This window comes from Carboxylicivirga agarovorans (assembly GCF_050589845.1).
Classification (GTDB): Bacteria; Bacteroidota; Bacteroidia; order Bacteroidales; family Marinilabiliaceae; genus Carboxylicivirga; species Carboxylicivirga agarovorans.
In genome coordinates, this window is the sequence record NZ_JBNGPA010000002.1 from 1 (window position 1) to 115,343 (window position 115,343).

Annotated in this window: 89 protein-coding genes and 2 tRNA genes (1 of these 91 running past the window's edge); 56 read left to right on the forward strand and 35 right to left on the reverse strand. The window is 38.1% G+C overall.

From position 1 onward, the window contains the following. Nucleotides 1–417 precede the first annotated feature (417 nt). Nucleotides 418–490 (reverse strand) — tRNA-Phe (locus ACRD69_RS02170). 108 nt (nt 491–598) lie between these two features. Then, a tRNA-Phe gene (locus ACRD69_RS02175) sits at nt 599–674 on the reverse strand. Nucleotides 675–854: 180 nt separating this feature from the next. Between ACRD69_RS02175 and ACRD69_RS02180 the strand changes: the two genes are divergently transcribed. The 34 genes from ACRD69_RS02180 to ACRD69_RS02345 all read left to right on the forward strand — a co-directional run bounded on the left by ACRD69_RS02180 (nt 855) and on the right by ACRD69_RS02345 (nt 37,773). Continuing rightward, nucleotides 855–2,075 (forward strand): M16 family metallopeptidase, encoded by a 1,221-nt coding sequence (locus tag ACRD69_RS02180; protein ID WP_430813423.1) that lies wholly within the window; start codon nt 855–857, stop codon nt 2,073–2,075. Nucleotides 2,076–2,077: 2 nt separating this feature from the next. After that, complete coding sequence (locus ACRD69_RS02185) at nt 2,078–2,722, forward strand: O-methyltransferase (RefSeq protein ID WP_430813424.1); 645 nt, start codon at nt 2,078–2,080, stop codon at nt 2,720–2,722. A 50-nt stretch (nt 2,723–2,772) separates the two neighbouring features. Then, complete coding sequence (locus tag ACRD69_RS02190) at nt 2,773–3,270, forward strand: flavodoxin (protein ID WP_430813425.1); 498 nt, start codon at nt 2,773–2,775, stop codon at nt 3,268–3,270. 123 nt (nt 3,271–3,393) lie between these two features. After that, a complete protein-coding gene (locus ACRD69_RS02195) occupies nt 3,394–4,854 on the forward strand; it encodes a sensor histidine kinase (protein ID WP_430813426.1) in 1,461 nt (486 codons plus the stop codon). Nucleotides 4,855–4,919: 65 nt separating this feature from the next. Continuing rightward, the gene (locus tag ACRD69_RS02200) at nt 4,920–6,281 is read left to right on the forward strand and encodes a sigma-54-dependent transcriptional regulator (RefSeq protein WP_430813427.1); all 1,362 of its coding nucleotides are present in this window, start codon (nt 4,920–4,922) and stop codon (nt 6,279–6,281) included. 206 nt (nt 6,282–6,487) lie between these two features. Continuing rightward, nucleotides 6,488–7,723 (forward strand): hypothetical protein, encoded by a 1,236-nt coding sequence (locus ACRD69_RS02205; protein WP_430813428.1) that lies wholly within the window; start codon nt 6,488–6,490, stop codon nt 7,721–7,723. Between the two features lie 551 nt (nt 7,724–8,274). After that, entirely contained in the window at nt 8,275–9,774 is a 1,500-nt protein-coding gene (locus ACRD69_RS02210) for a lipopolysaccharide biosynthesis protein (RefSeq protein ID WP_430813429.1), read from the forward strand. Nucleotides 9,775–9,801: 27 nt separating this feature from the next. Then, nucleotides 9,802–11,079, forward strand: coding sequence for a hypothetical protein (locus ACRD69_RS02215; RefSeq protein ID WP_430813430.1), 1,278 nt, complete (start codon nt 9,802–9,804; stop codon nt 11,077–11,079). Beyond that, nucleotides 11,076–12,041 carry a polysaccharide pyruvyl transferase family protein gene (locus ACRD69_RS02220; RefSeq protein ID WP_430813431.1) on the forward strand — a complete coding sequence of 322 codons (966 nt, stop codon included), beginning with the start codon at nt 11,076–11,078 and terminating at the stop codon, nt 12,039–12,041. The genes ACRD69_RS02215 and ACRD69_RS02220 overlap by 4 nt, the downstream gene beginning before the upstream one ends. A gap of 67 nt (nt 12,042–12,108) precedes the next feature. Further along, a complete protein-coding gene (locus tag ACRD69_RS02225) occupies nt 12,109–13,203 on the forward strand; it encodes a glycosyltransferase family 4 protein (protein ID WP_430813432.1) in 1,095 nt (364 codons plus the stop codon). A 6-nt stretch (nt 13,204–13,209) separates the two neighbouring features. Beyond that, entirely contained in the window at nt 13,210–14,409 is a 1,200-nt protein-coding gene (locus ACRD69_RS02230; RefSeq protein ID WP_430813433.1) for a glycosyltransferase, read from the forward strand. Nucleotides 14,410–14,488: 79 nt separating this feature from the next. Beyond that, on the forward strand, nt 14,489–15,529 hold the full coding sequence (locus ACRD69_RS02235; RefSeq protein ID WP_430813434.1) for an acyltransferase family protein: 1,041 nt from the start codon (nt 14,489–14,491) through the stop codon (nt 15,527–15,529). Between the two features lie 205 nt (nt 15,530–15,734). Further along, nucleotides 15,735–16,829, forward strand: coding sequence for an EpsG family protein (locus tag ACRD69_RS02240; protein WP_430813435.1), 1,095 nt, complete (start codon nt 15,735–15,737; stop codon nt 16,827–16,829). 48 nt (nt 16,830–16,877) lie between these two features. Then, nucleotides 16,878–17,774, forward strand: a complete 897-nt coding sequence (locus tag ACRD69_RS02245; RefSeq protein ID WP_430813436.1) for a glycosyltransferase family 2 protein — start codon at nt 16,878–16,880, stop codon at nt 17,772–17,774. Continuing rightward, nucleotides 17,765–19,006 (forward strand): glycosyltransferase family 4 protein, encoded by a 1,242-nt coding sequence (locus ACRD69_RS02250; RefSeq protein ID WP_430813437.1) that lies wholly within the window; start codon nt 17,765–17,767, stop codon nt 19,004–19,006. Before ACRD69_RS02245 ends, ACRD69_RS02250 begins: the two co-directional genes overlap by 10 nt. A 32-nt stretch (nt 19,007–19,038) precedes the next feature. Beyond that, entirely contained in the window at nt 19,039–19,665 is a 627-nt protein-coding gene (locus ACRD69_RS02255) for a sugar transferase (protein WP_430813438.1), read from the forward strand. Beyond that, nucleotides 19,631–20,185 (forward strand): GNAT family N-acetyltransferase, encoded by a 555-nt coding sequence (locus tag ACRD69_RS02260; RefSeq protein WP_430813439.1) that lies wholly within the window; start codon nt 19,631–19,633, stop codon nt 20,183–20,185. Before ACRD69_RS02255 ends, ACRD69_RS02260 begins: the two co-directional genes overlap by 35 nt. Beyond that, nucleotides 20,185–21,066, forward strand: a complete 882-nt coding sequence (locus ACRD69_RS02265; RefSeq protein ID WP_430813440.1) for a 1-aminocyclopropane-1-carboxylate deaminase/D-cysteine desulfhydrase — start codon at nt 20,185–20,187, stop codon at nt 21,064–21,066. The genes ACRD69_RS02260 and ACRD69_RS02265 overlap by 1 nt, the downstream gene beginning before the upstream one ends. A gap of 147 nt (nt 21,067–21,213) precedes the next feature. After that, nucleotides 21,214–22,230, forward strand: coding sequence for an ATP-grasp domain-containing protein (locus tag ACRD69_RS02270; protein ID WP_430813441.1), 1,017 nt, complete (start codon nt 21,214–21,216; stop codon nt 22,228–22,230). Between the two features lie 46 nt (nt 22,231–22,276). Beyond that, nucleotides 22,277–23,800 (forward strand): amino acid adenylation domain-containing protein, encoded by a 1,524-nt coding sequence (locus tag ACRD69_RS02275; protein WP_430813442.1) that lies wholly within the window; start codon nt 22,277–22,279, stop codon nt 23,798–23,800. A 55-nt stretch (nt 23,801–23,855) separates the two neighbouring features. Further along, the gene (locus tag ACRD69_RS02280) at nt 23,856–24,080 is read left to right on the forward strand and encodes an acyl carrier protein (RefSeq protein ID WP_430813443.1); all 225 of its coding nucleotides are present in this window, start codon (nt 23,856–23,858) and stop codon (nt 24,078–24,080) included. A 7-nt stretch (nt 24,081–24,087) separates the two neighbouring features. After that, a complete protein-coding gene (locus ACRD69_RS02285; RefSeq protein WP_430813444.1) occupies nt 24,088–25,152 on the forward strand; it encodes a 3-oxoacyl-ACP synthase III family protein in 1,065 nt (354 codons plus the stop codon). 85 nt (nt 25,153–25,237) lie between these two features. After that, nucleotides 25,238–25,471 (forward strand): phosphopantetheine-binding protein, encoded by a 234-nt coding sequence (locus tag ACRD69_RS02290; RefSeq protein ID WP_430813445.1) that lies wholly within the window; start codon nt 25,238–25,240, stop codon nt 25,469–25,471. Nucleotides 25,472–25,521: 50 nt separating this feature from the next. Next, nucleotides 25,522–26,151: an acetyltransferase gene (locus ACRD69_RS02295; RefSeq protein WP_430813446.1), complete on the forward strand. Its 630-nt coding sequence runs from the start codon at nt 25,522–25,524 to the stop codon at nt 26,149–26,151. Between the two features lie 31 nt (nt 26,152–26,182). After that, a complete protein-coding gene (locus ACRD69_RS02300) occupies nt 26,183–27,262 on the forward strand; it encodes an acyltransferase family protein (RefSeq protein WP_430813447.1) in 1,080 nt (359 codons plus the stop codon). Nucleotides 27,263–27,337: 75 nt separating this feature from the next. Next, a complete protein-coding gene (asnB, locus tag ACRD69_RS02305; RefSeq protein WP_430813448.1) occupies nt 27,338–29,311 on the forward strand; it encodes an asparagine synthase (glutamine-hydrolyzing) in 1,974 nt (657 codons plus the stop codon). Nucleotides 29,312–29,332: 21 nt separating this feature from the next. After that, nucleotides 29,333–29,599, forward strand: a complete 267-nt coding sequence (locus ACRD69_RS02310; protein ID WP_430813449.1) for an acyl carrier protein — start codon at nt 29,333–29,335, stop codon at nt 29,597–29,599. Nucleotides 29,600–29,673: 74 nt separating this feature from the next. After that, a complete protein-coding gene (locus ACRD69_RS02315; RefSeq protein WP_430813450.1) occupies nt 29,674–30,939 on the forward strand; it encodes a condensation domain-containing protein in 1,266 nt (421 codons plus the stop codon). Nucleotides 30,940–30,991: 52 nt separating this feature from the next. Beyond that, nucleotides 30,992–31,846: a hypothetical protein gene (locus ACRD69_RS02320; protein ID WP_430813451.1), complete on the forward strand. Its 855-nt coding sequence runs from the start codon at nt 30,992–30,994 to the stop codon at nt 31,844–31,846. Between the two features lie 21 nt (nt 31,847–31,867). Continuing rightward, on the forward strand, nt 31,868–33,004 hold the full coding sequence (locus ACRD69_RS02325; RefSeq protein WP_430813452.1) for a DegT/DnrJ/EryC1/StrS family aminotransferase: 1,137 nt from the start codon (nt 31,868–31,870) through the stop codon (nt 33,002–33,004). A 169-nt stretch (nt 33,005–33,173) separates the two neighbouring features. Then, nucleotides 33,174–34,247: a lipid II:glycine glycyltransferase FemX gene (locus tag ACRD69_RS02330; protein ID WP_430813453.1), complete on the forward strand. Its 1,074-nt coding sequence runs from the start codon at nt 33,174–33,176 to the stop codon at nt 34,245–34,247. Between the two features lie 74 nt (nt 34,248–34,321). Next, nucleotides 34,322–35,386, forward strand: a complete 1,065-nt coding sequence (locus ACRD69_RS02335) for a GNAT family N-acetyltransferase (RefSeq protein ID WP_430813454.1) — start codon at nt 34,322–34,324, stop codon at nt 35,384–35,386. A 15-nt stretch (nt 35,387–35,401) separates the two neighbouring features. Then, nucleotides 35,402–36,832, forward strand: coding sequence for an MBOAT family O-acyltransferase (locus tag ACRD69_RS02340; RefSeq protein WP_430813455.1), 1,431 nt, complete (start codon nt 35,402–35,404; stop codon nt 36,830–36,832). Between the two features lie 5 nt (nt 36,833–36,837). Beyond that, entirely contained in the window at nt 36,838–37,773 is a 936-nt protein-coding gene (locus ACRD69_RS02345; RefSeq protein WP_430813456.1) for a hypothetical protein, read from the forward strand. Between the two features lie 187 nt (nt 37,774–37,960). Here ACRD69_RS02345 and ACRD69_RS02350 read toward each other — a convergent pair whose 3' ends face one another. Then, on the reverse strand, nt 37,961–39,679 hold the full coding sequence (locus ACRD69_RS02350) for a glycoside hydrolase family protein (RefSeq protein WP_430813457.1): 1,719 nt from the start codon (nt 39,677–39,679) through the stop codon (nt 37,961–37,963). 834 nt (nt 39,680–40,513) lie between these two features. Between ACRD69_RS02350 and ACRD69_RS02355 the strand changes: the two genes are divergently transcribed. The 3 genes from ACRD69_RS02355 to ACRD69_RS02365 all read left to right on the forward strand — a co-directional run bounded on the left by ACRD69_RS02355 (nt 40,514) and on the right by ACRD69_RS02365 (nt 46,096). Continuing rightward, nucleotides 40,514–41,302, forward strand: coding sequence for a polysaccharide biosynthesis/export family protein (locus ACRD69_RS02355; protein WP_430813458.1), 789 nt, complete (start codon nt 40,514–40,516; stop codon nt 41,300–41,302). Between the two features lie 27 nt (nt 41,303–41,329). Next, entirely contained in the window at nt 41,330–43,642 is a 2,313-nt protein-coding gene (locus ACRD69_RS02360) for a GumC family protein (RefSeq protein WP_430813459.1), read from the forward strand. A gap of 534 nt (nt 43,643–44,176) precedes the next feature. After that, nucleotides 44,177–46,096 carry a polysaccharide biosynthesis protein gene (locus ACRD69_RS02365; protein ID WP_430813460.1) on the forward strand — a complete coding sequence of 640 codons (1,920 nt, stop codon included), beginning with the start codon at nt 44,177–44,179 and terminating at the stop codon, nt 46,094–46,096. A gap of 74 nt (nt 46,097–46,170) precedes the next feature. On the opposite strand, the gene ACRD69_RS02370 is transcribed toward ACRD69_RS02365, so the two are convergent. Beyond that, nucleotides 46,171–46,425, reverse strand: a complete 255-nt coding sequence (locus ACRD69_RS02370; protein ID WP_430813461.1) for a hypothetical protein — start codon at nt 46,423–46,425, stop codon at nt 46,171–46,173. 186 nt (nt 46,426–46,611) lie between these two features. Between ACRD69_RS02370 and ACRD69_RS02375 the strand changes: the two genes are divergently transcribed. The 3 genes from ACRD69_RS02375 (at nt 46,612) to ACRD69_RS02385 (ending at nt 51,403) form a co-directional block, all read left to right on the forward strand. Further along, complete coding sequence (locus tag ACRD69_RS02375; RefSeq protein WP_430813462.1) at nt 46,612–47,322, forward strand: YebC/PmpR family DNA-binding transcriptional regulator; 711 nt, start codon at nt 46,612–46,614, stop codon at nt 47,320–47,322. 216 nt (nt 47,323–47,538) lie between these two features. Further along, nucleotides 47,539–48,909, forward strand: a complete 1,371-nt coding sequence (locus ACRD69_RS02380) for a dipeptidase (RefSeq protein ID WP_430813463.1) — start codon at nt 47,539–47,541, stop codon at nt 48,907–48,909. 304 nt (nt 48,910–49,213) lie between these two features. Further along, nucleotides 49,214–51,403, forward strand: coding sequence for a glutamine synthetase III family protein (locus ACRD69_RS02385; RefSeq protein ID WP_430813464.1), 2,190 nt, complete (start codon nt 49,214–49,216; stop codon nt 51,401–51,403). 152 nt (nt 51,404–51,555) lie between these two features. Here the strand turns inward: ACRD69_RS02385 and elbB are convergent, their stop codons facing one another. Continuing rightward, nucleotides 51,556–52,212 carry an isoprenoid biosynthesis glyoxalase ElbB gene (elbB, locus tag ACRD69_RS02390; protein ID WP_430813465.1) on the reverse strand — a complete coding sequence of 219 codons (657 nt, stop codon included), beginning with the start codon at nt 52,210–52,212 and terminating at the stop codon, nt 51,556–51,558. A gap of 329 nt (nt 52,213–52,541) precedes the next feature. On the opposite strand from elbB, the gene ACRD69_RS02395 reads away from it, so the two are divergent. Both ACRD69_RS02395 and ACRD69_RS02400 read left to right on the forward strand, forming a co-directional pair. Then, on the forward strand, nt 52,542–53,651 hold the full coding sequence (locus ACRD69_RS02395) for a BamA/TamA family outer membrane protein (protein ID WP_430813466.1): 1,110 nt from the start codon (nt 52,542–52,544) through the stop codon (nt 53,649–53,651). A gap of 43 nt (nt 53,652–53,694) precedes the next feature. After that, nucleotides 53,695–54,237 (forward strand): dihydrofolate reductase family protein, encoded by a 543-nt coding sequence (locus tag ACRD69_RS02400; RefSeq protein WP_430813467.1) that lies wholly within the window; start codon nt 53,695–53,697, stop codon nt 54,235–54,237. A 31-nt stretch (nt 54,238–54,268) separates the two neighbouring features. Here ACRD69_RS02400 and ACRD69_RS02405 read toward each other — a convergent pair whose 3' ends face one another. The 9 genes from ACRD69_RS02405 to ACRD69_RS02445 form a co-directional block, all read right to left on the reverse strand. Then, a complete protein-coding gene (locus tag ACRD69_RS02405; RefSeq protein WP_430813468.1) occupies nt 54,269–54,739 on the reverse strand; it encodes a hypothetical protein in 471 nt (156 codons plus the stop codon). A gap of 63 nt (nt 54,740–54,802) precedes the next feature. Further along, complete coding sequence (locus tag ACRD69_RS02410) at nt 54,803–56,308, reverse strand: ABC transporter permease (protein ID WP_430813469.1); 1,506 nt, start codon at nt 56,306–56,308, stop codon at nt 54,803–54,805. Nucleotides 56,309–56,310: 2 nt separating this feature from the next. After that, a complete protein-coding gene (locus ACRD69_RS02415) occupies nt 56,311–56,940 on the reverse strand; it encodes an ABC transporter ATP-binding protein (protein ID WP_430813470.1) in 630 nt (209 codons plus the stop codon). Nucleotides 56,941–56,953: 13 nt separating this feature from the next. Further along, on the reverse strand, nt 56,954–57,958 hold the full coding sequence (locus ACRD69_RS02420; RefSeq protein ID WP_430813471.1) for a CobW family GTP-binding protein: 1,005 nt from the start codon (nt 57,956–57,958) through the stop codon (nt 56,954–56,956). A 584-nt stretch (nt 57,959–58,542) separates the two neighbouring features. After that, a complete protein-coding gene (locus ACRD69_RS02425) occupies nt 58,543–61,356 on the reverse strand; it encodes a M16 family metallopeptidase (RefSeq protein WP_430813472.1) in 2,814 nt (937 codons plus the stop codon). Nucleotides 61,357–61,857: 501 nt separating this feature from the next. Then, nucleotides 61,858–64,167 (reverse strand): multiheme c-type cytochrome, encoded by a 2,310-nt coding sequence (locus ACRD69_RS02430; RefSeq protein ID WP_430813473.1) that lies wholly within the window; start codon nt 64,165–64,167, stop codon nt 61,858–61,860. Then, the gene (locus ACRD69_RS02435) at nt 64,168–64,641 is read right to left on the reverse strand and encodes a QcrA and Rieske domain-containing protein (RefSeq protein WP_430813474.1); all 474 of its coding nucleotides are present in this window, start codon (nt 64,639–64,641) and stop codon (nt 64,168–64,170) included. It lies immediately after the preceding gene. Between the two features lie 10 nt (nt 64,642–64,651). Then, nucleotides 64,652–65,926, reverse strand: coding sequence for a cytochrome b N-terminal domain-containing protein (locus tag ACRD69_RS02440; RefSeq protein WP_430813475.1), 1,275 nt, complete (start codon nt 65,924–65,926; stop codon nt 64,652–64,654). A gap of 60 nt (nt 65,927–65,986) precedes the next feature. Then, nucleotides 65,987–66,751: a DUF2490 domain-containing protein gene (locus ACRD69_RS02445; RefSeq protein WP_430813476.1), complete on the reverse strand. Its 765-nt coding sequence runs from the start codon at nt 66,749–66,751 to the stop codon at nt 65,987–65,989. A 105-nt stretch (nt 66,752–66,856) separates the two neighbouring features. On the opposite strand from ACRD69_RS02445, the gene ACRD69_RS02450 reads away from it, so the two are divergent. Continuing rightward, nucleotides 66,857–68,074 (forward strand): NAD(P)/FAD-dependent oxidoreductase, encoded by a 1,218-nt coding sequence (locus ACRD69_RS02450; protein WP_430813477.1) that lies wholly within the window; start codon nt 66,857–66,859, stop codon nt 68,072–68,074. A gap of 153 nt (nt 68,075–68,227) precedes the next feature. Further along, nucleotides 68,228–69,490 carry an arginine deiminase gene (locus ACRD69_RS02455; protein WP_430813478.1) on the forward strand — a complete coding sequence of 421 codons (1,263 nt, stop codon included), beginning with the start codon at nt 68,228–68,230 and terminating at the stop codon, nt 69,488–69,490. Nucleotides 69,491–69,565: 75 nt separating this feature from the next. Here the strand turns inward: ACRD69_RS02455 and sucC are convergent, their stop codons facing one another. Beyond that, nucleotides 69,566–70,756 carry an ADP-forming succinate--CoA ligase subunit beta gene (gene sucC, locus ACRD69_RS02460; RefSeq protein ID WP_430813479.1) on the reverse strand — a complete coding sequence of 397 codons (1,191 nt, stop codon included), beginning with the start codon at nt 70,754–70,756 and terminating at the stop codon, nt 69,566–69,568. Nucleotides 70,757–70,854: 98 nt separating this feature from the next. Between sucC and ACRD69_RS02465 the strand changes: the two genes are divergently transcribed. After that, nucleotides 70,855–71,382 (forward strand): RNA methyltransferase, encoded by a 528-nt coding sequence (locus tag ACRD69_RS02465; RefSeq protein ID WP_430813480.1) that lies wholly within the window; start codon nt 70,855–70,857, stop codon nt 71,380–71,382. Nucleotides 71,383–71,481: 99 nt separating this feature from the next. Here the strand turns inward: ACRD69_RS02465 and ACRD69_RS02470 are convergent, their stop codons facing one another. The 10 genes from ACRD69_RS02470 to ACRD69_RS02515 all read right to left on the reverse strand — a co-directional run bounded on the left by ACRD69_RS02470 (nt 71,482) and on the right by ACRD69_RS02515 (nt 83,478). After that, the gene (locus ACRD69_RS02470) at nt 71,482–73,206 is read right to left on the reverse strand and encodes a hypothetical protein (protein WP_430813481.1); all 1,725 of its coding nucleotides are present in this window, start codon (nt 73,204–73,206) and stop codon (nt 71,482–71,484) included. A 432-nt stretch (nt 73,207–73,638) separates the two neighbouring features. Further along, entirely contained in the window at nt 73,639–74,118 is a 480-nt protein-coding gene (locus ACRD69_RS02475) for a hypothetical protein (protein WP_430813482.1), read from the reverse strand. Between the two features lie 107 nt (nt 74,119–74,225). Further along, nucleotides 74,226–76,373, reverse strand: a complete 2,148-nt coding sequence (gene pnp / locus ACRD69_RS02480) for a polyribonucleotide nucleotidyltransferase (RefSeq protein WP_430813483.1) — start codon at nt 76,371–76,373, stop codon at nt 74,226–74,228. Nucleotides 76,374–76,584: 211 nt separating this feature from the next. Next, nucleotides 76,585–76,854: a 30S ribosomal protein S15 gene (gene rpsO / locus ACRD69_RS02485; RefSeq protein WP_430813484.1), complete on the reverse strand. Its 270-nt coding sequence runs from the start codon at nt 76,852–76,854 to the stop codon at nt 76,585–76,587. 175 nt (nt 76,855–77,029) lie between these two features. Next, complete coding sequence (locus tag ACRD69_RS02490) at nt 77,030–77,617, reverse strand: hypothetical protein (protein WP_430813485.1); 588 nt, start codon at nt 77,615–77,617, stop codon at nt 77,030–77,032. A 180-nt stretch (nt 77,618–77,797) separates the two neighbouring features. Then, nucleotides 77,798–78,868 carry a potassium channel family protein gene (locus ACRD69_RS02495; RefSeq protein WP_430813486.1) on the reverse strand — a complete coding sequence of 357 codons (1,071 nt, stop codon included), beginning with the start codon at nt 78,866–78,868 and terminating at the stop codon, nt 77,798–77,800. Beyond that, on the reverse strand, nt 78,856–80,124 hold the full coding sequence (locus tag ACRD69_RS02500) for a DUF2851 family protein (protein WP_430813487.1): 1,269 nt from the start codon (nt 80,122–80,124) through the stop codon (nt 78,856–78,858). The genes ACRD69_RS02495 and ACRD69_RS02500 overlap by 13 nt, the downstream gene beginning before the upstream one ends. A gap of 127 nt (nt 80,125–80,251) precedes the next feature. Then, a complete protein-coding gene (pyrF, locus tag ACRD69_RS02505) occupies nt 80,252–81,079 on the reverse strand; it encodes an orotidine-5'-phosphate decarboxylase (protein WP_430813488.1) in 828 nt (275 codons plus the stop codon). 70 nt (nt 81,080–81,149) lie between these two features. After that, a complete protein-coding gene (prfA, locus tag ACRD69_RS02510; protein ID WP_430813489.1) occupies nt 81,150–82,235 on the reverse strand; it encodes a peptide chain release factor 1 in 1,086 nt (361 codons plus the stop codon). Between the two features lie 73 nt (nt 82,236–82,308). Continuing rightward, nucleotides 82,309–83,478, reverse strand: a complete 1,170-nt coding sequence (locus ACRD69_RS02515) for an AIR synthase related protein (protein ID WP_430813490.1) — start codon at nt 83,476–83,478, stop codon at nt 82,309–82,311. A gap of 272 nt (nt 83,479–83,750) precedes the next feature. Between ACRD69_RS02515 and ACRD69_RS02520 the strand changes: the two genes are divergently transcribed. The 3 genes from ACRD69_RS02520 (at nt 83,751) to ACRD69_RS02530 (ending at nt 87,646) form a co-directional block, all read left to right on the forward strand. Next, complete coding sequence (locus tag ACRD69_RS02520; RefSeq protein WP_430813491.1) at nt 83,751–84,713, forward strand: bile acid:sodium symporter family protein; 963 nt, start codon at nt 83,751–83,753, stop codon at nt 84,711–84,713. A gap of 134 nt (nt 84,714–84,847) precedes the next feature. Further along, the gene (locus tag ACRD69_RS02525; protein WP_430813492.1) at nt 84,848–87,052 is read left to right on the forward strand and encodes a glycoside hydrolase family 20 protein; all 2,205 of its coding nucleotides are present in this window, start codon (nt 84,848–84,850) and stop codon (nt 87,050–87,052) included. Between the two features lie 153 nt (nt 87,053–87,205). Then, a complete protein-coding gene (locus tag ACRD69_RS02530; protein WP_430813493.1) occupies nt 87,206–87,646 on the forward strand; it encodes a VTT domain-containing protein in 441 nt (146 codons plus the stop codon). 712 nt (nt 87,647–88,358) lie between these two features. Here ACRD69_RS02530 and porE read toward each other — a convergent pair. Continuing rightward, entirely contained in the window at nt 88,359–90,329 is a 1,971-nt protein-coding gene (gene porE, locus ACRD69_RS02535; protein WP_430813494.1) for a PorE family type IX secretion system protein, read from the reverse strand. A 200-nt stretch (nt 90,330–90,529) separates the two neighbouring features. Here porE and ACRD69_RS02540 point away from each other — a divergent pair, with 200 nt between their 5' ends. Continuing rightward, entirely contained in the window at nt 90,530–91,990 is a 1,461-nt protein-coding gene (locus ACRD69_RS02540) for an MltF family protein (RefSeq protein WP_430813495.1), read from the forward strand. 150 nt (nt 91,991–92,140) lie between these two features. Further along, on the forward strand, nt 92,141–94,540 hold the full coding sequence (locus ACRD69_RS02545; protein WP_430813803.1) for a TonB-dependent receptor domain-containing protein: 2,400 nt from the start codon (nt 92,141–92,143) through the stop codon (nt 94,538–94,540). Between the two features lie 171 nt (nt 94,541–94,711). Here the strand turns inward: ACRD69_RS02545 and ACRD69_RS02550 are convergent, their stop codons facing one another. The 3 genes from ACRD69_RS02550 to ACRD69_RS02560 form a co-directional block, all read right to left on the reverse strand. Beyond that, nucleotides 94,712–95,623 (reverse strand): glycyl-radical enzyme activating protein, encoded by a 912-nt coding sequence (locus ACRD69_RS02550; RefSeq protein WP_430813496.1) that lies wholly within the window; start codon nt 95,621–95,623, stop codon nt 94,712–94,714. Between the two features lie 238 nt (nt 95,624–95,861). Continuing rightward, nucleotides 95,862–98,387 carry a trans-4-hydroxy-L-proline dehydratase gene (gene hypD, locus ACRD69_RS02555; protein ID WP_430813497.1) on the reverse strand — a complete coding sequence of 842 codons (2,526 nt, stop codon included), beginning with the start codon at nt 98,385–98,387 and terminating at the stop codon, nt 95,862–95,864. A gap of 459 nt (nt 98,388–98,846) precedes the next feature. Next, on the reverse strand, nt 98,847–99,584 hold the full coding sequence (locus ACRD69_RS02560) for a GLPGLI family protein (RefSeq protein WP_430813498.1): 738 nt from the start codon (nt 99,582–99,584) through the stop codon (nt 98,847–98,849). Between the two features lie 551 nt (nt 99,585–100,135). On the opposite strand from ACRD69_RS02560, the gene ACRD69_RS02565 reads away from it, so the two are divergent. After that, nucleotides 100,136–102,106 carry a tetratricopeptide repeat protein gene (locus ACRD69_RS02565; protein ID WP_430813499.1) on the forward strand — a complete coding sequence of 657 codons (1,971 nt, stop codon included), beginning with the start codon at nt 100,136–100,138 and terminating at the stop codon, nt 102,104–102,106. 135 nt (nt 102,107–102,241) lie between these two features. Further along, entirely contained in the window at nt 102,242–102,739 is a 498-nt protein-coding gene (locus tag ACRD69_RS02570; RefSeq protein WP_430813500.1) for a hypothetical protein, read from the forward strand. A 2-nt stretch (nt 102,740–102,741) separates the two neighbouring features. Here the strand turns inward: ACRD69_RS02570 and ACRD69_RS02575 are convergent, their stop codons facing one another. Continuing rightward, nucleotides 102,742–104,802 carry a helix-turn-helix domain-containing protein gene (locus tag ACRD69_RS02575; protein WP_430813501.1) on the reverse strand — a complete coding sequence of 687 codons (2,061 nt, stop codon included), beginning with the start codon at nt 104,800–104,802 and terminating at the stop codon, nt 102,742–102,744. Nucleotides 104,803–105,126: 324 nt separating this feature from the next. Here ACRD69_RS02575 and ACRD69_RS02580 point away from each other — a divergent pair, with 324 nt between their 5' ends. Then, nucleotides 105,127–105,678, forward strand: coding sequence for an ankyrin repeat domain-containing protein (locus ACRD69_RS02580; RefSeq protein ID WP_430813502.1), 552 nt, complete (start codon nt 105,127–105,129; stop codon nt 105,676–105,678). Between the two features lie 76 nt (nt 105,679–105,754). Further along, the gene (locus tag ACRD69_RS02585) at nt 105,755–106,849 is read left to right on the forward strand and encodes an acyltransferase family protein (protein ID WP_430813503.1); all 1,095 of its coding nucleotides are present in this window, start codon (nt 105,755–105,757) and stop codon (nt 106,847–106,849) included. A 133-nt stretch (nt 106,850–106,982) separates the two neighbouring features. Here the strand turns inward: ACRD69_RS02585 and ACRD69_RS02590 are convergent, their stop codons facing one another. Further along, the gene (locus tag ACRD69_RS02590) at nt 106,983–108,254 is read right to left on the reverse strand and encodes a cyclic nucleotide-gated ion channel (RefSeq protein WP_430813504.1); all 1,272 of its coding nucleotides are present in this window, start codon (nt 108,252–108,254) and stop codon (nt 106,983–106,985) included. 440 nt (nt 108,255–108,694) lie between these two features. On the opposite strand from ACRD69_RS02590, the gene ACRD69_RS02595 reads away from it, so the two are divergent. After that, nucleotides 108,695–110,845, forward strand: a complete 2,151-nt coding sequence (locus ACRD69_RS02595) for a tetratricopeptide repeat protein (RefSeq protein WP_430813505.1) — start codon at nt 108,695–108,697, stop codon at nt 110,843–110,845. Nucleotides 110,846–110,873: 28 nt separating this feature from the next. Here ACRD69_RS02595 and ACRD69_RS02600 read toward each other — a convergent pair whose 3' ends face one another. From ACRD69_RS02600 to ACRD69_RS02615, 4 genes are all read right to left on the reverse strand, one after another. After that, nucleotides 110,874–111,791 (reverse strand): helix-turn-helix domain-containing protein, encoded by a 918-nt coding sequence (locus ACRD69_RS02600; RefSeq protein WP_430813506.1) that lies wholly within the window; start codon nt 111,789–111,791, stop codon nt 110,874–110,876. Between the two features lie 315 nt (nt 111,792–112,106). After that, nucleotides 112,107–112,763: an NAD-dependent epimerase/dehydratase family protein gene (locus tag ACRD69_RS02605; RefSeq protein ID WP_430813507.1), complete on the reverse strand. Its 657-nt coding sequence runs from the start codon at nt 112,761–112,763 to the stop codon at nt 112,107–112,109. Nucleotides 112,764–112,846: 83 nt separating this feature from the next. Beyond that, on the reverse strand, nt 112,847–113,677 hold the full coding sequence (locus tag ACRD69_RS02610) for an oxidoreductase (protein ID WP_430813508.1): 831 nt from the start codon (nt 113,675–113,677) through the stop codon (nt 112,847–112,849). A 187-nt stretch (nt 113,678–113,864) separates the two neighbouring features. Further along, the gene (locus ACRD69_RS02615; RefSeq protein ID WP_430813509.1) at nt 113,865–114,758 is read right to left on the reverse strand and encodes a leucine-rich repeat domain-containing protein; all 894 of its coding nucleotides are present in this window, start codon (nt 114,756–114,758) and stop codon (nt 113,865–113,867) included. Between the two features lie 256 nt (nt 114,759–115,014). Here ACRD69_RS02615 and ACRD69_RS02620 point away from each other — a divergent pair, with 256 nt between their 5' ends. Beyond that, nucleotides 115,015–115,343 carry the 5' portion of a sensor histidine kinase gene (locus ACRD69_RS02620; protein WP_430813510.1) on the forward strand. Its footprint extends 1,420 nt past the window's final position, so the window shows 329 of its 1,749 coding nt (coding positions 1–329); it begins with the start codon at nt 115,015–115,017; its stop codon lies beyond the right edge, outside the window.

Sequence of the window (115,343 nt, forward strand, 5' to 3'; positions counted from 1 at the left end):
ACTTAAAACCACCTCCCCTCTCCTTCGTCGAGGTACTCCTCCTTGCCAGGAGGAGAGCTGATTTACAGCTTGCAAAACACTATATATGTGAATGTTTGAATCTTTTCGAACACTCGTGGGCGTTGCCCCAAGTTCTGATGTATCAGGCTTTGACTTCGTCGATTTTCAATTCAGCCTGACATACAGCTCTAACATTATTAAATGTTTCATCAACGGAGAAACTAAAATTTCAGTTAATCACCCGAAACCTAAAATAATAAAAACAGAAGGCAGTATAGAGGCGTGACAGATGTGAAGTTCTTTCTCTATCGTTTGTGTAAAATTTATGCCTGGACCCAGAAATTGGTTGTGATCCAAAATACTTCATTAATATAAGGCTATAAAAAAAGGGAAAGATTTTCACCTTTCCCCTTTTTGTGGTGCCACCTGGAATCGAACCAGGGACACACGGATTTTCAGTCCGTTGCTCTACCAACTGAGCTATGGCACCGAGTTATTTTTACCAAGTAAAAATAACATAAACAATAACCCTTTACCCTTTTGGATTACTAACCTGTCCCCACAGGTTAATAATTAACCCTAAAATCAGCCTTACGACTGGTGGTGCCACCTGGAATCGAACCAGGGACACACGGATTTTCAGTCCGTTGCTCTACCAACTGAGCTATGGCACCAATCTTAGCAAAATCCCCACGTATCGGGGCTTGTAGTAACATCTCTTCCGAAATGCGAGTGCAAATATAGATAAAGATTTCATACTGCAAAAACATTTTTGCAATTTTAATGTTGCTTTTTTTTATCAGGTGTGTGAATTTGCCTGATGTTTAGTATTTTTGCAGCCTCAAAAAAAATTAATGGATTATCAAATATTTACATTGCGAAATGGAATTCGCATTATTCATAAGCAAGATAAGTCCCCTGTAGCCTACTGCGGATTGATCATTAATACCGGTTCGCGCGATGAAAAAGAGGAAGAGCATGGAATGGCTCATTTTATAGAGCATGTTATTTTTAAAGGCACAAAAAAGCGAAAAGCCTACCATGTGTTAAGTCGCCTTGATGATGTGGGTGGTGAGTTGAATGCCTATACAACCAAAGAGGAAACATGTATTTATGCTTCTTTTCTTAAACAGGATTATGAGCGAGCCATTGAGTTGATTCATGATATTACCTTTAATTCGACTTTTCCAGGTAAAGAGCTGGCTAAAGAAAAAGAGGTTATTGTTGATGAAATAAACTCTTATAAAGATAGTCCTGCCGAGCTTATTTTTGATGAGTTTGAAGAAATGCTCTATAAGAATGATCCTATGGGGCGGAATATTCTCGGGACAGAAGAACGACTTAAGACCTTTGATGAGGACATGATACGTCGTTTTATGCAATCTAATTACAGTACGGATCAGATGGTTTTCTGCTCCGTTGGTAATGTGTCCTTCAAAAAAGTTATTAAATGGGCCGAAAAATACCTTGGGGAAGAACCTGAAAACCTGAGGGAGTTAGACAGGGCTTCAGTTAATTTGTATGTGCCCGAATCACAGACCATTGAAAAAGATACACACCAGTGCCATGTAATAATTGGGAATGTGGCTTATGACTTTCAGCACAACAAACGCCTGCACTTACATTTACTGAATAACCTGCTTGGAGGCCCTGGGATGAATTCGCGCCTAAATATGGCATTACGTGAGAAAAACGGAATTGCCTATAATGTTGAATCCAGCTATGCCCCTTATTATGGCACAGGCGTTTTCAATATTTATTTTGGAACCGATGAAGAGAACCTTATTCGTTCATTCAACATTATTGATCGTGAATTGAAACTGTTACGTGATAAACCACTTGGTAGCTTACAACTTCATAAGGCCATTAGGCAATTGAAAGGCCAGATGACCATATCTTTTGATAATCGTGAGAACCTGATGTTATCGATGGGTAAGAGCTATCTTTTATATGATCAGGTCGATTCACTGGATAAGATATATAATAAAATAGATGCTATCAAAGCCAGTGATTTGATGGATGTTGCCAATGAAATATTGAACCCTAACAAGCTTTCTTATTTAATCTACAAGTAGTAATGACTGATTATTCAATCGATCTCGAACAATACATTTTAAACCACATTGATGATGAAGAGCCGGTTCTTCAGGAGTTAAATCGTCAAACACACATACGGATGTTGCAGCCACGTATGCTCAGTGGTCATTTACAGGGGAAAATCCTTAAGATGCTTGTTCAAATGATGAACCCAATGAATATTCTGGAGATAGGCACTTTTACCGGGTATTCGGCCATTAGCATGGCAATGGGACTTGGGAAAGAAGGAGCTGTGATTGATACCATTGAAATAAACGATGAGAATGAGGAATTTATACAGTCGTTTATTGATAAGGCCAATATGGATGAGGTTATTAAATTGCACATTGGTAGCGCCATTGATATTATTCCTCAATTGGATAAGAAGTACGATATGGTTTTTATGGATGGCGATAAGCGGCAATATCGTAACTATTACGACCTGGTATTCGATAAGTTGAATTCAGGAGGCTGTATTTTAGCTGATAATACTTTATGGGATGGTAAGGTGGTGCAAAAGCTTCATCCCAATGATGCTTATACCAAAGAAATTTTGGACTTCAATAAAATGGTTAAGGAAGATAAGCGCGTGGAAAAAGTAATTTTGCCTTTCAGGGATGGTATATCATTAATACGTAAAAAGTAAACTTTTCTTTAGCACTGCTGTTTATTTACCAATAATATTAAACATAGACTATGCAAACAGCAATATTTTACGGCTCATCATTAGGTAATACCCAGTTTGTGGCAGAGAAATTACATGCTGCTATTCCTGGTTCTGATTGTTTGGCAGTTAATGACCTGACGGTATCTGAAATTGTGAAGTATGACAATATTGTTTTAGGTACTTCAACCTGGGGAGTTGGTAATCTGCAGGATGATTTTGAATTATTTGTCGATTTACTTCTATCACTTGATATGTCAGGTAAAACATTTGCTTTGTTTGGTTTGGGCGATCAGCATACATATCCGGATACATTCTGCAATGGTATGGGTAAACTATACGCCTTACTGATCGACAAGGGCTGGAATGTTGTTGGAAGAATATCGGCAGAGGGGTATGATTTTTCTGAATCGGAAGCCCAGGAGGGAAATGATTTAGTAGGACTGGCTTTAGATGAAGATAATGAGCCGGACCTTACTGATATTCGCATTAAAAATTGGGTTCAAATACTGCCATTTGTAGAAAACTAAATGTTGTTTATCTAAAAATTTCCCACGATAATCTTATCAAATCGACCGTAAATCAATTTTAGCTGAAAAAGTAATTTATTCGCCATACTTTTATTTGTTCATTGTTCAGATGAAGGTGTGTATATGTATCTTAATCAGCAAATTATTAATCATAAAACCATAGGCAAAGAGGCTTTTTACTTTTTGTTGGATAAAACCGGTCATGTTATCAGGTCGCATGGCGATTTAATTGACAGGGGCGTTATTTCCGTAGGTGCTAATATTCGTGATTTTTTACCACATCAACTTCGTGATCGATTTAACTCCTTTGTCAATAACGAGGGAGTCAGAGAGTTAGTAGCCGAAGTTGTAATGTGTGATGGTGATGACCTTGAACAGGTTAAATGTACCTATAAGGGCTTTGATGGTAACATAGAATTGATCGGTACATTTCAGGTTCAAACGAATCAAAGCGATATAGCCATTGACAAGTTACCATATCCCATTGCAGTGGTTAAAAAAGATGGGGAGATATTTAGCCTGAATCGCTCTTTTATCGATTTCTTCCTGGAAAGCAGAATTGTTGTAAGACCAATTTATATTCAGGATATTATCAAGACAAATGTTTTGTCTCCCGAGAAGTTTGACTATCTGAAAATGATTGAATCAGACGCTAATTCACGTGCTGTTCTATGTCACTTTAAAGGCACAGAAGCTAACCAGACATTTTTGCTCAATTTAATTCCATATGTCAATAAAGATGAAGAGCTTTACCTGGCTGCAGTTAAGGATTTAACACAGTTTATTGAGGTGCAACAGAACCTGGAGGATCAGAATGAAGAGTTAAAAAGGCAGATTCAGGATGAATTCAGGATTAATAAAGCTCATGAATTGAAATTGTTGAAAAAGAGCAGGCTGGAGTCATTGGGTGAAATTGCATCAGCTATATTTCATGAGTTGAATCAACCATTAACGCATCTGAGCCTCAAGCTTGACAATATGTTTGACAAGTGGCAAATGGGTGATATAAGTGAATCTTATTTATTGGAGAAGACAGAGCAGATACAGCATCAGATAATGCGTATGCGGGGCATTATTGACGAGATGAAACAGTTTTCGTCTTTGCCCGATCGTAAAGATGAGTCCATAAGCATTCAGGAAGTGCTTAATTGTGCACTGGAAGATATAAGTTACATGCAGGTTCAGGGATTAATACTTGTGGTTAAGCATGTTGATGAGGTTTTTGTGGAAGGAACAGCCAACGAACTGGAGCAGGTATTTGTAAATATATTGATGAACAGTGTACAATCCCTGCAAATGAAATCAAGCATCAAAAAGGGATTTAAACCAAAGCTTACGGTATCAATTGAGCAGACGGAGGAATTGGTAAGGGTCATTTTTATTGATAATGGATTAGGTGCACAAGAAAAGGATATAGCTAATTTATTTAAGCCCTTTTATACGACAAAGAAGAGTTCCGGTGGGACCGGACTTGGGCTTTTTATCATCAAAAACCTGATGCGAAAAATGAAAGGTTCCATTGATGTCCAAACACGTGAAGGAAGGTATTTTAAAACCACGCTTACGTTTCCGGCTATAAAATAACTTTTGCGGATCATGAATAAGGATAAAAAAGATAATACTAACTAACACACAGTGATTTAGTAATAATGATGAGGTATACGATATTACTTTTTGAAGATGAGTCAGAGCTTAGGCAGGAAATTAAAGATAGTATTGTCTTTGATAATGTTGACGTATATGCTTTTGAGTCGTGGTATCAATATAAAGAAGCCAAAATTGAGAGTGTACCTCGCCTGGCTATTTTGGATATCAACCTCATAGATAAAGATGGTTTGTCTGTGTTTCGCGATTTAAAAGAAAGGTATCCTGAGATAGAAGGCATTGTTATAACTGGTCAGGCTAATGTTAATAACGCAGTTACCTCACTGAAACTTGGCGTTTGTGATTTCATAGAAAAACCTTTTAGGGCAAGGGAATTGCGGGCAGCTATAGAGAGATGTGAGAGCTATAAGCAGTTTAGTGTAAAAAGTTATGTGGTTGATCGGCAACTTGAGGAATCAAGAAAGAAATTTGAGGCACACTGGGGAATTGAGTTTGTGGGTGTTAGTAATTCGATTAAGGAAATAAACTCATTAATGAAACGAGTTGCCCGCACAGAGAATACCTCTGTAATGATAACTGGTGAAAGTGGAAGTGGTAAAGAGTTGATCGCAAGGGGTATACATAGTATGAGTGACAGGAGCGGAGCGCCTTTTTATCCTGTTAAGTGCACGGCAACGCCTGATGGAGTATTTGAAAATGAATTTTCGGGTTACCAGAAAGGTGCATTTTCAGGAGCATTGGCTAATCATGAAGGGTGGTTTGAGCGCGCCAATGGAGGGACGCTTTTTTTGGATGAAATAGGGGATATGAGCCTCTCTTTGCAAGGCAAACTGTTAAGGGTTTTAGATGAAAGAAAAGTGAGTCGTATCGGTTCCCATGAAGCTATTCCTGTAAATGCCAGGGTTGTTTGCGCCACCAATAAAGACTTGAAGAAAATGATAGAAGATGGGAAGTTTCGCCTTGATCTATACCATCGTCTGAACTCATTCCATATTCATATTCCATCACTTCGTGAACGAAGCGAAGATATTCCTGTTTTGGTGAATCATTTTGTCAGGTTATTTGCCGAAACGCATAACAAAGGTATTATCAGTATGCATTCAAAGGCTATGAACTTACTGGTGGGTCATTATTATCAGGGGAATATTCGTGAACTGAAAAATGTGATTGAGTATGCAGTTCTAATGTGTGATTCCAATGTTATTAAACCAAAGCATTTGAAGTTTGCCAATGAGCGTAAAAACGGAGCGCCAATGGAAGTGGAGTATGGGCTTGATGTGCTTGAAAAAAAGACTATTATTAAGGCTATGGAGGCATGTAGTCACAATAAAACACATACCGCGGAAAAGCTTAATATTACCAGACAGGCCCTTAATCGGAAGCTTAAAAAACATGGCATAGAATGAGAGGTGGTCGTTTTCGGTCGCTTATTTCAGATGATTGTTAAAATATTTATTGTCAAGGGGAAATTTCGGGCTTAAGTGTATTTTTTATCAATGATTATGATGTGTTCATCATAATGCCCTTGACATATTGTGGATTAATGAAGAGTTTAGCACTCAATTTATTTTTTTTAGAAGATACTTATAACCGAATCTAAAGAGTTTATATTATGGGCAAATATTTAGGGAAACGAGTAACGGGATTAAGAGGTTTAAGCTTTGGTACGTTATTCTTATTATTAGGATTATTGGCTTTTGTTTCATGCGAAAAAGAAGAGCAGAAGGAAGCAGGAAATATACCAGGAATGGGTAATGCCGGGGGCGAGCTACAGGCTGAAGAATATGTATTTCATCAAGATCTTCTTCTTGGAGCAATTACCGGTTATGAGGGGACATCGTCAGCAGCACGCCTGAAGGCTGACTACCTGAAGATAGAAGGTATGGCACAAGGGTCGGGTGAACAAGTTAAGGTTACAGTGGAAATAACCAATACCCATCCGGAAGAATGCAGATCTCTCTGGTTAAGAGCCGGAACTGTATTTGATGTTAATCATGCGGGGTATCAAAATGCTATTTTACTGGCCCCTGTTAATGTTTGTGTTCCTCCAAACTCAACTAAGACGGTAACTTTATATCTTTATTGCCTGAACCTGGGTATGAATGGATCAGATGGTACAGCTGCTTATGAGTTGTTAGGGGTAACTACTTCAGAAGCTGTTTTGGAATTAATCAATTTGCTTCAGTTTAAAAAGGTGAACTACGAGCATTATGTGTATTTCCCTGAGCCAGATATTGATTATAATGAAGTAAAAGATAAGCTGCAGGACATACTATGGAAAATAACCAATGGCGATGGAATGGATGCATCTGACCAGGCGTTTATTGAAAGCTTACCTATGTTGCCCGAAGGAACTTTTCCTGAAAATATTTATAACCTGGAAGCGATATTACCAGACTGCTGGTGTGTTGATGAATGTGAAGTAGTGGAAAATTCAGGAGCCTTAAGTTATGTAGCATTCCAAACAAACTGTGAAGGTGAGTTAAGTGCAGAGTTGGATGGTGGTTTATACAAGACAAATGGTTTTAGTTTTAATGTTGAAACCAACTACCCTAGTCTTGAAGGGTATATTAAGTTTGAATCGGTTTCAGAACCTGCATTGGGTGAAGATGGAGCGATTGAAACAGCCGTATTTGTATTCTGGGCTCCATGTCATGATGAACAAATAGTTGTAACAACCAAAAATAAGGATGAGATAACTGAAGTAATTGATATCTCGGAAGAAGGTCAGGCAGTGCTTATGAGCAACGGTTTTATGGTTGAATTTATAAGTGTTGCAGAGGGTGATAACGGATATTACTATACGTTTAATGTAGTGAGTGATAGTTGCCCCGGTAGTAATAAATAATGTATACCATACTATAGCAGCAATAAAAAAGGGTCTCTTTTAGAGACCCTTTTTTATTGCTCTATAAACAGGATTCGACTAAGATATTAGTGCGCTGAAGAAAAAAACACAATTACCAATACACTTTCTTATCCTTATCTAGTCTTTTAAAAATCATCTGTCCACGTTAAGGATTATTCACCACGATCAATGTTTCGATTTCAATTTTATTTATTAATGAGTTTTGGAGTGTATACTCCTGAGCATTTTTGTGGATAATGACCTATTTGTTGCTGCATATAGTTTTCACACCAATTCATCTTTTATTCGTGTACCCAAATTGAAGTTTCAGCAAATAATGATTGACGTTAGTCATAAAAACAAAGTGCGATTGTAAAAGAATACTAATTTAGAAATTGCTTATTCAGAGCATATTGTTTTAACCAGCCTGGCTTGATCTAATTGGGATTGAGGGGGCGAAGCTATGTTATAACATCAATAAAATATTGATATGTTTCAATAGCGAATAGGCTTTGGAAAATGACTGTTAATAACCAAGAATTCAATCCTAAATGAATCAACTTCGGACAGGGGCTGCGCTTTCCTATCTAACTATTATAATCACCAATCTTGTCGGGTTACTATTAACACCTTATATAATTCGTATGCTTCAGGCAGATGAATATGGATTATATACTTTAATAGGCTCTTTCGTTGGTTATCTGACACTATTAGATTTCGGTCTTAATAATACTATTGTGCGCTTTGTTGCCAAATACAGAGCTGAAGGGGATGCCAAAGGGGAAGCCGAATTTCTTGGGATGAGTTTGATATTCTATGTTGTAATATCAACGATATTGGTTTGCATTGGAATTGTATTTTACTATAACCTGGAATGGATATTCAGTAAATCAATGGATCCGGAACAAATTGATAAAGCCAAAATAATGGTGTTAATTCTGGTTTTTAATTTGGCTGTAACGTTACCAGGAAACTCTTTTCAGGCAATATCTTCAGGTTATGAGAAATTCATATTTCCCAGAGCCGCCAGTATAATAAAATATTTGATCCGTTCAGTTACCGTTGTTGTCATTTTATACTACGGAGCTAAAGCAGTTGAAATAGTTATTTTAGATACAGTAATGAACTTGTTGTTGATCATTTCAAATGGGTTCTACGTCTTTAAAATACTCAAAGTAAAAGTTTCCTTTAAGCAGATTCAAAAACCCATGTTGTATACTGTATTTAGTTATTCAATATGGATTTTTGTTTTTGCTCTGGTGCGTCAGTTTCAGTGGAAAGGAGGGCAGATGGTGTTAGGTATTATGACGGATACTACTACAGTGGCAATTCTCGCAGTAGGCATCATGTTAGGATCATATTACGGAGCCTTTTCCAGTGCCATTACGAGTGTTTTTTTACCAAGAGCTACGAAAATGGCAGTAGATAATGCCAGCGGTGAGGAATTAACAAGCATGATGATCAGAATCGGGCGTCTTTCTTTTTTTGTGTTATTATACATTTTTGGAGCGTTCTTATTGTACGGAAAGCAGTTTGTGTTATTGTGGGTTGGCGATGAATTTACTGAAGCGTGGCAAATTGCCCTATTAATTATGATTGCCTATACGGTTCCGCTTGTTCAGGGTTTCGGGAATTCCATACTTGAGGCAAAGGCTAAATTAAGATTTAAAGCGATAATTTATGTGTCCTTTGTGGTAATCGGAGTTTTACTGGGTGCATTGCTTGTTCCTAAGTATGGTGCAACAGGTATGGTAGCAGGTAATGTTATTGGCTGGATGATTTCACAGAATATAATGAACTTTTATTACCATAAGGCAATAAGAATCAATATTATAAGGTTTTTCAAAGAACTTGTAGATAAGAATTTATTAAGCATGGCATTTATAATGCTGGTCGGCGTTGGAATTACAATGTTACCAGGTGACGGATGGATGATATTCATCTTGAAAAGTGCACTTTACTCACTTACTTATTTTGCTGTCATGTATCGTTTTGGAATGCATGTGTATGAAGTTGATTTAATAAAAAGTGTCATCAAAAGAAAAAGGTAAATCAATTGTTAATTTGACAGTAGAAGAATGATCGTTCTTGATGAAATATTGATTGAAAACAGTGGAAAAACTGTTGTTTACAATTACTCGGTTGATGATAAGTATGCAATTTACTTTAATAGTGAGGATCCCTATTTTGTAGAATACGAAAAAGATGTGTCCTCTGTGCCTAAGAGTATATTATGCGTTCCTTTTCTGGTTAATTTCCTGCCAATTGCATGGTTTCTTGATATTGATATTCAATGTGCAGAAGTAGATAAAGCGTTCATTGAATCAGTGATTCCTATTAAAAAGGAATTTCAAAGAATGTATCCGGAATTTCAGTTAAAAGGAAATTTATGGGTTGAAAAGCCGATAGTTCAGGAGAATGCAAAGTCGACTTACGCTGCAATGTTGTTTAGCGGGGGTGTGGATGCAGTATCGACCCTTGTCAGGCACGCCGACAAGAAGATGGCGCTGTTTTCTGTATGGGGAGCTGATATTTCATTAAGTGAGGCAGACAAATGGAATGATCTGGTTAATTATAACAAGGATCAGAACTACCTTACAGATAATCCCAAGTATTACATCAAGTCGAATCTTCGTTCGTTTTACAGCTATAAACTCGAGCAGAAGTTGAATATAGAGTGGTGGGGCAAAGTTCAGCATGGCATGGCATTATTGGGTGTTTGTGCTCCATTGTGTCACCTTTTAAATATTACTACACTATATATTGGATCAACCCATACTAAATTAACGCAAATAAGCTGGGGCTCAAACCCTGTGACAGATGAATTGCTAAAGTGGAGCAACACATCTATTGTTCATGAATGCTATGATTTAACCCGCTTAAAAAAAATAGAGTCTATCATTGATTATGCCAGGCTTATTGAAGATGAGGTGCAGTTGAGAGTTTGTTATTCGGAACGCAGGGATCAATTAAACTGTAGCTTTTGCGAAAAGTGTTTAAGAACCATTATGGCAATAGTTCTAAGCGGTGATAACCCAAATTTGTATGGTTTTAATGTCAACGAATCATTTTATGACTTGGTTAAAAAGCATGTCAACGGAGGTATTAAAACCAAAGGTGTATTAAACCATTGGCTTGGTTTACAAAAAAAGTCTCTTGAAAGTGAAAATGTATATGTTTTTAAAGATAAGGCAAGTGAAGAGGAAGTTCTTAAGTGGTTTGCCAATGTTACGCTAAAACTTCCTGATGAAAGTAAGTTAAAGATGATTCTTAGAAAGCATAAATCTAACATCATTAACAGGTTCCCAGGGATATTTAATTTTTATATGAAATTTCGATTAAAGCTAGTAAAATGAAGAATGCATTACTAACCTATCAGGAAGGAAAATTCACCTATAATTTAGGAGATTACGTGCAAAGCCTGGCTGCCCGGCAGTTTCATGCTGATTCACCATTTCTGATTAACAGGGAGAAGCTGAATCAATACGATGGAGATAAGGTGAAGCTTATCATGAATGGTTGGTTTACCCATAATTTGAGAAACTGGATTCCATCACAAGATATTGATCCTCTTTTTGTGTCTTTTCATTTAAACTCAAGTGCAGCCCCATTCTTGTTAGATGACAATAGTGTATCTTATTTAAAAGAGCATGCGCCGATTGGTTGCCGGGATAAATTTACCGTCGAGTTGTTAAAAGAAAAAGGAGTCGATGCTTATTTTACAGGGTGTCTGACGCTAACACTGGATAACTATGCCGTTCCCGACACTGAAAGAGGGGATGATATATATATTGTTGAACCTTTTTTTAATTACCCAACATTTAAGACTGTAACAACTGAACCTAAACAGTTTTTAAGAAGTGTGTTAAATGGAGATGTATTTAAGATCTTTAAAAAAAGAAGGTTTATAAAAAAGATAATAGATAAAGACTTGTTGAAAACGGCTAAGTTCAGAAGACATGTACTGCCTAATATAGGAGAATCAGATATTGAAAAATTTGAACTTGCAGAAACTTATCTGAAAGAATATGCCAAAGCTAAGCTTGTGATAACCTCAAGAATTCATTGTGCACTACCTTGTTTAGCAATGGGTACGCCTGTTATTTTTATTCATTCATTTAATTCAGAGGTTGATACCTGTCGTTTCGAAGGTATTATTGATTTATTCAACCGGATTGATGTAGATGAAAAGGGAAATACTAAAAATAACTTCAATCTGAACGGTTTGATAAATAAGGATACGAGTGTTAAAAACAAAAATTTGCACTTAAATATGGCAGCAGAACTAAAGAAAAAATGTGAACTGTTCATGAATTAGTAGGACTGATTAATTCATGGTATTTATTAATGTTGTTTAGGATCTTTAGCTAGTTATACAGATTGATATGTCAAAAAAACTGTTGTATATAACCAATCAGGTTTGCGGAGCCGGAGGCTTAGAAAGAGTTCTTTCTATAAAAGCTACCTACTTTGCTGAAAGTATGGATTACAAGGTTCATATTTTAACGCTTAACCAAAAAGGTATAGACAACTTCTACAATTTTAGTTCTAAAATTGAATTTCATGATGTTAGGGTTAGGGGTAATGCTTTCAGTTACTTCCTGAAGTATAGAAACGGCATACTTTCTACCATCAACAAAGTGAATCCGGATGTTATTTGTGTTTGTGATGATGGTTTAAAAGGATTGTTTGTACCTCTGTTATACAATAGAAAGATCCCTGTTGTTTATGAACGACATACTGTAAAAAGAGCTTTTCACAGTAAAAAGCTTAGCAGTAAGTTATGGAATAAAATTCTGGATAAAGTGGCTGACTACGGAAGTCGTTTATATGATCAATTTGTAGTTTTGACAATCCAAAATTCACAAGAGTGGCCCAAAGCTAAAGTTAAAGTCATACCAAATCCCAACCCTTTTAACCCAAAGACAAAATCTTCACTAAAAAATAAAAAGGTTATTAGTGTTGGAACAATGAGTCATGTTAAGGGATTTGATTTGCTATTGGAAGCATGGAAACTTGTTGTTGATCAGCATCCGGACTGGCATTTGGAAATTTATGGCAAACCGGTATTGAAAGAGGAATTAGAACAATATGCTGAATCCTTACGAATTGAAAACAATGTTAATTTTTACGGACCTGTAAAGAATATTGAGGAAAAATATACCGATGCATCGATTTACACTTTATCGTCGAGGTATGAGGGATTTGGGATGGTGTTAATTGAGGCAATGGCGTGCGGAGTGCCTTGTGTATCATTTAACTGTCCACATGGTCCAGGAGATATTATTAGAAATAATGAAGATGGTTTCTTAATTACCAATGGACATGTAGAAGAGTTTGCTTCAGCAATAATTAACCTGATTAAAGATGAAGATTTGAGGTTAGAGATGGGGAGAAATGCAGTTATAAATGCTCAGAGGTATTCAATTGATGAAATTGGAAGGGAATGGGTGTCTCTCTTTAATCAAATTAAAAATTAGATCATTATGAAGAAGAGGATATTTATTTCGACATGTTACATGCAGATTGGAGGGGTTGAGCGAAGTTTACTTGGATTGTTGAATAGTATTGACTACAGTAAGTATGAGGTAGATCTGTTTATTCAAAATCACTCTGGTGAGTTTATGGATATGATACCTGATAGTGTTAATGTTTTGCCTGAAATAAAGCGATATAAATCCTTGTCAACTCCTATTGTAGGATTATTTAAACAAGGAAGCGTATTAATAGGGATTACAAGACTGCTGGCAAGGTTTCATACTCAATTATTTAAGAAGCTAAATAAATTGACTGAAAATTATTCATCAACTACTTATGTTGCAAAATATGCCATGCCATTTCTTCCAAGTCTGTTCACATATGGAGAATATGACTTAGCAATAAGTTTTCTGATACCTCATAATATTGTTCTTAAAAAAGTAAAGGCGAAACATAAAATTGCCTGGATTCACTCTGACTATTCTTTCATTGGATTAGATAAAAAAGTGGAATTACCAATCTGGCAGGAATATGATTCCATTGCATCTATATCAGAAGAAGTTTCAAGGGCTTTTTTAGTTCGTTTTCCTTCTTTAAAGGAGAAATTGGTTTTAATTGAAAACATCCTTTCATCCAGTTTTGTGAGACAGCAAGCGGAGGAGTTTTCTGCTTCATCCGAAATGCCCAGAAAGAATGGTGAACTTATTTTATGCTCTGTTGGTAGATTTACCGAGCAGAAGAATTTTGTTAACGCAGTACATATTTGCAAATGCCTGCTGAATAAAGGGGTGGATATCAAATGGTATTTAGTTGGGTATGGTCCTGACGAAAAGAAAATCGTTGATGAGATTAATAAGTTACAAATGAATGACTTCTTTTTTATTCTAGGAAAGAAGGTTAACCCATATCCCTATATTCATAACTGCGATATTTATATTCAACCATCTCTTTATGAAGGAAAGGCTGTAACAGTGCGGGAGGCACAGATGTTGTTTAAGCCTGTTGTCATCACCGATTTTCCCACATCAAAAAGTCAACTTAAAAATGGATATGATGGTGAAATTGTTCCATTGGATAATGAGGGTGCCGCCAAAGGCATTTATAACTTTTTAATGGATAAGAATAAACAAGATATGATCATTGAAAACTTGAAGCAGAATGATTTTGGCAATGAAAGTGAAGTGGGTAAGATATACGATTTGTGTTAAGGTATAAGTGATTAAAAGAAGAATAGTTAGGTATTAAAGAGATTTATCTGTAAAATTAAAAAGCTACTAATTTAGTTATATGAATAAGCTAAATCAACTACAAGCTCTGCGTGGAATTGCAGCCATGTTAGTATGTTGTTTTCATGCAAAAGATTATATCAATTTTCAGTTCCCAATTGGAGATATTTTGTTTGGGAATGGTACGATTGGTGTGCAGATATTCTTTATTCTTAGTGGATTTATTATGGTTTATACTACTAAAACGTATGATTATAATAACAAATTCAAGAATTTTAGAACATTCATGTTGAAGAGAATAATTAGGGTTGTTCCTTTATATTTTGCATTAACAATTGTTTGGCTCGTATTGGTGAATAGATCCATTCTTTTTATAAATAATGAAAATCTTTATCCAATTTTAAAAGCCTTGCTTTTTATTCCTTCAGAACAAGAGCCTCCGTTGTATGTAGGGTGGACATTAAATTATGAGATGTTTTTCTATTTGATTTTTGGTGTATCATTAATGTTTGGTAAAATAAGATATGCCATGATATATGGAATAATATTATCATTGGTGTTTATTATTCCACAGTTTTCTACAGTTGATTTTACTTTATCAGCATCCCCTGAATATTTTTCAAATCCATATTTTAATATGGCAACTAATGATCTACTGCTTTATTTTTTGAGTGGTGTATTTATTGGAAATATTTATGATAAAATAAAAATCAGTAATGCTATTGTATGGTTAATGTTTATAATAAGTATAATAGCCTTTTTACTTCATTATTTTAATCTACTTGAATTCCTGCAAACAAAGTTATTGATATGCAGTATGCTTATATTTTCTGTGATATTGATGGATGTAAAATTGAACTTAAAGTCAAGTTCTTTTCTGTCATATCTAGGTGATATCTCATACTCGATTTATTTAATTCATCCAATCGTTATTCTAATAATACGGGGAGTAGTTAAAAAAACGGGATTTGAAGAGTATTTGTATACTCCATTGGTTTTTGTTTTGATAATAATTGTGACGTTGATTGCCTCTTCAGTAACATATAAATATATTGAAATAAAGTTTACAAGACTAATTAAAAATAGCATAGGAATTCATTAAGATCCTTCATCGCATAGCGTGTAAAGCTATGTGAGATAAATGTTTTTGAGGGTGAAAGATCTTCCTAAGCATATAGATTAAATTCTCGCTAAAAAACTAATTAATTGCTGTTTATTTTGTAAACAATTATCCAAGTCCATGATTGTTTCTGGACATCGATAATATTGTTGATTTAATAATTTTTTAAATCCTTTTCATACCTAAAGTGAGTCTGATACCATTAGAATATTATACAGAGGTATTTATCAATGCCGTTTTAATCATCTCAATTATTGTTTTAGTTCATACAAGTGGTAATACCGGATATGAGGTTAGGTCGCGGAGGTTTAATTTAGCCGCTGTTTTTTTTGTATTTATCCTGTTGTTACTTTATATGGGGCTTCGCCCTATTAGCGGTTATTATTTTGGTGACATGTTAACTTATGCGCGGAACTTTGAAACCTTAACAAGTGGAGGCTTTGTTCGTGAAAAAGATCTGGGCTTTTCGTTATTATTTAAATTCTCCTCAATGATAATGAGTGTTGAATGGTTCTTCTTACTGTGTGCATTCCTATATATTTTACCTTTATACATAGCGGTCAGGCGTTGGCATCATGACTATGCCTTTTTAGCTTTTTTAGCATTGATAGGAAGTTTCTCATTCTGGGGGTATGGAACAAATGGAATAAGAGCAGGTTTAGCATCTTCTTTCTTTATTTGCGCATTATCGTATCGAAAGAATATACCAGTAATGATTGGGTGGCTAATTCTGTCTTTATCATTTCATAAATCAATGATACTGCCCATATTAGCATTTGCATTGACTTTTATATATAATAAACCCAAAACGTATTTACTTGGATGGTTCGTCGCAATTGTACTATCTGCAAGCATGGGAAGCTTTTGGGAAAACTTATTTATGGGCTTGGGTTTAAGTGATGATCGCTTCTCTAATTATTTGAGCAATACAGAAAACCTCCATCAATTCTCAAGAACAGGATTTCGCTGGGATTTTCTCTTATACAGCTCTGTAGCCGTTGTAGTCGGATATTTATATATCGCAAAATTCAAGTTTAAAGATAAGTTTTACCACCAATTGTATAATACCTATGTGATATGCAACGCTTTTTGGATCATGGTGATAAGGGTAGCATTTTCAAATCGTTTTGCTTATCTGTCATGGTTTATGATGGCCTTAGTCATCGTCTATCCTTTGTTAAAGCATAAGATGTTTCGATTACAATACTCCAAAATAGGTTATGTATTGTTCATATATATCGGCTTCACATATGTAATGTATTACTTACTAGTGGCCAGGTGATCAATTATTTAATTGGGTAAATATTTATAAAATATAAAACTTTATAAGATGACTAAACAACTGACCGTTTTCACACCAAGCTTTAATCGAGCCTATTTACTACCAAATCTGTACAATAGTTTAGTACGACAAACCAGTAAAGATTTTGCATGGTTAATTGTAGATGACGGCAGTAGTGATGGTACAGAGGAATTGGTTCAAAAGTGGATTGATGAGAATAAAGTTGAGATATTATATAAATATCAGGATAATCTTGGTATGCATGGTGCTCATAATACAGCTTATGAATTGATAGAAACAGAATTGAATGTTTGTATTGACTCAGATGATTATATGCCAGATAATGCAGTGGAACTGATTTTAGATACCTGGAGCAAAAATAAAGATGATAAGTATGCTGGTATATTAGGGCTTGACTGCTATAAAAATGGTCAAGTTGTTTCATCAAGAAAGTTCCCGGAAGAATTGAAAAGTGGTAAGTATTTCGAATTAAAAAGCAGGTTTGGTCTAAAAGGAGATATAAAGTTTGTTTACCGGACAGATGTCATTAAGAAATATCCTGCATATCCAATATTCAAAGAAGAAAAGTTTGTGCCGCTGAACTACAAATATTTATTGATTGATCAGGACTATGATATGCTTTTTTTAAACGAATTCCTATGTGTTGTTGAATATATGGAAGATGGTTCAAGCAGAAATATCATTAAACAATACCTTAAAAACCCAAAGGGATTTGAACATGAGCGAAAAGTACGTATGAAGTATGCGTATTCATTAAAGGAAAGGTTTAGGAATGCGATTCATTATGTGTCATGTTCAATTCAATTAAAAAATGGACGTTTTCTTTCTGACAGCACAAATGTTTTGCTAACGATACTGGCAATACCATTGGGAATAGCATTGAATGTATATATAAGAACTACTAACCGAAAAGGATGGATGTAAAAGCAGAGCCGGTATTAATTGAGGATCAGAATCACAAGAAATCAAATAATGCTTTAAGCGAGATGAGTAAGCAAAAGATAATTCGTATAACAACGGTTGGGCAATCAATGGCTGGTATTTTAAAGGGGCAGCTTCGTTTTATGAATAATCATTATGAAGTTATTGGAATATCATCAGGGGGAGATTCATTATGTGCGGTTGAAGAAAATGAAGGTATTAAAACTTATGCTGTTAACATGACACGTCGAATCAGTCCTTTAAGAGATTTAAAGGCTCTGGTTAAGCTGTACAGGATTATAAGAAACGAGAAGCCAACCATTGTTCATACACATACACCTAAAGCAGGAATTCTGGGTATGGTAGCTTCGTATCTGGCACGCGTTCCTGTACGAATTCATACGGTAGCAGGTTTACCTTTAATGGAGGCAACTGGTGCCAAACGTATTCTCCTGGAAAATGTAGAAAAGTTAACATACCGTTGTGCATCAAAAGTTTATCCTAACTCAGCAGGGTTATCTGATTTTATAAATAGTAAAAGCTTTTGTATACCAGATAAAGTAAAAGTAATAGGACATGGTAGTTCTAATGGTATTGATACGAGCTTTTTCTCACAGGATGAGGTGACTGAAGAGACGCTTGCTGCTATTAGAGAAAAGTACAGTATTCCTGAATCAGCAATTGTTTTTTGTTTTGTTGGAAGAATTGTAGGTGATAAGGGAATCAATGAGTTGCTTGCGGCTTTTGTTAAAATACATGAGAAACATCCGAACTCACGTCTGTTATTAGTTGGTCCATTTGAAAGAGAGCTTGATAAATTGTCTGATGAAAGCGAACAATTGATCCGTGAGCATGAAGGTGTTATCTGGACAGATTATCAAACTGATGTTCGACCATTCTTTAGTTTATCTGATGTATTTACTTTCCCATCTTACCGCGAAGGTTTTCCTAATGTTGTTATGCAAGCAGGCGCAATGAAATTACCTTGTATAGTATCAGATATCAATGGATGCAACGAAATAGTCAAAGATGGAGTTAATGGTTTGATTGTACCACCAAAAGAGGTTGAATCATTGTACCGGGCTATGGAGACGCTTTTCTTAAATGAAGAGCTTCGGAAGAACTTATCAGCAAAAGCACGCCAAATGATTATTGACAAATACGAGAGAAAGGTGATGTGGAAAAAGTTGCTACATGAATATGATGAGGTAATTGCAGGTTTAAAGTTGAATTAGATAGAGTCTATTGTATATCAAATCAGGTAGTTATGTATAAATTCTTTTTTAAAAGACTTTTTGATATTATATTTTCTATTGTAGCTTTTATATTGTTGAGTCCGGTTTTTATAATTGTGACCATTTTTCTGACTATAGCAAACAATGGAAAGCCTTTCTTTTTTCAGAAAAGACCAGGAAAGAATGAAAGGATATTTAAAATTATAAAGTTCAAAACGATGAATGACAGACGAGGAGATGATGGGGCCTTATTGCCTGATTCTGAACGTCTGACTAAAGTAGGCCATTTCGTACGGAAGACCTCTCTGGATGAAATTCCCCAGCTATTAAATGTTATCATAGGCGATATGAGTCTTATAGGTCCAAGACCATTATTACCAGAGTATTTACCATATTATACCGAAGAAGAGAAGTTAAGACATTCTGTTCGTCCTGGTGTTACCGGCTGGGCGCAGGTTAATGGACGTAATAATTTAAGTTGGGATGATAAACTAAATCTGGACGTTTATTATGTGCATAATTTGTCTTTCGCATTGGATTTTAAGATTATACCTAAGACGATCTTTAATGTATTGTCACGAAAGGATATAAATGTTGTACCTTCACTAAAAGATGGAAGATTTGATGACTACAGAAAAAATAAAGGCGCAGGATTTTAGTTCCCAGGATATTGAAGCAAGAGTTGAATGGATCAACAATCCAAGCATTAACTCAACGATGTTTTTCGACTTGCCGGCCACAGTTGAAGATACGACCAAATGGTATAAGCGTATTATTACTAACGAAAACCGGGCTGATTTTTCATTTTTTCTGGATAAGGAAAATACTCTGATAGGTATGGGTGGATTAACAGGTATTGACTCTAAAAGTAAAAATGCAGAGTTTTATGTGATGATTAATCCAGACTATCATTCAAGAGGATATGGAAAACGTATATCACAGTGGCTATTTAATTATGCTTTTCTGAAATTTGATTTGCACAAACTGTATCTCCATACCAATAATGATAATGTATACGCTTACAAAATTTATGAAGATTCAGGTTTTGTATTGGAAGGAATTTTGAGACAACATAAGATTAAAAACGGATTCTATTTAGATAGAAGGTTTTATGGTCTTCTGCAAAAAGAGTGGGAGGATATGCCATGGAAGGAAAACCAAATACAGACAGTTTTTTGATGATACAGGAAATAAGCAATAGCATTAGAGTTTTTAGGGATGATATATTTCCATTTCTGGGAGGAGGAAATAAAGGAAGAAAAATCCTTAGTATAGGATCTGATGTTAAAGACAAAGGATGCAATGCCATTGTTACAACCGGTGGGATTCAATCAAACCATTGCAGAGCAGCAGCAATACTAGCCGCACAAAATAAATGGAAATGTACACTTGTCTTACATGGTTCCAGAGACAGGTTTTATAATGAAGGAGGGAATGCATTATTGATGCGTTCAGCAGGTGTTGAAACTAAGTTTGTGGAGCCGGCAGAAATCAGTGATGCGATGGACGCGGCGATGAACAGATATACATTACAGGGTCATAAGCCCTATTATATCTGGGGTGGAGGCCATACTCCGGAGGGAGGATTAGCATATATTGAAGCAGCAAAGGAATTAAAATTATATTGCGATAGTCATAACTGGTATCCTGATCATATTTTCCTGGCGTCAGGAACAGGTTCAACCCAATCGGGATTAATGGCCGGTTTAAGTCTGGTTGGATTAAAGTCAAATGTAATTGGAATTTCAGTTGCGAGAAAAAGTGACGCAGCAACTAAAATCGTTTACGACTTTTATAAAGAATTATGCGCTCGCTACAATATAAAAGATAACGTGGAAAGAGCATTTGTATCCGATGATTATTTGTGTGGAGGATATGAGAAGTATGGCAGTGAGATTAAAGAGCTTTGTAGTAATTCCATAAAAGACTATGGGTTTGCACTCGATAGTACATATTCTGGTAAGGCCTTTTGGGGAATGAAGGATATTATTCAAAAAGAGAAATTGACAGGAAATATCTTGTTTTGGCATACAGGAGGATTTTTAAACTATTTAAGTTAGAACGATAAATGCAGGAGTCTAAACGAGTCTTTATCTGTATTTATTCAGTGGTAATAATTAATTTATAAATTGATTTAATGATTTGTTAGTGCTTTAAGAAAGTATAACCCGACAAATGATTGAGATCGTTATCATATTGTTAGAATCATGAATATATTATTTACAAGTTCTGGTAGAAGAAATTACCTATTGAGCTATTTTAAAAAAGAGATAGGAAGTGAAGGAAAGATTGTTGCTGCGGATATGGATCGAAGTGCAGTATCTCTTGCCATTGCAGATGTTGCTTATTTAGTTCCTTGTGTTTATGATGATGGATATATTGATAGGATACTGGAAATATGTAAATCTGAAGACGTCAAAATAGTTATTTCTCTCAACGATTTAGAATTACCTATTCTGTCGGCCAATAAAGGTGCTTTTGAAAAGAATGGCATTTCATTAATAGTTTCAGACAAAGAAGTGATTGATCTTTGTTTTGATAAAGTGGCGACTAATGTGTTTGCATCCAGGTTTGGTTGTAATACCCCTAAGACATACACGACTATTAAAGATGTAAAAGAGGCACTAAACGATGGTACTCTCTCATTTCCTTTAATTATTAAACCAAGATGGGGTAGTGGTTCTATCTCTATGGAGATAGTTGAAAATACTAATGAGTTAGATTTAGCTTATCGATTGTTAGATAGTAAGTTAAATAGGACGTCGTTGTCTGAGATTAGTGTGACTGATAGAAAAGAAGCCTTGTTAATTCAAGAAGTTTTAATGGGAGATGAGTATGGGCTAGATATTATAAATGATCTTAATGGCAGTTATCAAACAACTATTGTTAAGAAAAAATTAAAGATGAGAGCCGGAGAAACAGATAAAGCTCAAGTTGTTGATCGTCCAGACTTAATGGAGTTAGGTGAGGTAATAGCACATGAATTGAAACATATAGGTAATCTTGACTGTGATGTATTTGATGTGGATGGAAAATTGTTTCTACTTGAAATGAATCCACGTTTCGGTGGAGGGTATCCTTTTAGCCATGAAGCGGGTGCTAATTTGCCCAAAGCCATACTGGAATGGGTTAAAGGAAATGAAATTGATGTAAATAAATTACTTATGTCGCTAGAAGAGAGGCGTTTTGGAAAATGTGATCAAATGGTGGAATTGCTCAAATGATAATTAACTACCTAAGTGTATAAACTAATTTTAAGCTGATAATAGCATGAACATACATCTTTTACAGTATTTAGAGAAGACGTACTCAGATTTCAAAGATAAAGTTGCTTTAATTGACAGAGACAGGGAATTAAGCTTTGCTGAATTACGAAATCTCTCAATAGGTATTTCAATTGAGCTTAAAAAACAGAACAGTGAGCTGAGTAGGAAACCCATTGCTGTTTTCTTACCTAAATCACTTGAAAGTATTGTTAGCTTCACTGCCGTTTTATATACAGGAGGTTTTTATGTGCCATTGGATTCAAAATCACCAATTGAAAGAGTCGCATCTATTCTCGATACTCTGTCTCCTGAAATCATTATCACCAATAGATCTCTAAAAACAAAATTACTCCAGATTAATTATCCGGCAGATAAAATTGTTGAATATGAGTCCTTGGTTCAGCCAAATCAAGCTGATATTGAGAGTTACAAATTGCCGGAAAATCATATTGATACGAATCCAGCCTATTGTAAGTTTACTTCAGGATCAACTGGTATCCCGAAAGGAGTACTCATACCGCATAAGGCCGTAATAGATTTTATAGATTGGGCAAGAGAACGATTTGAAATTGATGAACGATATATCATTGGTAATCAGTCGCCATTTTTCTTTGATCAATCAGTGTTTGACATTTATTTAATGATGTCGACAGGCTCAACAGTGGTCATTATACCAGAGGAGCTTTTTATCTTTCCAGCCAAACTACTCGAGTATATTAATGAAGTAAAGATTAATTTATTTTTCTGGGTACCATCTGTTCTGGTCAATGTGGCTAACTTTAAACTGCTGGATGCTATTGAATTGCCACACCTGGAAAAAATATTCTTTGGGGGAGAAGTGATGTCAACACGCCACCTGAACTATTGGAGAAAGCATTTGCCGGAACCGATGTATATTAACATGTACGGACCTACTGAAACAACAGTTGACAGTGTTTATTATGTGGTCGAAAGAGAGATCCCGGATGAGGAATCTGTTCCAATAGGTACACCATGTCGTAATACAGATGTTCTTATCTTAAATGAAAGAAATGAATTGTCGAAAGTGAATGAAACAGGGGAGCTTTGTATCAGGGGAAGTTCTCTGGCATTAGGTTACTATAACAATCCGGGTAAAACTTCTGAAGTCTTTGTTCAAAACCCTATAAATAAAGTTTATCCTGAATTGATTTATAGAACCGGAGATATTGTTTATCTTAATGACTTAGGGGAGATTATTTACATGTGCAGAAAGGATAATCAGATTCAACACATGGGTTATCGGATTGAACTTGGTGAGATTGAGGTGGCAGTAATGGGAATAGACATGTTAGATAATGCATGTGTGTTATACAATAACGAAAAAAAGGAAATAGTCATGTATTACTCGGCAGAGGTGAAAATTGAGCCGGGTTCCTTAAGAAAACAACTGGTTAAAAAATTACCGAAATATATGGTTCCTTCTTCATTTATTCAATTAACAAAAATGCCATTAAACGCTAATGGTAAGATAGACAGGAACACCTTAAAAGCGCAAATGGAAAATTAGTTTAATATAGTACAACTAAACGATCGTTGTTAGAGGCTTGAATATTAGAAAGGATATGAAGGAAATAGTTAAAATACTGAGTGAGATAAGACCTGATGAAGACTATGAGGTATCAGACAACTTTATCGCTGATGGATTATTAGATTCATTTGATTTAGTGGTATTGGTTTCAGAATTGGATAGTCACTTTTCGATATCAATAAAAGGTACTGACATATTGCCGGATAATTTTGAAAACATTGATTCAATAAGTGCATTAGTAAGAAAATATACTGAATGATATAGCTATGAACTTAAAATACACGAATAAAAAGATAACAGGACTATTGACTGTGATTCCTGAAAACGAGGTACAGTTTGTTGATACGATTGAGAACTATAATTTCTCGAAACGACAATCCATGCAACTGGGAAAGATCATGGGCTACGAAAAACAAAGAATTGTGCAGCCTGGAGTGACAGTTTCTGATATGTGTATTTTTGGTTTGAATTACTTATTTGACAAAGGTTTATTAAGTAAGGATGAAATTGATGCCTTAATATTGGTGACTGAATCACCTGATTATATTTTACCACCAACAAGTAACGTCATTCAGGGTGCACTTAATTTAGGACATGATGTATTTTGCATGGATATAAACCAGGGGTGTGCAGGGCATGTGGTTGGTTTGATGCAGGCATTTTCATTATTGGACCAGGACGCGATCAATAAGGTGGTGTTGCTAAATGCTGATGTCTTAAGTCCGAAAGCTTCTGTTAATGACCGAAATAGCAGACCGCTGGCGGGCGATGGTGCTTCAATAACAATTGTAGAAAAAAGTGAAGAGCCCAATGAAATATATGCCAACATGAAGATGGATGGTACGCGTCATGAAGCTTTAATTATTCCTGCAGGCGGATTTAAAACGCCTTCATCGCCAGAAACGGCAAAACTAATTGAAGATGATAATGGTAATTTAAGAGCATTAGATCATTTATGCATGAAAGGAGATGCCGTATTTAATTTCGTGCAAAAGGAAGTGCCCATCATGGTTGAAAGTTTATTGGACTATGCTAATGTTCATAAAGATGATATAGACTATTTCATGTTTCATCAGCCAAATAAATTTATGTTGAAAAAATTGGCTGATCGTATGGAGGTATCTTATGATCGTTTACCCAATAATATTGTGGAGCGTTTTGGAAATGCAAATAGCATAACGGTTCCAACTGTTATAACGTACAATCTAGGAGAAAAAGCCGAAAAGCAAGAGTATTTGTTATGTCTGGCCGGATTTGGTGTTGGTTTAACATGGTGTTCAATGTTATTGAAATTTGGCAAACTGGATTTCTGCAAAATGATAGAATATTAATTTAAAGTATACTATAAAAATAGGGGATTTATAGCCTTTAAACGGAGATTAAATAATTAGGAATTAAATTCGAAAGGAGTTCACTATGAAAAAGGAAGAATTTATAGAAATTATTAAAGAGGAATTAGAAATAGATGAGCAAATTACCATGGATACCAGGTTTGATAGCCTGGAGATTTGGGATTCTGTTGCCAGGTTGGTTCTGATTTCTTTAATCGATGAGAAGTTTCAAATGCAAATTAGTGCAGAGGAAATAAAGCTTTTAGGTACCCCTGCTGATTTAATAAACAAAGTTGGCCTTAGTCGATTTGAAAATTAATGTTTAATTCGTTTGTGCGAGATACTAAAGATCAGATAAAGAGCTATTTAATGAAGAAAAGATTATTTATTATTGGAGCAGGGGGCCTTGGTAGGGGTTTGGAATCCTGCCTGGACCGAATTCCAGAAGATCAGCGCGACTGGCAAATAATTGGCTTTATTGATGAGTCGCCAATAGCACTGGATGGATTTCAATCAGATTATAAAATAGTTGGAGATATTGACAATTATAACTTTACAGAAAATGACTGGGCCATTATAGCCATTGGACATTCCGATACGCGTAAAGATATCTATCGACGATTAAAAGGAAGGGTCAAATTCTATACTTATATTGATCCAAGTGTCATGATAAGTAAATATTCTAAGATTGGAGAAGGCTGTATAATTTTAGCGGGATCATTCGTTAATAATAATGCAACTGTTGGAAAATTCTCCACCATACTGGAGAACTCTACCATAGGACACGACTCAGTTTTAGGAGATTTTTGCTCTTTAATGGCAAATGTGAATATTGGTGGAGGATGTAATATTGGAGAAGATACTTTTATAGGTACCAATGCAACTGTAATACCAAGACGATCAATAGCCGAAAGGGTGACGATTGGATCCGGAAGTGTTGTTGTTCGTAATGTAAAAGAGAGTTGTACTGTTTTTGGTAATCCGGCTAAGAGAATTTAATAGCAGATATCCCTCAATAAACGCATCAGGATTGTTATCAAAAGAACGTAGATTTCAAAACCTTGATATATTAAGAGGTTTGATGGCATTGTTTGTTGTCATCTACCATATTCCGCAACTTTCCAGAGCTGTTGGCTTACCACATTTTGCTGATTGGCCTGTTTTTAACCGGGGCACTGAAGCTGTGAAAGTTTTCTTTACCTTGAGTGGTTATTTGATCATCGGATTGCTTTATGATGAAAAGAGCAAGTCAGGATCGATTAGTATCCGAAACTTTTATATCAGGAGGATTTTACGCTTATATCCGGTCTATTACGCAGTGCTGATATTTGGGTTCACGTATTATCATTTTATTCTACCAAAGCTTGGTGTTAATTATGAGGTGAATTATAATTTGCTGGAAGCTATTGTGTTAAATGTGGCATTTTTACCAAATGTCTTTGTTGTCCAATATGAGCCCGGTTCTATATTATTAATTTTATGGTCCATAGGTGTAGAAGAACAGTTCTACTTGTTAATAGCTCCATTGCTGGCGTTTATAGCAACTAAAAGATATGCTAAGGGACTACTGGTCTTTACTCTTGTTTATTTGTTGCTCTTTCATTTTCCGGGAACGTCAGTCTTAAAATCAAATTGGCTTTATTATTATTATATGTCAGCAGGTGGATTTGTAGCTATTATCACAAGAATGGGGTATCGATTGTCGTTCAGTTTTTTTCCTGCTCGTTTGAGTGTCTATTTGCTTTTTGTACTTTATTTTATCACAGATTGGTTTAAGTTTAGTAATGAATTTGCAAGTGAGATTTTGCAGTTGCTTCTTTTTACGATCTTGATCACTAATTTGGTTATTGACGAATATAAAGGGGATAAAAACTCTTTTATGCGTTATTTGGGTACCATCTCTTATGGGATATATATGTACCATATGATTGTACTCAATCTGGTCTTATTTATTACCTTAAAGCTACAGGATATATTTAATTTATCTTCGATTGCCATCATACTGTTTGTTAACCTGACCTGCATATTTGGTACTATTCTGCTTGCTCATGTTTCGTACAGATATTTTGAATCTTATTTCTTAAGATTGAAACAAAAGTTTCGAAAATGAAATTTCCCGTAGATCTAAAATTGAAGATGTAGGTAATAAACTCTATTGTAATAGTATATCATAAATATTAAAGTTATGTGTGGAATTGCCGGAGTATATGGAGTAGAACGATGCAAAGAGTCTCGACTTTTCGAGATCAAGAATATGATTGCATCTGAACAGCATCGCGGACCTGATGGCTGGGGATACTATCTTTCACCTGAAATTGCCCTGGGACATGCCCGTTTGTCCATTGTCGATCTGGCCACGGGTGATCAGCCATTGGTGTCAGAGAATTTGGTGATTTCTTATAATGGAGAGGTTTATAACTATATAGAGATTAGAAAAGATCTGGAAAGTAAAGGCATTCGCTTTAATACAACGAGCGATACAGAAGTAATTCTTAAGGCTTTTGCGTACTATGGAGAGCAATGTTTTAAGCTCTTCAACGGTCAGTTTGCAATACTTATCTGGGATAAACAAAAGAAGGAATTAACCATTGCAAGAGATCGTTTTGGTATACGCCCACTATACATACTTGAACATAAGCAAAAGATCTATTTCTCCTCCGAACTGAAAGCATTTGATTATCTGGATAATTATTCGCGTGAGTTTGATGTAGAGCGTTTATTTGAGCATTGTCTTCTTTGGAATACTTATGGTGATCATACCATATATAGAGGAATAAAATCGTTACCTGGTGGTAGCTATGCAAAATATAAAGGAGGAATTAAGCTTACAGAGCAAAAGTATTACGAGCTTGGTGATAATTACCATAATGATCAACGGTCATTTAAAGATATCGAAGAAGAATTTCAATACTTATTGCAGGACGCAGTCAGCCTGAGGTTAAGGAGTGATGTGCCTGTTGGAGCATACCTGAGTGGAGGAATTGATAGTTCGGTGATTACTCATTTGGTTAATAAAACAACTCGTAAGCAATTTAAAACATTTTCCATAGCCTTTGATGATAAAGAATTTGATGAATCCACCTATCAGGATGATATGGTAAGACAAATTAATTCTGATCATTATTCTTTACGAATTAATCACAGGAACATTGATGAGCATTTTCCCGAGGCCATTTATCATACAGACAGGCCTGTGTTCAGAACAGCTGCTGTTCCATTGTATTTATTATCTGAAAAGGTAAGGGAAAGTGACATTAGGGTTGTATTGACAGGAGAAGGTGCTGATGAAGTATTGTGGGGCTATGACTCTTTTAAGGAAGTAAAGCTACTGGATTTTTGGTCTAAGTACCCGGAGTCTGATTTGCGACCGCAATTAATTAAAAAGCTGTATCCGCATTTGAATCATTTCAGTGATGAACGACAGTATGGAATGATGAAAATGTTCTATGAGGGATTTTTGGGGAAGGTTAATAATAAACTGGCCTCTACTAATATTAGGATTAATAATAATAAAATCATTAAAAACTATTTTAACAGGGATTACAAATTGAAGTATGAGGAGAAGGATATGATTGATAATATTTCTTCCATTTTACCTTCAAATTACGATTCCTGGTCACTCTTGCAGCAAAACCAGTTTTTAGAGATCAAAACACTGTTAGCCGGATATTTGTTATCATCACAGGGTGATCGAATGTCATTGGCACATGGTATTGAAGGAAGATATCCCTTTCTGGACCATCGATTGGTTGATCATTTATTTTGCATTAATGAGAAGTATAAGATGAATGGGTTTTCACAGAAATATTTATTGACAAAATCGTTTAAAGATAATCTTCCATCTTCTATCTTAAACCGACCTAAACGACCGTACATGTCCCCGGATTTAAGATCGTTTATTGTAAATGGAAAATTGACTGAAAATAGTGCATTCTTTCTTAGTAAAGAGATGATTGATGATTATGGTTTATTTGAATATCGCTTCTTGAAACGTTTCCTCGATAAGTTTCAAGATGGTATTCCGGCTAATATTGGTTATCGTGATAATATGATAATCACTTTTATATTATCTACTCAAATCGCCAATTACTGGGCTAAAAATCCAAAAGTTAAAACGCTGGCAGAAGAAGACTTAAAAGTTTGTTTAGTTGATTATTGATCTAATTAAAAAGTATACGTTATGGATGAAAAATTGCTTAATAAAACAGAAATTCAAAGTCAGTTAATAGACTTTCTTTGCAATCAATTTATGGTTGAGGTTGAAGATATTGAATTGGATGAATCTCTTGTTGATACAGGTATTATTGATTCAATGGGATTAATTGAAATAGCATCGTATATTGAAAAGGAGTATGATTTTAAGGTAACGAATGAGATGATGAATCGTTCGAATTTTGGATCAGTCTATAAGATTGTAGATTTTATTGTAGCCGAAAGCCAGAAGTAATATCATCTACCCATAGTGGTTACTTATGCTCACAACTCAATAATCATGAACTAATCTTAAAATGATCTGATTTAATGATAAACCCATTGTCCTATGTGCAACAACAGTTCTTCCTGAATAGTGTTGTTTATCCGAAAGATTCATCTTATAATATACCTCTCGTTTATAAGGTTAAGGGAGATTTAAACCCAGATTTACTTGAAAAAGCTCTTAATCTTTTAATAGACAAATACGATGTTTTAAGGTCCTCTTTCATTCGAAAAGGAAGAGAGTTTAGTCGCATTGTACATTCAAATGAAGAATGTGTTTATAAAATAGATACACCAGAATTGCCCTATGACTTCGAAGGTGTTGAAGTAAAGGATGTTGACGATGAGGTTCATGAGTTGTTTGATTTAGGTAGGTGGCCGCTCTTTCGAGTTAAGTTGTTTAAATTCAAGGACAATGTGTCAATTTTATCCATCGTTTTTCATCATATAATTATTGATCTTCATTCATATACAATTTTTGCTAAGGAATTATCAACTTTTTACAATTTGTTGAAAAATGGCGATAAGCCTATTGTAGAAGAAGTAAAGCATCATTATAACGATTTTGTCGAATGGGAGGCTAAGTGGTTAAAGAGTAATGAGGCAGATACGAGGCTTGATTTTTGGTGTCGGGAATTAGGGAATAAGCATCATTTACTTAATGTTCCCGCTGGAATAAGCAGACCGGCCATGCAGAGTAAACAGGGGAAACGTTTACATTTTGAAGTAAATAGTCAACTATCTTATGGTATCAAAAAATTAGCCGAACAGCTGGCCGTGACTCCTTTTACTTTATTACTCACAGCATATTCTATTCTTTTAAGTAGATTAAGTGGTCAAAAGCAGGTTATAATTGGAGTACCTTTATCCAATCGTCGAAAAGATTTTAACAAACAAGTCTTTGGTCCGCTAATTAATATTTTGCCGATCATCATCAATGACGCTGATGCTGATCAAAAAATAGATTTAATTCGTGAAGTCCGTTTAGCCATGCTAAAGGCTCATCGCAATCAGGAATTACCGTTTTTGCATATTGTAAATTCCTTAAATTTAAAGAAGAGCTTTGCATACAGTCCGATTTTTCAGGTGGGCTTTGCATATGAACCTAAAATAGACATGTCATTTGATAAAGTAGATGTACATCCATTGATTATTGAACGTAGAGGTGCACAACTTGATTTATTTCTGACATATTGGGAACAAGGAGATACAATACAAGCATGTCTTGAATTTTCTTCAGATTTATATACTGAAAGCAGCATACGCGAATGGATCGAAATGTATAAGGGTATTCTTAAAGAGTTACTCTGAAGTGATCAATTCAACCTTTTCTTCTTAATTAACTTGTTAAAACCCTAAAAATATGGATCAATTTGTATGGTGGACGATTGAAAACAAAACTCATTTAGAGATAATTGATATTTTAGATGCTCATAAAGAATCGAGACCGTGGGTGAACTATTTTATCAATGAGTCACCTATGAGTCCTGGTAACCTTAATTCAGTATGTCGTATAGGTCATGTTCCTTTTAGTCAATGTCCACAGAATCGATTTTACTATCTCGATCAATCTCGTATTATTGAGACGGTTGCAGCGGGAGGAATCTGCACAGAAATTGATTGGGACGGCACTAATGAAGATTTACCAGAAGGATGGCAGGATAGTGTTCAACGCGCTTATAATGAGTCAAAAAGTAATAAAGAAAGGTCAAATACGGTTGTAGCTTTATTAGCTTTTACATTATCCCGTTATCGAAAAAGAGGATTGTCAGGTAAGGTAATTAGTAAGATGTGTCTTTACGGTAAAGAAAATGGCTATGAATATTGTATTATTCCAACCCTTCCACCAGCTCAATTTCAAAAAGAGTATATTGATACACCAGTAAGCGATTTAGCAAAAATAAGAAGGGAAGACGGCTCCTATATGGACTATTGGTTAAGGTTACATACACAGAAGGGAGCTGAAGTTTTAACCACCAGCGAACGGTCGCATCGTTTTGTTTACAGTTTAAAAGATTTCTCGGAACACGTAAGTTCTTTTCCCCTTAATGAATCTGGAGAACATCTTGTTGCCTTGGATAAGGATAAATCCTTGGGGGGGAATGGTAAGAACATGTGGCAAAAGGTATATGTGGATCTTGACAAGGATATGGTTCAATTTGATTGGGGATGTATCTGGGTTAAATATGATCTGCAAAAATTGGAATTTAGTCTGTAACCAACCTAACATATAAATATGATGAATGATAAAATATGGCTATCCTCTCCACATATGGGAGGGGGCGAAATGAAATACGTACAAGAAGCTTATGATACCAATTGGGTGGCTCCTCTTGGTAAAAATGTTAATATGTTTGAAGATAAACTGGCCGATTTTTCAGGAGCATCTTATGCCTCGGCACTGAGTTCAGGAACCTCTGCCATTCACCTGGCATTGGTTTTACTAGGTGTCGGACAGGGAGATGAAGTCATCGTTCAAAGTTTTACATTTTCAGCGAGTGCCAATCCGGTTACATATGTTGGGGCAACTCCGGTATTTGTTGACTCAGAAGAAGATACCTGGAACATGTGTCCGGATACATTAAAGAAAGCCATTGAAGACCGGATGGCGAAAGGTAAGGTCCCCAAGGCTATCATACCAGTGCATTTGTATGGTATGCCGGCAAAAATGGATAAGATAATACAGGTCGCGGATGAATATAATATTCCCATAATAGAAGATGCTGCGGAAGCCCTTGGATCTTCGTACAAAAATAAAAAAATGGGTACCTGGGGTCACTTAGGGGTATTGTCATTTAATGGAAACAAAATAATCACGACCTCTGGAGGAGGTGCCTTGTTATCGGATGATAAAGAGTTGATAGAAAAATCAAGGTTTTTGGCGACGCAGGCAAGAGATGCGGCTCCCCATTATGAACATTCTCATATTGGATTTAATTATCGCATGAGTAATATTTTGGCCGGTATTGGATGCGGGCAGATGGAGGTGTTGAATTCTCATATAGAAAAGAGACGTAATAATAATGTATGGTATAGAGAGCTGCTGAAAAATAGTAAGGGGGTGAAATTTCAGGAAGAACCTAATGGCGATTATTATTCCAACTATTGGTTAAGCAGTATTTGTATAGATCCTCAAAAATGCGGTATAACAAGAGAGGAGTTGCGCCTGAAATTTGAAGAAGCAAATATTGAGTCGCGACCGCTTTGGAAACCAATGCATTTGCAACCTGTTTTTAAAGATTTTCCATTTTATTCAACAGGCGTATCAGAACAACTTTTTAAGGATGGCTTATGTTTACCTTCAGGTAGTAATTTGTCAAGTGCGGAGCGGGATAGAATTGCGAGTGTTTTGAAAGAAACATTGGTTATCAATTGAAAATTACACCCAGTATTCTAAAGGGATTTAATAGATTGGTACAACAACTCAAAATAACTGTATAACCTTATACGATCAGTGTTTCTTTATTGATTATAGAAAAATACATCGTTGATTTTGTGTTCTTTTTTAGGGTAAAGTTATGTGTGAATTACTTGTTAATTAGTTTATGTTTAGAGTTCTTAAAGCAAAAGATCCGGAAGATTACCAGTATTGGTTGAAGATTTGGAATGAATGGGAGGATAGAGAAATCTTTGCTCATCCAAACTATCTGCAACTTTATGATCATGTGTCAGATGCTGCTTGTGCTCTTTATAAAAGTGATGAATCGCTTATTATATTCCCTTTTTGCCTAAGAAAAATAGAACAGAATATTATAACACATGATATTTTTGATATAATCACTCCATATGGGTATGGAGATATATATCAGATTGGTGATGATCTTGATGAATCAATCAAGCTCAGGTTTCAACATGAATATTCTGACTGGGTAAAAAAGAATAATGTAGTTAGTGAGTTTATTCGATTTAACCTAATGAGTAATAGTTTAAGATCATACATTGGTGATTTAATTGAATGTAACTCAAATATTATATGTGATCTTACGATTGGAGTTGAAGGCTTATGGAATCAGTTTAAACCCAAAGTAAGACGAAATATAAGAAAAGCGACAAGGGTAAATTTAAAACTAGAGATAGATCATGATGGGAAACGATTAAAAGATTTTTTCCATTTGTATAATCTCACAATGGATCGTTTGCAGGCAAAATCAAAGTATTACTTTCCATTAACCTATTTTGAAAAGTTACAGAATAGCTTAAATGGGCAATGTGCTTATTTTTACATCATGCATAATGATAAAGCGATTGCATCAGTTCTCGTTTTGTTTGCATCTAAAAAAATGTATTATTTTCTAGGAGGGTCGGATAGTGAGTATTTTGACCTTCGTCCGAATGAATTGTTGCATTTTGAGGTAATGCAATGGGGTATAAAAAAGGGAATTGAACGCTATGTGTTAGGGGGTGGTTATTCAAATAATGACAGTATATTCTCATTTAAAAAGAGTTTTTTTCCGAATGGCGTATATACTTTCTATTGTGGACAGCATATTCATGATACAAAAGTATATGACGAGTTAGTAATAAAACATGAGAATGACATAAAATCAAATGCCTTGCCGGTAGAACATTCAGCTTTTTTCCCTCGTTACAGGTCCGGGGAAAGAGGTATTGTGATTTAATATCAAGAACAACATTAATATATCAAGTGCAAGATCAAATTACTTTTACCTGGACTAAGTCAGAAGATGATTTAATGGAATGGGATAGTTATTTAAAAAATAATTCCAGAGGCCATTGTCAACAGGTTAGTCACTACCTGAAATCGTTTTCCAAATATCCTTTTTGTGATTATGATCTTTTAATTGTTAGAAACAGTAAAGGATATATAATTGGAGGTATAGGTTTTATAATTATTGGAATTCCATATTTTAAAATTTTATTTGCTCCTAATGGTCCAATAATCTCAAAGGGAAGTGAATTTATTTTTAGTGATGTAGTAGAAAACTCTATTAAAAGGGGCAAGCGAATAAAAGCCTTCTATTGTCAGATTAAAGCACCAATTTTAAAAGATATCAATTCGGATTATGAGAAATTTGCCCTTGTTGATATAAGTGAGGATGGTGCTTACTATAAAGGAGAGAAGGGTAGTCAAATTGATTTCCTAACGGCTACGAATGGGTTTAAGGCAATCAGATTAGGCAATGATCAGCACTCATACGATAGATTAAGTGAAAGCTTCAATACCAACACTAAACGAAATATTAGAAAAGCTTATTCTAATGAGCTTGAGTTGAGGTTTGTGACATCAATTCAAGAGGTTAAAGAAGCTTATCAAATTGTTGAGCAGGTTGCAGGCATTCAAAAATACAAGGTGCGGTCATGGACTAAGATGAGGTCGTTTTTAATGAATATGATTGCAAATGACTTATGTATTGTTCCGTGTTGTTACGTTAATGGTGAAATGCAAGGAGTCTTAATAGTATTTGATATTGGTCAACGGTTTAACTATGTATATGGTGGTATTTTACGGAGTTCACCAGATTTAAGAATTGGACATTTTTTGCACAATGAGATGATAAAACACAGCATTCAGAAAGGCTATGCATGTTATGACTTTGGGTTGGCAGGCAATGTTGGTATTAACAGATTTAAGGATGGTTTTGGTGCCATGAATATTGAATTTGAGGATTCTCGTTATTGGATAATAAATGGCTTTAAAATGCAACTTTTTCTTTTTCTTAATAAAGCCAGGTATTTATTAACTAATAGCCTTTCAAATTTGAAGTTAGTGACAGGTAACATTATTAAAACGAAATAACATTAGCACTTATATATGATTTTTAATTCTCTTGATTTTGCAATCTTCTTGCCGATAGTGTTTTGCTTGTATTGGTTTGTTTTAAAAAACAAATTAAAATTACAGAACTTGCTAATTGTAATGGCAAGTTATGTATTTTATGGTTGGTGGGATTGGCGATTTCTTTCGTTGATAATTTTCAGTACGCTTGTAGATTACACCATAGGTTTAAAGCTTAAGTCAGAAAATCGAATAGTAAGAAGAAAGCTACTGTTGTGGACAAGTATCCTAGTGAATCTTGGTTTTCTGGGATTCTTTAAATATTATAACTTCTTCCTGGATAATTTTATTTCTGCTTTTTCATTTTTTGGAAGGAGTATTAATGCCAATTCGCTCAATATAATTTTGCCGGTAGGGATTAGCTTCTATACTTTTCAAACATTAAGTTATACAATCGATATATATAAACGTAAACTTGAACCAACTCAAGATTTTGTCTCTTTTGCTGCATTTGTTAGTTTCTTTCCTCAATTGGTTGCAGGTCCAATAGAAAGAGCGACTCATCTGCTTCCACAATTTGCTAAGCAAAGAGTATTTGATGAATCTAAAGCTTCGGATGGCATGCGGCAGATTTTATGGGGATTGTTTAAGAAAATTGTGGTCGCTGATAACTGTGCAGTTATAGTAAATCAGATTTTTAATGATTATGGCACTCAATCTTCAAGTACCTTATTTATGGGTGCAATATTTTTTGCCTTTCAGATTTATGGGGATTTTTCTGGTTATTCAGATATTGCAATAGGCACATCAAGGCTATTTGGCTTTAATTTAATGCAAAACTTTGCATTCCCATATTTTTCAAGGGATATTTCGGAGTTTTGGCGTCGTTGGCATATTTCTTTATCCACCTGGTTTAGAGACTATGTATACATACCTTTAGGAGGAAGTCGAGGAGGTATTAGTGCCAAAATCAGGAATACTCTGATCATTTTTATTGTAAGTGGTTTTTGGCATGGTGCTAATTGGACTTTTATCATATGGGGAGCAATCAATGCCTTATATTTTTTACCCCTGCTACTTTTGAATAGGAACAGAAATTATATCGAAGTTGTCGCAAAAGGTAAATTACTGCCAAGTTTCAAAGAGTTAATAATGATGTGCTCCACTTTCATTCTAGTTACCTTTTCATGGGTGTTTTTTCGAGCTGAAAATGTAGGTGTTGCTTACGACTATATTCTGAGGATGATAGATATGTCATTTTTCTCTCTGCCAGCAATTGACTATAAACCAGTTTTGTATATTTTGATATTGCTTAGTGTAGAATGGATAAACAGGGGTAAAAAACATGGTTTGGAGTTCTCCAATATCCGATTTGGAGTACTGCGCTGGAGTGCATATGTAACGATTTTCTGTTTGATTTTATTTCTGGGTGCAAAGTCGCAATCATTTATCTATTTTCAATTTTAAGAGTCATGAAAAGATTTTTGCTAAAATGCATAGCCTTCTTGTTTTGTGTTATAACTATTTTAACACTTACCTTAAATCAATGGGGAGGATATATAGATTATTTCTATAACAAGTTCACAACTCCCAAAGCGTCATCCTTAATTTTAGGAGACTCTCGGAGCTTTCAGGGCTTGCAACCAAAAGTTATAAACGAGCAACTTAAAGATTGTAACTTCAAATTACCTATTTTCAACTACAGTTTCACTATCGCTCAGATTACATACGATAGCTTATATCTGTCAAGTATAAAAAGAAAGCTGGATACGACTAAAACAAATGGTCTTTTTGTCCTTTCTGTTCACCCATATGTCCTTTCAGAGAGAAATGGAGGAACAGATTTTTCTGATGCCCCTCCCCATAATATGTATTTTGTCGATAAGAATCCAAATTTCGAATATTTAATTCGAAATCTCGATTACTTTCATTTCAGAGGTGTTTTTAGAAAGTCATCAAAAACACATAAGGATGGCTGGCTTGAGGAAACGAACCTTCCTGATAATACAAGGATATTAGCAGAGTGGAAAGAAAATCAAGAAAATTTATATTCAAAGTTCTCTAAAGAATGGATGAAATCAAAGGATAAGTTGAATAGCCTCGAAGAGATAATGTGTTACTTAAGTCAATTTGGAAACGTATTTCTTGTAAGAATGCCAGTAGATATTGAGATTTTGAATATTGAAAATGCATATTGGCCTGATTTTAATGCTTGTATAGAGGAAATCAGTGCAAACAACCAAATACCTTATCTGGATTTTAGCAATGTAAATAATCGATATTCAACATATGATGGGGTCCATATTGACAAGTTTTCGGGTGTTGATTTTGCAATTGACTTGTGTGACTCAATTAGTCAATATGTCGATAATGAGGAAATAGTGAATTTAATAGGGTGTGCAAGGTAGGCTTTTCGTTTGCTCTTCAATTTCAGAGTATAGCTGTCAATTATCTTCTGCAGTAATCACAATAGCATAATGCCTATCGGTTGTTGTATGCTAGAATCAAGCTGCAATTTTAAGGACTAGATAATATGATATAAAGAAAGAGGGTTTCTAATTTAGAAACCCTCTTTCTTTATATTTCTATGATTCTTTAATTCACTATAATTCCATTAGAATTAGAAATTGATACTTCACCACCATTTAATTCATTATTTGATAATGTTATTTGGTTCGCTTCTGTTCCTTGTTCAATATTAACATTTACAAAGGCGATAGGCTTGAAAGTAGTATTAATATCGTTTTCATATATCTGAACTTTGTCTGCACTAGCAATATGAGTAAAAATCCCGTAACTATTTGTTACATCACTTGAAATTTTGTTACCGTATATATTGCTGCCAATGATATCGTTTATCATTATTCCTGTTTTGCAGTTTTTGATGATATTATCATACACATCAATATCCTGGTTATATATTGAAATACCTAAATTACCACTATTCACTGTGTTTCCTGATATTTCGTTATTAAATATTGTTTCTGAGTTTTGAGGTTTTCCTCCTTTAAGTGCAACATCATCAGCTTGAGCATTGATTACGTTATTTATAATCCTAACTCCATTAGCTAAAGAAAATCCAATGGTATTCTCAGTTGTGTTATTTTCAATAGTAATATCCTGACCAATAGCGATAGTAAAAGCACTTGCCATACTACCTTTTTCAATATTATTCCTGATAGTAATATCCTTTGCTATTTGATACTCAATAAGGTTGCCATTGTCATCTCTTGTTCGGTATGCCTCAACATCAATTCCGCATTTGGGTGATGTTCCTTCAGAGTATTGGGTGTCGACACCTGCATTTAGAAAAGAATTATTCTCAACAATGATATTGTAACCATCAGTAATTGACATGTTATTGCGTCGATTACTATCAAACGTACAACCGGTTACCAGTACATTATTACTTCCTATGTACTCTGGATCAAACGCATATTTCATGCTGTGAATATTTAAGCCATCTCCGGCTGCGTTTTGCATAATTACGTCAGAAATAGTAATATCTACACCAGATGAAATGTTGATCAAATGTCCCCATTCATGTGTTGTTCGCAAACGACCATTTGTATCGTAGATAGGAGTATAGTCATGTTTATCTCTATCGCCGTGTAATTTACCACCTGTAATAGTTACATTTGATTGCCCCCTGATTTCAAGAAGATTATATCGAACGTATTTATTTGGCTGAACTCTTAAATTTGCATTATCTGCCATTTTAAGGTTGAAGTTAGAAGGCAAATGGATTGATGTTTCAAAAGGTAAAACCAGGTTTCTGTCACTGGTTACCAAAAAGTATGCATCTAATTGATCAATATTAAAATTGATTGCACCAAGCCTTTTGACATCGTTAATTGCTCTTTGAAATAAGTTTTTGTTATCAAGTGCAATTTCATCGCTAACTATACCTTCAACAATACCCCATTTATTCTTATCAAAAGTATAGGTTGAACTATTTAATTTGACTGAGCCGGTAACACCAAGTTGATGGTTTAATAATCGTCCATCAATAATACCAGCTTGTTTAAAATTTAATTCACCATTAATAATTTCACCACCTTTGTAATCAATGATTACATTCTCAGGTAACATGATTTTTTGACCATTCAGGTCATGTGAGCATTCAATTATTAAGGTGTCATTGGCGCTTGTTGAATTAAAATCATAATCACAAGGAGTGGATGTTTCTTTATCCACCGGAGCTTCTGGTTCTGTAGGGTCTACAGGAACCTCTGTATCTGGATTTATGCTTTCGCCGGTGCAAGCAGAGAATATTAAAATTAGGGCTAAAAATAAATTGATCACATACTTCATAACTTCTAAATCATTTAATGTACAACTTCAAAAATTCAAACACTATCCCATCCCACAAATCTACATTGAGTATGTATGGTATATTAAACTATCCCTATTAAGGAATTATTCTAAGTCTAAAGATCTTAATCAAAACTATTTGGACTAAACATTTTCTTTGACGCAAAAAAATGAAAAAGGTTTGGATTAGTAAAGAAAAAAATTACATAAAAGTGTTAAAAGTGTTGACGAACGGATTTGTGACATTGACCAGAAGCTCCTGCACGCAAGATTTGGTACGTGATTCAAAAGATTAGTTTGTAATTCGCAGATAATGAAAAAAATATTAGAAATTTTAATAAAGAATCCTGTATCAACGATTTTAATAATCAACATTTTTGTATTCAGGTATAAGTTGAAACTATATCAAGTTTTTCAAAAACATTAAGACTTAACGATACTTTGCTAAAAATCGAAAGAAATCTTGTACATTTTCCTTAATGTTCAAATCTGAAGTTTTTCAAAGTTTAGCCTCTTAAGCTCATTAATAACAGGTTTTGATTAAGTGAGTTGAATGGTGCTAGTATTGACTGTTTGTAGTTTTTTAAAAAAATATTGATCATTAGTGTAAATACAAACCGCTTAAAATCTTATAAGCATTCAGAAATATATGAATTTTGCATGTTCATATTTTTGTCTTTTCATCCTCAAAAGGCGTGTTGTATAAAAATAAGTAAAGCAATATGTAGAGCTTAATTTTTGATAAACACATCATTTCGCATGATTAAAATCACTCAACATCAACTACATTTGTAGCAAAACAATACGAATTTAATAACCTAGTCACTTTTAATCATGCTTGATTCCCTACAAAAAGCTTTCTGGTTTATTGCCTTTACAGTAATAATTAGTTCTTGTGTACCTTTAAAAAAGTCTATTTACTTGCAGGGTGAGATTGCGCAAGACCTTGAGGAAGTGGAGCTACAATATCATCCTGAAAAAACATCCTATCTGGTTAAACCCAATGATAACCTTTATATACAAATTAATAGTTTGGATGAACGTACCTCTTCTTTCCTGAATAATGAAAGGGGTGCGACCACAAGAATTGACAATCCGATGGCGGCCAGCCTTGTTGGTTATCGAGTAGAGCAGGATGGCTCCATCCACTTCCCTTTTGTCGGTAAGGTTCAGGTGGCTAATTTAACTCTAGATCAGGTACGTGATAAGATTCAGGAAGTAGTTTCCAAATACATTGATGAAAGTAGTGTAACCGTTAAATTACTAAATGATAATATTACCATTTTAGGTGAAGTTCGTGCGCCAGGGCGTTACCTGCTATATGATGAGGAAATCAATATACTTGAGGCGCTGAGTTTAGCAGGAGATGTAACTGATTTTGCGAACAAAAAGAAAGTGCAATTGATGCGAATGGATGGCAATGTACAGCAGGTTATTGTTATTAATACCCTCGATGATCAATTGCTACTGTCACCATATTACAATTTGAAACCAGGTGATGTTTTGTATGTTCAACCCAGACGTTTAAAGTCTGTTCAGTTAAGCGCCATCCCATGGCAATTGACTTTAACGCTTATCAATACGACCTTACTGCTTTATACATTTTATAATACACAATTTTAATAGCTAATAACCTTAAGCTTTTATACGATGTTTAGTGATGATAATCATATTAAAGAAATGCCATTAAACCTGACTAAATTATTTTATCGGGTATTACAATATTGGTATTACATACCTATTTTCTTAACATTATCCACTGCTGTAGCATTATATATCTATAAATCGACAGCTACTCAATATAAGATAAGCACGCGGCTTTTGATTTCAGATACCAATGAACAGGCACCATCCATAAGTGCTACTGAGTCAGCATTACCTGGTATTAACCTGGGGACAATCAATAATGTAGAAAACCAACTGATTATCCTAACATCTTCTCAGCAAATAGAAAAGACGCTTAATCAACTCAACTTTGGTATCAGTTATCATGAACATGAAACCTTTAAAGAAATAGAAATCTACAAAGACAGTCCATTCACTGTTAAATTAGATACGAGTGGTGTGTCATTGCCTGAAAGAAAATTTCTAATAGAATTTATTTCTAAAGATGAATTTATAATAGCTCAGGATGACCAACCTTATTCTCAACGACATAAGTTCTTTGAGCAGATTGAGATAGAAGGACTTACCTTTGCACTTCTACCTAATGATAATACGCTTAATGAACAGCTGCAAAATCGTATCTTTAGTTTTCAAATTAACCCATTATATAAACTTATTGCTTATTATCAGAAGGCAATAAATATTGCTTCAGTCAAGTCAGGCTCTTCTATTTTTGAGATATCCATTCACCAAAACAACATCCAGAAGGGAAGAGATTTTCTTAATAAGTTGGCAGAAAACTCGGTGGCATACACGTTGGATAAAAAGAATCAAATTGCCAATAATACCATTCAGTTTATCGAAAATCAGCTGATTGATGTGAGTGATTCCTTAAATATGACAAAGCATATGCTGGAGAATTTCAGGTCACGAAATGAGATGATGGATATTTCCATGCAAGGGCAGATGATAATAGATAAAACTGAAAATCTGGAGCTGGAAAAAGCGATTATCAGTAGGCAGTTGGATTATTACCATTACCTGGTTAACTTTTTGGAAAGCAACCAGAATATTCTGAATCTGCTTCCTCCTTCTGCGCAGGGTGTTGAGAACCTTATTGTCGATCAAATGGTGAGTGAGTTGGCAACTATGAATGCAGAGAAACAAAGTTTGCAATTCAACTCCAAAGAGGATAATCCAGCCATTGCACGTATTAATCGACAGATTAGTGGAAAAAAGGAAATCATTCTTCAACAAGCAAAAAGTAATATTACTTCAACTCAAAAAGATTTGGATGATGTCAATCAACGACTGATTCAGTTGAGTTATGAAATAAGGAGACTGCCGCAGAAAGAACAGGTTTCGCTGGATATTGAACAGAAGTTTCAGTCAACCGATCGCATGCATAGTTATCTAATGGAGCGTCGTTCTGAAGCTCAATTGGCCAAAGCTTCCAATACACCCGACAATGAAATTATTGAACCTGCTAAAGTTATGGCTAAGACAAAGCCTGACTTAAAGCTTATGGTTGCCCTCATTGTAATTGTTGGTTTTTTTATCCCATTTGGTATTATTTTCCTTTTCGTTTTTACAAATAACAGAGTGTTGGATAAGGAAGATCTGGAGCAGATTAGTTCCTTGCCAATCATTGGTGTTATTCCCAAAGTCAGTCAGAAGAAGTTATTCCTTAATAGTAACACACATTCCGTATTGGCTGAATCGATACGTAACATACGGACATCTCTTGAATTCTACCCTAATAATGGTTCATCAAAGTGTATTCTGTTTACTTCAGGACTTCCAAATGAAGGAAAGACTACCAATGCCATTAATCTTGCTATTTCGTACGCCCAACTGGGGAAAAAGACGATCATTGTTGATTTTGATATGCGTCGCCCAAGCGTTGTTAAGTTGCTAAATATTAAGAAAAATGGTTATGGTCTGAGTGCTTTTCTGTCTCAAAATAACCCTGAGAATAAAAGCAAATTGATTCATACCTGCGAAGAGCATAGACTGGATGTAATGGTTTCGGGCGAAATACCACCTAATCCGGCCGAACTTATTGCTGGTGAACAAACAGCTGTTTTAATAAATGAATTGAAACGCCTCTATGAGATCATTATTATTGATTCACCTCCTATTGGACTTGTAACAGACGCTCTTCTATTGAGTCGACTCTCTGATATAAATATCCTGGTTACCAGGCATAAGCATACGCCAAAGCCGATGTTAACTAATTTATTGAAAGATAAAAAGATAACTGAAATCAAAAACTTTAACTTGGTATTGAATGACTTGCCGGTGACAAAACGAGCCTATAACAATTTTAGCTATAGTGGTAAGTACTATAAATCATAAAGTATGGTAATAAATCAGGATAGTTTAATACTATCTGTAGAATAATCTAAATAGTAATAATACAAAGTTTGAACTCCATCTAAAGCAGCTAATTGTTTTAAATGGAGTTCAAAATTTATAGGCTTGTCTATCTTCTAAAATGCTGAGATTTCAGAAAGATTTGACAAGAACCATTATTTCAGTAATTATCGGGCTAAAATATACTGCATAATTAATAAGTGTAGCTTAAAATCTTTCACATCGCATTTCGATTAGTTTAGCTGTATAAATCGTTTGTTCGTCATAATCTTAAGGAATAAGTCAGTTGTAATCTGCTATTTACATTAATATGTCATAATTTTATCAGTCCCAAACTCAATGTTTTAGTTTTTAACCAGGTAAGCCAGGCTTACTACTAATCCTGAATAACTATGATCTTGTCATATCATTGTGAAATCGAAGTGCTTGCGAATTCGTGTATTTCATCCTTGGAAGTGAATCAGTGGGCAACAGAGGGCGGTTCTGGATTAGTGTTATACTATTAGTGATTGTGATATGAGAGCTATACTATTAAATATATTTAATGGACGAATTGTATCTCCATGGTTGGTTTTGTTAATTGATACAGTTATTGTAACAAATGTATTTGTCTTATCCTACATTGTACGATTAAATATAAACCTGCCTGAATATTCGGCCTATGATATGTCATTGAGCGGCTTTGTTATTGTTTTCTTCTACAGCCTGGCATTTTACTTATCGGGTTCGTATCGGGGAATTATACGTCACAGTAGCTATGATGAGTTCAAAATTGTCATTAGCTCATGCTTGGGAGCCTTCGTTGTATTGGTTGTCGGGAATGAGTTAATGAATTATTATAATGTTAGGCTAGTGCGTTTGTCGCGACTGGTGTTGATATTCCATTTTCTACTCAGCGTTATTTTATGTATCGGTTTTCGAATGTTCGTTAAAGAACTATACGTTTTTCTGACCCGCAAACAAACCACTACCAGGGCACTGATTTTTGGAGCCGGAGAAATGGGAAAAATTACTCTGGAAGCCATACGTAATGACAAGGAAAACGAATATAATATTGTTGGTTTTGTCGATGATGACTTATCAAGAAGCCATGTTGTTATGCATGGTTGCCCCATTTTAAGCTGGGAAAAAGTACTGCAAAAATATGAAAAGAAAAGTATTGATGTGGTCATTATGGCTATCAATAATATAAGTGTGCAGCGAAAGCATGAAATAACCGATCTCTGTATGGATAAAGGTTGGAAGCTGAAGGTTATGCCCTCAGTTAAAAACTGGGTCAATGGAATATCCAATCAAAAGCAGATACGTGATATAAGAATTGAAGATATCCTAGGACGTGAGGAAATAAACCTGAATCAGCTGAAAATTATGGAAGGCCTGGGTGGTAAGGTTATATTGGTAACAGGTGCTGCAGGTTCAATTGGTTCAGAGATTGTTCGTCAGCTGCTACGATTCCCCATTCAGAAAATCATAATGGTCGACGTTGCTGAATCTCCCTTGTATAATTTGCAACAGGAGCTATTGCTAAGTCATAGCGATGCGCCCTTTGAACTGGTATTGGCCGATGTGACCAATAAGAGTCGCATGGAAGAGGTCTTTGGCGAGTATAAACCACAAATCGTTTTTAATGCCGCCGCTTATAAACATGTGCCATTAATGGAATCATACCCTTACGAAGCGATTCGGGTTAATATCGGAGGTGTCAAAGTTCTTGCTGATTTGGCTGTTAAAACAAAAGTCGAAAAATTCGTAATGATCTCAACAGATAAAGCTGTTAACCCAACGAACGTAATGGGATCATCCAAACGTATTTGTGAGATTTATATACAAGCCTTATCGCAGTTATATGGTATGCAAACCGAGTTTGTAACAACCCGCTTTGGTAATGTGTTGGGATCAAATGGTTCTGTAGTGCCTTTGTTTAAAAGGCAGATCGAGCGGGGAGGTCCACTAACGGTAACTCACAAAGAAATTACCCGTTATTTTATGACCATCCCAGAGGCTTGTCAATTGGTGTTAGAGGCAGGATTTATGGGTAATGGAGGCGAAATTTTCGTGTTTGATATGGGTGAGCCTGTCAAAATTGTTGATCTGGCTAAGGAGATGATTCGCTTGTCGGGCTTAAAGGTAGACGAGGATATAAAAATAGTCTACACAGGATTACGTCCTGGTGAGAAGCTTTACGAGGAATTGTTAGCCACAAAGGAAAATACAAAACCTACACACCATGAGAAGATAATGATAGCTCATGTTCGTAAGCATAACTACACAGAAGTTAACAGAAATTTGAAAGAATTGCTTGTAGCTTTAGGTAAGGAGAAGAATGAGTTGTTGGTTAGCAGAATGAAAGCAATGGTGCCTGAATATAAATCACAGAATAGTGATTTTTGTCTACTGGATGAAAAGAAAGAACCAGTCCTGGAGCATCAGAGATAGAATTTTCTCTTCCATTGATTTAATTGCTTAAAGGATTTGCTTTCGTCAGAGGGTTTAACGTCAGGCTAATAATGCTAATCCGATATTAATCGATCTAAATCTTGCTTGCCAAATAAAGTGGGGTAATCCTCTAAAAATTGCTCCATTACTACTTTCATAACGGTTTCACGCATAAATTTAGACTTGTTGCTGATCTTGTATTTTTTACAATAAACATTTACAGCGTCTTTTTCTTTGTCATTCAATAAAAAGGTAGCTCTGTGTTTGCGACGAAGTGCTTGCTCGCGAGAGATAACTTTTTGTTGATTTTTTTTTGCTTTTCTTGCCATTCAGAGGTGATGATTACGCCTGCAAAAATAATAAAAATAGTCAATTGATTCGGTTGATATCAAGCTTAAAGCAACTGAAGTACGATTAATTAGTGATGCATTTAGTGATAAAAGTGGAGCGTTTATTAGAATTATCAAAAATCCCTTATAAATTTGCGGAATAATTAATGATGAATTTATTACAAAATGGGACGCGCATTTGAATATAGAAAGGCCTCAAAACTCAAGCGTTGGGGAACAATGGCCAAAACTTTTACAAAGATTGGAAAACAAATAACCATGTGTGTGAAAGAAAGCGGACCGGATCCGTCGAGTAACTCACGCTTACGTGTGTTGATTCAGAATGCTAAGGCTGCAAATATGCCAAAGGATAATGTTGAGCGCGCGATCAAAAAAGCAAGCAGTAAAGATACTGCTGATTATAAAGAGGTGGTTTACGAAGGTTATGGTCCTTTCGGAACAGCTTTTATGGTTGAGACAGCAACTGACAACACAACGCGAACGGTAGCTAATGTTCGTTCATATTTTAACAAGTATGGCGGTTCCCTGGGAACAAGTGGTTGTGTAGACTATATGTTTGAGCATAAATGCAACTTTAAGGTTGTCATGAAAGAAGGTGTTGATCTTGAAGAGTTAGAGCTTGAGCTGATCGATTTTGGCGTTCAGGAGATCTTTGAGGATGAAGGTTTCATTATGATCTATGGTGATTTCGAGGGTTTTGGCCCTATTCAAAAGTACCTTGAAGATAATGGCTTTGAAATTGAGAATGCTGAATTTGAACGAATTCCTCAGGACACTAAAGAACTGAATGATGAGCAAATGGCAGAGATAGATAAATTGCTTGCCAAGTTTGAAGAGGATGACGACGTAACAAATGTTTTTAATAACATTAAGTAATGCTCGTTTATAGAGATTTTAAAATTGATAATCGTTTATCCTGATATAAACGCAAAAAATATAAAGCGGCAACCTGAACAAATCGGGTTGCCGCTTTTTATTTTAATGAGATTCATCAATTTTGATACTTATGACAATAAAGCATGAGATTTATCCTTGCTAATTGTTGATGAGATATGTACTTTTCAATCAGATAATAAAATTAATAACAATAATATGCAAGATTTAAAACAATACATTGAAGACAACAAGGAACGTTTCCTTGATGAATTATTTGGTTTGATCCGTATTCCATCTATAAGCTCTAAGCCTGAGCATAAAGATGATATGTACAAATGTGCTGAGCACTGGAAGAGCTTATTGCTCGCCGGTGGTGCTGATAAAGCAGAACTAATGGAAACAGAAGGTAATCCGGTTGTATATGGCGAGAAAATGATGGACCCATCATATCCTACCGTTTTGGTTTACGCACACTATGATGTACAGCCTGCTGAGCCATTGGAATTATGGAAGTCGCCTCCTTTTGAACCGGAAATACGTGACGGTAAGATCTATGCACGTGGGGCTGATGATGATAAAGGACAGGGTTTTATGCACACAAAGGCCTTTGAATACCTGGTTAAAACCAATCAGTTGAAGTGTAATGTTAAATTCTTGATTGAAGGAGAAGAAGAAGTTGGTTCGCCAAGCTTACCTAAGTTCTGTGAGGATAATAAAGAGCTTTTAAAGTCTGATGTCATCCTTGTTTCAGATACGGGAATGATTGCTCCTGATGTTCCAACCATTACTACAGGTCTTCGTGGTCTGTGCTATTGGGAAGTTGAAGTGACTGGTCCTAACCGTGACTTACATTCTGGCCTGTTTGGAGGTGCTGTAGCTAATCCAATCAATGTATTGGCGAAGATGATCACTCAAATGGTAGATGAAAATGGACACATCACTGTACCAGGATTCTACGATGACGTTGTTGAGATTTCAGATGATGAGCGTGCTATGATGGCAAAGGCTCCTTATAGTGAAGAAGAATATAAAAAGGCCTTAGATGTAGAGGAATTAGCCGGAGAAAAAGGTTTTACAACGAATGAGCGTACAGGTATTCGCCCGTCATTTGATGTTTGCGGTATCTGGGGTGGTTACACCGGTGAGGGTGCTAAAACAGTATTACCATCAAAAGCATATGCAAAAATATCTTCGCGTTTGGTTCCAGATCAGGATCATCAAAAACTGGCAGAATTATTCTGCAAGCATTTTGAATCAATTGCGCCTAAGAGTGTAAAAGTTAAAGTGAAGCATTTGCATGGCGGACAGGCTTATGGTTGTCCTATTGATCTGCCAGCTTACCAGGCTGCAGAAAAAGCATGTGAAACTGTTTATGGCCAGCGTCCTGTGCCGGTTCGTAGTGGAGGTTCAATTCCAATTATCTCTGATTTCGAGCGTATTTTAGGAGTTAAGGCTGTTTTAATGGGATTTGGTTTAGAAGCTGATGCTATTCACTCACCAAACGAAAACTATCCTTTGGAGCAGTTTTTCAATGGTATTAATACGATCCCATACTTCTACAAGTATTTTGCAGAAATGGGAAAATAATATGTTTTTGAGATAGGGGTGTATATTATATATACTCTTTCAAAATATGGCATTTTTATTTTAGAAGCCACCCTCATAGTGAGGGTGGCTTTTTTTATTAATGTTTTTAGTTTTTTGTTGCCTGGGTGTTAAAAAACAGGGTTAATTCAGGTGTAAAATGTAAAAATATTCACTCATACCTCTAAAAAATAGCCTTTAATCAATAAAAAATGAAAAAATATTCATTTTAGGCTGCAAAAATGATGGTTGATATTCAAAAATGTATATTTTTGCTCCTGCTAACTCGATAAAAAATAAAAAGACTATGGCACAATTAAGATTTCAGGCTTTAGCCGAATTGATGAACAGGGAGGCAAAAGAAGTAAGCTTTCCTTCAGCTAAAACAACTGACTACTATGGGGAATTGGTTTTCAACAAAGAAGCAATGTCAAAGTATTTGTCACAAGATGCTTACAAGGCAGTAAAAGTGGCAATTGACAAAGGCGATGCAATTGATCGTAAAGTTGCTGATAATGTAGCTTCTGGAATGAAGGCATGGGCAATGGAGCGTGGTGCTACGCATTACACTCACTGGTTCCAACCCTTGACTGATGGTACTGCTGAAAAGCATGATGGCTTTTTGGATTATGGCGACAATGGTAATATGATTGAGTCGTTTTCAGGTAAGCTACTTGCTCAACAGGAACCTGATGCATCATCTTTCCCTTCAGGAGGTATTCGTCAAACATTTGAAGCCCGTGGATATACAGCCTGGGACGTGTCATCACCTGCATTTATTATCGGTACTACACTTTGTATTCCTACAGTATTTATTTCATATACAGGAGAGGCATTAGATTATAAAACTCCTTTCCTTAAAGCATTGCACGCAGTTGATAAAGCAGCTGTAGGTGTTGCTCAGTATTTTGACAAAGACGTTAAAAAGGTACATACTAACCTTGGATGGGAGCAGGAGTATTTCTTAATTGATACCGCACTTTTCCAGGCTCGTCCTGACCTTATGACGACTGGTCGTACTTTGATGGGACACTCTTCAGCAAAAGATCAGCAGCTGGATGACCACTACTTTGGTTCTATTCCTGAGCGTGTGGGTAAATTCATGATCGAATTGGAGATCGAATGTCACAAACTGGGTATACCTGTAAAAACTCGTCACAATGAGGTGGCTCCAAACCAGTTTGAGGTAGCCCCTATTTATGAAGAAGCTAACCTTGCTAACGATCATAACCAGTTATTGATGGATGTGATGAAGCGTGTTGCTCGTCACCACAAGTTTGAAGTTATTCTTCACGAGAAGCCATTTGCTGGTATCAATGGTTCTGGTAAACACAACAACTGGTCATTGGCAACCGATACAGGTGTGGTATTAATGGCTCCAGGTAAGAACCCTAAAGGTAACCTTCAGTTCTTGACTTTCGTTGTGAATGCTATTGCTGCTGTATATAAGAGTCAGGATTTATTACGTGCATCTATTCTAACAGCATCAAATAGTCACCGTTTAGGTGCAAATGAAGCACCTCCGGCTATTATCTCTGTATTTACCGGATCACAGATTGCCGATATGCTTGATAATCTGGCTGAGCGTATTACTGATCAGAAAATGACTCCGGATGAGAAAACAGCTCTTAAGTTAGGTATTGGACGTATTCCTGAAATTTTATTAGATAACACTGATCGTAACCGTACATCACCATTTGCATTTACTGGTAACCGTTTTGAGTTCCGTGCTGTTGGTTCTATGACTAACTGTGCAGCTCCTTTAACGTCTTTAAGTGCTGCAATGGCTGTTCAGTTAGAAGAGTTCAAGAAAGATGTTGATGCTTTAATCGAGAGCGGGGTTAAAAAGGATGAGGCAATCTTCCAGACTATTAAGAAGGTTATTTTAGAGTCGAACCCAATTCGTTTTAACGGTGATGGTTACTCAGATGAGTGGAAGGATGAAGCCGCTAAAAGAGGATTAACAAATATTACTTCAGTACCTGAGTCATTGTCTAAATATCTAGATCAGACTTCAAAAGACATTTTAGTTGGTACAGGCGTAATGTCTGATCGCGAACTGGAAGCACGTGTTGAAGTTGAAATGGAGAAATTCACGAAGAAGATACAGATCGAAGCTCGTGTATTGGGTGACCTTGCTATCAACCATATCGTACCAACAGCTATTCAGTATCAGACTGAGTTGATCCATAACGTACAAGGTATGCGTGATATCTTTGACGAAAAGGAATTTGCTGAATTGGCAGGTGCTCGTAAAGAATTAATTAAAACTATCTCTGGACATATTTCTTCAATTAAAGCTAAAGTTGCTGAAATGATTGAGGCTCGTAAAAAATGTAATATTCTTGAGTCTGAAACTGAGAAGGCATTTGCTTATGACAAAGACGTGCGTCCTTACCTGGATGATATTCGTTACCACATTGATAAGTTAGAATTAACTGTTGATAATGAAATGTGGCCATTACCAAAATACCGTGAATTGTTATTCCACAGATAAAAAAGGAAAAAAATCTACACTAAAAAAGGTTGCAGCAAACGCTGCAACCTTTTTTTATGCCTTAATTCCTTATTGAGTCTTAACTACACCTGTTGCGTTTACTTGACACAAGTGCTATATACAGAGATTACTATATTGTACGATCAGCTTATTCAGACCATCGCCAATACAGCCTTTACCACATTATCTGCTCCCTCAGCAATTTGCAGGATATTGGCATCGAGCATATAGCAAGGAGTAGTGGCGATTTTGTTAGCTTCATCAACCACTACCTCACCGTGATTTGTGGTTTCATGGTTGCCACCCATCGCTTCTATTGCCTGGGCTGTACCTTCGTCCTGACCAATGGTAACGGTTACTTCGCCTAATATTTTCGCTATTACAGCCGGGGCAATGCATAGGGCTCCAATGGGCTTTCCGGCCGCATGTGTTTCTTTTACTGCTCTTTCTGTTTCTGCTTCAACAGTACACGCAGGTCCATCAAAAGCAACAGAGCTAAGGTTTTTAGCCGCACCAAAACCACCAGGTAGGATTAAAGCATCAAAGTCGGCAGCCTTGTATTCGCTTAATGGTTGAATGGCACCACGGGCAATACGAGCAGCTTCAACCAATACGTTGCGCTTTTCATCAGCAGGCTCTCCTTTTAGGTGGTTAATAACATGATGCTGATCAACATCAGGGGCAAAAATTGTGTAGTCGGCACCTTGCCTGGCAATGGCAAGCAAGCTTAATACCGATTCGTGTATCTCAGCGCCATCGTATACACCGCATCCCGATAAAATGACGGCTGTTTGTTTTTTAGTTGTCATGGTTTGTTATTTAATGTGAGCTATAAAATTAAGCTATTTTACCATGTCATGCTAAAAGACGATTGCTCTTTTATTTAAGATCAATAAAACAATGTTCTTATTGCCTGCTATCGCATTAAGTTATAAAAAAGGATGGAGACCTTATAAAAATGATGTCCCATTTATAAGCTGAAGCTGTGTCAGTTATTTTGTGTGCTGTTAAAACATAAAACGTTCAATGCTAAACGATTTGCCGGTTAGTTTGTTTATTGATTAGCAATTTCTGATTTTGTATCATCGAATTCAATCAGGTACTTAATACGGATCTAACCACAAATCTATTGATAATTATGAGACTGCTTTTACCGCTTATACTGGGCTGCCTTAGTTGCACAGCTGCCTTATCACAAAATAAATCGTCTGCCTTCAGGGACACACTTGACAATGCCATTGATGTGAGCCGTTATTTGACTGAAATGAAAGGCCTATTACCAGTTCCTATTATTATGACGGAACCTGCCATTGGTTATGGTGGTGGTATTGCTTTGTCTTATTTTCATGGTTCTATTATGGAAAAAGGCAATATTCCCGATATAACAAGTGGTTTTGGAGGATTAACAGAGAATGGAACCTGGTTTGGCGGATTGTTTCATCTGGGTTTTTGGAAGCAGGATAGAATAAGGTATATGGGTCTCATTGGTAAAGGTAATATCAACTTCGATTATTACGGTCCAAATAATATTCTGCCGGAGCCGGTAGAGATGAACCTGGACACCTGGATGTTTGTACAGCAACTAAAGTTTCGGATCAAAGAAACTGACTTTTTTATCGGGGCTCGTTATTTTAATTACAACGGTACAAATACGCTTCAATTACCCATTGATATTCCAGAATATTCGGGAAAGAGCTTTGATTCTGAACTTAGTGAATTGTCAGTAATGCTTGATTTTGATACGCGTGATAACGTATTTACCCCTTCCAAAGGTATATATGCACAGTTAAAAGGTACCTATAGTGATGAGTGGATGGGCGGGGCAGACTTTTATGGACGCCTTTCAGGCGTGTTACTGGCCTTTGGTGATCTGAGCGAAAAAACGACGATAGGCGCGCGTATTGAAACACTGTATGCAAGCGAGAATACACCATTCTGGGCTATACCGGGTATAAATATGCGTGGCGTGCCTGCTGTAAAGTATCAAGGGAATAATGTCAACCTGCTTGAGGTACAGCTTAATTACAAGCTTAATTACAGATGGGAGGTCTTAGGATTCACCGGAATGGGTGTAACGGCACCTTTAGATGATGGATGGTTGAAAACCAATCAATCGGTAAGATCCGTAGGAACAGGTTTTCGTTATTTACTGGCACGTGTATTTGGCTTAAGCGGAGGAATGGATTTTGCCTGGAGCGATGAAGATTTCGGTTTTTATATCGTCATGGGGCATGCCTGGGCCCGATAGCCGTATCAATATTATAGTTGTATTAATAGTTAAGTTTGTCAATATGGAAAAAAGGAATAAGGTATTTATAGCAACAAGTTTAGATGGATATATAGCTGATAAGAATGGAGGGCTTGACTGGTTATTCAGTATCCCAAATCCCGATCAGGTTGATATGGGCTATGTCCCATTTATGAATGAAACAGATGCCATTGTTATGGGACGCGTTACCTTTGAAACGGTTTGCGGTTTCGATTGCCCGTGGCCCTATACCAAACCGGTATTTGTATTGAGCAGCTCTTTAAAAAGTGTTCACGATGATTATAAAGATAAGGTCGAACTGGTTAATGGTTCTTTATCAGAAGTTCTTGAATCGATCAATGCAAAGGGCTATATGCGCTTATACATTGACGGAGGAACAACCATTCAAAGCTTCTTAAAGGAAGATTTGATCGATGATCTGATCATCACAACTATTCCTGTATTGCTGGGAGGAGGCTCACCCTTATTTGGTGATTTGGCAAAGCCTCTAAATTTTGAGTTTGTTTCTTCAAAAGTATACCTCGAGAAAGTTTCGCAGGTGCGTTACCAAAGAAAGCGTGAATAAATACTTAAATAATGCCGATGATGAAGCAGGTTTATTTAATGATCTTTTCCAACTCAACATTATCTAATACATATACCAAATGCTCATAATCTTTGGCATTAAGTCGTAGTTTCCCCTTGATCTGTATATAATTATCTGTTTCAAGGTTTTTAAAACGCTTTATTTGCTCCTCTTTAGGGTTGACTTCAATAATCGTCTCAATGCCTGATCCAGTGCAAAAAAAGCAGCTTTCCATAGGATTATAAGAAATAACAAAGACGCTGCCTGTAACATCAACCGGCAGGAAAAATCCCTTTATGCTGATCTCTTTGCCGTCAAGCTCTTTCAGGTCTTTACCAAATTTTGGCTTGGGTAAATAAGTGTTGTAGGTTATTGAATACATGTAGCGGATGTTGACATCCTTGAGTAAGAGGTTCCAAACTGTATCAGAGCCCGGTGTTTGTGCCGGGCTATTGATTGGTATTAATAGTGTCAGGAATATAAATACAATAAGTTTTCTCATCATTATCAATTCTAACAGTTTATGCAGTCTGCAAAATACATTTAAAGATTTTAAAAAAGAGTATTAAAGCTTATTGAACAGATAGTGAATGTTAGTGTTATAGGCTTTCAATGCAGGTATCAATGCAGCTAAAGCCCCAATTCCAATGGCATACAACAATAGATAATACTCACCGGCCAGCAAGGATTGAAGCCCATGGAAGTCTATCTGTTCAAAGTAATGTGACAGGCCAACTAATGCTATTCGGGTTGTTATGATTGAAAGAAACCAGCCGCTAACTGCAAGTATTAAACCGTGAGACAGCAATAACAGTAATGCCTTAAAACGCGAAATGCCAAGGGATCTGAGCAGTGCTATTTCATTCAGTTCCTGGTTAAGGCGATTTAGCATATGTATCAACAGGTTAATGGCTGAGAAAATAATGATTATCCAGGCTAATAGTCTGATTGTAGTAAAACCAACACCAAGCATTGCCATTAAACGATTGAGTTCAATGGCAGGAGAAGCGGCCTGCATACTCGTATTCTGGTTGATCATGTGCGGAAGGGTTGTCGCTGCCATGGGGTTTTTATAAAACACAAGTAAGGCGGTAATCGCTTCGTCGGGCGCCAGTTGCTTTTCTGATATATGTCCACGGTACGCATTGTAAAGGCTCATCTCTTCGGCAGTCAGTTCCTGGTTGTTGTTGACCTTATTGATGATGCTTTCTATCGATGACTGAGTATCGTGTTCATGCGAATGTTCACCATCGGCATCGTGATTATGCTGGCATTCTTCACTATGTTTATGTTCGTCACTTTCATGGTGATCATGCTGGCAATCAGCACCGTGAACATGTGCTTCTTCAGTAGCATGATCATGCTGACAGTCTTTGCTGTGAATATGATCAATGTCTTCATGGTGATCATGTTGGCAGTCTGCTTCATGCTCGTGTTCGCAGGCACCATGCCCGCCACCATGAACAGCCCATACACTCTCTATATTGGTCACGATTATTTTATCAATCACAGAACCGTTTTCATTCATAATGCCCGTGACCGTATAAATATACTCGTCGTGTGAATGACCAACATCCATAAAGCCATGAACGCCTGTAAACTGATCGCCCGGTCTAAGTCCTTTGTGATATGCCACTTTAGAACCTATAACCACATCCATTACTTTTTTATTCCATTGTCCGTCTGCCAGCTTTGCTTTATAGAGTTGTGCGTACTCACTGTTTGAGCCAACTATTCGGTAGCCTTTGTAGTTATCGCCCAATGCAATGGGTACTGCCTTTTTTACGAGTGGGTGCTGTTTAACTCTTTCAGCATCTTGCAAACTAATGTTACCGGTAGGGTTATCGGCATGAAATACGGACGACAATACCAATTGTAATGGACTGCCTTTGGCTCCTATAACCATATCAATGCCGGCAATGTCATTTTCCATACGTTGTTGGGCATGGTCTTCAAAATGCATAAGCACAGAGATAATGCTCATGCCAATGGTAAACATGACAATACTTAGTGTGGTGTTAAAAGGTTTAGCCCTTAGTTGTGAGGTGGCTAATTTTAGTATTTCTCTCATGTTTATCCTAATTGAATGGCGTTTTTGAATTGTTCATTGAAACGATTGTCGTGAGTGGCGATCAGCAAGGTGATAGCATGCTGATCGCACAACTTTGAAATACTGTTTATAAATCGCTGGCAATTGGTGTCATCAAGACTCGAGGTCGGTTCATCGGCCAGAATTACTTTGGGCTCATTAACCAATGCTCGTGCTATAGAAAAGCGTTGCTGCTCACCCTGGCTTAATTCATGTGGCATTTTATCGATCAGAGCCGATATGCCCAGTTCATCTGTTAGCTGAAGTATAGTGGTTTTGTCAATGGCATGACCTGCCAGTTTTTTACCAATAACCAGGTTGTTGTACATGTTTATTGAAGAGATAAACAGGTTCTTTTGAAATATTAAGCCAATTGATGTGGCCCTGAACTGATCTTGTTGAGCCTGAGATAACTGGTTTATAATTACATTATCGATGGAAATGGTGCCAGCCGATGGACTAAGAATACCTGATAACATGTGCAACAGGGTTGTTTTGCCTGTGCCTGAATGCCCCTTTAGCAACCATTGCTGACCTTTTTCAATATGCATATCTTTAAAGGTCAGTTGCTTTCCTCCTTTATAATTAATTGTTAGATCCCTGGTATATATCATTGATTCAATGTTTTTATTGCTGGTTTACAGGAATAGGGTTTACTAATGTTTGCATTAAACTGCTTTCAATCATTTCCCGGTCGATGTATTTCCCGATAAAAATAAACTTATTAAAGTGTTGTTCGTTGCTCCAGGCTTTCCCGTATTCTAACTGATAGGATGTGCCTATGGACTGAAATACCAGTTTTTGTTTTGATTCAGTGGTGCTTAATATACCCTTTGCTCTAAAAACAGCATGGCTGTTGAAAAATAAAAAGCCTTTCATCCACGATTCAAACTTTTCCATGTCAATGTCTCCACTAATGAGAAAGCCTTCAGCTGTAATGTCATGACGTCCCAATAGTTGACTGGTATCCAGCTTTAAACCATTTGCAAATGGGAAATCTGCCGTTTTTTGCTCTATGGCCTCACTGGTGAAGTAATAGTTATCAAGTATACTGATTTCACTGATGTTTGAATAGCTCACTTTGTGAATCCGGGACATGGGGTTAATGGCTGCTATTAATTGCTGCAGGTCCTGCAAATATGATTTCTGTACCGAATCAGCTTTATTGATCAGTGTAATATCAGCCAGTGCAAGTTGCTTCCTTACTTCAGGCTGGTCATTAATGAAATCTTCAATATTCACGGCATCAGCCACGCATATCACACTATCAATAACAAACTTTTGCTGGATCGCTTCCGTGGCAATAAAAGTACCGATAACCGAATCGGGATTGGCAATGCCGGTTGTTTCAATCAGCAGGTGATCAAATTGATGGGGGCTGTTCAGTAACTTGTTGATGGTATTAACAAAGCCATCTTGCAGTGAACAACAAATGCAGCCATTGTTTAATTCAAATATAGCATCACTTTCGCCCAAAATAAGATCACCATCAATGCCAACATCACCACATTCATTCTCTATAATGGCAAATTTCTTATGGTGGAATTGCTTCACAATATTGTTGAGCAAGGTGGTTTTGCCACTTCCTAAAAAGCCTGTGATGATCGTTACCGGGATCTTATTTTTAATCATTATTCGTGTTTGTGTGTTGTAAATGCAACAGTGTTGCAAAAATAGGTTTTATTCATTAACCCTGAAAGAGCGATTTTGTTAATGAAGTTTTAAAAAATAGCCATTAATCTTTGTCAAGTCAATATTACGATGCATATAGTGTGCCAGCAGAACATACGGCAGGCATCGTAATTGATAATTTATCAGATTAAGAGTAGGTGATAGCTTGTCTGGTTATTTGATCGTTAACTTAACAAATCAATTAAAAGATGAGTAGTGAGTAGTGAACATTGAGACAATCTGGGCTAAGCATGAGCACCACAAAAGTTAATTGGGTTAATAGCTTGACAAATTAACAAAACCACAGCTTACCATTTCTCAATTAGTTTAAACCACGCCCGGCTGCACAGTCATGTAAATAAAACCGGTGCAACATTAATTGTTATTCCATGATTTTCAGTTCAATGCACCGAAATAACGAATGCCATGTTGTTTAGTCGTTAGACCGTTAGCTATCCGGGTTCATCAAGTCTGCAATGTACAACACTATTGGTAACAAAAAAGGCAACCGATTGGCTGCCTTTTTCTTATGCTTACGTTAAGTATTAGTCCTCAGCCGGGACAAATACTACTTCTATTTTATCAGCTTTCTTAAAGAACTTCTTAGCTAATTTCTTAATGTCTTTAGGACTCATTCCTTCAACAACATCTTCATAGTTTTCAGCCAATGTCATGTTGATGCCGTTAACATAGTAACTGCGGATATTACTCATCCAGTAATTATTCTGCTCTTTGCTTTCGGCACGGCTTTTAAGGATGTTCTTACGTGTTTTGTCCAGATCTTCAATTGTAGCACCCGACTTGATCAATTTATCAATTTCGGCATATACCAAAGGAATCAGGTCATTGGCACGGTCAGGATCACAATCGAACTGAATAGCAACAGTTCCTTCTGATTGAGGATAATGACTTGTAGAAGCATTAACGCCTACGCCATAGGTTCCTCCTTCTTTTTCACGAATACTCTCAGTATAACGTAAACGAAGTACGGCACTGATAAATGATAATCCAATGCGGTTTTCAGGTGTGTAATCCAAATCACCGTTGTAATATATCTGAACCGTCGCTTTAGGCTCTGATAATTTAACAGGTATTGTCTTTTTAGTTACTCCTTCAGGACCATTAACATTGTTATCTCTCCAGTTTTCTCTTTCATCATTCGATGAAATGGCACCCAGGTATTTGGCAGCCATTTCTTTGGCAACTTCTTTTTCAATATCCCCTACAATGAAGAAAGTAAAGTCAGCAGCGTTACTGATGCGCTCTTTATAGATCTCCTCCATTCGGTCAAATGAAACTTTTTCTAGGTACTCAGTGCCAAAGATCAGGTTACGCTCATGGTAGTTAGAGCGAATTTGACTAATACTGTCCTGCATGATCTTTTTAGGATTGTCACCCATATTAGCTACATAAGCCATATAGCGAGCCATAAGTGCATTATAGGCTTCTTCGTCGAAACGAGGCTGCTCAAAGTGCAGGTAAGCCAGCTGCATCATTGTTTCAAAATCCTGGGTACGACTGCTACCAGAGATTGACTCAGATAATCCGCTAATGTCAAATCCTACCTTCGCGTTTTTACCAGTCAATGCTTTTTGCAGGGCAACAGCATCGTAATTGCCAATACCAAAGGCAGGAATAAAGTCAGAAGCCATGCTTGCTGATGGCAGGTCAGCCACATCATACAATGATGAACCTCCTTTACTGTAGCTGCTTAGTGCTACCTGGTTTTTGTTATAGTTAGCATAGCGATAAACAACTTTGGTGTTGTTGTTTAATGTCCACTCAAAAGCGTCAAACTCAGGCAATGCACGCTCAGATACCACTTTGCCTTCAACTGGTAATTCCTCAACCAGTGAAGAGCTTACCGCTTCATCAACATAGGCTGTAATGGCAGCGTTATTCTCAACTTTTTCAACAATGGCTAATGCCTCGGCCTTATTCAGGTGCTTCACGCCTTCTTTCTCAGGACCTGTAACAATGATCACACGGTTTTCTTGAGTGTACATTGAATTGAAGTAGGCTTTTAACTCTTCAGTTGTGATAGCCGGAATAATAGCCTGGGCGAATTTGAATTCGTACTCAATACCGGGCATTGGTACGTTTTCAAGGTACAGTGAAGCTATTTCTTTACAGTAACTGTCGTGCGAAATCTTATCGCGCTGCTTGTAATAGTTTTCATATCCCATCTGCATTTGTGCTTTCATACGCTCCAGCTCACCTTCGGTAAAACCATAGCGCTTAACACGCTCAACCTCTGTAAGGATCGCTTCGAAAGCTTTAGCTTCTTCATTCTCTTTAGCGGTGGCGTTGATGCTCATTAATGAAACTGTTCTTGGGTAATCAGAGAAACCAACAGAACCATTAATAAATGGAGGATTTCCTTTTTGTAACAGCTCGTTGATACGTGTACTGATCATGCTTTTGATCAGGCTACGCATGTAGTTAGTCTTAAGTGTGTTGTGGTTTTTATCAGCAGCTGCTTCTGCCTGGTGACGCACATACAATGCCACGCTTGACTGTGGATTTTCTTTATCTAAAGCCAGTTTGAAAGTAGTTTCAGCTTTAGGCTCCACCATTACTTCGTAGCGTTCTTTTGGATTGTCAACGGCAGGTATCTTTGAGAAAAGCTCAATTACCTTTTTCTCCATTTCATCAGCATCAAAATCACCTACAACGGCAATAGCTTGCAGATCGGTGCGATACCAGTCGTGATAAAAACGACGTAACTCATCGTACTCAAAGCCTTTGATAACATCCAATTCACCAATAACATCGCGCTCGCCATACTTGGAATTGTTCAGCAATGCAGGCATCATCTGGTTGCGTGTTCTGAAACCGGCATCACGACGTGTACGCCACTCTTCAGAAATAACACCGCGTTCAGCATCAATTTCTTCCTCCTCAAGCAACAGGTAATTAGACCAGTCGTGTAAGATCAGCAAACAAGTGTCCATAAGTCCGTTAGGAGCTACAGGTACATTTGAAATGTTATAAACAGTCTCATCCTGAGCTGTATAGGCGTTAATGTTACGTCCAAAAGCAATACCGTGCTTCTCAAGGGATGAGATAACGCCTTTGCCAGGGAAATGCTTGGTGCCATTAAAAGCCATATGCTCTAAAAAGTGAGCTAATCCGTCTTGTGAATCATCTTCAAGTATACCACCTACATTTTGAATAATGTAGAAGCTGGCACGTTCTTTAGGCTCTTGATTGTGACGGATGTAGTAGGTCATCCCGTTATCAAGTACGCCTGTGCGGACTTCAGGATCGACCGGTACAGGTGCGTTTAAATCAAACTGAGCACTTGCAGTACCAGAAAAGATACACAAAGCCAGTAAAAAAAATAAAAATTGCTTCATTTGGTTAGTTTTTAATTCACTTGCAGCATAGCAAGCAGATATAATTATTTAACTGAATTCAAATTAGTGTTTGTTTATAAAGCGCAATTACTGCTTGAAGGTTCAAACACCTTGCTTTATAGACAGACATTATTATAGTCTTGTAGAAATGGGACATGCTATGGCTTATACACTGTAAGTTATAACACACGGCAAATATATTCTTTTTGCGAGATATTAAAACATGATATTATGCACTCAACTACCATAAATAACGAGTTTAGGGTTAATTAAGGTTAATGGCACTACTGTATGGCAGTTATGGTAGTAACCTGCAAAAATGACTTTTCGCTTCACATCGAAAGCTTTAACCTTTGAGGCCAAAAGGTAGTACCTTTCGATGTAAAAGGTTTAACCTTTCGATGCAAAAGCAAGTACCTTTTATTACAAAAGGTTTAACCTTTTGAGGTGCTTTTCAGAGAGGGAGGAAAGAGACGTAAAATTTTAATGGTTTTTGATCTTTTACTTCAATCGCTCCAGTACCTGATCTAATTCCTGCATATCAGGATATGCTTGTTTCATTTTTAGTGCCAGTTGTCTGGCTTTGCTGTTCATTGAATTGCTAAGATAATAGCGCAGTAACTCGGCATTACTGTTATATGAGTCAAAGTTCTTTATTTCAAGCTTCAGGTAGCGTTCTGCCTCAGCTTTATTGGCATTGAAATCGTACATCATTGCAATATTATGTGCCACCCGCGGACGGTGAGGATTTAACTGGTACGATCTAACGAGGAATGTAAGCGACTCATCGTATTTTTTCAATTCCGACAAAAGCAAACCAAAAGAGTACATGGCCTGTGCATCTTCGGGCTCATGCTTCAGGTAGTCACGGAACAGCAATTCGGCTTTATCATTCTTCTGGATCTTATTGTACAAATAAGCCATGTTAAGCTTTATAAAGTGTAGTTCTTCATCTTGCTGAAGAGCTTTCAGATAAAACGATTCGGCATCGCCATAATTACCCTGGTTATAGTAATAGTTGGCCAGGTTGTACTTACCAATCGGGAAGTCGGCATTGTAAATCAATATCTCTTCATACTCTTTTATGGCTATATCATATGCTTTTTTGTGCTTAGCCGGTAATTGCTCAAGGCCTGCTGTTGAGATAATACGGGCTGCCTCTGTTCGTATGGCTTTGGTATCATCGCGCAGCATGGGGTAAAGTAAATTTAAATCATCTTCACTGGTTAATTGTATGGCTCTGACTGCCGCCAGTCTGATGTCGGGATATAAATTACCCAGATAAGTTTCTACCTCGTGCTTAAGCGTATCCTGGAAATAATTGCCCATGTATTGTATTGACAGGCTTCGGATGTTATGCGGATAAAGCTCATCGTCAATAATGCCTTTTAAACGACCAAGGCTCTCTTCCTTTCCATTTCTGGCATCGTCAAAGGCCTGGGCGAAATGGAAGGTTCTGTTTTCACCGTACCATTGGGTAATGTAGTTCTCTGACCATTGATTGCTCTTGTCGGCATGGCACTGGTTACAGGCATTTGGCACATCGTATTTGATCGACAGGTCGGGTCTTGGAATCCTGAAGCTATGATCGCGACGGTAGTCAACACCCATGTAGTACTGTCCGTGCATGTGGCAGTTGATACACAGGGCTCCTGATCCGACATCAAACTTAACCCCTGACTCTGATATAACAGCTTCTCCCGGCATGCCTTCCATTTTATGAAAATGGTGATCGGGCGTATCGTAAATATCCGCTGTGTGACATTGTAAGCAAAGGGCGTTGTAGTCATCGTCAAATAATAGTTTGCCACTGTGCACATTATGACAATCGTTACACTGAACCTCGCGGTATTTGGTATACATTTTACTTTGCGTAAACGAAGCATAGACATAATCTTCATCCAGTATCTGCCCGTCGAGGTGCCAGGTTGGAACATCGGGCAGGTTAGGGATAATGTGGTTATGTATATTCTGTGTGGAATAGTCAAAATCGCTTAAAGAGCTGCGTCGAGAGTGACATCGGGCACAATTATCAACGTATTGCTCGTTATTAATGCCACTGGTTTTAACCGGCAGTCCATAGTTTTCATATTCATCACGCGCATATTCAGGTAATGCAGCCCACTTCAGGTGGTTTGATGAAGGACCATGACATGCTTCACAACTCACATCAATTTCAGACCAGGTAGTGTTATAGGTATCATTAATGTGATCGTAATTCTTTTGAAGGTTGGTTGAGTGGCAATCGGCGCACATGCTGTTCCAGTTTTGTGCCTGGTTAGTCCAGTGTAACCAGTTGTCATGATGCATATCCTGATCGCTGTATACCGAATCGACCATATGATACCATACGCTGTCTAAAGTATTCCAGGTTAAAGGCAGTGTTTGCAGGCGTCCGCCATCAAACTCAACCAGAAACTGTTGGAGGGGAGTGAAACCAAAAACATATTTCACCTCAAAATCCTGCATGGTGCCGTCTTCACCATCGGTATTTACCATAAACTTGCCGTCTTTCATAAATGCACGATGCGTCATGCCATTTCCTTTAATGGTAACATTGTTAAAATTGGCAAGAACAGTTGTGTCATTGGCTATGTCCATGGCCCTGTCGTGGTGCGAGCCAACCCAGTCATTGTACTCGGGCAGGTGACATTCAATACAGGTTTCGCGACCAACAAAATGAGGCTCTTCACTTGTGGTGGCAGAAGAAGAAACGCTGTATGTTTTAATAAGCAGATAGGCCGGCAAAAGCAAAATTAATGCACCCACCAGCGCCAATGTGATATTGTTATATTGTCGCGTGTTGATCATCTAGACGTATGTTATTTGTGAGCGATCATATTTGTTTCGTTTCACCGGATTGGCAGTGTCAACCAGTACTTTATTGTCAATTATGGTAACCGGAAGAAGGTCCAGTGCGCGTGTTGCAGGAGGAGCCAGCACATCGCCATGTTTGTTAAAGGCCGATGCATGGCAGGGGCACTGGAATTTATCCTCTTTTGTTTTAAACTGAATAGTGCAACCCAGGTGTGTGCATTTAGTTGATAAGGCCAGGAAACCGCCATCTTTCAATCGCGAAAGGTAAAAGCGTTCTGTGCTAAAAGGGTATACCTGCCCGTTTTCAAAAAGATCAACATCACCTGCATCAAAAAGGTTTTCAGGTGCTTTGGCTTCATTACCTTTCTTTAGTAAGTTGGTAAGAACATATACCAGTTCAAGGGAAACCAAGGTAAAAATGGCCTTTTTTATAAAGCTGCGCCTTGTTATTTTTTTAATAAAATCCATAGTCAGTGTTTTATGCAAATAAATGCATGCCTTCTCCTCTTAGTAAACTTCCAACAAATGTCATCACCAGGTAGCCAGTCAGTAATATGGTGACAAGTGCCATTATCATCTCAATTTTACCGGCTTTCAAATGATTTTTTGCAAAGAACATAAAACCATAGGTTGGCACAACATATAATACAATCGGAAATAAACCTGTCGTTATCAATACCGGCCAGTCTGGCATCCATTGCTGGAAGGTCAAAACATACTCAGTACCTACAATGATAAGCATTGTAAAAACAATGGCATATATGGCCGACCAAATCGTGATCTTCTTGCCAACGGCCGAGTTAAACCAAACACCGGTATTGACCTTTGTGTCTTTAATATATGGTATGTAGACAAGAAAAGCTGTAACTATAACAGGCACTATAAATATACCAAACCCGGGATGCATGTGAAGTAATAGCTCCTGAAATCCCATAAAATACCAGGGAGCTTTACTTGGATTTGGACTCACCAAAGGATTGGCCTTATCAAGTAAAGGAGCATCAACAGCCATTGAGAATACAATGAGTAATAATATAAGTGAAAGGGCAACTACAATTTCTTTATAAACCAGTTCGGGATTTGTTTTAACCATTTCCTTTTCTGATGAAGCGGGGACGGCAACACCCTTGGCTTTGCGTACCAGCCAAAAATGAATGCTCATTACAAATACCATTAAAAGTGGTAAAAGCCCGGTATGAAAATGATAGAAACGTAAGAGAGTACCTTCGTTCACTTCTGTGCCTCCGCGCACAAGTGATGCCAACGACTCACCAATAACAGGAATATAACTGAGCATGTTGGTCATAATGGTAACGGCCCAGTAAGCAAGCTGATCCCATGGCAGGAGGTAGCCTGTGAAATTGGACATGATCACTAAAAACATTAAAACCAGTCCGTATATCCAGTTTTTTCTTCGCTCATAGTAAATGGATTGGCTGTAAAATACCCTTACAACATGAAGGAATGAGACAATAACCAATAACATGCCGCTCCAGTAGTGCATGTTTCGTAAAAGCTCACCAAACAGCACATTTTCCTTTAAATAAATGATAGAATCATAGGCTCCTTTTTCAGAAGGAACATATATAAAACGAAGCAACATACCGGTAATGAACAGCAACACAAACAAAAGAGCTGCAATACCTCCCAGCCCGAATGTACGGGTATATTTAATGGCATGGGCATTGACTCTTGGCGGATGAATGTGAAGTAAAAACTTGCTTATTGCTTTTGATGTGCCTGGTTGATGCATACTTATTAAGTTTAAGGCTAAAAATACAGCATTTTTTTATAAACGGGTTCTTAAAGGATTTTATTGGTTCCAATATAAGGTTTGTCGCAAAGTGACCTGAAAAATATGAGTCACAACCTGATCAACGCCCCTGGCCACTTTTGTGTGCTCTAAATAGTAATTGGTGTCAGCACTCAGCTTTGAATTGAACTGATAACCCAATCCCGCGCAGTATCGGCCACGTACCCAAAAAACATCTTCAGCTTCCTGGTATATATTAAAATTAAACTCTGCAAATGTGCGGTAAAAAAACGACTTGGGTGCGATGGGCTTTCCGTCAAATCGACCCTGATGCAGGATACGGTAACGCAAGCGTATCTTAAAATCGCGTACATCGTTATGCACATGTGTAAACATGCGCTCCTCAAGGCGAAAGCGGTGTTTTAATGATGAAGCCTGAAACCTGGGATAACTGATGTGAAAGGCCTGATGAGGCCGGTATTCATGACGGGTCACATCAACTTCTTCAGCGATATCATCATTTAATATATCATCCTTGTAATGAATACGGTTATACATGAAACCAAGATCATAACTATAGAAATCGTTGATCTTTCGACTGATATTACCTCTGAATCCCCACCTTGTCCATATGTTATTTCCTAAACCTAAATAAGAGCCTGCATCGATGTTCAGGGTGTACTTGTCGTTAAGCCGATGCCGTTGCACATATATTAAACGAAGTTCACCTGAACCATTGAACAGGTTAAAATCAAAATGTTGCTGGGCACTTGCCAACAAGCTAATGAGTAATAAAGGGAAGATTAGTATCCGTCTTTTTTTCATTCTTTATAATAGTATTCAACCCAAACAGGTTCGGATTGTTATAATCATTAAGAATTGCAAAGATATTAATTATCATTTTTAATTATTGTATTAAAAAAGTAAGATATGAGTTTTCAGAACTATCCAATTATAGCGATAGGAGCAAGTATAGCATCCATCAGTTTTATCCGCACCCTTCGTGAGAATGGTGATAAACGGAAGATACTGCTGGTGCATGGTGAAGATCGCTTGCCATATAAGCGCACCAAGATCAATAAAAACATGGTGCGCGGTTTTGATAAGGATGAGTTTAAAATAGCCGATGAACAATGGTACATGGATAATGATGTGACCTTGCTGTTTGACAGGGTAATCAACATTGACAGTGCAGAAAAGATGATCAGCACCAAGTCAGGGCAGGTATTTAGCTACGGAAAACTGCTACTGGCCACCGGTGCCGCATCTGTGGTTCCTAAACTCAGTGGTATTGAGCAACAGGAGATCCATAAAGTACAAAATGCCTATGATGTTGACCAGGTACTTGAGGCTTGTGCTGATAAGGAGCGTTTTTTGATCATTGGTGGTGGTGTTGAGGGTGTTGAAACAGCCGATCAGTTAATCAGAAAAGGAAAGCAGGTTATTTTGGCCAGCCGCATGAAGCAGCCTTTACAAAAACTGTTTCCCGAAAGTTTGCTTAACGTTTTGCTTGAAAAAATGCTGGCAAGAGATCTTAAGCTTTTCTCAGGTGTGTCTGTATCATCTGTTCGTAAGAAAGGTGTGGGCTATTGTACAACTATTTTAGGGCAGGAGCTGGAGTTTGATGCTGTGATTGCCTGCACTGGAGCTATACCTAATGTTGATCTGGCTGTTAAGGCCGACCTGAAAGTGGAACGTGGTATCGTTGTTAATGAGTACCTGCAAACATCAGATAAGGATATTCTGGCGGCGGGCGATGTGGCTCAACATAACCGGGGTGTTGTTACGGGTTTATGGCATGCTGCCGAACACCAGGGCAAACTGGCAGCGCTTAATGTGCTGGGAACTCCTCAACCGCATTCACTTCCTCCTTATCGCTTAAAAACGGAGGTGTTCGGATTGTTTATGTTTTCAGCAGCTTACGACTTGCTGGTGCCGGGACAGTATGAGGTGGTTGAAGAAAAAGATGGTGATATACATCGCTTTATGTATTATGAAGATGATAAGCTATTAGCTGCCGTTTTTATAAATGATAAAGACCGGGCTAAAACCTATCAACAAGCCCTGTTTGAAAAATGGGATAAAAATAAGGTCAAAGAGGAGTTACCGTTACCGGCTAAACTTGGTTTTTCATTCGCTCTAGGTTAATGAATGAGTAAATATTCAATAGATTGTATTTTTATGCATTACTCACTAATGCTTAATTATTTAAAGAAGTGCATTCAATCATTTTTTTAATTGCTTATGGTTTTTAAATTTGCGTCGAAGAAGAAACCAAATAAAATTTAAACCAAGTAGTCCATGATAAAAACTGTAGATACCGGTGTGTTCTCCGAAATTGGGGAACTGGAAGGTGTGATCTTACACACGCCGGGTAAAGAGGTTGAGAATATGACGCCCTCAAATGCAGAGCGTGCATTATATAGTGATATTCTGAACTTATCAGTTGCTGTTGATGAATACAAGCAATTTTCAGGCGTTCTGGAAAAAGTAACACAGACATACCAGGTTAAAGATTTACTGGCCGAGATATTGGAACAGCCCAAAATTAAACTTAGCCTGATCGAAAAGATCTGTACTTACGAACAGGTATTGAATATTAAGGAAGATCTGCTTGAGCTACCTGCACCTGAGCTAGCCCGTCAGCTCATTGAAGGAGTAAGCCTGAAAACAGATTCATTAACTACTTTCTTATCAGATGATCGTTACTCATTGCGACCATTGCATAACTTTTTCTTTACGCGCGACGCCAGTGTTACCATGTACGATAAGGTACTGATATCAAAAATGGCTAACAAAGTACGTGAGCGTGAAGCAATAGTAATGGAGGCGATCTTTAACCATTCGGCCCGTTTCAAAACACAAACGGTCAATCCGCTTAACTTCTATAATGTAGGAGCAGAAACAATGATCGAAGGTGGTGATGTGCAAATTGCCCGTGAAGATGTATTAGTGATCGGTAACAGTGCCCGTACCTCTTCCCAGGGAATTGATTTTATCATCAATCAGCTAAAGCAAAAGAAAGACCGTCATTACGTGGTGGTGCAGCAATTACCGGATACGCCTGAGTCATTCATCCATTTAGACATGGTGTTTACTTTCCTTGATAAGGATGCCTGTATGGTGTATGAGCCGTTAATTATGAAAGATAGCCGCTACAGCACTATATTAATTACGGTTGATAACGGTGAGGTTGCTTCTATTGAGAAAAAAGAAAACCTGGTTACCTGCCTTAAGGATTTGGGTATGGATATGAAACCGATCTGTTGTGGTGGCTCAAGTGATATCTGGACGCAGGAACGTGAGCAGTGGCACAGTGGAGCTAACTTTTTTGCCATGGGCCCTGGAAAGGTATTAGGGTATGCGCGCAACGTTTACACCATGGAAGAAATGAATAAGAATGGTTTTGAAATAATTAAAGCCAACGATGTTATTAGTGGCACTGTTGATCTAAAGGACTATGAAAAATATGTGGTTACCATAGGAGGTTCAGAACTGTCGCGAGGAGGAGGGGGTGCTCGTTGTATGAGTATGCCTGTGCGTCGCAAACCGGTTAAGTGGTAATATTACTAAAGCAGATATATTAAAGCGGGATTGTTCATGTAAACAATCCCGCTTTCTTTATTTTGTTGACGGGTTTTAATTTACAATTTGTTGTACCAGGTCAGAGGCTTCCTTAAGCGTTATAGCCGAGTATACTTTCAATCCTGATTCATCAATGATCTTCTTGCCACCTTCAGCATTGGTTCCTTGCAGGCGAACGATAATAGGTATGTTGATCTCACCAATGTTTTTATAAGCTTCAACAACACCGTTGGCCACTCTGTCGCAGCGAACAATACCACCAAAAATATTGATCAGTATAGCTTTTACATTAGGATCGTTCAGAATGATTTTAAGACCGGCCTCAACAGTTGTTGCATTGGCACCACCACCAACATCAAGGAAGTTGGCCGGATCACCACCTGATAACTTGATAATATCCATAGTAGCCATTGCCAGTCCTGCTCCGTTCACCATACATCCAACATTACCGTCAAGCTTCACAAAGTTAAGGTTGCTTTTGCTTGCTTCAGTTTCCGATGGATCTTCTTCACTCAGGTCACGCATAGCAGCATAATCAGGGTGACGGAATAATGCATTGTCATCAAGGTTAACTTTTGCATCAACAGCTAAGATCTTATTGTCTGATGTCTTTAAAACCGGATTAATCTCAAACATGGATGAATCGGTTGCCACATAAGCTTTGTATAAGGCATCAACGAATTTGGTCATTTCTTTAAATGCTTTTCCTGACAAGCCAAGATTAAAAGCAATTTTCCTTGCCTGGAATGCCTGAAGGCCAACACCCGGTTCTACTTCTTCCTTATGGATGAGGTGAGGCGTTTTTTCAGCAACTTCTTCAATGTCCATTCCTCCTTCAGTGGAGTACATGATTATATTTTTGCCTGTCGAGCGGTTCAGTAAAACACTCATGTAATATTCATCTGTTTCACTTTCTCCCGGATAGTATACATCCTGGGCAATCAGTACTTTGCTGACTAATTTTCCTTCCGGACCGGTTTGGTGTGTAACCAGGTTCATGCCAATGATGTCAGTAGCTCTTTCTTTAACTTCGTCCAATGATTTGGCAAGTTTTACACCTCCGCCTTTTCCGCGGCCACCTGCATGGATCTGCGCTTTTACAACCCACCAGCCTGTGCCGGTTTCCTCTTTGAGTTGTTTGGCTGCCTCAACAGCTTTTTCAGGTGTTTCAGCAACAATTCCTTCTTGTATAGCTACGCCGAATGATTTAAGTATCTCCTTTCCTTGATATTCGTGTATATTCATATTCTTTAGGATTTAATATTTCATTAAAGGGTACGATTATTATTCAATTACATATAAAAACAGGAATAGTGCTATTTTTGTTGTCAAAATTACCATGAATGAGAAAATTAAGAACAAGTGAGCTGAATCGTTTGAGCGTTGAAGAGTTCAAAAACAGTGATAAAATGCCCATTACTGTTGTGATGGATAACATCAGGAGTCTAAATAATGTTGGTTCGGTTTTCAGAACATCAGACGCCTTAAAGGTTGAAAAAATAATTTTGTGTGGAATTACTGCGACTCCTCCCAATAAGGAAATACATAAAACGGCATTGGGTGCAGAAGAATCAATGGATTGGTCGTATGAAGAGCAAACAGAGGATGCTATCGCTCAATTGAAAGAAGCCGGATATACGATTTGTAGTCTGGAGCAGGTGGAGAACAGTACGTCCCTTATCGATTTTCAGCCCCGAAGGGGAGAGAAGGTCGCTTTGGTTTTAGGTAATGAGGTCAAGGGTGTTCAGCAAAAGGTGGTTAATATCAGCGATGTTTGCCTTGAAATTCCTCAGTATGGTACCAAGCATTCATTCAATGTATCGGTTAGCGCCGGGATAGCATTGTGGGAGCTGTTTCGTAAGATGGCTTAGAGCTTAGTTTATTGTTTAACCTGTATACTTCGGGTTTTAAGGATATAAAAAAAGGGTGAATCAAACGATTCACCCTTTTTTTATATGTCGTATTATTGATTACTGAATAATAGACTTGAAAGTTGCATCTTCGAAGAATTTAGCAAATTCCATGTCTGAAGCAGCAGCAGTCTTGAATTTAGCATCAAGTTCACAAGCTTTACGTAAGCTGTCAAACATCATGTCATTCTCAGCAGTTCTTGCACCAACAATTGCTTTTAAGTAGTATTTGAAACCTACTTCCATTGTGTTAGCGTTGATAGTAGACAAAGCAGCATCGTACTTAGTAGCTAAGATCTTAGCTAAAGCAGCGTTACAGCTTGTGCTATTACCAAAGTAACGGATAGCAGCATCATAATCACCTTTGTGGATTGAAACAATACCTAAGTTGTTGTCAAGCTCAGCACCAGCACCAGCAGCAGCACCGAAATACTCTTCAGCTTTAGCAACATCACCTTCGCGAAGAGCAATAACACCTAAGTTGTTGTTTACTTCAGCAACACCACTTTTAAGGCTGTTAGCTTTTTCGAAAGCAGCTTTAGCACCAGCGATATCACCTTTAGCATAAAGAACACAACCAATGTTGTTTTGAGCTCTCCAGCACTTAGCGTGTTTAGAAGCAGCTTCTTTGTAAATTCTTAATTGCTCATCTAAGTCTTCAGTTAAAGTAGCGGCATAAAGAATTTCTTCTAAGTTCAATTCGCTTGGGTTGCTGGCAGCTAATTCCTTAATTTCTTCATCGCTCTTACCAATAACTTCAGCATTGATAGACATTTGAGAACGACGTAATTGAGGAAGAATTTCGTCAGCAATTACACTGAAAGTTTCTGACATATTCTTGATTTCACGCTCGCGTACTTCAGGATCACTGTACATAGAAAGAACACGTAAGATCAGTTCTTTGTCCTGAATATCAGATTTTGTCATTAATTCCTGGAATCCTTCCCAGTCTTCTGGAGTATTTTTCAAAGTGTACATTGCATCATCAGTACCACCTTCTACTTTAGCTTTCTTCATTTCGCGTGTGATATAGTCTTTAGCTACTTTCTCACGACGAGTTGCTAATTTGCTGTTTAAGTCAGCTGGTCCGTCTGGAGAAGCATAAGCAGAAATATCAACACCTTTGAAGTTGATGTTTTCAGCACCCTGAATTTCTTTCATGTACTCTTTTAAAGCAGCGATGTCTTCTTTTCTTAATTCAGAACCACGAATGTTAGACTGCTGGATAAGGAAGAAAAGGTCAGCTGTTTTTGCGTTAGCAATGATTCTTTGGAAAGCATCATCACCGATAGCAGCTTTAGCACCTTGATCAGCTACTAATTCTGAAGTTGAGATAACACCATCAGCAATTTTGTAATCTTCAAAATCTTTAGTTGTTGAACCTTTAGTTGCTTTGATACGAACAACAAGGTCAGAAACTCTCATGTTCTCATTGTAAGGAACAGAGTTGCTGTAAGTGAATGTACCACCTGTTGCGTTAGAAATAACTTTGTCGTTACCGTCAACATTTTCACCTTGCACGCGGTAAGAAGGGAAAGCAGTTTCTCCTCCTTCGTATACTAATACAGGAGTTGCTTCAATGCTTACGTTTTTGTCGAAGTATTTTTCAGGAAACTGAACTGTCACATCAAGATCAACTTGTCCTGCGTGTGCTTCTAATACTGGAGGATTGACTGAATAACTAACGTCTTTAGCACCTTTGTTCATTTTGTCTAAACCAGAACAGCTTGCTAATAACGCTGCTACGGCTAGAGATGCAATTAGAGAAATTCTAATTCTTTTCATAATGTTTACCCAATTATTTGTTTTTGACTTTATTCTACAGTGTCTCCTGCAAAATTAAAAATGTTTTTAAAAAATTAAATAGAGATAAGTCATTATTTGACGTTATCGACCATTAAAGATAAAGAAATAAAGGAAAATATACAGTTTAATCATCAAAAACATAAGATTAATCTTTACAGAATGCAATTTTGGTCAAATGTTGATCCCTGTTTATCTCCCCTGCAAAACAGGTTTCGAAAGGTTTTTTTTCATGAATCCATAGACCATTGTTGCCTTTTTTTTAACTCAAATTTTACCTTGTTTCCCACAGTATTATCTTACTTAAGAAGGATTATTGGCTTTATTTTGCATTGTTTACTGAGCGTACCTCATTGGTAATATAAGATGATTAAATAGGCGCTAAGGAGCAGATAAACAGTTCTTAGTGGTGTGTTAATAGAGCTTGTTTTTTAGCTTGAGCTTATTCTCTTTTAATTTACCACCTGAATAGCCGATCAGCATTCCGAAGGCCCAACCTATACTGGCATTGGCAATCATCATTTCTGTTCCGTTTACAAGCGAGGCCAAAAGACCTAAAGATACTCCACAAAGCATTCCAATAGTGGTGAATGATGATGTTATGCGACCTTTAACGTGTTGTTGGTGTGTGTGCTTGAGATGTTTCTGTGTTTCTTCGGCCCACTGATCGAATCTTTTAATGGTAGCTATGTCCTGCTTAAATAAGGGACGAATATTGGCAACAAAAGCTTCCCCTTCATTGCTGAATTTTTTGCAATGGGTGCACTTAGCCATATTATTATCAAGAACATTCATTAAACGTGGTAATACGGCCAGGCTTAGTGATCGTATTTCTGCCTTTGGAATGTCTTTAAGCTGGTCGTTGAGCAAATCAAATGCTTCTTCTTGCTTCATTGTGTATTGCTTGGGTGTTTTCCTGGATGTAAAATATGAAAAATATCGGGTGGAACAAAAAAGGCCTGCTCATTGAGCAGGCCTTGGCTAAATATATGAGTTGATACTTAGTCTTTTTTAGGCTTCTCTTTGCGCTCAGGTCTTGGTAATAATACCTTACGCGAAAGCTTCAGTTTACCTGATCGTTGATCGACCTCAATTAACTTCACCTCAACTTCTTCACCTTCCTTAAGTGCATCCTCTACTTTTTCAAGTCTTCTCCACTCAATTTCAGAGATGTGTAACAGACCATCTTTACCAGGAAGAATTTCAACGAAAGCACCAAATGGAACGATCGACTTCACTTTTCCACGGTAGACTTCGCCAACTTCAGGAACCGCTACGATAGCTTTTACTTTAGCAGTAGCTGCATCAATTGAATCTTTGTTTGAAGCAGAAATAGCTACGTGACCTACATCCCCTTCTTCTTCAATTGTTATAACAGTATCAGTAGTAGCCTGAATTTCCTGAATGATCTTACCACCAGGGCCGATCACAGAACCGATCATATCCTTAGGAATATCGAAGCTGATGATACGCGGAGCATGTGGTTTGTAATCTTCACGTGGTTCAGTAATGGTCTCCTCAATTTTGTCAAGGATATGCAAGCGTCCTGCTTTAGCTTGATTTAAGGCTTGTTCCAGAACTTCGTATGATAAACCATCAACCTTAATATCCATTTGGGTAGCGGTAATACCATCACGTGTACCGGTTACTTTAAAGTCCATGTCACCAAGGTGGTCCTCATCACCTAAAATATCTGAAAGTACAGCGAATTTACCAGATTCCTTATCGGTAATCAGACCCATTGCAATACCTGAAACAGCTTTCTTAACAGGAACACCAGCATCCATAAGAGCTAAAGTACCTGCACAAACAGTTGCCATTGATGATGAACCGTTTGATTCAAGAATATCAGAAACTATACGAACAGTATAGGCATAGTCTTCAGGTAGCATGCGTTTCAATGCGCGGAAAGCCAGGTTTCCATGACCAATCTCACGACGGCTGATACCGCGCGCAGGGCGTGCATCACCTGTTGAGAATGGAGGGAAGTTGTAGTGTAACAAGAAGCGCTCATAGCTTTTGTTCATGACATCGTCAATCAACTTCTCGTCTAACTTGGTACCCAGTGTTACAGTTGTTAATGACTGCGTTTCTCCACGTGTAAATACTGCTGAACCATGAGGTCCCGGCAAATAGTCTACTTCACTCCAGATATGACGGATTTCATCAGTTTTACGACCGTCCAAACGTACTTTCTCGTCAAGAACAACCTTGCGAACAGCCTCTTTTTCAACGTCGTGGTAATATTTCTTGATCAATCCCTCAGGAGCTTCTTCCTCAGAATCTTCAGGGTAGTTTTCAGCTATAAACTCTTCACAAATAGCTCCGAATGCATCGATGCGCTCGTGCTTGTTTGGATTGGCTGATTTTGCAACTGCATATGCTTTATCGTATGTAGCTTCCCATACTTTCTTTTCAAGCTCCTCATCGTTCTCTTCGTGGCAATACTCACGCTTCTCAGTCTTACCAAGAGCTTCCATCATCTCGATTTGAGCCTGGCACTGTACTTTGATAGCATCATGAGCCACCTTCATTGCCTCTAACAACTCAGTTTCTGAAACTTCAGACATTTCACCTTCTACCATCATAATATTTTCCATGGTAGCTGCTACAATAATGTCCATGTCAGCTTCAGCTAACTGTGTAGCTGTAGGGTTAACTAACAATTCGCCGTCAACACGTGCAACTCGTACTTCAGAGATAGGACCGTTAAACGGAATGTCCGAAACAGCCAAACAAGCAGAAGCTGCTAAACCGGCCAGCTGATCAGGTAAAACCTCTGCGTCAGCCGAAATAAGATTTACAGTAACAAATGTATCTGCATGGTAATCGTCCGGGAAAAGTGGACGTAAAGCACGGTCAATTAGGCGAGAAACTAATATTTCGTAATCAGATGGACGCGCTTCTCTTTTCTGAAATCCACCAGGGAAACGTCCAACAGCCGCGTATTTCTCTTTGTACTCAACGGTTAGTGGCATAAAATCCACATCAGGTTTCGCGTCTTTTGCAGAAACAACCGTCGCTAATAAATAGGTATTACCCATTTTTACAACTACCGAGCCGTCAGCTTGTTTCGCTAACTTACCTGTTTCAATGGTAATTGTTCTGCCATCACCCAGTTCAATAACTTTTTCAAATGGTTCAATCATGACAATTTTTTATTCTTTTTTATCCTTCTTTTATCACCGCCAAAGATATGTATTAAACTTTGATTACGATAAAAAAGAAAGGGTTTGTTTTATATTTAGTCTCAATAAATTAAGCAAAATGGTAAATTTAGGAGGGAGTTTGAAGAAAGTATCCAAAAAAAAGAAGGCAACTACCTGCGGTAATTGCCTTCTGAATGCTTTGCTTAATTGCTTACTTACGAATACCTAAGTCTGCAATAAGAGAACGATATCTTACGATATCTTTTTTCTTTAAATAGTCTAATAAGCTACGACGCTTACCTACTAATTTAATCAACGCATGCTGCGTGCTATAATCTTTACGATTTGACTTAAGGTGTTCAGTCAAATGAGAAATACGGTATGAAAATAATGCAATCTGGCCTTCAGTAGAACCAGTATCAGTATTCGACTTTCCGTACTTTTCGAAGATTTCTTGCTTTTTCTCTTTTGTTAAGTACATAATACTTTATTTAAATATATTTTGCGGGTGCAAAGATAGATATAAATTTCATTGTAACAAGAGAATGGTTATTAGTTTTTTACAAAAAAAAACAGGCCGACCAATGTCAACCTGCTTTTTATAGTATTGTCCTGAATCAAACAGATGTTGTTGAGTCTAATTCAAGATGTTTTTTCTAGTAACCACGCTCTTCAGCCATTTTTTGCATTTCCTGGTTGAAGATCTCTTCAAATTTAGCTTTGTCATAGTCAACCTGAAGTTTTTGGTTGCTACTCATCTTGTTACTGATGCCATTAAGAATATCTTCCTTACTAACTTCCACAGCTACAAAGCCTCTGTATTTGCCATTGGGTAATACGCTTTTTTTCTGACAGGCTACCACAACATTTGTAATGGTTTCATCGGCAACTTCACGTGTAAGATTCTCAAACTTGGCTTCAAATTCTGATGCATCACCAAATTCGCGCTCATTCACATACCTGTCAGTTACTGATTTTGTGCTTGAACTGATCAGGGTTACTAATCTTTGTTTGGCATTAAGAAGTGCTTTTTCTTCAGCTAAACTCAAGTCAGAACTGGTAGCCATAGCACTGGCACGGAAATAATTTTTATCTGACCGGCCTTTATCTTCACAAGGCATATCTTCAAGGATTGTTCCTACTTCAGCATTAGTGCTAACCTTTTCCTTAGATTTACAGGCGTTGAAACTTACTAAAACAACCAGTGTTAAAATAGCTGCTCCAAAAAATCTTTTTGTATTCATAATATAAGTATTTGGGTTTCTAATTTTATTTTACACGGAATTGTATATCAAAAAGCGAACCAAATTTTAACATGGCTTAACAAATATTCAAATTCAGTGCAATTGTAATGTATACTTAGTTGACTTAAAAAAGTTGTTAGCAATATAAAAAATTAACACAAACAATGGTTTAATTCAATATTAACTGATACTTGCTGAACTACTTATGGTTTGTTCATTGCCGGTTAATATTAATTCAAATTGCTCAATCTGATTAGGTGAGCCAAGTACAAATAATTTATCAGCCGGTGTAATTTCTATGTCAGGAGAAGGATTAAACAGATAAGCACCTTCAGCAGTTTTTATACCAACCAGATTAGCTCCTGATTTCTCGCGAAGCCTTAATTCCCGTATCGTCTTCTTGTAATTGGCAACAGCCAGTTTATTACAGTCGATCTCCATTAACTGAACATCTTTTGACCGCTGTAATAGTATGTATTCTATGAATTCAACAACATCAGGTTGTGTAACCAGTTTAGCCATGCGTTGTCCTCCTATACGGTCAGGCATAATCACATTGGTAGCACCGGCGCGGCGTAGTTTGGTGTCGGAACGAAAATCACTGGCCCGACTGATTATTTTCAGCGACGGATTCATTTCAGCAGCTGTCAAAACCACAAACATATTGTCGGCATCATTAGGAAGTGCTGTGATCAAAGCACGGGCTTTTCGTATCTGTGCAGCATCAAGTACTTCTTCAGAACTGGCGTCTCCTTGCACATATAAGAGTTCTGGATCTTCCAGGATGCGCGATACAACATGGTCACGCTTTTCAACAATGACGAATTGCTCACCGTGTTCAGCCAGTTCAACGCAAGCCTGGTAGCCATTACGACCAAAGCCGCACACAATAACGTGATCTTCTAATTTGACAATCTTTTTTCTCAATTGATACGCTTTATATGATTGGTGTAATACTCCTTCAAAAATAATACGGGTTACTTGTGTGATTACGTAACCAAAAATTCCTAAGCTAAAAATAATAAGAAAAACGGTAAAAATCTTACCTCCATCAGTTAAAGGCACAACTTCGCGAAAACCAACCGTGGCCATCGTGATCACAGTCATGTATACAGCATCAACAAATCGATAGCTCTCAATGAGCATGTATCCCACTGATCCGATAGCAATAGTTAAGACCAATAAACCACCTGCCGTTAGCAGTGCTCTAATGGTATCATGGTATACTGTATTGTTTTCTACGCTTTGCATAATACTTTATGACCGATATGACAAGTCAAACACTTGTTGTGGTTGCAATAGTTTTTCTTCAGGTGAAGCAGGGCTTGTGCCTGTGCTTCATTTTTTGACAAAATACCAATAGCAGCCCAGTTCTCAATTGTTTTATTCTTTTCTGCGGGTTGTTGATAAAGATAATCAATGATTTTCTCTTTTTGTTCCTCATCATGGTGTTTTGCTGAATATATAAACAGATAAGGTATGATTGTGTTGTATATAATCCGTAAGCGCGATTGTTTTCCTAATGTTTTGGCAGATGAACGGGAAGACCGCATGTTCAATCTGTAATGCTCCTTCCAGTAGTCTGATATCGTTATTTGCATGTTCAATAAAGGGTGACTGGTATTTTTCAAATTGAGCAATGGGTCAAAGCATCCTTTTAGTGATGCAATAAGTTGACTTAATTGTGCTAAACGAATGGTAGGAAAATTGGCAGGTCTTAATCGGTGGAATTTCCAAATATGCCCGTCAATAGCCTTTAGCTGGTACTTTTGACTTAAAAATACATACTCTTTTTTTAGTTCTTTTGCATAATGATCTGTCATAGCTTCGTTTAAAAAGCCTGCTTGTCCCAACAATAAGGCTTCGACCTGAAACGGATTATCAGCATGTTTAAGTAAAGTGGTAAAAGGAGTTTGTCGTGCCATTAATTCAAAAGGTAAACCATTGATCCCAAAGCCAAAGCTGCGACACAACAAGATGAAGAAGACCTGGTCCCAATTATTTTTTGATTCCTCCAGCAATGCCTCTATTAAGATTGATTTCTCTTCCAGTTTCTCGATCAGCAGGCGTTCGATCCATTGGTGAAGGGTAAATTCATTGATGCCTGAAACCACATCAGCACACGGAATCCATAATTCATTAAAATATAGTTGCTGGTATTTTAATTGTAATTCTTTGCCTATCTCAATAAGGCATACAGGTATTTCTCGTTGTTTGGAGTTAAGAGTCGTAGAAGAGTTTTTCTCCACCACATGCAGAATGACATTGTCATAGGCTGAATCCTTGTGGTGTTGATGCTCATACCATTCTTTTGCGTTCTGATGAATTTCTACATTGCCGGCCCAAAGCGTACCATCAATTTTTATTTTCGCATTAAAAAAGTCAGGACCACCATCTGTGTTCTTAGTCCCAGGATGTATAACTTCCACACTTTCCCCATTGATGGTGAATAGTTCGGGTTTGTACAATTTATGCTGCCAGATATAATGCAAAAATTCTTCGTTCATAGGGTTGTGGTTTTGATTCTGAAATTAATTCTTTTGACAAGAAGCGCAAATAGGTTTACTATTCAGAATAAACAAAAAGCCCGAAACATAAATGTTTCGGGCTCTCCTATATCTATAGATGTCTTGTTTATATCAAGCCATGCTTTTTTAATAAGGCTTCCATGTCCTTTTGAACAACAATCGCATTTTCACGCGCTTTTGCGGCAAAATCTTCAGCATCGCTTGCATAAATAATACCGCGACTGGAGTTAACCAACAATCCACATTTGCTGTTCATCCCGTTTTTAGCAACTTCTTCCAGACTACCTCCCTGAGCACCTACACCTGGTACTAACAAGAAATGGTTAGGAATCAGTTTGCGTATATCGGCCAACATTTCTGCTTTAGTTGCACCAACCACATACATCAGGTTCTCTTCAGTTCCCCATTGGGCACTTGTTTTTATTACTTTCTCATAAAGTTTTTCGTCATTCTCTTCCATGAACTGGAAATCAAATGCTCCTTTATTTGATGTAAGAGCAAGAAGAATCACCCATTTATCAACATGAGTCAGAAAAGGTTTTACTGAATCTTCACCCATATACGGAGCAACAGTTACAGAGTCAAACTCCATGTGATCGAAGAATGCTTTTGCATACATCGCAGAAGTATTTCCAATATCACCTCTTTTGGCATCGGCAATAATGAAAATATCAGGATGATTGTACTTGATGTAGTTAACCGTTTTCTCCAGAGAATTCCAGCCATTAACACCTAAGCTCTCGTAAAAAGCTAAATTTGGTTTGTAAGCTACGGCTACATCGTGCGTTGCATCAATAATCTGCTTGTTGAAAGCGAAGATTGGATCAGTCGTGTCTAACAGGTGACGTGGTATTTTATTGATGTCGGTATCTAAGCCAACACATAAAAAACTCTTTTTCTTTTTAATGTTTTCAAAAAGCTCTTGTGATGTCATATTATTTAGCTGTTAGCTGCTGGCTATTAGCCACTAGCTTGTTATTATTAAATCTTCTGCTTAAAACTTATTACATTTCGCTTGCTTTCAATCGTTCAGCGTTTTCTTCAACGATCAGTTTATCGATGATCTGCTGAATATCTCCGTCCATTATAGCAGGTAAGTTGTATAATGTCAGGTTGATACGGTGATCGGTTACACGTCCCTGCGGATAGTTGTAGGTACGTATCTTAGCTGAGCGGTCACCTGAAGATACCATGGTCTTACGCTGTGATGAAATCTCGTCCAGGTACTTTTGATATTCAAGGTTATACAAACGTGTACGTAATTCAGCCATTGCCTTATCCAGGTTCTTAAGCTGTGATTTCTGATCCTGACAAGTAACAACAATACCTGATGGAATGTGTGTTAGTCGGATGGCAGAATAAGTAGTGTTTACTGACTGACCACCAGGCCCTGAAGCACAGTAGGTGTCTTTACGGATATCTTCTGTTTTAAGTTCAATGTCAAACTCTTCGGCTTCAGGAAGTACAGCAACAGTTGCAGCTGAAGTATGAACGCGACCTTGTGTTTCAGTTTGAGGAACACGCTGCACACGGTGAACACCCGATTCGTATTTTAAAATACCATACACTCCGCTTCCGGTAACATTCATTACGACTTCTTTATAGCCCCCCGATGTACCTTCGTTGCTGTTGGTTATTTCAACGCGCCATCCTTTGTCTTGGCAGTATTTAGTATACAATCGTGCTAATTCACCGGCAAAAATACTGGCCTCGTCACCACCTGTACCAGCCCTGATCTCAAGCACAGCATTTTTACTATCCTGGGGGTCGGCAGGAATTAAAAGAACTTTAATTTCTTCTTCCATCACAGGAAGCTTAGCTTCCAATTCGTCCAACTCCATTTTAGCCATCTCTTTCATCTCCGGATCAGTCTCCTCTTTGAGCATCTCCTTTGTTGATTCAATGTTCTTAAGGGTGTTTTCAAATTCATTACGAACTTCAACAACCTTCTCAAGCTCTGAGTATTCTTTGTTGAGCTTTACATATCTTTTGGTGTCTGCAATTACTTCCGGGTTGGTTATTTGTTCTGATACTTCCAGGAAACGTAAGCGAAGACCTTCCAGCTTCTCAAGTAAATCGTGTTGTGCCATATCTTAATTGTGACAATCATTAAACAATTGATAGAGGCTTTTTTGCCTACCATTTACAAAGACATCGGTGTGTCTAGTATTCGAAGGTGCCAAATTCACTTTCGATGGTAAGTTTTTTGCCTTCGTGCGCTTCTACACGGCCAACAACTTGTGCGTCGATGTTAAATGATTTGGCAATTTCGATGACCTTATCAGCCTTTTCAGGAGATAAGTATATTTCGTAACGATGCCCCATGTTAAAAACCTTATACATTTCTTTCCAGTCTGTACCCGATTCTTCATGAATCGTTTTGAAAAGAGGAGGAACATCAAACAAATTATCTTTAATAACATGAACGTTATCTACGAAATGTAACACTTTGGTTTGCGCACCGCCCGAGCAATGAACCATACCGTGGATATCACTTCGCATTTCGTCCAGTACTTTTTTAATAACAGGAGCATAGGTTCTGGTTGGTGACAACACCAGCTTACCTGCATCAAGGGGAGAGTCTTTAACGCTATCGGTCAGTTTATAGTTACCTGAGTAAACCAGTTCTTCAGGCACAGAACCGTCAAAACTCTCGGGGTATTTTTCGGCAAGGTACTTGGCAAATACATCGTGGCGGGCTGAGGTTAAACCATTACTTCCCATTCCACCATTGTATTCTTTCTCATATGTAGCTTGTCCTGATGAAGACAAACCAACAATCACATCGCCCGCTTGAATGGTGTGATTAGAGATCACATCGCTGCGCTTCATTCGACAGGTTACCGTACTGTCAACAATAACTGTTTTCACAAGGTCACCCACATCAGCCGTTTCACCACCTGTCGGGAAAATGCTGATGCCCATTTCACGCAATTCGGCCAGTAACTCATCTGTTCCATTGATAATAGCAGAAATAACTTCGCCGGGAATCAGATTCTTGTTACGACCAATGGTTGATGATACAAGAATGTTTTCTGTTGCACCAACGCACAACAGGTCATCTACGTTCATGATAATGGCATCCTGGGCAATGCCTTTCCAAACTGATACATCACCTGTTTCTTTCCAGTAGAGATAAGCCAGTGATGACTTGGTTCCTGCACCATCAGCATGCATGATGTTACAATATTCATCATCGCCCCCAAGAATATCAGGAACAATTTTGCAGAATGCCTGCGGGAACACTCCTTTGTCAATGTTTTTAATGGCGTTGTGTACATCTTCTTTTGAAGCAGAAACGCCGCGTTGATTGTATCTCGAATCTGAGCTCACAAGTATAAATTTATCAGTTTTTTACCCTATTTCGGAGTGCAAAAATAGTACAATCTTTCGGCATCATCAAAAAAGATGGTAGATATTAGAGCGACGGGGTAATCGTCAGTCAAAAGTTCTTTAAATACAGGAGTAAAAAGATGCAGTATTGTGGCAGGGGAAGGGAAGTTGGCTCTGATTGAATGAAGACTGGTCTTATATGGCATTGATAATCGTGTTAAATTGTATTTTTGTCATTTAAATACCATTACTTAACAGACAGGAAATAGAGTATGCTTAAAAAGATTGATGCCTTTATTCTGGGGCTCCTGACAATGATATTGCTGGCCTGGTTTTTTCCTCAGCCAGGTATTTATAACGGTTCCGTTAACCTTGAATTGCTCACAGATATTGGCATAACCCTGATTTTCTTTTTCTACGGATTAAAATTAAGCCCGCAACAAATGAAAGAAGGGCTTAGTAATTACCGTCTTCATCTGCTTATTCAACTGGCCACTTTCGTCTTGTTCCCCTTATTGGTTATTGCATTCAAACCATTGATGCATACCGGGGAACAACAAATGATATGGTTAGCGATGTTTTTCCTGGCAGCGTTACCCTCTACAGTTTCATCGTCGGTCGTAATGGTTGTTTTGGCCCGTGGGAATATGGCGGGAGCTATTTTCAACGCCAGTATATCCGGATTGATCGGGATTGTGCTTACCCCATTATGGATGGGTTTGTTCTGGAGTGCTGAAGGGACATTTGATTTTTCAGAGATCATTGTCGACCTGGTCATTAAAATCCTGGTTCCTGTCATGGTCGGTTTATTGCTGCACAGGTATTTTGGAAGGTTTATTAAAAGGCACCTGAAGCTTTTGGCACGATTCGATAAAATGGTGATTCTATTAATCGTTTATAAGAGTTTCAGTAAGTCGTTTACTGCCGGATTATTTGAAGAAATAAGTCTGCTTGACTTACTGCTGATAGGAATCTCAGTATTGGTCTTGTTTTTTGTTGTTTACGGCATTATTGGACTGGCCTCAAAAGCTATGGGTTTTAACAGGGAAGATACAATTGCGGCTTTATTCTGTGGCTCAAAAAAATCGCTGGTACACGGAACGGTTTTTTCCAAGGTGTTGTTTCAAAATGCTACAGGACAGGGATTGTTCCTGGTGCCTATTATGATCTACCATGCCTTGCAATTAATTATTGTCAGTTTTATTGCAGAGAAAAAAGGCAGAGCTGCTGGTTAATATGCCTCATAAACATAGGTGGTTAACTATTGAACATGATTGTCCGGCAGATGATGTTGATAGTTAATATATTTGAGCATGTCAATTATGCATTAATATCTTACTGCTTTTTGATGCGTTTAAACAAATCAGCTATGAGAATCTATCTTTTCAGTCTATTATTGGCAATTGTTGTATGCTCATGCCAGCCCGGGACTATCTACATTACTAACAAGGGTTATTCAGATTACAGGATTGTGCTAAATGCCCAGGCTACACCTTCCGTTAAGGATGCTGCGGAAATACTTCAAAGGTATATATACGAATCGACACAAGTTAAGCTACCTGTTCTTGTAGGTGATGTAGAGGGTAATAGCTATGTTATCCGTCTGGCTGTTGGGGAAGAAAAGGAAAACCCGTATGTAAATTATTATATGGAAGGAAACAACCTGTATATTGAAGGTAGTGATGAGCAGTATCTGAAATATGCAGTTTATGAATTCCTCGAAAGAGAACTGGCTTGTCGTTTTTGGTCCCCGGATTCAGAAACCGTCCCAAAAACAGACAGGTTGCAGATTAATAAAGATAGAACTTACAGATATTCCCCGCCGGTCCATGTGCGTACCGTTCATTCCAAATTATTTTATGAGCATCACGACTTTGCAGATAAGCAAAGGGTTACCTACGAGGCATTCCCCATGTACGCGTCAGGAGCAAGGGTGCATACTTTTCATCGCTTCCTTCCTGCAGACAGGTACTTTGATGATTATCCTGAATATTATGCACTTGTTGATGGAAAAAGGCGAACAACCCAACTTTGCCTAAGTAATCCTGAAGTGCTGAAGATTATTAAAGATACGGTTGCCGGTATTTTTATTAATAACCCTGACGCTTCGGTGGTTTCAGTAAGCCAGGATGATAATACACAGTATTGCCAATGTGAAAACTGTGCAGCAGTTGATAAAGAGGAGGGGAGTCCGTCAGGCTCCATGATTCGTTTTGTCAATGCGGTTGCCGAATCGTTCCCTGATAAGACCATATCAACCCTGGCCTATCAGTATACCCGGAAAGCATGTAAGACCAAACCCTTGGATAATGTATTGATCACCCTTTGTTCCATTGAATGTGACCGCAGTGTACCTATTGAAGAGGGATGTTCTGACTTTGCAACTGATCTGAATGGCTGGAAATACCTGACTGAGAATATCAGGATATGGGATTATACAACACAGTTTACCAATTTTCTGGCTCCATTCCCCAATATTTACACACTGGAACCGAATATTAGTTTCTTTACTGATAATAATGCCAGGTGGATATTCGAACAGCATAGTCATAACCCGAGTGAACTTTTTGAGCTTAGGTCTTATTTGCTGGCCCGCCTGTTATGGGACCCGCAACGTAATACGGATGTACTGATACGGGAGTTTTGTGATGGTTACTATGCTGAGGCAGGCCATAAGGTAGCTCAGTATATCGGTCAGGTACATAAAGAACTGGCAGAATATCCTGATTTTTTCCTCTTTCTGTATGGAGGTCCATCTCAGGCCTTTGATTCTTTTTTGAGAGCTGAAGCATTGGATAATTATAATCAGATCTTTGATGAGGCTGAAACCGCTGTGTCAGATCAGTCAGAACTTCTAAAACGTGTTAAACGTGCCAGGTTAGGAGTGAGGTATGCGACCCTTGAGGCTTGCCGTGCTAACCTATCTGAGAAATACTCGCTAAGTAACAGTAATCTTGTTACGAGAGAAGTACAGGAGTTTAAAAATAGTTGTGAGGGAGGAGGGATTACCATGATGAATGAAACCCGCTTTATGGTGTCTGATTATCTCAATTTGTATGAGCGCAACCAAAAGCGTGCAGCAGGTTATAACCTGGCTTCCAATAAACCTGTGACCCTTTTGACCAAAGCTCGTAAATATGCTGATGAAGATCCACAAACACTTACTGATAATGCATTTGGAGGGGGGAGTTTTTATGCCAGCTGGTTAGGATTTGAAGGAAACGATATGGTGGCTGTTATTGATCTGGGACAAAAACAGGAGATCAATAAGATATCAACCGGCTTTTTGCAGGTCATGAATCATGTTGTGTTTTTTCCTGTTGAGGTTAAGTATTATGCATCGGTCAATGGTGAAAACTATCACTCTTTGGGTACGGTAAAGAACAAACGGCCATTGAGAAAAGATAGTAAGGTAAATGATACACAGTTGTTTGATTTGTCCTTTTCATCGACTGAAGCAAGGTACATTAAGGTAAAGGCTAAAAATCTGGGAACGGCGCCTGAGTGGCATCATGCTGTTGGTCTGCCTTCATGGATATTTGCCGATGAGGTACAGGTAATACCATCTAGATAATTAAATGTGCTGGTATAATGCCGTACATATACATAGTGCTTTTAGGGGTGAAAAGAGCTTAAGAGGCATTATGAATAGTAATTGTTATAAATTAAAGGCTATTGGAAAGAGGCAGGTATTTTTTTAGTATCATTGCAGCCTTTTAAAAAAGCCATGGAAGAGATAGGAAAATATATTGCCGTTTATCTGGCTGGTGCAACCGGTATCTGGAAAGGAATCCCGGTTGGTATTGCACTGGGTTTAAAACCTTGGATGACGGCTTCTTTAGTCACCTTAGGTGCTGTATCATCAGCTTTATTGGTTTATTTCTCTGGCGAGCCTTTTCGTAAGTGGCTCATGAATAAATACGGGAGTAAAACTTTTGAAGCTAAGAAAGCCAAATTCTCCAACTGGATGGAGAAATACGGGGTACATGGTCTGGGTTTAATGGTGACAGGCTTATTAGGGCCTTTTATTGCACTGGTTATTGGAATGGCGCTTCTTGATAATACCCGTAAATTCTTGTTTTATCTGCTAATGGGTATAGTCCTTTGGTCATTTGGTATTACTTATTTGTCTGAGCCGCTGGTTTTGTTGGTAAGGAAGTTGTTTTAAACAATGGCAAGGGTAATACCTTCCGAATGGCTTTTTCAAGCTGTAACCAGCAGGCTGTAGGTCTGCCATATCATAGCCCGGGCAAAGCGCTCCAGCGTCCGAAAAGAGCACAACATTCATATTTATAGGAATTTGCAAGCTGATAATCAGCTCTCCTCCTAACAAAGGAGAAGAGAGGTGTTTTACGTCTTTGTATTTAACAAAATAACCCACCTGGTGGCATTGTATCAATGTAGTACCTGCCCGCTACCATCCATGGGTCTTTTTCGGATCAACCTCGCTGCCAGCGAGGTTGATCCGAAGGATTACCGAAGAATTACCGAAGAAGCTCCGAAGGGTTACCGAAGCCATACTTAATAAATACCGAAGAAAACTCAATGCATTACTTAATTAGTCCCTAAGAGTTACCGAAGGCATTTTCAGGGAAGTAATTAGCCACATTCATATATTACACCCTTGTTGATGGTGATTATTGTTAAATACGGGAGGGATGGGGAATTTAGCTGTTTGTTCGATTATTTGTCGATAGTTATCAGGAGCCGAATTGTTGATTGGTGAAGCTGATAGTTGAGGGCTTTAACAGTTGATTTGTTGAACTGATAAGCAAATGATCTTTTCATCGAATTAACTTTTGTAGTGCCCCGTGCATAGTCCCGGGTCTCACTACTCATCTCTCACCTCTCATCTCTCAATCGATTTGTCAACAAGCAATTTACTCCTTTATCCTAAACTCAATACGCCTGTTTAATTTGTGGGCAGCCTCTTTGTTTGAATTACCTCTTATTTGTCTGATAAACCGTTGTGACAGCACATCGCCTTCATCGAGGAACTTATATTTTTTTGCCTGACGCTTACTTAAGGTAACGGGTTCAGTGTCGCCAACTCCCTTTGCTGATAAACGTTCAGTAGCTATTCCTTTTTGCATTAAATAATCCATAACAGCCTGTGCTCTTTTTTGTGAAAGAACAACTGCCTGAGAGCCTGATCCTTCTCCTGATGCGTGGGCTACTATTTCAAGAACAATAGCTTTATTCATGCCTAATATTGCCGCAAGGCGATCCAGTTCTTGTTGAGAATCAGAATTTAATGATTCATCATCTTTTGCAAAATGTATGTTTTTCAGAACGATAGCATCTTCCATCGGCATCATTCCCACTTCATATTCAAATTCCTTGTTATCGGCCAATCCAATAGTTGAAAGTTTGTGTTTGTAATTGAAGTAACCTTTCGAGGCTACCATAAAGACATATTCAGTGGAAGGTGCCAGTTTAGCCCCAAAGCTTCCGTCATTACGGATGTTGAGTTTAACATTCGTACCATCTGTACCAATTAACCGAAGGTATGCCTCGCTTATTGGTTCATCGGTCTTCTGGCTGTAAACCTGGCCTCGCACGCTGAATTCAAGTTTTGGTAAACTGAACTCATACAGGTTGTCGACAGCTTTCGAACTACCTCTTGATGAGCTGAAAATACCAGCTTCTTCCAATCCTTTAAAGGCAATGCCAAAATCATCACCTTCACTGTTTATGGGACGGCCAAGATTATGCACTTCCCAGTCTTCTTTTTCTTCATTAAAAACAGCACGGTAAATATCCAGGCCACCGTATCCGACATGAGCATTTGAGCTGAAATATAAAGAGCCATCCAGGCGAACGGACGGGAACATTTCGTCACCGGCCGTATTAATGACACTTCCCATGTTAACAGGTTCACCCCAGCCGCCTTCGCCGCCTTTTTTAGCTTTCCAGATGTCTTTTCCTCCCTGACCACCTGGCATGTCACTCACAAAATAAAGTGTTTCGCCATCGGGCGATATGGCTGGGTGTGCTACTAATAGGCTATCCGCTATATCTATTTGGGCCGGCTCGCCCCATTTACCACCTGAACGACTTACCATAAACATTTCAGCGCTTCGGGGTTGCTCATTATCGTAGCGACAGCGCGTAAAATACATTTGCTTACCGTCAGAGGACATGGTGGCACTTCCCTCGTCAAATTCTGAATTGATGGTTTCATCCACCAATTCAGGGTCAGTCCATTCGCCTTTGGCATCTATTTTAGCCATGTAAATATTGGAGCCACCCTGACCTGTGATCCTGCTCTTCTTGCGTTTTTTCTTTTCCGTACGCATAGACGAGAAATAAACCTGGTCGTAATCAGTACTGGCATAGCCAGGTGAAAAATCACTATAGCGTGTATTGCTTAACTTTTTGATCTTCTCAACAGTGTAGCGCGTCTTTATAGAGTCGTTCAGTGCTAATTTGCATGATGCTATACCATTATGAGCACGCTTGTCCAAAGGTTCTTTCTCCAGGTAGGCTTCATAAGCCTCTATGGCCTCTTCATACTTCTGCGATGCCAGTAAACAATCGCCCAGGTATAATCCGGCATCGGCCATTTCGTAGTTGTAGCGGACAGCCTTTTTGTAGTTGGAATGGGCTTTTCTGGGTTTATTGGTTTTGCGGTAGCATTCGCCAAGGTAGTATGAAATTTCTCCTTTAGTGTATCGTTGCTTCTCTTTGCGATAAGCCTTTTTAAACTGCGCAGCAGCGCGGTCGTACTCACCAATTAAATAGGCTTTGTTGGCATTGCCAAGCTTACTGCCCCCAACACATCCGCTGAGTGCTGCTGAGGCAACTAAAATATATACCAGGTATTTAAAGTATGCTGTATTAATGGGCATCAGGTCCAAGTTTTTATAAAGAACCAAAAATAAATAATAATTAGACACATAAAAAACGTGTTTACTATGGTTTTATTGTTATTGAATCACTTTACTGGTTTTCTTATGCCATTGTTATCTGCTTGTTTTTGTATCTGAAATTGGTTGAATAACAAAGAAATAATATTTTTAGGCCGTGTTAATGACCTAAACCAACACACATGAAGATACTTAATTATGCAGTTCTCCCGGTCCTGCTTTTGATTGTGATGGCCTGTAACAGCAAGCCTGAGACAAACTCGGAAGTGAAAGAAACCCGTGAAGAACAAGATATCACCGGTCAGCAGTTTAACTTTAAGAGAGATTGGAAGGCGATCAAAGAAGACGGTGTATTAAAAGTACTGACTACCTATAGCGGGACCAGTTATTTTTTATACAAAGGACGCCCAATGGGGTTTGAGTATGAGCTGTTGGAGCAGTTTGCTAAGCTAAAGGGCTTAAAGATCGACTTAAAAACAGTAGGCAGTATCGATAGCTTATTTTACTATCTCAACAGAGGCGATGTTGACCTGGTAGCCCATGGACTGACAGAGACTCGCAAACGAAAAGAATTCGTCAAGTTTACAAAGCCTTTGTACACCAGCCGCCAGGTATTGGTGCAAAAGATGCCTGATAACTGGCATGATCTTCACTGGAGAAACATTGAAGATGCCTTACTGCATGATGCGATTGAATTAATGGGTGATACCGTCTCTGTTCGTGTTAACTCTTCCTATCATCAGCGACTAAAGAACCTGGCCGATGAGATTGGAGGAGAGATTTTTGTTGATACCTTACCCGGCGACCTTACCACAGAGGAAATAATTGAGATGGTGGCTGATGGAAGGGTTAAACAAACGGTTGCTGATCTGAATATTGCCAGTCTGATGGCATCTTATTACCCGATCCTGAATATTGATGTAGCTGTCAGTACCACCCAGAATATGGGCTGGGTAGTTCGAAAAAACTCGCCTCACTTGTTAAAAGAAATCAATGATTGGTTGAAGGATTATAAAAAAGAAAGTGAATACTACGTCATCTACAATAAGTACTACAAGAACAAAAAGGATTATCGCAGTCGTGTAAAAAGTGATTTTTATAGCCTGAAGCAAAATAAGATCAGTAAATACGATGAACTGATAAAGCGTGAATCGGCTAACATAAACTGGGATTGGCGTTTGTTGGCATCACAGGTTTACCAGGAGTCTCAATTTAATCCATCGGCTGTGTCGTGGGCAGGTGCGGTTGGTTTAATGCAGATGATGCCGGCTACGGCGAAAGAATTTGGCGTACAGTGGAGAAGTAATCCTGAGCAAAGCCTGTCGGGAGGTGTACGTTACCTCGATCACCTGCTGGGCCGTTTTGAATCGGTCGAAGATTCAGTGCAACAAATAAAGTTTACACTTGCCGCATACAATTGTGGTTATGGTCATGTTGCAGATGCCAGGCGTTTGGCCAAAAAATATAATCTTGATCCAAACAGATGGGACGATAATGTTGAGAAGATGATATTAGCCCTTCGTTACCCGAAGAATTTTAATGACCCAATGGTTAAGCATGGGTATTTGCGAGGTACCGAGCCATACACATATGTGAGGGAGATCTTTGAACGTTTTGACCATTATAAAACATTTATAGAGTAATGGTTTGAACCAGGTGGCTTTGAGTGATTATTGCCTGCTGGTAACATTGGTGAAACGTACATATAAACACAATTTTTGAACTATCTGCTACATGGAGTCAATGCTTTTAATGCATATTTGTCACGCTTCGATCAAGCTAATTTAAATATTTTGAGACTTCGGGAGTATACTATAGTTTTTTATGTTCTGGCTTTCTTTCTGATATGTTCAGGTGTTTGGGCACAATCAGATGCAACACTTAGGGGAACGATTGTGAAGCCTAACAATAAAGCAGTGTTGTTTTGCAACGTTGCTCTGTTGAATATGAAAACGCAGTCCTTAACAGGAGGGGGAGTGACCGATAGTCTTGGGAATTTTCAGATTGAACACATAGCACCAGGTTATTACAGCTTGCAGGTGCATTACATAGGTTTTGATCCCTATAAGCAAGATAGTTTGTTTATCCGGCGGGGTGAGAACCTGACGCTCGATACACTTGTGATCCGACGCAAACGTACTCGACTTGATGAGGTTCAGGTCACAGCCAGGCGACCTTTTATTGAACAGGGTCTTGGTCAGACAACCATTAATGTGGGTGAGCATATTGCCGGGGCCGGCGAGAGTGCCATCGACCTGATGCGTTTTGTGCCCTCGGTGACGACTGATGAGGATAATAATGTGTTGTTGAGAGGTGCTCCGGTGACGATACTGGTCGATGGGGTTGAAACAGATTTGGCTAATGTGCTTGAGCAACTGCCTGCAGAAACAGTTGATAAACTGGAGATCATTACTAATCCGTCTGCCAAATACTCATCCCGTAACGGAAATGGCATCATTAATATTGTGCTTAAAAAAGATAAGATAAAAGGTTCAAACGGAAGATTGGAAGCTGCCATCGGAACACCTGAAAGGTATGTGGCTTCAGCCAATTACACTTTACGTATGAAGAAGTGGACCTCATATACCAATGTGAGTTATAAGCATAATACCGATGAAGTGGAGTCCTTGCTGAATCGAAGCTCTGTAATAAATAACGATACATCATACTTAAATAATGCAGGCTTTACCGAACGGGAAACCGATGACCTGATGGTACGACAGGGATTCAAGTACCAGATTGATAAGTCGCAGTTTGTTGATGTAAGGGGTATGTATAAAAGCGGTTTTCAAAACTACTCCACTATTAACTCGTCTTTTAATAGGCGAGCCGATTCAACGCTAAAGAGTCATAATGAAACACAGGGAAAGGGGGAGCGTCAACGGTTCTTTTGGGAGCTGAATGGCAGGTGGAAAAAATCTTTTAATAACAAGGCGTCTCTTAATGTGTTTGCTAAATATGAACAGCAGCGTAATGATGCACCGTCGTTCCGAACCATACAACCATATGATGTTAATGACGCTACACCAAAGAAGGACTACAGTACACAGGAGCGTGGAATGCCCGAGGAGATTGAAAGTACACGCCTGAATATTGATTATGAACATCCTCTTGGTAAGAAACTGAAGCTGGAAGCAGGCGCCACAGTATTGTACCGTTATTCGAAAGCTGATAATATTTTCTTAAAAACTAAATATACCTACCGGCAGGAATCAGAAGATTATGAGGTGTCAGGTGATGACTCCAGGAATAACTCATTTAGTGTTGAGGAGCTGAGCCCGGCGTTATACACAGTTGTATCAACAGAGCTTAAAGAGGTGTTTATATCTGCCGGTTTGCGATATGAGTATACCACCGTTGAACCCTATTCAATTACCGCCGATAGTGGAGTACACCAAACATATCATCATTTATTACCCACTGTTCAATTCTCAAGGAAATTTGGTGAGAAATGTAATGTGGGTTTATCGTGGTCCAAACGTATAAAGCAGCCTAAGTATAAGCAATTGAATCCCTTTGTTGTATACAATGGCTTATACTCAAAATCGGGAGGTAATCCAGAGCTAAAACCACAGAAAACTACCAACACCGAACTGACTGTTCATTGGCAGTTGGGTAAACATGCCATCTCACCATCTGTATTCTGGAAAGAAAATACAGACATGTTTAACCAATATCAGTACCTGGTTGTAGAAGATGGGCGTGATATTATGTTTAGGCAGTTCATGAATCTTGGTAACAGCAGGGAGTTGGGGGCAGAGTTAAATCTCAGTAACCGTATCAGCGACCATTGGGATATAAAGTCTAATTTCCTGGTAATGCATCAGGATATTGAAGGTGTTGTTAAAGACAATGCCTTTAAGGTAGCCGATTATGCCTACAGTGGTAAAATTACCTCCGATCTTATTTTAGGAAAGAGTTTCAGAATACAACTGACGGGAGCTTATGAGTCACCGGTGAATACCATTACAGGAAGGCGGTTTGAGTATTATTTCATTGATATGGGCTTAAGAAAAGCGGTATTGAAAAAGAAAGGCTCGTTATACCTTAAATACTCAGATGTATTTGACAATATGGAACGTAAGCGTATGACTAACTCTGCCGATGGAATAATTGCCTACAATACTTCAAAAGCCATTACAAGGCGCCTGTTACTTTCTTTTAGCTATAAGTTTAGCAAAATCAATAAGTAGTGGTTGGGGCATCGCCTTGGAGTGTTCTGAAAGATCTCAAGGTTCACAATTATAGTAATTTGCAAGCTGTAAATCAGCTCTCCTCCTAGCATAGGAGGATTACCTCGACGAAGGAGAGGGGAGGTGGTTTTAAGCCTTTTTGACAAGGCTCATTCATTTCTTCCCCGGTCATTAGCCTCCTATTATTGCCTCAATACCATGTTCCTTAAAAATGGCAATGATCGCCTTTAGCCTTTCAGCCGAGGGTTCTTCCATTTCGCCTTTGTCATACTCTTCGCCTAACTTCTCATATTTCTTTTCAGCTATGTTATGAAAGGGTAGGAGGTTAACCAGAGGTTTTTTACCATTAAGGCCGGCAAGCAGTTTTGCCGATTCCCGGATATTCCATTCATCATCGTTAACACCTTTTATCAAGGGGATGCGTATGTTAATGTCAACGCCTGTTTCGGCAATCATCTTGAGGTTACTCAGAATTTTCTCATTGGGCATTCCTGTCCATTGCTGGTGTTTGTCCGAGTCGATCATCTTCAGGTCGTACAAAAAGTGGTCGGTGCGCTTGGCAACTTCCATTAACACCTCAGGTTTGGCATAGCCCGTTGTATCAACACAACGGTGAATGCCTTCATCACCACAGGCATCAAGCAACGGAATAAGAAATTCATGGTGCAACAATGGTTCCCCGCCAGAGAATGTTACGCCACCTTCTGATTTATCCATCAGCATGGTTTCTTTTTTGATTTGTTTCATTATTTCCGGCACGCTCATTGTTTTGCCGGTCATTTCAATGGCTTTGGTTGGGCATACCTCGGCACAAACGCCGCACATAGTGCAGGCTTCAATGTCTGTTGTAATGCCATCAGGGGTGAGTGACAGGGCATTTTCAGGGCAGTGTTTTATGCATTCTTCACAGGCAATGCACTTGCTGTTGTTATACATTTTCTGTTGCAATTTGCTTTGACTCTCGGGGTTGTGACACCATTTGCAACGTAAAGGACAACCTTTGAGAAAAATGGTAATACGTATACCCGGACCATCATTGATGGCGTAGCGTTTTATATCAAATATTAAGCTGGGAGTTTCCATAGCTATATGCGTATTAAACTAATAGTTTGTCGAATTAACGAATTGAAAGATGGAGAAAATTAATCGAGGCTGTCCAAATCTTAAGTGTCACGCTTTGGTCGCTAAGAATTAAGCAAAGATAACAAAGTATATGGTGTTATTTTTCAATACCTTGCGTGCTCTGCACTTTTCTTCTTTTGCGTTCTTTGCGAGCAATATCCTTCGTTTTGGACATCCTCATTTAACAACCAACTATCTGTTAAAACGATTCATTCTCTGTTCTGTCAATTACCTCTTGTTGCAAATCGGCATTCATGTCATTGAAGTAATCACTGTAACCGGCCATTCTAACTAACAAATCTTTATAGTCTTCAGGCGACTCCTGTGCAGCACGCAATGTTGCCGTGTCAACAATATTAAACTGTACATGGTGACCTCCCATCGTGAAATAACTGCGGATCAGTTTGCCCATTTTAGCCACATCTTCATCACGCTTTAACAGGCTTGGCAGGAAGCGCATATTCAACAGGGTACCGCCCGAACGCGTATGGTCAAGCTTGGTGAGTGAACGAATAACGGCCGATGGTCCATTGATATCGCATCCATGTGATGGTGATGTACCGTCAGAAATGGACTTACCGGCCAGTCGGCCATTGGGTGTTGCTCCCATTACTTTTCCGAAATACACATGACAGGTGGTTGATAACATGTTTAGATGGTATTTACCACCTTTGATATTCGGTTTGCCGTCAATGGTTTTTACAAGGTCATCATAAACTTTTAATGCAATATCGTCGGCATACTCATCATCGTTACCAAAGAATGGGGTTCGGTTAACAATGGTCTGGCGCAGTATTTCATCACCCTCAAAGTTATTGGCAACAGCTGTAAGTATTCGGTCCATGTCAAATGTTTTCTTTTCAAAAACATGGTGCTTAAGTGTGGCCAGGCTGTCGGTCACTGTTCCCAACCCGGTGCACTGAATGTAATTGGTATTGTATCGCGGACCACTGTTGTAGTAGTCGCGCCCTTTACTGATACAGTCCTCAATAACAACCGATAGGAACGGAGCAGGTGCATACTTGGCAAACATGGTATCGATGTAATTGCTCACACGCATTTTTTGATCGATAATAAACTCCAGTTGCTTCTTAAAAGCTGCATATAGTTCATCATAGCTTTTAAAGGTTCGCGGATCACCTGATTCACAGCCAGCTACTTTACCCGTTACGGGATCAATACCGTTGTTCAGGGTCACCTCAAGTATTTTTGGGACGTTCAGGTAGCCTGTCAGTACATAGGCTTCTTTTCCAAAAGCACCGACCTCAATACAACCACTACAGCCACCCTCACGGGCATCTTTCAGTGATTTTCCCTGTGCCAGCATTTCAGTTATATAGGTTTCAGGGCTGAAAACCGAAGGATAACCATGTCCCTGACGAATCACCTTACAGGCCGCGTTCAGAAACTTATCGGGTGTTACATGACTAATGTGTACTGAAGAACCCGGTTGCAAAAGGTGCAGCTCTTCCACCACTTCCAGCATAATATATGATACTGCACTGACGCCATCAGAACCATCGGCCTTTACACCACCAATATTGATGTTTGTGAAGTCATTGTAAGTGCCACTTTCTTTGGCTGTGATACCCACTTTAGGAGGAGCCGTTTGGTTATTTACTTTGATCCACATGCAACTGATCAGCTCTTTAGCTTCCTCACGGGTGATGGTTCCCTCTTCAATTTGTTTTTCATAAAAAGGAGCCAGGTGCTGGTCAAAATGCCCCGGGTTCATGGCATCCCAGCCATTGAGCTCAGTAATGGTGCCAAGGTGAACAAACCAATACATCTGTATGGCCTCGTGCAGGTTACGTGGCGCGTTGGCCGGTACCCATCGACACACTTCGGCTATCTTTTCCAATTCAGCTTTACGCTGCGGATCTTGCTCATTTTTAGCTTTTTCTTCGGCCAGTAAGGCATGGCGCCCGGCAAAGACGATAACAGCATCACATGAAATATCCATGGCTTTTAACTCCTCAGCCTTGTTGTTGGCTTCAGGATCTGTCAGGTAATCCAGGGAATCGAGATGAGCTTTAATATCCTTTTTAAAGTCAAGCATACCCTTTTGGTATATTTTGCCATCTAAACAGGTATGGCCAGGTGCGCGTTGTTCCATAAATTCGGTGAATAAACCGGCTTCATAAGCACGCTTCCACTCCTCAGGCACATGGTTGAAAATCCGCTCGCGCTGGGTACGTCCCTGCCAGTAAGGGATAACCTCACGTTCGTAGGTGTCAATATCTTCCTGACTGGTTATGTATCTTTGCTGGTCGCGGGTGTTAAGCACATGAAAATCCTCCACACTATGGCAGGTTAATTCAGGGAAGGTGGGAACAGCCTTTGGCAGTGGTCCGCGCTCACCAACAATAAGCTCATCATCGCCCATGTAGAGGGTTTTCTTTTGGCAGTGATCTAAAAAGGTTAAGGCGCGCAAAACAGGAATGGAATGTTTGCCATAATGTTCTTTGTAAAAGGCTGTTTGGTGTAAAGCACGTTCTATTGAGATGCTTGGTTCAGCATCAAAACTCAGTTTTCGCAGGCGTTGAATACGGGGGTTCATTCCCGGACCAATCCTGTCACCCAGCGGTTGGTAAAAGTTACCTTCAGCCGAGGCAGACCTTTCGGCTTGCTTTACTGTATCTTCTTTGCCTAATAATTCTTTAATGGATGGCATGCCTGCGCCGTTTGGGTCAGGACGGCCTATGGTTTTATTGTTAGTTGTCATTGTCAGCGATTTTAATGATACGAGCTCCTTGATTGTACATTGATACAAGTACAATTGTCAAAGCAAATAAAATAGTAAGGTAAATATAACAGGGAGTGGACAGCCTGTAAAGAGAAGCTGCCTATGAGTTACGCTTGTAGAACATTAAGCATTCAAACAAGCATCGGTATCCTTTTGTAATGTGCGGACGATTCACTTCAATAATTGCTTAATTGATTGAGTTTCAAAATTGCAAAATAAATTGGATAATGCAAAATGGAATCGTTAAGCAGGTGGTGAAAACCAACATACTTCACGAAAAGAGTGTATAAGTCTAAATGCGCAAAGACCGCAAAGTATAGGGTTTTAATACTATACTTTGCGGTCTTTGCGAAACTTATTTTTTGTAAACTTCCCGTCTGGCGGGGAAATCCCTGTATTTCTTATGTCGGGAGCTGGACTTATGTCAAAACAGCACTCTTAATCATTTAAAATAAAGCGGTTTTCAGGAATGATCACTTCTATACGGGGTGCTTTATCGTTTTTAGGTATAGGGCGATTTTGTTGTTTGGCACGTTGATTTCGCTTTTTGATCACCTCTTTACGGTAGCTTTTGTAGTGTTTGCAAAATGCATCGTAGGATATCTGCTCATAATTGGCAAAGGGATTGTAAACAAAGCTCGTATTGTCTATCACTTCCACCGATTGTGCTTCATAGACCAATACATCATCTGTAGTGATTACCCGTAGAACCACACCAGGAAGACCATGCAGTTTCCATGGAGCGGCAGTAAAAGGTAATTTGGTTGTATAAAAGGCCTGGTACTCACGTCCACGGAATTCGGCAAAAGCTGTCTTACACGGGTAGCCCAGAATCGTATCGCGTTGTCCAACTTCGTTCCATTTGAATAATTTCAGTTCTTCTTTTATCACATGGTAGTCACGCCCCAAACGCTCCTCATAAACCAGGTAATCGTTTGTGTAATCTTTAAACAGTTTTGTTGTATCGGTGGTTTGCTTATAGGTGGCCCGCTTGCCTGTGCCGCTTTTTGTTAGTCTGATCGTATAACTGAAAACCTGTTTATCGTTAGCCACGAGTTCCATCATATAGGTGTTGGGCTTAGCATGGTTAATGTAGTTATAGACGATCTTTAATTCTTGTTGTGCCTGCAGTGTCAGACTGATTAGCAGGAAAAAAGCGCTTGTGAGAGATTTCATGTAATGCGTTTAAATATTCTTTCGATACGGTAGTACGGCATTTTTGCCGGATTGTTTCCAAAATGGAAGTGTATTGTCAATATTTGTGGGGGACCGAAGGCCGGTGATGTTAATCAGTTTGGCAATGTGGTGAGTAGTTAGAGAGGAGAGGTGAGCGGTGAGAAGGGAGAAGGGAGAGATGAGTAGTGAGACAACAGGGCTAAGGACTATGCACAATATGAGTTTGTTGGATCAATAGCACACCAGGTTGTAAGTTCAATAAACCAACAATTCGACTCCCACTAGCTATCGGATTGACCAATAAATAAGAGATCCGAATACTTGTGGCAGGACTTATTTCATTTATGGCGGACGATGTGGTGGCGTCATTTTGTTATCAATCATGGTTTTTTAGAAGTTCAGCACCACTTTTTGCAGACTTGTGTAAAATGATGACTGTTAGGGTTCTTGTTAAAAATTGCTTTGCTAATTTTGAACGATTATTTCGTAGATGAAATACTTAAATATAAACTTGTATGCATCTGGTACTGAAGAGACATATGATTTTAAAAATGATGAAATTTTTAATGCTAGCTGTTTTACTACATGCTTTATGTCCTGCTATTGCTATGGGAGGTATACAAAAAGCAGACAGCCTGAAATCTCTTCTGCCATCTGTTGAAGGAACAGAGAAAGCTGATGTTTTACTGCAACTATCAAAGCAGTACCGCGATGATTTTCAACTGAAGCTGGCGCTGGCATATGGACATAAGGCCCTGAAAGTATCAGAATCAACGAATGATCACCCCATTTTATCAGCTTGTTACAACGACCTGGGAATTCTGTATCGAATGACAGGAAAGAATGATTCGGCCCTGATATATTTTGATAATGCCTTAATTCTGAGGGAAGAGCTTGGTAATAAATCGGATATTGCCTATACCTTAAGCAGTATGGGGGTATCGTATCGAAAACTAAAGGATTTTGATAAGGCAGCAGAGTGTTTTCTCAGAGCGCTAAATATTTATAATGCTTTAAATGATGAGCCGGGTATTGGTCGCACCTTTAATAATATGTCAATACTATATTCTGAACTGGAAGACTACGATAACAGTTTAAGGTATATAAGGCTTTACCTGGATCAGAATGTAAAACTGCAGGACTCGACAGGAATTGCCAAGGCCTATAATAATATGGGACTGGCATATAAGAACCAGGGGGAATTTGAGCAGGCAATGGATTGCTACATGCTATCCTTAGGCATAAAAACATCACTTAATGACTGGGGTGGAATGATGGTGACGCACATTAATATTGCCGACCTGAGTGTTCTTATGGGTGATAATAATAATGCATTGAGGTATTATTTAAAAGTGATTAACGACTGGAAGCGAAAACCTACATCGGTCAATATTACCAAGGTATATTGTCATGCAGGGAATGTTTATACGTCCATGAAGCATTATGAAGAGGCGGAGTATTTCCTGCTCGAAGCTCTTGATAAAGCGCAAGAGAGCAAGGGTATCGACGATCAGGAGATGGTTCTTCAGGCCCTGGTTGATCTTTATACGCAGCAGCATTCATACAAGGAGGCTTTTGAATATATGGAAAGTTATAAGCTTCTGATTGATAGTACCTATACAACCTTGATTCAACAGCAGGTCAATCGTATTGATGCCATGTATAAACTCGATCGTGAAGAGCGTGATGCAAGTTTTGCAAAGGAGAAAAAACTTCTTCAGTTGCGGGTGTTGAGTGTAGCCACCATCGCCATATTAGTCGTTGTATTGATATATCTTCTTGGGCAAAATGCCATAAAGCGTCGTGCCAATATAGCCCTGCAGGCCGAAAAAGAGAAAGCACAGGAGAGTGACCGTTTAAAATCGGCTTTTTTAGCCAATATGAGCCATGAGATTCGCACACCCATGAATGCTGTTCTCGGGTTTACGGATCTGTTGCGTGATCCGGATTTGAAGCCAGACGAACTCAATGCTTATGTTGATGTGATAGAGGATGGCGGGCAACGGATGCTTACTATTATCAATGATTTGGTTGATATATCAAAAATTGAATCAGGAGTGGTCGATATAAACCTGTCGGACATTAATATTAATGAACAGGTTAATTCAATACTTTTTCTTCTGAGAAATGAGGCTGATACCAAGGGGCTGGAATTAAGGTTTGCGCAAAAAAGTGAAACGCATGTATTAAAAACAGATCATGAAAAGCTGCAAGCCATTTTGTTAAACCTGATAAAGAACGCCATCAAATTTACCTCCACTGGTTATGTGGAAACAGGATATTCCAATACTGCTGACGAGTTTGAGTTCTATGTCAAAGATACCGGTACAGGTATTTCTGAAGATAAAAGGGACCAGGTCTTTGAGCGCTTTGTTCAGGCCGAAAAAAACGGCATAACAGAAGGTACAGGCCTTGGTTTATCCATAACGAAAGCATATGTTGAAATGCTTGGAGGAAAAATATGGTTTACTTCAGAACCTGGAAAGGGAACTACCTTTTTCTTTACTATTTCGAAGGCTTAAGATGCGGCCATTAACACGTTAATTAACGATTAAATATTGCATTTATAAAAGATGCAATAACTCTTAATACATAGCTAATATTTGCATAATAATAACTGAACGTTGATGTGTTATTTTTCCTAAAAACTTCATACTATGAAAAGGATAGGGATAATAACTTTAATTATTGGATTAAGTATGAGCTGTTTTGTCAGCTGTACATCCGATTCAGACATGCCAGACGACAAGGAACTCTTGCTGGAAACATTAACAAATGGAAGTTGGGAAGTTGCCTTAAAGCATTCTCTAACGCAAAACGATTTCGACCATTCAGAAGTGCAATTGACGTTTACTGATGCCGGTAAGGTCAGTGCGCTCGGCCTGGAAGGTTTTGACAGTGTGTTGAGCACGCGTAATGGCGCTTACAAGCTGTTTTATGGCTTAGACAATGGGAGTAATCCTGATTTTAATGATCCTGATTATGATGAGCTGGATTGGTACAGTGCCAATGACGAGGATCTATTCCTGTCATTTGCCTTTGGCATGAGAGAGCTCATATTATTTAATCATCGTTGGGAGGTAAAAGACTTTTCTTCGACAAATGTGCAATTACAGGCCAATGATATTTCATTGATCTTAAAGAAGATCGAATAACTTTATAAAGCCTGAATAACCTGCAGCAGACCTTCTTCTTCAAGTTTCGTCTTCAGACGGTCTCGCTTGCTATTGAATTGGCTCTCCATCTGATTCATCACCTTTATAAATTCAGGCTTGTTTTTAAAGCTGTCGATCATTGGGTCAATAGGAGTGAATAAAGGTACCCACAATTGTATATTATCGCCTTGAGTGAATAGCTCAAGGTTTTTTATTGCCTGATCATCTTCGCCCAGGTAAGCATGATAGCTGGCCTTGAATAAATACTGAAAAACGGATTGTTCCTGGTCCATCAGGTTTTTAAACTGATCAAACAACTTCTGCTCTTTATCGTGTTGCCCCAATTGTTTATACACATAGGCCATTTCAAGATCTTTGTGAGCAAAGGCATTGGAATTCAAATAATCTCTTATCTGCAGAAACTGGTCAAAATACTTACCTGCCGTTTCCCAATCACGCTGATAGTAACAAATATTGCCTATCTCCTGCATAATATCAAAGCGTGTTGAATCTTTGGCTAAAGCATTGATCAATAGTTGTCGCGTTTCAGTCAGGTCTTTGTTTTTAGCATATAATATGTATGCTTTCACATACTCTGAGAATAAGTTACCAGGGTAATGGTTTAAAGATCGGTTGATACTTACAAGGGCTTCATCAACAAAACCATTCTGAACAAGGGCATTACTTAAATGCAGATAGATATAACTGGCAGTATTAGCATCGTGAGAGTTGATATCAAGGCTGATACCACGCAAGGCATATTCCAGGTATTTCTCAGTATCAGGGACATAGTTGGTGTAGATGTCGGATAATGAATTGATTACTATTGCCGAGTTCGGATTGTATTTCAAAGCGGTTTCAAGGTATTCAATGGCTTGCTTATAGTTTCTGACCTGCATGTAATACAGTGCTTTACCTGTTAATGCCTGAGGTAGGGTTGCATCATACAACAGTGCCTTGTCAGCGAAGTAAATCAGTGAGTCTGTATATTGTTTCTCGGGCTCAAATAAGTCGTGGTAATAATAGGCAATGGCTAAAACGCCATGGGCCAGGGCAAACTGTTCATCCTCCTCAACAGCTTTTCTGACCAGTGGAATACCGGCTATCAGGCCCTCCTCCGTTTCCTTATTGAGCTGTTCCACTCCTTTTAAGAAATAGTCATATGCAAGCAGGTTTTGTGTAGGTTTCTTTCGAATGCGTTTTTGTTCATCAGGGCCAATAACGATCTCAATTGATCCTGCTATTTCCTGGGCTACTTCCTGTTGGATCTGAAAGATGTCTTCAATCTGGCGGTTGTATTGCTCTGACCATAAATGATTGTCGCGTTCCCCCTCAATTAACTGAACACTAAGCAATATCTGGTTGCCCACTTTTTGTCCACTTCCTTCCACTATATAACTAACATTTAACTCCCTGGCTATTTCAGGAATGCTCAGCTTCGTATTGCGGTATTTTTCAACTGAAGTCCGGCTAATGACTTTTAGTCCTTTTAATGACTGAAGGTTATTGAGTATGGACTCCATAACACCATTGATGACGTACACATTGTTAGCATCATCACTGTCGTTTTTAAAAGGAAGAACCGCAATTGATTTCTCAAGTTCCACCTTTGTTTGCTTTGCGGAAAACAGGATTGCCAGCGAAACTGCCAGTGCAATAACTACTGCCGAAGCCCATATAACATACCTGGATATGCTTATCCGGTGTTTTTTTACTTCCTCAGGGGGTAACTCTTTTTCAATTAGCTGTTGATCCATTTCACCCGGAGGATAACCATATTGCTCTCTAAAACACTTAATGAAGTAGGAGGTGCTGTTAAAACCCACCATAAAAGCAACCTCTGAAACTGTTTTGTCTTCATTTTTAAGAATTGTGGTAGCTTCTTCGAGGCGTATTTTTCTTATAAACTGGCTGGCTGAGCAATTTTCTTCTTTCTGAATACGACGTAAAAGGTTTGAGCGACTCATCCCAACCTCGTATGCCAGTTCAGATACCCCAAATTGCTCATTGGATAAGTTTTTCAGGATGATGTCCTTCAGCTTGTTGCTAAATGCCTTGTTCATAAACGGAGTTAATGCTTGAGTTTTCAGTTGCTGAAGATACGAATTATACCATTTATAAATTAAAATGCGCTGGTATATATAGTCATGGAACAGACTATTATACGACGGCCTTAAAAGATGAAAACCGGCACCAGTTGCGTCATATTTTACAGCAATGCGTCATAATTTATACAGCATGTCGATTCTTTATATTTCTGGCTTCATGGATGATAGGTCTTGCGTCATCATATGAAGCAACTTTACATCGTCAAATAACAAGTATTAACCACTCCTGATTTGGAGTCAATTCTTACGACTATGAAGTCTTTTAAAATGAATAATCTAATGAAGATGTCAACAATGTTAACACTAGGCTTAATTATTATGTGTGCATGTGGTTCAAATGCACAAACCGAAAAACAGACCCAACAGGAACCTGAGGCTTCCAATGTAATGGATATTCATGCGGCCGCATTTATGGGCGATGTTAATGCCATCAAGTACCATATAAAAGCAGGAACGGACCTGAATAAGAAGGATCAGTATGGTTCCACGCCTTTGATTACAGCAAGCACTTTTAATAAAATAGAAGTGGCCAAAGCGTTAATTGAGGGAAAGGCAGATCTTAATGTTACCAACTACAATGGGGCTACGGCATTGCATGTGGCAGCATTCTTATGTCGTACCGAAATTGTCACTTGCCTGTTAAAACACGGTGCTGATAAAACAATTATCGACGCGAGTGGCGCTAATCCTTTACAGGCTGTATCTGGCCCTTTTGATGAGGTAAAGCCTGTTTATGAGCAGTTAAACCGTGACCTTGGAGTGTTTGGCCTTCGTTTGGATTATCAGTATCTGGAAGAGAACAGACCTAAGGTAGCTGCCTTATTGAAATAGTTATTTCACTGATAATTATCTGATTCGCTATTAAATTCTTGACTCACACTCTTATAAATAATTGAAGCTTATGGAAATGACAGAAAGAAGATATGATATTGATTGGTTGCGGGTAATAGCCATTGGTTTACTGTTAATATATCATGCAGCCATTGTATTTCAGCCCTGGGGAATATTGATCGGTTTTATTCAGAGTAACGAGTCTTTGGAATGGTTATGGATCCCTATGGCACTGATGAATGTATGGCGAATTCCCCTTCTCTTCTTTGTATCTGGTATGGGAGTGTGTTTTGCCATACGAAAACGTTCCTGGCGCCAGCTGATCAGTGAGCGAAGTCGGCGTATTCTTCTGCCGTTTCTTGTTGGTGTTTCATTGGTGGTGCCTTTACACGTATTGATCTGGCAACACTACTACAGTCAGGAAATCACTTATTCATTAAGCAGGGGGCATTTATGGTTTCTTGGAAATATCTTTGCCTATGTCATTTTATTGCTTCCATTGTTTTACTATCTGAAGCTTAAGGTAAATACAAGCTTTCATCAGCGTTTGACCAGCTTAATGAGTCATCCCCTTTCATTGGTGCTGTTAATAGTTTTGTTTGTGGCCGAAACATTGATCGTTGATCCCGATACCTATGAAATGTATGCTTTATCATGGCATGGTTTCTATTTAGGTATCCTGGCTTTTACCATTGGTTTTATAATGGCTTATGCAGGAAATGATTTCTGGGAAAGTCTGTTACAATGGCGTTGGTTATATGCAGGGCTTGCATTTAGTTTGTATTTGGTACGTTTGTTGGTGTTTGAACTATATCCGCCCAAATATTTATACCCTGTGGAAACTATGACATGGATATATGCTATTCTGGGCTTTGCTTATAAATATTTGAATCGTCCGGGACCTGCACTGAGCTACTTAAGTAAAGCTGCTTATCCGGTTTACATATGGCACATGGTATTTTTATATGCCGGAGCTGTCATTGTATTACCTGGCAGTCTTTCAACAGAGCTTAAATTTTTCATGGTCACTCTGATCAGTTTAGCAGGTAGCGTACTTGTTTATGAGCTACTGATCAAACGGATCAAATACCTGGGCTTATTGTTTGGGTATAGTCAACCAAGTGAAAAGAAGATTAATAAACAAATGGAAATATCGGCAGTGTCATTGTGAATACTCCGAGAAGTTAACATATGAAAATATGTTTCTCGCAAAGGAGACAAGCAGCAGCTTATTAGTCTTGTCTTCTTTGCACTTTTCTTCTGCTTTGTGAGATATATTAGTTTTGGGCAGCTTCTATCTGCTTTTATCCATGATAGTTTTGTTCCCGTTTTTCAACTATTTCCCTAATCATCTTTTCAATGTGTGGGTATTTAATAATAACCTGATCAAATGACTCTTTGTCTAAGGCGTAGAGGTCGCAATAGCTTAAGGCCTTAATGGTGGCACTTCGGGTTTTATTTTTAAGCAAGGCTATTTCTCCAAAATAATCACCTGTTTTTATCTGTGTCAACTGCCTTTTTTCATCTGCCGATAGGGTCATCAACTCTCCCTTAACAACAAAATACATGGAGTTGGCCTGTTCACCGGCTTTACATACATAGTTATTGGGCGTTATAAAAACAGACTTCAGCATCAATGCGATTTCACGCTTGAACGTTTCACTGGCATCTTTAAATAAAGAAACTTTATCAATGATCTCTCTTTTAAGATGCAGAGCCACTTCTTGCTGAAGATTGTTGGGTAAACTCTCCAGGAAGGCTGTTTCATCATAGCCAAGCCTGTTACGCCACATGTATTTGTAGTAGTCCATTATTTTGTTCCTTAATGGGGCAGGCAAGGATTTAAAATGAAGCAAGGATACCAGTCCGTCAACGTTATCTTCGAAACGAACACGCGCAGGGTCTTTGCGCAGCAACCGACTGGCAACGCTACCGATCATATAGGTAAATACTCCATAACCCAGTAGTTGCACAAAAATAGCATATAGCTTCTGGGCATTGGTTTCGGGTGTAATGTCACCATAACCGACCGTGGTAACAGTAGTGATGGTCCAATAAACTGAATTGATGTAATCAGATGTGAAATCGCTATGATAGTGAGTGTTAAGTAATGCATGCCAGCCACACGCCAGGGCGTTGATTGCCAAAGTAAGCCAAAAAATAAAGACGATAAATACAAACGAACCGGCATGCTTTATCATCGTGTGCTGATAGCCAACTACTATATGATGGAGTCTTAATACCTTAAAGAGCCTCAATAGTCTGAAAACAGGGAGTGGAAAGAATAGATCCAATGGTAAAGCTGCAATGGCATCGGCAAAAATTACGGAAGTTCGATACCACTCTTTATTTTCAATATCGTCACACTTAATTCTTTTTTTCTCATTTTTAATACGGTTGATATTGATAAAAAGGTCAATCAAAAAGATGAGTGCTACAATCCACCTTGAGTTTTCGAAGCCAAAAATATGATGATGGAAGCTCAGTTCAATGGGTAGGCTAATGGCTGTAAATATAACACTTAGCATTACCAGTATTTTCCATGTCGAATAGAATAGATGGGATGTTGATCGCATGCTCTTTTTGTTTACTCTGATATTGGATAAAAGTACATTATTTTTGATAAAGGTCATTAGGTTGATAGTTCGACAATTAACAGGTCTGCATAGAGGTGAGAGATGAGCAGTGAGAGGTGAGAAGTGAGACAACAGGGACTTAGCACAGGCACTACAAAAGTTAGCCAGGTCAATAGGTAGAGAAATCAACAAATCAACACCTTTTTAATTAAGCTAAAAAAGTTATTTAAATACCTAAAAGGGTTATATGTGGATGATAATTAGATTGTTTGAGGGAGGTGAATGAAGAATTTATATATTTTTTTCAGAGTGAGTGTTGTTACAAAACAACTTGTTAGTCAACTAGTATGCCCCATGCGTATAGAGGAAAGGTTTATGTCATAAAAATCTATTTGGCAAGGAATAGGTAACCAATTACTTAAACTTGCGTACCCCAAGGTATGTGGGAAACAATCACCAGATACATAGCAATTGTGCTATTGCTTCTGGTTGGTTTACAAACAAAGGGATTAAATGTTGATAGTTTAAGAAACCAATTGCATGCCAGCGATTCTGAGCATCAATCGGGGGTATACGAGCGTCTGCTTGAGCATTTCTTTTATAATCATCCGGATAGTGCAATACACTATTCATATTTGTTGTTGGCCAACTCCGAAGTTTATCAACAAGATTCAATGCAGGTTAAAGCGTTGATGAGTCTGGGTTTGTTGTATTATTTAAAAGGAGATCCGGATAAAGCCATATCCTACATTCATAAGGGTGATGCATCTGTGTCGGCTGAGGTAAGTCCCAGAAGTATACTGACATACAATTTTTACAAAGGGGCTTATAAATTATATATTTCAGAACTGGACTCTGCACTTGTCTACCTGGATCGTTCACTGAGCCTGGCTAAGCAGCTTCAAGACGTTAAATTTACAGGACGTTCATTACTGAATATTGGTAATGTTTATTGGTTTAACGGACACTACACCCTGGCCTTAAGGTATTACCAGCAGAGTATTGAATATCTTGAAAAGGCTTCGGATGTCCGTGGCAGGTTGTATGTGCTTTTTAATATCGCCAATATATACAGGATAAAAGAAGAAATCAGGCAGGGAATAGAATATTATAATGAAGCTTTAAAATTAGCCCTACAGGTTCAGGATAAGATCATGCAGGGGAGCATTATGAATAATAAAGCTATCTCTTATGCCAGTTTAAATCAGAGTGACAGTGCTTTGTATTTAGTCAATAAAGCTTTGGATATCTATACAGATATGGATATTTCAAAGCAAATAATGCAAACGCAGTGTAATAAGGCCCGGTATCTGATTGATCTGGATCAACTTGATTCAGCCACTTATTATCTTAATTTGGTTCAACAGCATAAAGAGCTTGATCAATATCCGCGTGAGCATGTCAATTACCTGTTTGTAAAGGCAAATTTCAGCAAAGTACAGGGAAACTATCCTTTGGCGATACACTATTTAAACAAAGCACTGGAATTAACCGGCAGATATTACCAGGATGATAATAAACTGGAGGTCCTGGAACTTTTATCCGATGCAGAGGCTAAGATGAAGAATTGGCAGAAAGCCTATGCTTATTCCAATGCTGCATCTCAAATTCAGGATAGCATCTATAATATTAAAAAGACTGATGAAATGGCCTTTCTGCAAAAGGCCTTTGAACTAATGAGGCAGGAAAAGGAAACAGAGCTGTTGAAAACCAGGAGCCAGTTGCTGGAAGTGGAGCTGGATAAAGAAAAGCACTCTTTGGTGAGCATGGTCGTTGTTTCTGTTTTATTGGGTCTTTTAACCCTGGTTATTTTTAACGCCATGCTGAATATCAGGCAAAAGAAAAAAGAGCTTGTTAAAAGCAATATTCAGTTAATCAATAGCAATGAGGAGCTGGTTCAGGCCAATGCCGTCAAAAACAAGTTGTTCTCGGTTTTAAGTCACGATCTGAAATCACCCTTAAGCAGTATTGTCAGCATGACATCTTTGATGGAACTATCACCGACCATCACAGATAGTTCTGATTTGGAAATGGTGCATGCAGTTGGAGAATCATCTAACATGATGCTGTCGTTCATTGATAATACACTCTTTTGGTTTAAAAAGATGCATGGTAACCTAAAGCCTGATTATCAGCCTTTATCAATGGAGTTTTTGATGGATGAAATTGATTACTGGTTTCAGTCATTCAGTAAGCAAAAAAACATATCACTGTTGTTTCGGGGAGAGGATATCAGTATAGTATCTGATAAGAATATATTGATGGTGTTGTTGCGCAATGTCGTTAGCAATGCCATAAAGTTTAGCAATGTGGGAGATCAGGTCACCATAAGCTGGACCAGTACTGAAGAACATGTTGTACTGAAAGTCAAAGACAACGGTATTGGCATGTCTCAGGAGCAATTGGAAGCCCTTAACAAACAGGAGGGAATCAATCAGTTTGCCAATGGTACAAATGGTGAAACCAGCACCGGTCTGGGTTTATTCCTCTGCCAGGAGCTGTTGCATAGTATTGGCGGACAAATGCTGGTTCAGAGTAAACAGGGCGAAGGAACTGAAGTATACTGCTACCTGAAAAAGAAGGTAGGGTAGAACCTCGGTACAGACGAGCTGGAATACTTTAATTGGCAGTTCGGTATTCAGCAGGGCTGATGCCTGTTTTCTTTTTAAATACTTTACTAAAGTGCTGCGGATAGTCAAATCCCAGTGAGTAGGCGATCTGGCTGACTGAATCGGAACTGTTCAGCAAGATGGTTTTGGCACGATCCACTACAAAATGATGTATGTGTTCCTGTGCATTGCGCCCTGTTTCTTTTTTTAAAAGATCACTCAGGTAGTTGGCCGATAAATTGAGTTCATTGCCACAATATTTAACGGATGGTACACCAGTTTCCAATGGCTTACCAGAATTATAATACGCCTTTAAGACCTTTTCAAAGCGACTGACGGTATCCTTATTTAAATTTTCACGCGTAAAAAACTGCCTGTCGTAAAAGCGAGTGCAATAGTCGAGCATTAATTCAATGTTCGATATGATCAGTTTTTGACTGTGCTTATCTATGTTGGCGCTGTATTCATGGATAATTTTATCCCTGATCTCACCTATGGTTTTCTTTTCCTGGTCTGATAAATGAAGAGCCTCATTAACCTCATATGAGAAGAAACTGTATTCATCAATGTGTTGCCCCAGGTGAGAGCGGCGAATCAGATCAGGGTGAAAATTCAATGACCATCCACCTATGCCGTCATTTTTATCCCATTCCTGCTCATCACCAAAGTTAACCACCTGCCCCGGAGCCATAAATATTAAAGTCCCTTCGTGATAATCATAGCTGTTTCGTCCGTAAGAGAGAGAGCCCGATTTACACATTTTAAACATGACCTGGTACAGATCAATAGAGAGTGTTCTGCCTGACAGATCCATATTTGGTACTATTTCATCGTGCTTGTAAATAGTTACAAGCGGATGTCTGGGAGCCTCAAGCCCCAGGTTTTTATGAATCTCAGTAACACTGTTAATATGGATTATATCTTTCATCTTATTTTATTTAAACACTCAGTTTATTAGGTATTTAGGTCGACTCCCGATAGATATCAGTATCGACAATTTATCAGTTCGACAGTTTATCAGTTCGACAGTTTATCAGTTCGACAATTCGACAATTGAACAGTTCGACAGTTATCATTTTCTCGCCCGGCAGTTCAACTTATAAACTATTAAACTCATCAACTCTACTAACTCCGATATCCATCGGCATCAACAATTTATCAATTCGACAGTTTATCAATTCGACAGTTTATCAATTCGACAATTCGACATTTGATCAGTTCGACAAATAAAACACTCTACTCTTTAAACCAGTCTATTAATATCGACGTTTTCCAATATCTTTTTGTTCGATGGTTTAATGGATACATTAATCAGTGCCTGACCTAGTTTTGTGGTGGTTGTTACTGACTTCATTTTACGCATTAAGGGAAACAATGGTCGAAAGATAACATAGAAAGCGTTGTACCAGTTGGTTCTTGATTTAATGCCTTTTTCAGGTAAAATGGCTCCCGGACGGAATGCATAAGCATCTTTAAAGCCCATATTCAGTATCATGTTCTCTGTTTTACCCTTTACGCGTGCCCACATAACCCTGCCTTTTTCTGAGCTATCGGTACCGGTGCCTGATACATAGCTGAAGACCATCGATGGATTCAATGCATATAAAGTATCAGCCAGTTCTTTGGTCATCGTATAGGTAATACCGGTATATTGCTCTTCATTCAGGCCAAGAGCCGAAATACCCATGCAATGGAAGCAGGCATCGTAATCGGCCAATTGCTCTTTGATGGCTGTAAAATCCCTGAAATCTTTGTGAATAAGCTCTTTCAGTTTGGGATGATCCATGCCAATGGAGTTGCGGTTTATGACTAATACTTCACTTACCTCTTGGTTATCAAGGCATTCGAGTAAGGCGCCCTTACCAACCATTCCTGTTGAACCTGTTATAATTACTTTCATGATGTTAGTTTATGCATTGGATTAAAGACAAATGATAATAGACTTAAAATTTATTTAAGATCTTCGGTGTCCGCTACCGTGTATTATTTTGCCAGTTTTCTGATCTGCGTCATAGCAAAGTTATCAAAAGCTTTGTCGCTTAGCCACCTGCGGGCAAATAAAATAGGTTTTGCCATTTTACCTGCAGCATAACGCGTTTTAGGGTTTTTAGCGCTTATGGCTTTAGAAATGGTTTTAGCGATAATATCGGGTGAGGTTGATGGTGAACCATCGTATGCGCCTTTGTTAGCCTCAATGATAGCATGAGCAATTTTTTCATAGGCACCACCTTTTGAGCGGTCGAGCATGGGTTGATTCATAACATCGCCAAATTCTGTTTGTATAGCTCCTGGCTCAATTATAGATACCTTGATTCCAAAATCTTTCGTTTCTAAACGCAAACAATCGCTCCAGCCTTCAAGAGCGTGCTTAGTGGCATGGTACCAGGCTCCTAAGGGGAAGTAGATTTTACCGCCGATGGATGTAATATTGATAATATGGCCCGATTGCTGCTTACGCATATATGGCAATACTAACTGCGTTAACTCGGCTAAACCAAAAATATTAACATCAAACTGACGGCGGGCATCTTGCATGCTAACATCTTCAACAGCTCCATATACCGAGTAGCCTGCATTATTGACCAACACATCAATACGGCCGTTTTCTACCATAATACGTTCAAGTCCTGCTTTGATTTCATCAGAGTTGGTTACATCCATTTTAATGGCATGACCGCCTGATTCTTCCAGATCCTGCATATTCTCAACACGACGGGCAGCTCCATAAACAATATGGCCTTCCCCAATTAAATGTTTGGCAGTTGCTTTACCTATTCCCGCTGATGCGCCGGTAACCAATATTACTTTTTTCATTACCTTAATAGTTTATTGTACAATGCAAAAGTAGGAGGTACAGCACAAGCCAATGTATACTTATTACAGCTTGTTGTATATCTATTACTGATACCGGATTTTTTCTATATGTTTGACTTATTCAAGGATGTCAGCTATACGTACACCATACAAATGAGAGATGAGATCTTTCATAACTATGTAATTTTTAATTACAGCTGCTGTTCAGTACCTGGTAATCGGATAATATGGCTGTTGGAATGTTTTGACCGGGCAGAATTTGAATGCACTTTAAATCAGGATTTCTGTCTGCTCTCAGGTCAATAAGTTTTGTGTTAGGACTAAGGTCGAGGTTATTCAGTTGGTTACTTGATATATACAAATGGCTTAACTGACCATTATATGCCAGGTTGATGTCGTTGAGCCTATTGTCTGAAATTAACAAGGTTTCCAGTAAATTATTTGAATTTAAGTTGATGCTGCCCAATTGGTTACTGGTCAGTAATATGTTCTTTAGCTTTATGGCTTCGCTCAAATCGCATGTTGTCAACAGGTTATTGCTGGCATGCAACACTTCTATTGCGGTATTGCTTATAATAAGATGTTCAATGTCATTAAAAGAAACATTAAGCTTTTTTAGTTTGCCGGCATTGGCCAGACCGGTAATAGTGCTTAGTTGATTGGACTGAATATCTATTTCCAGTAATTCGGTGTTCTTGCTAAGATCGATATGGTTTAGGTAATTGGCATAGAGGTATAGCGTATCCAGCCTCGTGTTAAAGCTTAGATCAATTGAGTCTATCTCATGCCGGGCAGCTGATAAGTAGGTGATGTTAATAAAGCTTTCGATGCCGCTTAAATCAGTAATCACTCCATAAGACGCATCTTTATTCAGGTCAAGGCGAACAACCTGTTCGGCATCTGTACGAAGTATTTTTTGGTTGATCATACCATCGGAATCAATACCCTGTTCAATTAAGATGCTTTCAAATTCACTATCGGGTATCTCAATAAACGTGTTGCTTTGTATGCTATTATCGTTTTCAGAGCAAGCAGCTAAAAATAGCAAGCATGACACAAGATAGGTTAAGCTTGAATTCATAAGATTAAAGGTTGGTTAATAGTTTTAAAACAACTAAGACGCTCTTGAAGGGAGATTGTTCAATTGGCAGAGCTTGTTTTGTGGGTAGTGTTTTTGAGAGGTTAAATATTGACCCCTTATAGTCTTTAACCTCCTGAATAATTTATTTAACTGAAAGTGTTCAATGTCAGGTCGCTATTTAATTAGCAATTTATAATGCGATAAGCAATATTCATTTTATTTTTACATGTATCATTTTCACCCCATATTGATGGATATGTTTAAAATAAAGTCTGCTTTCATTGTTCTTTTTAGCTTGTTAATAACTTTCCTGCTTATTATTCTGCTTGCATTCTTTGGCTTATTTAATAACAGGATCGAATTCGCAAGGAGTCAGATCGGCAAGTTTCATTCAATTCAAATAAGCGATCAGGTGCAGGAGCGCAATGAAGATCTGACTTTTAATTGCCTGAACTACATATTAACGGGAGATACGACCTGGTACATGGCTTACCAGGAGGTAAGTGACTTATCAACCTACCGCTTTCCTGTTAAACAAAGGGGTTTTGAGTTGTTAAAAGACAGTTTAAGTAGTTTGGGTTTTGG

Bases quoted from the DNA above. Each gene is read 5' to 3' on its own strand.
- ACRD69_RS02180 (WP_430813423.1), top strand. From the start codon at position 855: ATGGATTATCAAATATTTACATTGCGAAATGGAATTCGCATTATTCAT.
- ACRD69_RS02185 (WP_430813424.1), top strand. From the start codon at position 2,078: ATGACTGATTATTCAATCGATCTCGAACAATACATTTTAAACCACATT.
- ACRD69_RS02190 (WP_430813425.1), top strand. From the start codon at position 2,773: ATGCAAACAGCAATATTTTACGGCTCATCATTAGGTAATACCCAGTTT.
- ACRD69_RS02195 (WP_430813426.1), top strand. From the start codon at position 3,394: ATGTATCTTAATCAGCAAATTATTAATCATAAAACCATAGGCAAAGAG.
- ACRD69_RS02200 (WP_430813427.1), top strand. From the start codon at position 4,920: ATGATGAGGTATACGATATTACTTTTTGAAGATGAGTCAGAGCTTAGG.
- ACRD69_RS02205 (WP_430813428.1), top strand. From the start codon at position 6,488: ATGGGCAAATATTTAGGGAAACGAGTAACGGGATTAAGAGGTTTAAGC.
- ACRD69_RS02210 (WP_430813429.1), top strand. From the start codon at position 8,275: ATGAATCAACTTCGGACAGGGGCTGCGCTTTCCTATCTAACTATTATA.
- ACRD69_RS02215 (WP_430813430.1), top strand. From the start codon at position 9,802: ATGATCGTTCTTGATGAAATATTGATTGAAAACAGTGGAAAAACTGTT.
- ACRD69_RS02220 (WP_430813431.1), top strand. From the start codon at position 11,076: ATGAAGAATGCATTACTAACCTATCAGGAAGGAAAATTCACCTATAAT.
- ACRD69_RS02225 (WP_430813432.1), top strand. From the start codon at position 12,109: ATGTCAAAAAAACTGTTGTATATAACCAATCAGGTTTGCGGAGCCGGA.
- ACRD69_RS02230 (WP_430813433.1), top strand. From the start codon at position 13,210: ATGAAGAAGAGGATATTTATTTCGACATGTTACATGCAGATTGGAGGG.
- ACRD69_RS02235 (WP_430813434.1), top strand. From the start codon at position 14,489: ATGAATAAGCTAAATCAACTACAAGCTCTGCGTGGAATTGCAGCCATG.
- ACRD69_RS02245 (WP_430813436.1), top strand. From the start codon at position 16,878: ATGACTAAACAACTGACCGTTTTCACACCAAGCTTTAATCGAGCCTAT.
- ACRD69_RS02250 (WP_430813437.1), top strand. From the start codon at position 17,765: ATGGATGTAAAAGCAGAGCCGGTATTAATTGAGGATCAGAATCACAAG.
- ACRD69_RS02255 (WP_430813438.1), top strand. From the start codon at position 19,039: ATGTATAAATTCTTTTTTAAAAGACTTTTTGATATTATATTTTCTATT.
- ACRD69_RS02260 (WP_430813439.1), top strand. From the start codon at position 19,631: ATGACTACAGAAAAAATAAAGGCGCAGGATTTTAGTTCCCAGGATATT.
- ACRD69_RS02265 (WP_430813440.1), top strand. From the start codon at position 20,185: ATGATACAGGAAATAAGCAATAGCATTAGAGTTTTTAGGGATGATATA.
- ACRD69_RS02270 (WP_430813441.1), top strand. From the start codon at position 21,214: ATGAATATATTATTTACAAGTTCTGGTAGAAGAAATTACCTATTGAGC.
- ACRD69_RS02275 (WP_430813442.1), top strand. From the start codon at position 22,277: ATGAACATACATCTTTTACAGTATTTAGAGAAGACGTACTCAGATTTC.
- ACRD69_RS02280 (WP_430813443.1), top strand. From the start codon at position 23,856: ATGAAGGAAATAGTTAAAATACTGAGTGAGATAAGACCTGATGAAGAC.
- ACRD69_RS02285 (WP_430813444.1), top strand. From the start codon at position 24,088: ATGAACTTAAAATACACGAATAAAAAGATAACAGGACTATTGACTGTG.
- ACRD69_RS02290 (WP_430813445.1), top strand. From the start codon at position 25,238: ATGAAAAAGGAAGAATTTATAGAAATTATTAAAGAGGAATTAGAAATA.
- ACRD69_RS02295 (WP_430813446.1), top strand. From the start codon at position 25,522: ATGAAGAAAAGATTATTTATTATTGGAGCAGGGGGCCTTGGTAGGGGT.
- asnB (WP_430813448.1), top strand. From the start codon at position 27,338: ATGTGTGGAATTGCCGGAGTATATGGAGTAGAACGATGCAAAGAGTCT.
- ACRD69_RS02310 (WP_430813449.1), top strand. From the start codon at position 29,333: ATGGATGAAAAATTGCTTAATAAAACAGAAATTCAAAGTCAGTTAATA.
- ACRD69_RS02315 (WP_430813450.1), top strand. From the start codon at position 29,674: ATGATAAACCCATTGTCCTATGTGCAACAACAGTTCTTCCTGAATAGT.
- ACRD69_RS02320 (WP_430813451.1), top strand. From the start codon at position 30,992: ATGGATCAATTTGTATGGTGGACGATTGAAAACAAAACTCATTTAGAG.
- ACRD69_RS02325 (WP_430813452.1), top strand. From the start codon at position 31,868: ATGAATGATAAAATATGGCTATCCTCTCCACATATGGGAGGGGGCGAA.
- ACRD69_RS02330 (WP_430813453.1), top strand. From the start codon at position 33,174: ATGTTTAGAGTTCTTAAAGCAAAAGATCCGGAAGATTACCAGTATTGG.
- ACRD69_RS02335 (WP_430813454.1), top strand. From the start codon at position 34,322: ATGGAATGGGATAGTTATTTAAAAAATAATTCCAGAGGCCATTGTCAA.
- ACRD69_RS02340 (WP_430813455.1), top strand. From the start codon at position 35,402: ATGATTTTTAATTCTCTTGATTTTGCAATCTTCTTGCCGATAGTGTTT.
- ACRD69_RS02345 (WP_430813456.1), top strand. From the start codon at position 36,838: ATGAAAAGATTTTTGCTAAAATGCATAGCCTTCTTGTTTTGTGTTATA.
- ACRD69_RS02350 (WP_430813457.1), bottom strand. From the start codon at position 39,679: ATGAAGTATGTGATCAATTTATTTTTAGCCCTAATTTTAATATTCTCT.
- ACRD69_RS02355 (WP_430813458.1), top strand. From the start codon at position 40,514: ATGCTTGATTCCCTACAAAAAGCTTTCTGGTTTATTGCCTTTACAGTA.
- ACRD69_RS02360 (WP_430813459.1), top strand. From the start codon at position 41,330: ATGTTTAGTGATGATAATCATATTAAAGAAATGCCATTAAACCTGACT.
- ACRD69_RS02365 (WP_430813460.1), top strand. From the start codon at position 44,177: ATGAGAGCTATACTATTAAATATATTTAATGGACGAATTGTATCTCCA.
- ACRD69_RS02370 (WP_430813461.1), bottom strand. From the start codon at position 46,425: ATGGCAAGAAAAGCAAAAAAAAATCAACAAAAAGTTATCTCTCGCGAG.
- ACRD69_RS02375 (WP_430813462.1), top strand. From the start codon at position 46,612: ATGGGACGCGCATTTGAATATAGAAAGGCCTCAAAACTCAAGCGTTGG.
- ACRD69_RS02380 (WP_430813463.1), top strand. From the start codon at position 47,539: ATGCAAGATTTAAAACAATACATTGAAGACAACAAGGAACGTTTCCTT.
- ACRD69_RS02385 (WP_430813464.1), top strand. From the start codon at position 49,214: ATGGCACAATTAAGATTTCAGGCTTTAGCCGAATTGATGAACAGGGAG.
- elbB (WP_430813465.1), bottom strand. From the start codon at position 52,212: ATGACAACTAAAAAACAAACAGCCGTCATTTTATCGGGATGCGGTGTA.
- ACRD69_RS02395 (WP_430813466.1), top strand. From the start codon at position 52,542: ATGAGACTGCTTTTACCGCTTATACTGGGCTGCCTTAGTTGCACAGCT.
- ACRD69_RS02400 (WP_430813467.1), top strand. From the start codon at position 53,695: ATGGAAAAAAGGAATAAGGTATTTATAGCAACAAGTTTAGATGGATAT.
- ACRD69_RS02405 (WP_430813468.1), bottom strand. From the start codon at position 54,739: ATGAGAAAACTTATTGTATTTATATTCCTGACACTATTAATACCAATC.
- ACRD69_RS02410 (WP_430813469.1), bottom strand. From the start codon at position 56,308: ATGAGAGAAATACTAAAATTAGCCACCTCACAACTAAGGGCTAAACCT.
- ACRD69_RS02415 (WP_430813470.1), bottom strand. From the start codon at position 56,940: ATGATATATACCAGGGATCTAACAATTAATTATAAAGGAGGAAAGCAA.
- ACRD69_RS02420 (WP_430813471.1), bottom strand. From the start codon at position 57,958: ATGATTAAAAATAAGATCCCGGTAACGATCATCACAGGCTTTTTAGGA.
- ACRD69_RS02425 (WP_430813472.1), bottom strand. From the start codon at position 61,356: ATGAAGCAATTTTTATTTTTTTTACTGGCTTTGTGTATCTTTTCTGGT.
- ACRD69_RS02430 (WP_430813473.1), bottom strand. From the start codon at position 64,167: ATGATCAACACGCGACAATATAACAATATCACATTGGCGCTGGTGGGT.
- ACRD69_RS02435 (WP_430813474.1), bottom strand. From the start codon at position 64,641: ATGGATTTTATTAAAAAAATAACAAGGCGCAGCTTTATAAAAAAGGCC.
- ACRD69_RS02440 (WP_430813475.1), bottom strand. From the start codon at position 65,926: ATGCATCAACCAGGCACATCAAAAGCAATAAGCAAGTTTTTACTTCAC.
- ACRD69_RS02445 (WP_430813476.1), bottom strand. From the start codon at position 66,751: ATGAAAAAAAGACGGATACTAATCTTCCCTTTATTACTCATTAGCTTG.
- ACRD69_RS02450 (WP_430813477.1), top strand. From the start codon at position 66,857: ATGAGTTTTCAGAACTATCCAATTATAGCGATAGGAGCAAGTATAGCA.
- ACRD69_RS02455 (WP_430813478.1), top strand. From the start codon at position 68,228: ATGATAAAAACTGTAGATACCGGTGTGTTCTCCGAAATTGGGGAACTG.
- sucC (WP_430813479.1), bottom strand. From the start codon at position 70,756: ATGAATATACACGAATATCAAGGAAAGGAGATACTTAAATCATTCGGC.
- ACRD69_RS02465 (WP_430813480.1), top strand. From the start codon at position 70,855: ATGAGAAAATTAAGAACAAGTGAGCTGAATCGTTTGAGCGTTGAAGAG.
- ACRD69_RS02470 (WP_430813481.1), bottom strand. From the start codon at position 73,206: ATGAAAAGAATTAGAATTTCTCTAATTGCATCTCTAGCCGTAGCAGCG.
- ACRD69_RS02475 (WP_430813482.1), bottom strand. From the start codon at position 74,118: ATGAAGCAAGAAGAAGCATTTGATTTGCTCAACGACCAGCTTAAAGAC.
- pnp (WP_430813483.1), bottom strand. From the start codon at position 76,373: ATGATTGAACCATTTGAAAAAGTTATTGAACTGGGTGATGGCAGAACA.
- rpsO (WP_430813484.1), bottom strand. From the start codon at position 76,854: ATGTACTTAACAAAAGAGAAAAAGCAAGAAATCTTCGAAAAGTACGGA.
- ACRD69_RS02490 (WP_430813485.1), bottom strand. From the start codon at position 77,617: ATGAATACAAAAAGATTTTTTGGAGCAGCTATTTTAACACTGGTTGTT.
- ACRD69_RS02495 (WP_430813486.1), bottom strand. From the start codon at position 78,868: ATGCAAAGCGTAGAAAACAATACAGTATACCATGATACCATTAGAGCA.
- ACRD69_RS02500 (WP_430813487.1), bottom strand. From the start codon at position 80,124: ATGAACGAAGAATTTTTGCATTATATCTGGCAGCATAAATTGTACAAA.
- pyrF (WP_430813488.1), bottom strand. From the start codon at position 81,079: ATGACATCACAAGAGCTTTTTGAAAACATTAAAAAGAAAAAGAGTTTT.
- prfA (WP_430813489.1), bottom strand. From the start codon at position 82,235: ATGGCACAACACGATTTACTTGAGAAGCTGGAAGGTCTTCGCTTACGT.
- ACRD69_RS02520 (WP_430813491.1), top strand. From the start codon at position 83,751: ATGCTTAAAAAGATTGATGCCTTTATTCTGGGGCTCCTGACAATGATA.
- ACRD69_RS02525 (WP_430813492.1), top strand. From the start codon at position 84,848: ATGAGAATCTATCTTTTCAGTCTATTATTGGCAATTGTTGTATGCTCA.
- ACRD69_RS02530 (WP_430813493.1), top strand. From the start codon at position 87,206: ATGGAAGAGATAGGAAAATATATTGCCGTTTATCTGGCTGGTGCAACC.
- porE (WP_430813494.1), bottom strand. From the start codon at position 90,329: ATGCCCATTAATACAGCATACTTTAAATACCTGGTATATATTTTAGTT.
- ACRD69_RS02540 (WP_430813495.1), top strand. From the start codon at position 90,530: ATGAAGATACTTAATTATGCAGTTCTCCCGGTCCTGCTTTTGATTGTG.
- ACRD69_RS02550 (WP_430813496.1), bottom strand. From the start codon at position 95,623: ATGGAAACTCCCAGCTTAATATTTGATATAAAACGCTACGCCATCAAT.
- hypD (WP_430813497.1), bottom strand. From the start codon at position 98,387: ATGACAACTAACAATAAAACCATAGGCCGTCCTGACCCAAACGGCGCA.
- ACRD69_RS02560 (WP_430813498.1), bottom strand. From the start codon at position 99,584: ATGAAATCTCTCACAAGCGCTTTTTTCCTGCTAATCAGTCTGACACTG.
- ACRD69_RS02565 (WP_430813499.1), top strand. From the start codon at position 100,136: ATGATGAAATTTTTAATGCTAGCTGTTTTACTACATGCTTTATGTCCT.
- ACRD69_RS02570 (WP_430813500.1), top strand. From the start codon at position 102,242: ATGAAAAGGATAGGGATAATAACTTTAATTATTGGATTAAGTATGAGC.
- ACRD69_RS02575 (WP_430813501.1), bottom strand. From the start codon at position 104,802: ATGAACAAGGCATTTAGCAACAAGCTGAAGGACATCATCCTGAAAAAC.
- ACRD69_RS02580 (WP_430813502.1), top strand. From the start codon at position 105,127: ATGAAGATGTCAACAATGTTAACACTAGGCTTAATTATTATGTGTGCA.
- ACRD69_RS02585 (WP_430813503.1), top strand. From the start codon at position 105,755: ATGACAGAAAGAAGATATGATATTGATTGGTTGCGGGTAATAGCCATT.
- ACRD69_RS02590 (WP_430813504.1), bottom strand. From the start codon at position 108,254: ATGCGATCAACATCCCATCTATTCTATTCGACATGGAAAATACTGGTA.
- ACRD69_RS02595 (WP_430813505.1), top strand. From the start codon at position 108,695: ATGTGGGAAACAATCACCAGATACATAGCAATTGTGCTATTGCTTCTG.
- ACRD69_RS02600 (WP_430813506.1), bottom strand. From the start codon at position 111,791: ATGAAAGATATAATCCATATTAACAGTGTTACTGAGATTCATAAAAAC.
- ACRD69_RS02605 (WP_430813507.1), bottom strand. From the start codon at position 112,763: ATGAAAGTAATTATAACAGGTTCAACAGGAATGGTTGGTAAGGGCGCC.
- ACRD69_RS02610 (WP_430813508.1), bottom strand. From the start codon at position 113,677: ATGAAAAAAGTAATATTGGTTACCGGCGCATCAGCGGGAATAGGTAAA.
- ACRD69_RS02615 (WP_430813509.1), bottom strand. From the start codon at position 114,758: ATGAATTCAAGCTTAACCTATCTTGTGTCATGCTTGCTATTTTTAGCT.